Source organism: Luteibacter aegosomaticola (genome assembly GCF_023078475.1).
GTDB lineage: Bacteria > Pseudomonadota > Gammaproteobacteria > Xanthomonadales > Rhodanobacteraceae > Luteibacter > Luteibacter aegosomaticola.
In genome coordinates this window covers 3,482,595-3,597,937 of record NZ_CP095741.1, presented here as the reverse complement: position 1 = coordinate 3,597,937, position 115,343 = coordinate 3,482,595, and the positions used below count along the sequence as shown (strand labels likewise).

94 protein-coding genes and 3 tRNA genes (2 of these 97 cut by a window edge) are annotated in these 115,343 nt (G+C 65.0%); 44 read left to right on the top strand and 53 right to left on the bottom strand.

Annotated elements, in window-relative coordinates; translation table 11 throughout:
* From ileS to L2Y96_RS15995, 4 genes are all read left to right on the top strand, one after another.
* Window positions 1-16 carry the end of an isoleucine--tRNA ligase gene (gene ileS / locus L2Y96_RS16010; protein WP_247328159.1) on the top strand. 2,846 nt of this gene lie to the left of the window's left edge, so the window shows 16 of its 2,862 coding nt (coding positions 2,847-2,862); its start codon lies off the left edge, out of view; its stop codon occupies window positions 14-16.
* A 35-nt stretch (window positions 17-51) separates the two neighbouring features.
* On the top strand, window positions 52-546 hold the full coding sequence (lspA, locus tag L2Y96_RS16005) for a signal peptidase II (protein WP_247328157.1): 495 nt from the start codon (window positions 52-54) through the stop codon (window positions 544-546).
* A 48-nt stretch (window positions 547-594) separates the two neighbouring features.
* On the top strand, window positions 595-1,536 hold the full coding sequence (gene ispH, locus L2Y96_RS16000; RefSeq protein ID WP_247328155.1) for a 4-hydroxy-3-methylbut-2-enyl diphosphate reductase: 942 nt from the start codon (window positions 595-597) through the stop codon (window positions 1,534-1,536).
* A gap of 43 nt (window positions 1,537-1,579) precedes the next feature.
* Window positions 1,580-1,655, top strand: a tRNA-Thr gene (locus L2Y96_RS15995).
* Between the two features lie 112 nt (window positions 1,656-1,767).
* Here the strand turns inward: L2Y96_RS15995 and L2Y96_RS15990 are convergent.
* On the bottom strand, window positions 1,768-2,199 hold the full coding sequence (locus L2Y96_RS15990) for a hypothetical protein (RefSeq protein WP_247328154.1): 432 nt from the start codon (window positions 2,197-2,199) through the stop codon (window positions 1,768-1,770).
* A gap of 114 nt (window positions 2,200-2,313) precedes the next feature.
* Between L2Y96_RS15990 and L2Y96_RS15985 the strand changes: the two genes are divergently transcribed.
* Window positions 2,314-2,874 (top strand): GNAT family N-acetyltransferase, encoded by a 561-nt coding sequence (locus tag L2Y96_RS15985; protein WP_247328152.1) that lies wholly within the window; start codon window positions 2,314-2,316, stop codon window positions 2,872-2,874.
* A 338-nt stretch (window positions 2,875-3,212) separates the two neighbouring features.
* On the opposite strand, the gene L2Y96_RS15980 is transcribed toward L2Y96_RS15985, so the two are convergent.
* Window positions 3,213-3,476 (bottom strand): hypothetical protein, encoded by a 264-nt coding sequence (locus L2Y96_RS15980; protein ID WP_247328150.1) that lies wholly within the window; start codon window positions 3,474-3,476, stop codon window positions 3,213-3,215.
* A gap of 202 nt (window positions 3,477-3,678) precedes the next feature.
* Between L2Y96_RS15980 and pilV the strand changes: the two genes are divergently transcribed.
* The 9 genes from pilV to L2Y96_RS15930 all read left to right on the top strand — a co-directional run bounded on the left by pilV (window position 3,679) and on the right by L2Y96_RS15930 (window position 13,589).
* Window positions 3,679-4,185, top strand: a complete 507-nt coding sequence (gene pilV / locus L2Y96_RS15975; RefSeq protein ID WP_247328148.1) for a type IV pilus modification protein PilV — start codon at window positions 3,679-3,681, stop codon at window positions 4,183-4,185.
* An 11-nt stretch (window positions 4,186-4,196) separates the two neighbouring features.
* On the top strand, window positions 4,197-5,315 hold the full coding sequence (locus L2Y96_RS15970; protein WP_247328146.1) for a PilW family protein: 1,119 nt from the start codon (window positions 4,197-4,199) through the stop codon (window positions 5,313-5,315).
* Window positions 5,316-5,320: 5 nt separating this feature from the next.
* Window positions 5,321-6,010 (top strand): pilus assembly PilX family protein, encoded by a 690-nt coding sequence (locus tag L2Y96_RS15965; RefSeq protein WP_247328144.1) that lies wholly within the window; start codon window positions 5,321-5,323, stop codon window positions 6,008-6,010.
* Between the two features lie 17 nt (window positions 6,011-6,027).
* Window positions 6,028-11,568 carry a pilus assembly protein gene (locus tag L2Y96_RS15960; RefSeq protein WP_247328141.1) on the top strand — a complete coding sequence of 1,847 codons (5,541 nt, stop codon included), beginning with the start codon at window positions 6,028-6,030 and terminating at the stop codon, window positions 11,566-11,568.
* A complete protein-coding gene (locus L2Y96_RS15950; RefSeq protein ID WP_283248843.1) occupies window positions 11,568-11,999 on the top strand; it encodes a type IV pilin protein in 432 nt (143 codons plus the stop codon). Before L2Y96_RS15960 ends, L2Y96_RS15950 begins: the two co-directional genes overlap by 1 nt.
* Window positions 11,996-12,430, top strand: a complete 435-nt coding sequence (locus L2Y96_RS15945) for a DUF4124 domain-containing protein (protein ID WP_247328139.1) — start codon at window positions 11,996-11,998, stop codon at window positions 12,428-12,430. The genes L2Y96_RS15950 and L2Y96_RS15945 overlap by 4 nt, the downstream gene beginning before the upstream one ends.
* On the top strand, window positions 12,427-13,029 hold the full coding sequence (locus L2Y96_RS15940; protein ID WP_247328136.1) for a GspH/FimT family pseudopilin: 603 nt from the start codon (window positions 12,427-12,429) through the stop codon (window positions 13,027-13,029). The genes L2Y96_RS15945 and L2Y96_RS15940 overlap by 4 nt, the downstream gene beginning before the upstream one ends.
* Window positions 13,030-13,066: 37 nt before the next feature.
* A tRNA-Val gene (locus tag L2Y96_RS15935) sits at window positions 13,067-13,141 on the top strand.
* A 115-nt stretch (window positions 13,142-13,256) separates the two neighbouring features.
* Window positions 13,257-13,589 carry a lipid-A-disaccharide synthase N-terminal domain-containing protein gene (locus L2Y96_RS15930; protein WP_247328134.1) on the top strand — a complete coding sequence of 111 codons (333 nt, stop codon included), beginning with the start codon at window positions 13,257-13,259 and terminating at the stop codon, window positions 13,587-13,589.
* On the opposite strand, the gene metH is transcribed toward L2Y96_RS15930, so the two are convergent.
* Genes metH through L2Y96_RS15915 form a run of 3 tightly spaced genes read right to left on the bottom strand, consistent with a single transcriptional unit; the run spans window position 13,586 to window position 18,302 of the window.
* On the bottom strand, window positions 13,586-16,285 hold the full coding sequence (metH, locus tag L2Y96_RS15925; protein ID WP_343218416.1) for a methionine synthase: 2,700 nt from the start codon (window positions 16,283-16,285) through the stop codon (window positions 13,586-13,588). The genes L2Y96_RS15930 and metH overlap by 4 nt on opposite strands.
* On the bottom strand, window positions 16,282-17,364 hold the full coding sequence (locus L2Y96_RS15920) for a homocysteine S-methyltransferase family protein (RefSeq protein WP_247328132.1): 1,083 nt from the start codon (window positions 17,362-17,364) through the stop codon (window positions 16,282-16,284). The genes metH and L2Y96_RS15920 overlap by 4 nt, the downstream gene beginning before the upstream one ends.
* A gap of 11 nt (window positions 17,365-17,375) precedes the next feature.
* Window positions 17,376-18,302 (bottom strand): ArsR/SmtB family transcription factor, encoded by a 927-nt coding sequence (locus L2Y96_RS15915; RefSeq protein ID WP_247328130.1) that lies wholly within the window; start codon window positions 18,300-18,302, stop codon window positions 17,376-17,378.
* 171 nt (window positions 18,303-18,473) lie between these two features.
* Between L2Y96_RS15915 and L2Y96_RS15910 the strand changes: the two genes are divergently transcribed.
* Window positions 18,474-19,634 carry an acyl-CoA dehydrogenase family protein gene (locus L2Y96_RS15910; RefSeq protein WP_247328128.1) on the top strand — a complete coding sequence of 387 codons (1,161 nt, stop codon included), beginning with the start codon at window positions 18,474-18,476 and terminating at the stop codon, window positions 19,632-19,634.
* Between the two features lie 66 nt (window positions 19,635-19,700).
* Here L2Y96_RS15910 and L2Y96_RS15905 read toward each other — a convergent pair whose 3' ends face one another.
* The 6 genes from L2Y96_RS15905 to L2Y96_RS15880 form a co-directional block, all read right to left on the bottom strand.
* Window positions 19,701-22,094, bottom strand: a complete 2,394-nt coding sequence (locus L2Y96_RS15905) for a TonB-dependent receptor plug domain-containing protein (RefSeq protein WP_247328127.1) — start codon at window positions 22,092-22,094, stop codon at window positions 19,701-19,703.
* Window positions 22,095-22,469: 375 nt separating this feature from the next.
* The gene (locus L2Y96_RS15900) at window positions 22,470-22,796 is read right to left on the bottom strand and encodes a BrnA antitoxin family protein (RefSeq protein WP_247328125.1); all 327 of its coding nucleotides are present in this window, start codon (window positions 22,794-22,796) and stop codon (window positions 22,470-22,472) included.
* Window positions 22,753-23,040, bottom strand: a complete 288-nt coding sequence (locus L2Y96_RS15895) for a BrnT family toxin (protein ID WP_247328123.1) — start codon at window positions 23,038-23,040, stop codon at window positions 22,753-22,755. Before L2Y96_RS15895 ends, L2Y96_RS15900 begins: the two co-directional genes overlap by 44 nt.
* Before the next feature lie 193 nt (window positions 23,041-23,233).
* On the bottom strand, window positions 23,234-26,572 hold the full coding sequence (locus L2Y96_RS15890) for a multidrug efflux RND transporter permease subunit (RefSeq protein WP_425492430.1): 3,339 nt from the start codon (window positions 26,570-26,572) through the stop codon (window positions 23,234-23,236).
* Window positions 26,573-26,584: 12 nt separating this feature from the next.
* Window positions 26,585-27,820 (bottom strand): efflux RND transporter periplasmic adaptor subunit, encoded by a 1,236-nt coding sequence (locus L2Y96_RS15885; protein WP_247328122.1) that lies wholly within the window; start codon window positions 27,818-27,820, stop codon window positions 26,585-26,587.
* Entirely contained in the window at window positions 27,817-28,473 is a 657-nt protein-coding gene (locus tag L2Y96_RS15880; protein WP_247328120.1) for a TetR/AcrR family transcriptional regulator, read from the bottom strand. Before L2Y96_RS15880 ends, L2Y96_RS15885 begins: the two co-directional genes overlap by 4 nt.
* Window positions 28,474-28,740: 267 nt before the next feature.
* Between L2Y96_RS15880 and L2Y96_RS15875 the strand changes: the two genes are divergently transcribed.
* The 3 genes from L2Y96_RS15875 to L2Y96_RS15865 all read left to right on the top strand — a co-directional run bounded on the left by L2Y96_RS15875 (window position 28,741) and on the right by L2Y96_RS15865 (window position 35,685).
* A complete protein-coding gene (locus L2Y96_RS15875; protein WP_247328118.1) occupies window positions 28,741-33,666 on the top strand; it encodes an NAD-glutamate dehydrogenase in 4,926 nt (1,641 codons plus the stop codon).
* Between the two features lie 223 nt (window positions 33,667-33,889).
* The gene (locus L2Y96_RS15870; RefSeq protein WP_247328116.1) at window positions 33,890-34,648 is read left to right on the top strand and encodes an NAD kinase; all 759 of its coding nucleotides are present in this window, start codon (window positions 33,890-33,892) and stop codon (window positions 34,646-34,648) included.
* Between the two features lie 95 nt (window positions 34,649-34,743).
* Entirely contained in the window at window positions 34,744-35,685 is a 942-nt protein-coding gene (locus L2Y96_RS15865) for a 5'-nucleotidase (protein WP_247328114.1), read from the top strand.
* Between the two features lie 176 nt (window positions 35,686-35,861).
* Here the strand turns inward: L2Y96_RS15865 and L2Y96_RS15860 are convergent, their stop codons facing one another.
* Window positions 35,862-36,737 (bottom strand): DMT family transporter, encoded by an 876-nt coding sequence (locus L2Y96_RS15860; protein WP_247328111.1) that lies wholly within the window; start codon window positions 36,735-36,737, stop codon window positions 35,862-35,864.
* Between the two features lie 172 nt (window positions 36,738-36,909).
* On the opposite strand from L2Y96_RS15860, the gene L2Y96_RS15855 reads away from it, so the two are divergent.
* From L2Y96_RS15855 to L2Y96_RS15840, 4 genes are read left to right on the top strand one after another with little or no spacing between them, the layout of a single operon-like run.
* Window positions 36,910-38,079, top strand: a complete 1,170-nt coding sequence (locus L2Y96_RS15855; protein WP_247328108.1) for an acyl-CoA dehydrogenase family protein — start codon at window positions 36,910-36,912, stop codon at window positions 38,077-38,079.
* A gap of 10 nt (window positions 38,080-38,089) precedes the next feature.
* Window positions 38,090-38,626 (top strand): GNAT family N-acetyltransferase, encoded by a 537-nt coding sequence (locus L2Y96_RS15850; RefSeq protein ID WP_247328105.1) that lies wholly within the window; start codon window positions 38,090-38,092, stop codon window positions 38,624-38,626.
* Between the two features lie 47 nt (window positions 38,627-38,673).
* Window positions 38,674-39,276 (top strand): glutathione S-transferase family protein, encoded by a 603-nt coding sequence (locus L2Y96_RS15845; protein WP_247337078.1) that lies wholly within the window; start codon window positions 38,674-38,676, stop codon window positions 39,274-39,276.
* Window positions 39,277-39,297: 21 nt separating this feature from the next.
* Entirely contained in the window at window positions 39,298-41,559 is a 2,262-nt protein-coding gene (locus tag L2Y96_RS15840; protein ID WP_247328103.1) for a thiamine pyrophosphate-dependent enzyme, read from the top strand.
* Between the two features lie 10 nt (window positions 41,560-41,569).
* Here the strand turns inward: L2Y96_RS15840 and L2Y96_RS15835 are convergent, their stop codons facing one another.
* The 6 genes from L2Y96_RS15835 to amaB all read right to left on the bottom strand — a co-directional run bounded on the left by L2Y96_RS15835 (window position 41,570) and on the right by amaB (window position 50,138).
* A complete protein-coding gene (locus L2Y96_RS15835) occupies window positions 41,570-43,291 on the bottom strand; it encodes a GGDEF domain-containing protein (protein WP_247328100.1) in 1,722 nt (573 codons plus the stop codon).
* Between the two features lie 153 nt (window positions 43,292-43,444).
* A complete protein-coding gene (ppk1, locus tag L2Y96_RS15830; RefSeq protein ID WP_247328098.1) occupies window positions 43,445-45,613 on the bottom strand; it encodes a polyphosphate kinase 1 in 2,169 nt (722 codons plus the stop codon).
* Between the two features lie 133 nt (window positions 45,614-45,746).
* On the bottom strand, window positions 45,747-46,766 hold the full coding sequence (gene murB / locus L2Y96_RS15825) for a UDP-N-acetylmuramate dehydrogenase (protein ID WP_247337075.1): 1,020 nt from the start codon (window positions 46,764-46,766) through the stop codon (window positions 45,747-45,749).
* Window positions 46,767-46,789: 23 nt separating this feature from the next.
* A complete protein-coding gene (locus L2Y96_RS15820) occupies window positions 46,790-47,818 on the bottom strand; it encodes a quinone-dependent dihydroorotate dehydrogenase (protein WP_247328095.1) in 1,029 nt (342 codons plus the stop codon).
* Complete coding sequence (locus tag L2Y96_RS15815; protein ID WP_247328093.1) at window positions 47,818-48,585, bottom strand: class I SAM-dependent methyltransferase; 768 nt, start codon at window positions 48,583-48,585, stop codon at window positions 47,818-47,820. The genes L2Y96_RS15820 and L2Y96_RS15815 overlap by 1 nt, the downstream gene beginning before the upstream one ends.
* 17 nt (window positions 48,586-48,602) lie before the next feature.
* Window positions 48,603-50,138 (bottom strand): L-piperidine-6-carboxylate dehydrogenase, encoded by a 1,536-nt coding sequence (gene amaB / locus L2Y96_RS15810; RefSeq protein WP_247328091.1) that lies wholly within the window; start codon window positions 50,136-50,138, stop codon window positions 48,603-48,605.
* Window positions 50,139-50,343: 205 nt separating this feature from the next.
* Here amaB and L2Y96_RS15805 point away from each other — a divergent pair, with 205 nt between their 5' ends.
* From L2Y96_RS15805 to L2Y96_RS15790, 4 genes are all read left to right on the top strand, one after another.
* The gene (locus L2Y96_RS15805; protein WP_247328089.1) at window positions 50,344-50,604 is read left to right on the top strand and encodes a DUF2188 domain-containing protein; all 261 of its coding nucleotides are present in this window, start codon (window positions 50,344-50,346) and stop codon (window positions 50,602-50,604) included.
* Between the two features lie 116 nt (window positions 50,605-50,720).
* Complete coding sequence (locus L2Y96_RS15800) at window positions 50,721-51,992, top strand: nucleotide sugar dehydrogenase (RefSeq protein ID WP_247328087.1); 1,272 nt, start codon at window positions 50,721-50,723, stop codon at window positions 51,990-51,992.
* Between the two features lie 36 nt (window positions 51,993-52,028).
* Complete coding sequence (locus L2Y96_RS15795; protein WP_247328085.1) at window positions 52,029-53,039, top strand: NAD-dependent epimerase; 1,011 nt, start codon at window positions 52,029-52,031, stop codon at window positions 53,037-53,039.
* Window positions 53,040-53,088: 49 nt separating this feature from the next.
* A tRNA-Arg gene (locus L2Y96_RS15790) sits at window positions 53,089-53,165 on the top strand.
* Between the two features lie 27 nt (window positions 53,166-53,192).
* Here the strand turns inward: L2Y96_RS15790 and L2Y96_RS15785 are convergent.
* Entirely contained in the window at window positions 53,193-53,723 is a 531-nt protein-coding gene (locus L2Y96_RS15785) for a CCDC90 family protein (protein WP_247328084.1), read from the bottom strand.
* Between the two features lie 288 nt (window positions 53,724-54,011).
* Between L2Y96_RS15785 and L2Y96_RS15780 the strand changes: the two genes are divergently transcribed.
* Window positions 54,012-55,409, top strand: coding sequence for an FAD-containing oxidoreductase (locus L2Y96_RS15780; protein WP_247328082.1), 1,398 nt, complete (start codon window positions 54,012-54,014; stop codon window positions 55,407-55,409).
* Here L2Y96_RS15780 and L2Y96_RS15775 read toward each other — a convergent pair.
* The 5 genes from L2Y96_RS15775 to L2Y96_RS15755 form a co-directional block, all read right to left on the bottom strand.
* Window positions 55,406-56,836, bottom strand: a complete 1,431-nt coding sequence (locus tag L2Y96_RS15775; protein ID WP_247328080.1) for an aldehyde dehydrogenase family protein — start codon at window positions 56,834-56,836, stop codon at window positions 55,406-55,408. The two genes, L2Y96_RS15780 and L2Y96_RS15775, sit on opposite strands and share 4 nt — an antisense overlap.
* Before the next feature lie 85 nt (window positions 56,837-56,921).
* Complete coding sequence (gene xseA, locus L2Y96_RS15770; protein ID WP_247328078.1) at window positions 56,922-58,268, bottom strand: exodeoxyribonuclease VII large subunit; 1,347 nt, start codon at window positions 58,266-58,268, stop codon at window positions 56,922-56,924.
* Between the two features lie 91 nt (window positions 58,269-58,359).
* Window positions 58,360-59,967 carry a carboxyl transferase domain-containing protein gene (locus L2Y96_RS15765; RefSeq protein ID WP_247328076.1) on the bottom strand — a complete coding sequence of 536 codons (1,608 nt, stop codon included), beginning with the start codon at window positions 59,965-59,967 and terminating at the stop codon, window positions 58,360-58,362.
* 141 nt (window positions 59,968-60,108) lie between these two features.
* Window positions 60,109-60,495, bottom strand: coding sequence for a hypothetical protein (locus tag L2Y96_RS15760; protein WP_247328074.1), 387 nt, complete (start codon window positions 60,493-60,495; stop codon window positions 60,109-60,111).
* Between the two features lie 160 nt (window positions 60,496-60,655).
* Window positions 60,656-61,831: a thiolase family protein gene (locus L2Y96_RS15755; protein WP_247328072.1), complete on the bottom strand. Its 1,176-nt coding sequence runs from the start codon at window positions 61,829-61,831 to the stop codon at window positions 60,656-60,658.
* Between the two features lie 200 nt (window positions 61,832-62,031).
* Here L2Y96_RS15755 and L2Y96_RS15750 point away from each other — a divergent pair, with 200 nt between their 5' ends.
* Both L2Y96_RS15750 and L2Y96_RS15745 read left to right on the top strand, forming a co-directional pair.
* Window positions 62,032-64,860 (top strand): autotransporter serine protease, encoded by a 2,829-nt coding sequence (locus tag L2Y96_RS15750; RefSeq protein WP_247328070.1) that lies wholly within the window; start codon window positions 62,032-62,034, stop codon window positions 64,858-64,860.
* 260 nt (window positions 64,861-65,120) lie between these two features.
* Window positions 65,121-67,922 carry an autotransporter serine protease gene (locus tag L2Y96_RS15745; RefSeq protein ID WP_247328069.1) on the top strand — a complete coding sequence of 934 codons (2,802 nt, stop codon included), beginning with the start codon at window positions 65,121-65,123 and terminating at the stop codon, window positions 67,920-67,922.
* Window positions 67,923-67,985: 63 nt separating this feature from the next.
* Here L2Y96_RS15745 and L2Y96_RS15740 read toward each other — a convergent pair whose 3' ends face one another.
* From L2Y96_RS15740 to L2Y96_RS15670, 15 genes are all read right to left on the bottom strand, one after another.
* A complete protein-coding gene (locus tag L2Y96_RS15740; RefSeq protein WP_247328067.1) occupies window positions 67,986-69,143 on the bottom strand; it encodes an isovaleryl-CoA dehydrogenase in 1,158 nt (385 codons plus the stop codon).
* An 83-nt stretch (window positions 69,144-69,226) separates the two neighbouring features.
* Entirely contained in the window at window positions 69,227-71,335 is a 2,109-nt protein-coding gene (gene yccS / locus L2Y96_RS15735; RefSeq protein ID WP_247328065.1) for a YccS family putative transporter, read from the bottom strand.
* Window positions 71,336-71,429: 94 nt separating this feature from the next.
* Complete coding sequence (gene fabG, locus L2Y96_RS15730; RefSeq protein ID WP_247328063.1) at window positions 71,430-72,158, bottom strand: 3-oxoacyl-ACP reductase FabG; 729 nt, start codon at window positions 72,156-72,158, stop codon at window positions 71,430-71,432.
* Complete coding sequence (locus tag L2Y96_RS15725; protein WP_247328061.1) at window positions 72,155-72,631, bottom strand: hotdog family protein; 477 nt, start codon at window positions 72,629-72,631, stop codon at window positions 72,155-72,157. The genes fabG and L2Y96_RS15725 overlap by 4 nt, the downstream gene beginning before the upstream one ends.
* Window positions 72,628-73,068 (bottom strand): acyl-CoA thioesterase, encoded by a 441-nt coding sequence (locus tag L2Y96_RS15720; RefSeq protein WP_247328059.1) that lies wholly within the window; start codon window positions 73,066-73,068, stop codon window positions 72,628-72,630. The genes L2Y96_RS15725 and L2Y96_RS15720 overlap by 4 nt, the downstream gene beginning before the upstream one ends.
* Complete coding sequence (locus L2Y96_RS15715; RefSeq protein ID WP_247328056.1) at window positions 73,058-74,272, bottom strand: ApeI family dehydratase; 1,215 nt, start codon at window positions 74,270-74,272, stop codon at window positions 73,058-73,060. Before L2Y96_RS15715 ends, L2Y96_RS15720 begins: the two co-directional genes overlap by 11 nt.
* Window positions 74,269-75,057: a lysophospholipid acyltransferase family protein gene (locus L2Y96_RS15710; protein ID WP_247328053.1), complete on the bottom strand. Its 789-nt coding sequence runs from the start codon at window positions 75,055-75,057 to the stop codon at window positions 74,269-74,271. Before L2Y96_RS15710 ends, L2Y96_RS15715 begins: the two co-directional genes overlap by 4 nt.
* Before the next feature lie 5 nt (window positions 75,058-75,062).
* Window positions 75,063-76,298: a beta-ketoacyl-[acyl-carrier-protein] synthase family protein gene (locus L2Y96_RS15705; RefSeq protein WP_247328050.1), complete on the bottom strand. Its 1,236-nt coding sequence runs from the start codon at window positions 76,296-76,298 to the stop codon at window positions 75,063-75,065.
* Window positions 76,298-77,524 carry a beta-ketoacyl-ACP synthase gene (locus L2Y96_RS15700; RefSeq protein ID WP_247337073.1) on the bottom strand — a complete coding sequence of 409 codons (1,227 nt, stop codon included), beginning with the start codon at window positions 77,522-77,524 and terminating at the stop codon, window positions 76,298-76,300. The genes L2Y96_RS15705 and L2Y96_RS15700 overlap by 1 nt, the downstream gene beginning before the upstream one ends.
* A gap of 32 nt (window positions 77,525-77,556) precedes the next feature.
* A complete protein-coding gene (locus L2Y96_RS15695) occupies window positions 77,557-79,908 on the bottom strand; it encodes an MMPL family transporter (RefSeq protein ID WP_247328048.1) in 2,352 nt (783 codons plus the stop codon).
* Entirely contained in the window at window positions 79,905-80,519 is a 615-nt protein-coding gene (locus tag L2Y96_RS15690) for a LolA family protein (RefSeq protein WP_247328046.1), read from the bottom strand. The genes L2Y96_RS15695 and L2Y96_RS15690 overlap by 4 nt, the downstream gene beginning before the upstream one ends.
* Window positions 80,519-81,304 carry a glycosyltransferase family 2 protein gene (locus L2Y96_RS15685; protein ID WP_247328044.1) on the bottom strand — a complete coding sequence of 262 codons (786 nt, stop codon included), beginning with the start codon at window positions 81,302-81,304 and terminating at the stop codon, window positions 80,519-80,521. The genes L2Y96_RS15690 and L2Y96_RS15685 overlap by 1 nt, the downstream gene beginning before the upstream one ends.
* A gap of 6 nt (window positions 81,305-81,310) precedes the next feature.
* Entirely contained in the window at window positions 81,311-81,580 is a 270-nt protein-coding gene (locus L2Y96_RS15680) for an acyl carrier protein (RefSeq protein ID WP_247328042.1), read from the bottom strand.
* A 411-nt stretch (window positions 81,581-81,991) separates the two neighbouring features.
* Complete coding sequence (locus tag L2Y96_RS15675; protein WP_247328040.1) at window positions 81,992-83,095, bottom strand: Glu/Leu/Phe/Val dehydrogenase dimerization domain-containing protein; 1,104 nt, start codon at window positions 83,093-83,095, stop codon at window positions 81,992-81,994.
* 203 nt (window positions 83,096-83,298) lie between these two features.
* The gene (locus L2Y96_RS15670) at window positions 83,299-83,634 is read right to left on the bottom strand and encodes a YXWGXW repeat-containing protein (protein ID WP_247328038.1); all 336 of its coding nucleotides are present in this window, start codon (window positions 83,632-83,634) and stop codon (window positions 83,299-83,301) included.
* Window positions 83,635-83,786: 152 nt separating this feature from the next.
* Between L2Y96_RS15670 and L2Y96_RS15665 the strand changes: the two genes are divergently transcribed.
* Window positions 83,787-84,695: an alpha/beta hydrolase gene (locus tag L2Y96_RS15665; protein WP_247328036.1), complete on the top strand. Its 909-nt coding sequence runs from the start codon at window positions 83,787-83,789 to the stop codon at window positions 84,693-84,695.
* 200 nt (window positions 84,696-84,895) lie between these two features.
* Window positions 84,896-88,348 carry a methylmalonyl-CoA mutase family protein gene (locus L2Y96_RS15660; RefSeq protein WP_247328035.1) on the top strand — a complete coding sequence of 1,151 codons (3,453 nt, stop codon included), beginning with the start codon at window positions 84,896-84,898 and terminating at the stop codon, window positions 88,346-88,348.
* 332 nt (window positions 88,349-88,680) lie between these two features.
* On the opposite strand, the gene L2Y96_RS15655 is transcribed toward L2Y96_RS15660, so the two are convergent.
* The gene (locus tag L2Y96_RS15655) at window positions 88,681-89,091 is read right to left on the bottom strand and encodes an ExbD/TolR family protein (RefSeq protein WP_247328034.1); all 411 of its coding nucleotides are present in this window, start codon (window positions 89,089-89,091) and stop codon (window positions 88,681-88,683) included.
* A 145-nt stretch (window positions 89,092-89,236) separates the two neighbouring features.
* Between L2Y96_RS15655 and L2Y96_RS15650 the strand changes: the two genes are divergently transcribed.
* Together L2Y96_RS15650 and L2Y96_RS15645 are read left to right on the top strand one after the other, a co-directional pair.
* The gene (locus L2Y96_RS15650) at window positions 89,237-90,190 is read left to right on the top strand and encodes an RDD family protein (RefSeq protein WP_247328032.1); all 954 of its coding nucleotides are present in this window, start codon (window positions 89,237-89,239) and stop codon (window positions 90,188-90,190) included.
* A gap of 55 nt (window positions 90,191-90,245) precedes the next feature.
* On the top strand, window positions 90,246-91,070 hold the full coding sequence (locus L2Y96_RS15645; protein WP_247328030.1) for a DUF3014 domain-containing protein: 825 nt from the start codon (window positions 90,246-90,248) through the stop codon (window positions 91,068-91,070).
* Between the two features lie 105 nt (window positions 91,071-91,175).
* Here L2Y96_RS15645 and L2Y96_RS15640 read toward each other — a convergent pair whose 3' ends face one another.
* Window positions 91,176-92,093, bottom strand: a complete 918-nt coding sequence (locus tag L2Y96_RS15640; RefSeq protein ID WP_247328028.1) for a peptidylprolyl isomerase — start codon at window positions 92,091-92,093, stop codon at window positions 91,176-91,178.
* Window positions 92,094-92,228: 135 nt separating this feature from the next.
* Between L2Y96_RS15640 and L2Y96_RS15635 the strand changes: the two genes are divergently transcribed.
* Entirely contained in the window at window positions 92,229-93,392 is a 1,164-nt protein-coding gene (locus L2Y96_RS15635; RefSeq protein ID WP_247328027.1) for a dienelactone hydrolase family protein, read from the top strand.
* A gap of 1 nt (window position 93,393) precedes the next feature.
* Here the strand turns inward: L2Y96_RS15635 and L2Y96_RS15630 are convergent, their stop codons facing one another.
* Entirely contained in the window at window positions 93,394-94,815 is a 1,422-nt protein-coding gene (locus tag L2Y96_RS15630; protein ID WP_247328026.1) for an aldehyde dehydrogenase family protein, read from the bottom strand.
* Window positions 94,816-94,918: 103 nt separating this feature from the next.
* On the opposite strand from L2Y96_RS15630, the gene L2Y96_RS15625 reads away from it, so the two are divergent.
* Together L2Y96_RS15625 and L2Y96_RS15620 are read left to right on the top strand one after the other, a co-directional pair.
* On the top strand, window positions 94,919-95,806 hold the full coding sequence (locus L2Y96_RS15625; RefSeq protein ID WP_247328025.1) for a LysR family transcriptional regulator: 888 nt from the start codon (window positions 94,919-94,921) through the stop codon (window positions 95,804-95,806).
* An 80-nt stretch (window positions 95,807-95,886) separates the two neighbouring features.
* Entirely contained in the window at window positions 95,887-98,115 is a 2,229-nt protein-coding gene (locus L2Y96_RS15620) for a DUF5916 domain-containing protein (protein WP_247328024.1), read from the top strand.
* Here the strand turns inward: L2Y96_RS15620 and L2Y96_RS15615 are convergent.
* Complete coding sequence (locus L2Y96_RS15615) at window positions 98,112-98,318, bottom strand: helix-turn-helix transcriptional regulator (protein WP_247328023.1); 207 nt, start codon at window positions 98,316-98,318, stop codon at window positions 98,112-98,114. The two genes, L2Y96_RS15620 and L2Y96_RS15615, sit on opposite strands and share 4 nt — an antisense overlap.
* Window positions 98,315-98,764, bottom strand: a complete 450-nt coding sequence (locus L2Y96_RS15610) for a hypothetical protein (RefSeq protein ID WP_247328022.1) — start codon at window positions 98,762-98,764, stop codon at window positions 98,315-98,317. The genes L2Y96_RS15615 and L2Y96_RS15610 overlap by 4 nt, the downstream gene beginning before the upstream one ends.
* Before the next feature lie 163 nt (window positions 98,765-98,927).
* Between L2Y96_RS15610 and L2Y96_RS15605 the strand changes: the two genes are divergently transcribed.
* Window positions 98,928-100,748 carry a glycoside hydrolase family 15 protein gene (locus tag L2Y96_RS15605; protein ID WP_247328021.1) on the top strand — a complete coding sequence of 607 codons (1,821 nt, stop codon included), beginning with the start codon at window positions 98,928-98,930 and terminating at the stop codon, window positions 100,746-100,748.
* A gap of 26 nt (window positions 100,749-100,774) precedes the next feature.
* Here the strand turns inward: L2Y96_RS15605 and L2Y96_RS15600 are convergent, their stop codons facing one another.
* The 3 genes from L2Y96_RS15600 to L2Y96_RS15590 form a co-directional block, all read right to left on the bottom strand.
* On the bottom strand, window positions 100,775-101,965 hold the full coding sequence (locus tag L2Y96_RS15600) for a DUF1501 domain-containing protein (protein WP_247328020.1): 1,191 nt from the start codon (window positions 101,963-101,965) through the stop codon (window positions 100,775-100,777).
* A gap of 8 nt (window positions 101,966-101,973) precedes the next feature.
* A complete protein-coding gene (locus tag L2Y96_RS15595; protein WP_247328018.1) occupies window positions 101,974-103,488 on the bottom strand; it encodes a DUF1800 domain-containing protein in 1,515 nt (504 codons plus the stop codon).
* Window positions 103,489-103,600: 112 nt separating this feature from the next.
* A complete protein-coding gene (locus L2Y96_RS15590) occupies window positions 103,601-103,900 on the bottom strand; it encodes a hypothetical protein (RefSeq protein ID WP_139983993.1) in 300 nt (99 codons plus the stop codon).
* 95 nt (window positions 103,901-103,995) lie between these two features.
* On the opposite strand from L2Y96_RS15590, the gene L2Y96_RS15585 reads away from it, so the two are divergent.
* Entirely contained in the window at window positions 103,996-104,592 is a 597-nt protein-coding gene (locus tag L2Y96_RS15585) for a class I SAM-dependent DNA methyltransferase (protein WP_247328017.1), read from the top strand.
* Here L2Y96_RS15585 and L2Y96_RS15580 read toward each other — a convergent pair.
* A complete protein-coding gene (locus L2Y96_RS15580) occupies window positions 104,589-105,362 on the bottom strand; it encodes a CPBP family intramembrane glutamic endopeptidase (protein ID WP_247328015.1) in 774 nt (257 codons plus the stop codon). The two genes, L2Y96_RS15585 and L2Y96_RS15580, sit on opposite strands and share 4 nt — an antisense overlap.
* A 121-nt stretch (window positions 105,363-105,483) precedes the next feature.
* On the opposite strand from L2Y96_RS15580, the gene L2Y96_RS15575 reads away from it, so the two are divergent.
* Window positions 105,484-107,055, top strand: a complete 1,572-nt coding sequence (locus L2Y96_RS15575; protein ID WP_247328014.1) for a hemolysin family protein — start codon at window positions 105,484-105,486, stop codon at window positions 107,053-107,055.
* 52 nt (window positions 107,056-107,107) lie between these two features.
* On the opposite strand, the gene L2Y96_RS15570 is transcribed toward L2Y96_RS15575, so the two are convergent.
* Window positions 107,108-107,539, bottom strand: a complete 432-nt coding sequence (locus L2Y96_RS15570; protein WP_247328013.1) for an MAPEG family protein — start codon at window positions 107,537-107,539, stop codon at window positions 107,108-107,110.
* A gap of 107 nt (window positions 107,540-107,646) precedes the next feature.
* On the opposite strand from L2Y96_RS15570, the gene ypfJ reads away from it, so the two are divergent.
* The 3 genes from ypfJ (at window position 107,647) to L2Y96_RS22930 (ending at window position 109,628) form a co-directional block, all read left to right on the top strand.
* Complete coding sequence (ypfJ, locus tag L2Y96_RS15565; protein ID WP_247328012.1) at window positions 107,647-108,522, top strand: KPN_02809 family neutral zinc metallopeptidase; 876 nt, start codon at window positions 107,647-107,649, stop codon at window positions 108,520-108,522.
* A 3-nt stretch (window positions 108,523-108,525) separates the two neighbouring features.
* Complete coding sequence (locus L2Y96_RS15560; protein WP_247328011.1) at window positions 108,526-108,870, top strand: YkgJ family cysteine cluster protein; 345 nt, start codon at window positions 108,526-108,528, stop codon at window positions 108,868-108,870.
* A gap of 626 nt (window positions 108,871-109,496) precedes the next feature.
* Complete coding sequence (locus L2Y96_RS22930) at window positions 109,497-109,628, top strand: hypothetical protein (protein ID WP_256452192.1); 132 nt, start codon at window positions 109,497-109,499, stop codon at window positions 109,626-109,628.
* A gap of 70 nt (window positions 109,629-109,698) precedes the next feature.
* Here the strand turns inward: L2Y96_RS22930 and L2Y96_RS15555 are convergent, their stop codons facing one another.
* Window positions 109,699-111,567 (bottom strand): DEAD/DEAH box helicase, encoded by a 1,869-nt coding sequence (locus L2Y96_RS15555; RefSeq protein WP_247328010.1) that lies wholly within the window; start codon window positions 111,565-111,567, stop codon window positions 109,699-109,701.
* 145 nt (window positions 111,568-111,712) lie between these two features.
* On the opposite strand from L2Y96_RS15555, the gene fghA reads away from it, so the two are divergent.
* A complete protein-coding gene (gene fghA / locus L2Y96_RS15550) occupies window positions 111,713-112,561 on the top strand; it encodes an S-formylglutathione hydrolase (protein WP_283248842.1) in 849 nt (282 codons plus the stop codon).
* Window positions 112,558-113,112 (top strand): ribosomal protein S5-alanine N-acetyltransferase, encoded by a 555-nt coding sequence (gene rimJ / locus L2Y96_RS15545; RefSeq protein ID WP_247328009.1) that lies wholly within the window; start codon window positions 112,558-112,560, stop codon window positions 113,110-113,112. The genes fghA and rimJ overlap by 4 nt, the downstream gene beginning before the upstream one ends.
* A gap of 12 nt (window positions 113,113-113,124) precedes the next feature.
* Here the strand turns inward: rimJ and L2Y96_RS15540 are convergent, their stop codons facing one another.
* From L2Y96_RS15540 to L2Y96_RS15530, 3 genes are all read right to left on the bottom strand, one after another.
* Complete coding sequence (locus L2Y96_RS15540; protein ID WP_247328008.1) at window positions 113,125-114,585, bottom strand: DEAD/DEAH box helicase; 1,461 nt, start codon at window positions 114,583-114,585, stop codon at window positions 113,125-113,127.
* A 237-nt stretch (window positions 114,586-114,822) separates the two neighbouring features.
* Window positions 114,823-115,128, bottom strand: coding sequence for an EF-hand domain-containing protein (locus L2Y96_RS15535; protein ID WP_247328007.1), 306 nt, complete (start codon window positions 115,126-115,128; stop codon window positions 114,823-114,825).
* A 50-nt stretch (window positions 115,129-115,178) separates the two neighbouring features.
* Window positions 115,179-115,343 carry the 3' end of a class I SAM-dependent methyltransferase gene (locus L2Y96_RS15530; RefSeq protein ID WP_247328006.1) on the bottom strand. Its footprint extends 501 nt past the window's final position, so 165 of the gene's 666 nt are visible here — the last part of the coding sequence; the start codon falls outside the window, past its right edge; the stop codon is at window positions 115,179-115,181.

Sequence of the window (115,343 nt, the reverse complement as noted above, 5' to 3'; positions counted from 1 at the left end):
CCGCCGCTGGTTCTAAACCAGCGGGGGTTAACTTATCTACTGGCTTTCTGAATGACTGAACGACCCCGCCCCAACGCGCTTAGCTGGCTCTGGCTCACCCTGGGCCTGATCGTGGCCGACCAGCTCACCAAGTGGTGGGCGCTGGTCGCGCTGCAGCCGGCCGAGACGCCGCACCCGGTCATTCCCGGCATCCTGAACTGGACGCTCACGTTCAACACGGGCGCCGCGTTCAGTTTCCTGGCGGACAGCGCAGGCTGGCAGCGCTGGTTCTTCGCTGCGCTGGCCGTGGGTATCAGTGCCGTGCTGGCGGTGTGGCTTTCCCGTACCCCGCGCCGCGATTGGCGTACGGCCGTCCCGTTGGCGATGATCATTTCCGGTGCACTGGGCAATCTCATTGACCGCGTATACGCCGCCAAGGTCACCGATTTCATCCAGGTTTATCTCGGTAGCTACCCGTTCCCGGTGTTCAACGTGGCCGATTGCGCCATTTCCGTCGGCGCGGCCGGCCTCATCGTGTTCAGCCTGTTCCAGCCCAAAGCCCGGTAGGAGCGCGCTTGCGCGCGATCCCCCCGCACCCATGCGATAATCGCCAGCATGGATATCCTCCTCGCTAACCCCCGCGGCTTCTGCGCCGGCGTCGATCGCGCCATCGCCATCGTCGAGCGTGCGCTCGAGTCATACGGCGCGCCGATCTACGTCCGCCACGAAGTGGTGCACAACCGCTACGTCGTCGAGCGCCTGCGCGCCGATGGCGCCGTGTTCGTCGAAGAGCTCGACGAAGTGCCGGATAACTCCACCGTTATCTTCAGCGCCCACGGCGTGCCCAAGGCCGTCCGTGAGGAAGCCGACCGCCGTGGCCTGCGCGTCTTCGACGCCACGTGCCCGCTGGTCACCAAGGTGCATATGGAGGTCGCCCGCCTGGGTCGCGCGGGCCACGACGTGGTCCTGATCGGCCACGCCGGCCACCCCGAGGTGGAAGGCACGATGGGGCAGTGGAACCGGGGCAACCCGGGCAATATCTATCTGGTCGAATCGGTCGAGGACGTGGCGGAACTGGTGCCCGGCCAGCCGGAAAAGCTCGCCTTCGTCACCCAGACGACGCTGTCGGTCGATGACACCATCGCCATCATCAAGGCCTTGCGCGCCAAGTTCGCTTCCATCGAAGGTCCGCGCAAGGACGATATCTGCTACGCCACGCAGAACCGCCAGGACGCCGTGCGTCGCCTGGCCGATGCGGTCGACCTCGTGCTGGTCGTCGGTTCCGTGAACAGCTCCAATTCCAATCGCCTGCGCGAGCTGGCGGAGAAGCAGGGCGTTCCGTCCTATCTCATCGATGGCGCGGAACACATCGAGAAGGCCTGGATTGAGGGCAGGACCCGTATCGGCGTCACTGCAGGTGCCTCCGCACCCGAGAAGCTGGTGAAGGAAGTCATCGCCCGCCTGCAATCGTGGGGCGCCGGCTCGGTCAGCGAGCTGGATGGCGAGGCCGAGAGCATCACGTTCGCGCTGCCCAAGGAATTGCGCCTGGCCTCCTGAGGCCTTGCACAGGGGGCTCATGTCCCCTAGAATTCCGCGTCTCGCCGGAATAGCTCAGTTGGTAGAGCGCGTCATTCGTAATGATGAGGTCGTAGGTTCGATTCCTATTTCCGGCACCAAACACTTCCCCGATTGCCGTGGCGCGTTCGTGGAAGCAATGGAAAAACCCGCTAGCGCGGGTTTTTTTTTGCCCTGTAGGAGCGCGCTTGCGCGCGATCCAGTCCTGCCAGATCACGCTGCGGCGCGTGCTCCCTGGGCCAGGTAACGCAGCCCGATCGACAGCGCCATGTCATAGCCCGCGGCCGCATCGCCCGGCACCACCACGCTCACCAGCGAAGGGTGCCCCGGCGCGAGCGCGCAGGCATCGGTTTCCCGGCTGTCATCGTGGATCTCGATGTATGGGACGGGCAGGGCAGACAGTGCCTCGCGTACGCAGGCCACCTGGCTGGCCGGCACCATGTCGGCATCCACATCGAGCAACACAAGCTCCGCATCATTGCTGGCGCTCAGGCAGCTGCCCAGTTCGGCGAAGTCCCTGCACGGCCGCCAGCACAGGTCCACGCCGGCCGACTGCGCGCGCTCCCACAACCTGCACATGGCTGCATCGGCGAGCGGCGCACCTTGTGCATCGCCGCACGGGCCTGTGATCACGAGGATCGACATCGGTGGTGTTCCCTTGGAAAGGTGCGGCCAGTATCTTGGTGGGATGCGTAAAAACGCTGCCCGGCACGGGCGGTTTTTGGGTAACAGCTGCGTAAAAACATGTGCGAGGGATGCATGCAAGCGACACAGGATATGGCGATCGACACGGCGCGCCTGCGCCTGAATCGGCTGGAACCGGGTGATGCACCCGTGTTGTTTGGGTACCGCGGTGACGATGCCGTGGCCCGCTACCAGGGCTGGAAACCGGCCAGCCTCGCCGAGGCCGAAACCTTCATCGATGGGCAGCTGGAACTGCCATTCGGTACGAAGGATTCGTGGTGCCAGCTTGCCGTGCGCGACCGCATCACGGGTGAACTGGTCGGGGATCTGGGCGTGCACTTCCCGGCGTCGACGAACGATCCCATCGAGTTTGGGCTATCGCTGCGGCCGGATCGGCAGGGCAGGGGCTACGCCCGCGAAGCCATGGCCGCCATGCTCGATCTCGCGTTCAGGGAATGGGGTTACCGCCGGTCCGTCGGTTCCGTCGACCCAAGGAATGTCGCGAGCATCGCGCTGCTGCGCTCGCTCGGGTTTCGCCAGGAAGCCCATCACGTGGAAAGCTATTTCTTCCGCGGGGAATGGGTGGATGACGTGATCTACGCCATGCTGGCACGTGAGTGGCAACGCCCCAGCTGAACCGAGCGCTGCGTTTTGCCTGAAACGTGCATGCCGCCCGGGCGTGGGAACACGGGGCGTTCATCGCTGCGGTACTTACACTGCTGGCCAGCCGGCAGGACGGGCAGCGCCGGCTCGCCTAACCACGAGTGGAACCTCATGGATCATCCAGTGCACCGCTACCGGGGCTATGAAATCCTCTGTAGCGAGACGGGCTACACCGTTATACAGGGCGGGGCGGAAGTCCTTAACGTGGGTGCGCAAGACGCTACCCCGGCGTTGAGGGACTGTGATTCCGTGGACGACCTGCTCCGGCACGCCGAGCAGGCAGTTGATGCACTGATCGAGCAGAGCTGACCTTAGGCGGCGCTGGCCAGCCGGGCCAGTGCCGACGGGGTCGGCGGCGGCAGGTGGGCAAGCGCGCCGGCGGGCAGGAAGCGCCAATCCGCCAACCGGCGTGGCAGGCGGGCGGCCGGCTGGGTTTCACGCAGGCTGCGCACCGCTTCGTCGGCCGTATCGAACCGGCCCAACTCCTGGTCGGCGCACAGTGCTCGCCAACGCCGGCCATGGCTGACGATGCGGTAGAGCGCTTCATGGGCGGTGTGGACGTATTGCGCTAGCACGGTCGGGCACTCCTGCGGGACCGGGGTATTTTCGCGGCCGGGTCGTGACCGTCGTGTTATTCCCGGGCTACGGCCTCATGGCAATGGCCTTGGGCGGCCGCCTACCGCTTATCGGCATTCTCTGACCGCACGTCGGCGCGCGCTGGCATTCCCGATCAGACGAGCTACGTTGCATCTGTCCGAAAGGTTGGGGGGAGCCAACGTGGCCCATATCACGACGCTGCGCGCCGAGCGCGGCGTGTCGCTTATCGAAGTCATGGTCGCCGTGCTGGTCTTCAGCGTTGGCCTGCTCGGTATTGCCATGCTGCAGATGCGCGGCGCGCAGTTCACCAAGGATTCGAGCTCGCGGACCGCCGCCATCGTGCTGGCTCGCAGCCTCGCCGAGTCCATGCGGGCCAATGCGTCGGTCGCGATCCCCGCCGATGGCAGCGCTAGCGCCTACCTGTACGACGGGTCGAAGACCTATTCGAAGGACGACTGCGCCACGACCAACCTGACGACCCCGGCCGACGTCGCCAAGCGCGACCTGGCCTGCTGGCAACTCGCCTTGGCCGCCAACCTCCCCCCGCCGCCGACTGGCGGCAAGGTCGCCACGGTGACCAAGGACGCCTCGTTGGGCACGTTGGTCATCCGCGTCTCATGGACCGGCGTCGCGGATAACGCGGATGCCAGCGCCAGCCAGTCCTACAGCTTCACGTACCTGCAATGAGGCCCCACACCATGCGTAAACAGTCGGGCTTCTCCCTTGTCGAACTGATGATCGCGCTGGTCATTGGCCTGATCGTGGTCGGCGGCCTTGTCAGCGTGCTTATGGCCAGCCGGCAGGCCTTCACCTTGCAGCAGTCGAACAATTTCAACCAGGAAAACATCCGCTTCGCTTCGGCAAGGCTTTCGTGGTCGTTGCGCATGGCGGATTTCTGGGGTGGTACCAAGCCCGACAAGATCACGGCCCTGACGGATACCGCCGGCATTGGCGGTGATGGCGACTGCAACGGCGCATTCGTCATGAGCGTTGGCCCCGGCGCCATGCAGAATGGTGTCTACGGTTACGACGGCGGTGAAGACTTTCCGATCAAGGATTGCGTGGACCCGGCGAACTACGTCAAGGGCTCCGATGTCCTCGTGGTGCGCTATGCCGATGTGATCGGCTACGACCCGGACAAGGGTCCCGATACGCAGGATTTCAATGGCGACGCCAGCGCCGTGCCCAACACCACGAGCGTGTTCCTCGTGGCAGGCCTTGGCCAGCAGGCGGCGCTGTTCCGCAAGGATGCCGCCGTACCCGCCGCACCGCTTTCGGTCACGTCTGGTCGCTACGTATACCCCTATCAGTTCGAGATGTACTACCTGCGTCCGTGCGCTGACCTGGGAGGGGCTGACAAGTGCAGCGCTACCTCGGATGGCGGCGCGCCCTCACCATCGCTGGTACGGATGCGCATGGACGCCACGGGCAAGCTCGTTTCCGAAGTGGTCGTGGATGGTATTGAACAGCTCTCCTTCGAATACGCCTCGCGGGTTGATAACGGCGCGAACCCGCCGGGGCAGACCGCGTTCGGGCCCGCCGCCACGACCGACTGGCAGAACGTGACCCAGGTGCGGACGACGTTCGTGGCACGCGCCGCATCGCGCGACATGTCGATCAAGCACTCGGGCGAGTTCGACCTGACCGGGCACTGTGCCTACAAGATCGACGATACCGGCGCGGTCTCTTACCCGGATACAGCCGTCACAAACGGTTGCAGCAAGGCACTTTCCGGCGCCTATGGCGACCAGCCCCAACAGTACGCACGCATCCTCAGCCAGCAGGTCGTGCTCCTCCGTAACCGGGTGAGGGGATAATGCCCATGCCACGCCACCACGCCATGCATGCACAGCGCGGTATCGCGCTTTTCATCGGCATGGTTTTCCTGCTGATCCTTTCGATCGTGGCCGTGATGGCCATGCGCGGCACCCTGGTCGAGATGCGCCTGGGTTCGAACACGGCTCGCCACGAAGAAGCGTTTGAGGCATCGGAAGCCCTGCGCAGCGTGCCACTGTCCCTGTTTGACCAGCACGTGTTTGAACGCGGCTGGCCGAGCGCCATGGGCGGCACGGTGAACGATTCGGAGTTCACCTTCAGCACGCAGATGGCCCCGACGCTCTACAGCAAGCTGGCGACGGCGCTGCAGAAGGACTGCGAAGGGAAGGTAAGCCTCTTCTACGGCCCCCTGCAGGGGGCCTGCGCTGGCGGCACGCTGCCGAAGGAAACCCTGTATGACGCGACGACCTGGCACCCCGATGTAGTGCTGGCCGTCTGCGATTCGTCGTCGTCCACGTGCTCGGCCAACATGACGGCCCAGATCGCCGTGGTGCCGGATGGTTCCGTGCTCAAGTCGGGTGCGGGTGGTGCGCAGGCGGCCGGTTACCGTGGCCTGGGCATCGGCTCGGCGGGCGGTGGGGCAGCCTTGTACTTCGAAATTCGCAGTGTCGCGCAGGTGCCGGGTAACGGTGTCGCGATCACGCATACGCAATACGAGCAGACGATCCGTAACTGATCGCCCAAGGACTAGTGATGAATCTTTTTCGCCTCACCCGATCCGGATTGTTCGCTGGCGCGTTTGCCGCGATCGTCGGCACGCTGTTCGCCGGCGTGCCCGAAGCCCACGCCACCTCGATCTCGCCGACCAACCAGCAGGCAGGTGCCTACGCGGTGGATCCGCCGCTGGGCGTCGCGGGTGCCGCGCCGCTCGTCATGCTGAACCTCTCGCGTGACCACCAGTTGTTTTACAAGGCGTATAACGACTTCACCGATCTTGACAACGATCAGGTGATCGACACGACTTACAAGAATTCCGTCAATTACGCGGGCTACTTCGATAACACCAAGTGCTATACGTACAGCGCTACCGATGGCTATTTCTCGCCTTCGGCGTTGGCCACGGGTCATTACTGCACATCTGCGTGGTCGGGCAACTTCCTGAACTGGGTGTCGATGACCCGTATGGACGAAGTTCGCCAGATTCTTTACGGCGGCTATCGTTCCACCGATGATGCTTCGTCAACCGGCAAGACGATCCTCGAACGCGCGCACCTTCCGATGGATGCGCACTCGTTCGCGAAGTACTACAACGGCTCGGACATCAATCAGCTCACGACGTTCAGCCCTACGGCGGTCGCCGCGTATTCGACCTCAAAAGTGGGCGATATCTTCTACTCCGGTAACGGCACCTACAGCGAAAATAGTAATAATTACTGGCTCCTTCGCACGAAGAAATTTCCCGGAGCCCTTGCGGGGCAGCCCGGTGATCAGTTCCGTTTCGAAGGTACGAGCACGGCGGGCACGTTGACGCTTGATGCGCCGCTTCGGTACCTCAACTACTCGTGGCAGGATGGTAACGGCAAGTGGCTTGCTGGCGCCGATTCGTCCTACGTCACCAATGCCAACAAGGACCGCGCCGAATTTCGCGTTCAGGCAGGGATGTTCAGCGGCAGCCTGGCTGCCTCGTGCGGTACGGTCGATAGCTGCCTGAAAATCCTGGGCGGCATGTCGTCGTGGAAGGTAACCAACCTGACGCGCCAGGGTGGTATCAGCTTCTGCAACACGACTCCCGTGGGAACCAACAGCCCGACCACGTCGCAGGGCGATACGTCCGCCCCGTTGATTCGTGTCGCCGTGGGTGACATGGCGCTTTGGGCGTCGAACGAAAGCAAGCAATGCCAGTGGCGTAGCGAGGCTTCAGTGGCGCAGGGTGGCTTCGCTGACGGCCTCTTTAGTAACGGCAACCGTTATGCTTTTTCCGGCTTGAGTTCGGCGGCCGAAAATCCTGCAAACACCGGTGTTAACGGTACGGATTGGGCGCAGCTCAACGCTCGCGTGCGTGTCTGCGTCGCCAACCTCCTTGGTGCCGAGAACTGCAAGAAGTATCCGGACGACAAGGCCGCGACGCCGACACTCAAACCGGTGGGCCTCCTGCAAAAGTACGGTGAGGCGGGCACGATCAAGTTTGGCCTGGTGACGCCGAGCTTCGACAAGAATGCATCGGGCGGCGTGCTGCGTGCGGCGCTTCCCGATGCGGGTACGAACACGGGCGACTTTATCTCCAACGAAATCGACCCGGCCACGGGCGTCATTCGTACCGATAGCGGTATCAAGGGCATCATCAAGAACGTCAACGCGCTTCGCATCTACGGGTACCTTTATAACAACGGCAACAACTACGGCGCGACCGGCGCCAACGGTTGTACGTACCAGCAGATCGGCATTTCCTCGGCCGCCAGTCCTCCGTCAGGCTACGTTAAAGAAGGTAACTGCTCGTCGTGGGGTAACCCGATGGCGGAAAGCTATATTGAAACCTTGCGTTACCTGGCCGGCAAGGCAGCGCCGAACGATGCGTTCAAATCCGGTACCGAAGACGCCACGATCGGCCTGACCGTCGCGACGTGGAACAAGCCCGTCACCCAGGCCAACTTCTGTGCTGCGCTGAACGTCATTAACTTCAACGCGAGCTCGCTGAGCTACGATACCGACCAGACAACGGGCTTCGATGACCTGAATACCGGGCGGAGCGTCTCAGCCTGGACCGACCTGGTCGGCACGGGAGAGGGCATCAACGGCAATTCCTGGTTCGTGGGTAACGTGACCAACGGTACGCAGGATTCGCTGTGCTCGGCGAAGACCATTTCCGGCCTGAGCGCGGCTTACGGCATCTGCCCCGAGTCGCCGGCGTTGCAAGGCGGGTACCTGATGGCGGGCGCGGCATACGGCGCGCACATCAACCGGATCATGGACCTCGGCAAGGATCCGTCGACGAACGAGGACATCGTGCCGGCCGACGACCGCACATCGCTCAAGGTGAACACCTTCGGCGTGCAGCTGGCGACGAATACGCCGACGATCCGCATCGCGGTCCCTGGCTCGAAGAGCCAGTTCATCACCATCATTCCCGCTTACCGCTTGAAGGTGGGAAATGGTATCGGCGGGGGTCAGCTGGTTGATTTCAAGATCCTGAGCCAGACCACGACGGCGACAACCAACAGCGGCAAGTTCTACGCGGTTTGGGAAGACAGCTTCGCCGGTGGTGATTACGACCAGGACATGTGGGGCACCATCACCTATGAGATCACCAAGGACACGGTGAAGATCACGACCAAGCCGGTGGCTGCCTCGACGACCAACGGGCAGGGCTTCGGCTACGTCATTTCGGGCACGACCCAGGATGGTCCGCACTTCCATTCGGGGATCTATAACTTCCAGTACAAGGATCCCACGAGCATCAAGGTCCAGGACACGAGCGGCAATTCGTTGCTGGGCAATGGCGTCATCGATAACGGCGGTGGTTGCAATAACTGCCAGGTCACCGACCCTGCGACGGTGGGTGTCTACAAGGTGGGCAGCACCAATGCGTCTGCGTTGAGCGATCCGCTGCTTTACGCCGCGAAGTGGGGTGGCTTCCGCGCGGATCCCACCAAGCCGGACGGCACGGATACCCCGGCGAACGACGCGGATCCGAATGACATCACCAAGTGGAGCAGCGCAGGCAACGGCGGCGTACCGGATAACTACTTCCTCGTCACCGATCCGGGCAAGCTGCAGACCTCGCTGGATGCGCTCTTCCGCAAGATCCTCGCGAAGGTGGCATCGGGTACGGCGGCTGCCACGGTAGCGACAAGTGCCAACGGCACTGGCGTGACGTACCAGGCCCTCTACGAAGGTGAGCGTACCGATACGTCGGGCCGTCGCGCGACCTGGATTGGCTCGCTGACCGGCCTGTGGACCGACCAGCACGGCCTGCTGCGCGAAGATGGCAACCACAACGGGCAGCTCGACGACTACAACACCGACCCGGTCATCACGTATACCTACCAGACCGGTGGCGGTAAGACGGTGGCTAACCGCTTCTCGTCGTCGAGCAATGACACGTTCATTCCATCGGGCTCCACGATCGTGGAACTCAGTGATCTCAATACGCTGTGGAACGTGCGCACCCAGTTGTTCGACCCCGCCATGGTCGCGGGTACCCAGCGCACGTATACCACCGCCGAGACCCCGGCAAACGGTCGGTATGTCTTCACGTGGATCGACTCAAACCTCAACGGCAAGGTGGATGCCGGTGAAGTCGTGCCGTTTGCCTGGGATTCCGCGGGCAAGACGTCCTTTAACTCGAACAACTTCCGCTACCTCAACACCAATACGGCCGCAGAAGCGCAAAACATCATCAGCTGGATCCGTGGTGTAGAAGTCTCGGGCATGCGCAACCGCACGGTCGATTTCGGCACGGCGACGGCGCAGCTGGGTCGTGTCGCGCGCCTTGGCGATATTGTTAACTCGACGCCGCTGGCTGTCGGGGCGCCCTCCGAATCGTATGACCTCCTGTACAACGACAGTTCGTACGCCGCCTTCCGCGATTACTACCGCTACCGTCGCCAGATGGTTTACGTGGGCGCGAACGACGGCATGATCCATGCCTTCAATGGCGGCTTCTACAACACGAGCTGCCAGCGCTTCACGACCCAGCCCTCTGGCGCGGTGTGCACCGCGACCAACCACAACGTTGCCGACACGGTGGTCAAGGCAATGACCGCGCACCCGCTCGGTGCCGAGGTGTGGGCGTATGTACCGGGCAATGAACTACCGCACCTGCGCTGGCTGACGGATCCGAACTACTCGCACACGTACTACGTGGACGGCAGCCCGGTCGCCTTCGACGTGAAGACCTTCACGCCCGATGACACGGTGCACATCAATGGTTGGGGCACGGTGCTGGTGGTGCCGTTCCGCCTGGGTGGTGGTTCGATCACGGTACCGACGTCGACCGATACGAAGGACCCGAAGCCGTTCACGGCGCAGTCGTCTTACGTCGTGCTCGATGTGACCAATCCGGAGGCCCAGCCTCGCGTGTTGGCGGAGCTCAGCTTCCCGGGTACATGGACGACGTCCGCACCCGCGATGGCCGTGGTTCGCGACCCGTCGGATGCGAAGGATGCGCCGAACAAGTTCTTCCTCGCTCTTGGTTCTGGCCCGACGGACATCACTCGCGTCGGTTCGACCCAGAACCTGAAGGTGAATGTCTATGACATGGCGGACCTTACCGCCGCCACGCCGGCCATCAACCCGAAGGTGTTTGATCTCGGTACGGTGAACGAAGTCGGCAAGACCAGCTTCGCAGGCGATCTGATCGCTTCGGACTTCAATCTCGACGACAAGGCCGAGGCGTTCTACTTCGGCAGCGTCTTCGATCGCGGCTCGAACAACAGCGAGTTTGGCGGGCATTTCTGGAAGATCGCCATCAATGGTGATCCTGCGCCGGCGAACTGGACCGCTTCGCTGATGTTGAACATGTCGGATGCGACGCTCGCGCCAGCTGGCATGCCGGTGACTGTTCGCCCGACGCTGGCCCGCAACGACCGCGGCGCGCCGATGGCGTTCTTCGGTACCGGCCGACTGTTCAGCTCTACCGACAAGGCTACCGCAGGGCAGCAGCGCATCTTTGGCTTGATCGATACGTCGTTGCTGACGAGTGGCGATCCGCAGGCGAGTACCAAGGTGACGCTGTCTAACCTCGTCAACGTGACGGGATTGAACATCTTCGCGAACCAGTCCATCACCGGCACCGACGACAACCCACTCATCCCGAAGGGCACCGCTACCTTTGATGCGCTGCAGGCGATCTTCGATTCGTCGGGCGTCGCCGGCTGGTACCGGAATCTCCAGGTCAACAGCACCAACCCGTCCGAGCGCGTGGTGAGTGCCCAGACCCTGCTGGGCGACATCCTGCTGACCGCGACCTATATCCCGGGTACGTCGATCTGCACGGGCCTTGGCGCGTCGTACCTGATCGGTAGCAACTACAAGACGGGCACGGCCTCGCCGACGGCGCCGATCTTCGGCACGGGCTCCAACGGGCGCATTTCCGACTCGATGTCGCTTGGCCAGGGCATGCCGGCGCCGCCGTCCCTGCATGCGGGTGACAACACGTCGGACCGCAATGGCTCAAAGACGGTGACGGCCTGCACGCAGACGTCGACGGGTGCCATCGTCTGTAAGGACGTGGCGACGCTTAATCCGGTGACTAGCGGCGAGACGTCCTGGCGCGAACCCCTGGGGAACAAGTGATGGAACGCAACCTTCGTAGCCTGAAAGCGCGCGGCTTCACCTTGCTGGAGCTGGTGATCGTGGTGCTGATCATCTCGATCCTGGCGGCCGTGGCTATTCCGCAATACCGCCGCTACGTGGTGCGCTCGCATCGCGTGGACGCGCAGTCGGTATTGTCCGATCTTGGCGCCCGACAGGAGCGTTTCTACTACTCGAACAATGCGTACACGAACGATCTCACCAAGCTGAACGCGCAAAGCACCATGGCCGGTGAGTTGTACAGCATCGATATCCCGTCGGCGTCGTCGACGGGATATACCGTGAGGGCGACCGCAGAGGGTGCTCAGCAAAAGGACGACACCGCGTGCCAGACGCTGACGCTTACCAACCTGGGCGTACGCGGTTCCACCGGCTCCACCGCCAACGATCCCGCCTGCTGGAACCGCTCATGAAGCACTTAGCCGCTATCGTCCTCCTGAGCGCGGTCGTGTCTTCGGCCGTATCGGCACAGAGCACCAACGTCTACAAGTGGACCGATAGCTCGGGCGTCGTCCATTACGCCGACCAGCCGCCGCCGAACGAAAACGCCAGCCATATGCGGCTCAACGCGAAAGCGGCCGTGCCTTCGTCGCAGGCGGCAACCCCGGGGCAGCCGCAGCCGGCAGCGGGTTCCGATGCGAAATTGGCTTCGGCCGAAACGGCCGCACGCACGCGGAACTGCGAAAACGCGAAGGCGAATGCCTCTACGGTGGCCGGCAGTGCGATGGTGGTGAACAGCAGCGACCCGACCTCGGCCCGGCGCATGGACCAGGACGAACTGGAGGCCGCGCGCAATAATGCGAAGCGTGACGTGGCAGCGTGGTGCGATGGAGGTGCCAAGTGAGTGGCGGCCGTCGCGGTGCGCAGGGCTTTACGTTGGTCGAGCTGATGGTGACCATCACGGTGCTGGCGATCCTGTTGGCCATCGCTGCGCCATCTTTCGTCGATTTCGTCCGCCGGAACGACGTCAGCAGCAACACCAACGAGTTCCTCACGACCCTGCGCATGGCGCGCTCGACGGCCATCACCCGTAATATCTTCGTGTCGGTCTGCCCGTCGACGAACGCGACTGCGGATAAGCCCAGCTGCTCCGATTCGAAGGATTACAGTGCGGGCTACCTGGTTTACGTCGCGTCCGCAGCCGGCAAGGCGTACGAGGAAGGGAACGAGCTCGTACGCATCAATGAGGGTGCCCAGAAGGTGTCTATCATGGTCACCGACGCGGCGAAAATCATCACGTTCAACCCCCGCGGGGCATCCACGATCGGTACGTTTAGCGCGTTCCTGTGTGCCCGCCACGGCAACGAGACGGTGGGTGAAAGTACGGGCCGGGCCACCGGGCGCCGCTTCGATGTCCAGGCCTCCGGCCGCGCTGGCGTGGTCGAGCTGCCGGCGCAAGCCGGCGACGCCGCGTCGGGCTCCTGCAGCCCGGGGACTGGTTGACTGGGGTTGACTGAACCCGTATGATTCGCGGCTCGATGGGCGGTTAGCTCAGCGGTAGAGCACTGCCTTCACACGGCAGGTGTCACAAGTTCGATCCTTGTACCGCCCACCATCGAATTTTTAAAACCCGGCCTCGCGCCGGGTTTTTTTTGCCCGGTTCCGACCACCTAAGCCCCCGGCAAGGCGTCACGCCTTAGAATCGCCGGACGCCCGCCCCGGACATCGCCATGCACGAAGCCCTTACCGAACTGCACCTGATCACGATCACGCCCTGGAAGATCATCGGCCTGCTCGGCACCTTGCTCTTCACGGCACGCTGGTTCGTCCAGTTCTACGCCACGAAGAAAAACAAGAAGGTCACCGTGCCGATGTCCTTCTGGTACCTGTCGGTCAGCGGCAGCATCCTGACCCTGGCTTACTTCATCTGGGGCAAGAACGATTCGGTCGGGATTATCCAGACGGCCTTTCCGATGCTGGTCTCGTTCTACAACGTGTTCGCGCACCTGAAGAATAAGGACACGAAGGAAACCGTGAAGCCCGGCGGCCCCGAAGATAATTAATCGGGGTCGTAATCCAGGTTGGTCGCCAGCCAGCGTTCGGCCTCCTGGCGGTCCCAGCCCTTGCGCTTGGCGTAATCGTCGACCTGCTCGCGGGTGAGTCGGCCCACCACGAAGTACTGGCTATCCGGGTGCGAGAAATACCAGCCCGAAACGGCGGCCGTGGGGTACATGGCCATGCCTTCGGTCAGCTCTACCGTGGTGTGCTTCGTCGCGTCGAGCAGCGAGAACAGCGTGCGCTTCTCGGTGTGTTCCGGGCAGGCGGGGTAACCCGGGGCAGGGCGAATGCCGCGGTAGTCCTCGTTAATGAGGGCGTCGTTATCCAGTGCTTCGTCCGGCTCGTATCCCCAGAATTCCTTGCGGACGCGCTCGTGCATCCGTTCGGCGAAAGCCTCGGCCAGGCGGTCGGCCAGTGCCTTGAGCAGGATCGATGAGTAGTCGTCGTGCGACGCCTCGAACCGTGCGACGTGGGCATCGATGCCGATGCCCGCGGTAACCGCGAAGCCGCCGACCCAGTCCTGAACGCCGCTGTCCTTTGGCGCCACGAAATCCGAGAGGCAGAAGTCCGGCCGTTCCACCGGCTTGTCGACCTGCTGGCGCAGGTGGTGCAGCACGGCCATGGGCTTGCGCTTCGCCGTGCCGGTTTCGGCGTATACCTCGACATCGTCGCCCACCTGCGCGGCGGGCCAGAAGCCGATCACGCCCTTGGCCGTGAGCCACTTCTCGGCAATGACCTTGTCGAGCATGGCCTGGGCGTCGTTGAAGAGCTCCGTGGCCTGGGTGCCGACAACGTCGTCGGTGAGGATGGCCGGGAACTTGCCAGCCAGTTCCCACGCGTTGAAGAACGGCGACCAGTCGATGTACCGGCGGAGCTCGGCCAGATCGTAATCGTCGAATACCGTGAGACCGGGCGTCTTCGGCGTGGGCGGTGTATAGGCCTCCCAATCGCCCTGAAAGCGTTGCGCGCGTGCCTTGTCCATCGAGACCAGGGTCTTGCCCGTGCCCCGGCCACGGTGGCGCTCGCGCACTTCGGCATACTCCGAGCGCACCTTGGCCATGAACTCGTCGACGAGGTCCTTGCTGACCAGAGACTGCGCCACGCCGACGGCGCGGGAAGCATCCTTCACCCAGACGGTAGGGGACTTGTAGTGCGGCTCGATGCGCAGGGCGGTGTGCGCGCGGGAGGTCGTGGCGCCGCCGATGAGCAGGGGCACATGGAATTCCTGGCGCTGCATCTCGCGAGCGACCTGGCTCATTTCCTCGAGCGACGGCGTGATCAGGCCAGAGAGGCCGATGATGTCGGCATGCTCGGCGCGCGCGGTATCGAGGATCTTCTGCGTCGGCACCATCACGCCGAGGTCGATCACCTCGAAGTTATTGCACTGCAGGACCACGCCGACGATGTTCTTGCCGATGTCGTGGACGTCGCCCTTGACGGTGGCCAGCACGATCTTGCCATTGCTGCGTACGGCCTCGCCTGAGCGTTTCTTTTCTTCTTCGATGAAGGGGATGAGGTGCGCCACCGCCTTCTTCATGACGCGTGCGGATTTCACGACCTGCGGAAGGAACATCTTGCCAGCGCCGAACAGGTCACCGACCACGTTCATGCCCGACATCAGCGGACCTTCGATGACATCGAGCGGGCGCGCCGAAAGCTGGCGTGCCTCTTCGGTGTCTTCCACGACGTACTGATCGATGCCATGCACCAGGGCATGGCTCAGGCGTTCTTGCACGCCCTTTTCGCGCCACGCGGCCGATTCGACCACGGCGGCTCCCTTGCCACCTTTGTATTTGTCCGCAACATCGAGCAAGCGTTCGGTGGCGTCGGGGCGGCGGTTGAGCACGACGTCCTCGACGCGCTCGCGCAACTCCTCCGGCAGGTCGTCGTAGATCGACAGGCCGCCGGCATTGACGATGCCCATGTCCATGCCCGCCGCGATTGCGTGGTAGAGGAACACGGAATGGATCGCTTCGCGCACCGGGTTGTTGCCACGGAACGAGAACGAGACGTTCGAGACGCCGCCTGAGATGTGCGACGAGGGAAAGCGCTTCTTGAGCTCGCGCGTGGCCTCGATGAAATCGACGGCGTAGTTGTTGTGTTCTTCGATGCCCGTGGCGATGGCGAAGATATTGGGATCGAAGATGATGTCTTCGGGCGGGAAGTTAAGCTGGTCGACGAGCAATTCATAGGCGCGCGAACAGATCTCGATCTTGCGCTCCTTCGTATCCGCCTGGCCGACTTCGTCGAAGGCCATGACGACCACGGCCGCACCGTACTGGCGTACCTTGCGCGCATGCTCGATGAACAGGGCCTCGCCTTCCTTCATCGAGATGGAGTTCACGATGCCCTTACCCTGCATGCAGCGCAGACCGGCCTCGATCACGCTCCACTTCGAGGAGTCGACCATGATCGGCACGCGGGCGATATCGGGCTCGGAGGAGATCAGGTTCACGAAGCGAGTCATCGCGGCTTCGGAATCGATCAGGCCCTCGTCCATGTTGATATCGATGATCTGCGCGCCGTTTTCCACCTGCTGGCGGGCGACGTCCACGGCCTCTTCGTATCGGCCTTCCTTGATCAGCTTGCGAAACTGGGCCGAGCCGGTGACGTTGGTACGTTCACCGACGTTGATGAAGTTCAGGTCCGGGGTGAGGACCAGCGGCTCAAGGCCGGAGAGGCGGGTGTAGCGAATGCTCATGCGGCTTCAGCTGTGCTCTTGGGTGCGCGGGGCGCGTACGGCGCCACGGCAGCGGCGATCGCCGCGATATGGGCGGGCGTGGTGCCACAACAGCCACCCACGATGTTGATCAGGCCATCCGCGGCAAAGCTGCGGATCGTCGCCGCCATGCTCTCGGGCGATTCGTCGTACTCGCCGAACGCGTTGGGCAGGCCTGCGTTCGGGTGCGTGCTGACGGCAGCATTGGCGATGCGCGCGAGCATGCTGACGTGCGGGCGCAGGTCCTCGGCGCCGAGCGCGCAGTTCAGGCCCACGGAGAGCGGCTGGATGTGTTCGACCGAGTAGAAGAACGCTTCGGCCGTCTGGCCCGAGAGCGTGCGGCCGGAGCGGTCGGTGATCGTGCCTGAGATCATCACCGGGACGCGGGCGCCCATCTGTTCAAACAGCTCGGCGAGGGCGAATAGCGCGGCCTTCGCATTGAGCGTGTCGAAGATGGTTTCCACCATGATCGTATCGGCACCGCCTTCGATCAGGGCACGAGCCGCTTCGATGTAGTTGGTCTTGAGCTCTTCGAAACTGACGTTGCGGAAGCCGGGGTCGTTCACGTCGGGCGAGATTGAGGCGGTGCGGCTGGTGGGGCCGATCACACCGATGACGAAGCGCGGCTTTTCCGGCGTCTTCAGGGTCATGGCATCACACACCTCACGGGCCAGCCGCGCGCCCTCGCGGTTCAGCTCGGGCACGAGGTGTTCCAGGTGGTAATCCGCCTGGCTCACGCGCGTGGCATTGAACGTGTTGGTCTCGATGAAATCCGCGCCTGCGTCCAGGTAGGCCTTGTGCACGCCCTGGATGATCGCCGGCTGCGTTAGCAGCAGCAGGTCGTTGTTGCCCTTCAGATCGCACTCGCCCGGGTGGTCGTGGCCATGGTCATGCGTACTGTCGTGGCCGCCGGCGAAGCGTTCGCCACGGTAGCCGCCCTCGTCGAGTTTATGGTTCTGCAGCATGGTGCCCATGCCGCCGTCGAGGATCATGATGCGTTCGGCGAGGCCCTTCTGGATCAGGGCGACGCGCTCGGGGTGGAGCCAGGGAAGGGTGCTCATGGGGCCTCCTGTCAGGGCTTGCGCGCAAGCAGGCTGATGACTTCGAAATGGGGAGCGCGGCGTTCGCGGCTCAGGCGGTCGCAACTGACGACATCCAGGCCGGCGTCGCGCGCCATGCCGATCAGGCCGTCGCGGCTGAAGCCGAGGTTGCGGTGGTCGAAGGGTTCAACGACGGCGCGGTGATCGTGTTCGCCAAGGGTCACGGCGAGCACACGGCCGCCCGACTTGAGTACGCTGGCGACCTGGCGGAACACATCGGCCGGACGCTCGGCGTAGGTGAGGGCGTGCATCATCAGCACAAGATCGAAGCGACGTTCGCCGAGGTCGAGCTGGTGCATGTCGCCCTGGCGCACTTCGACGTTGGTGAACTGCGCCAGGCGCTGTCGGGCTGCGTCGACGACGCGCTCCGAACTGTCGATGCACAGGATGGCGTGGGCGTGAGGCGCCAGGAGCTCGGCAGTGACGCCATCGCCCGACGCGATATCCAGTACGTCGCCGGTCTCAAGCAGCTGGAGCAGGGAGCGCGCCAGGGTTTCCCAGGTACGGCCCGGGGAGTAGTGGCGTTCCATGTCGCCCGCCACGGTGTCAGCCCAACCCTCGGTACTGGCACGCTGGGCCAGCACGGCGGGAAGGCGCTCGGCGTCTTCCCGGAGCAGGGCATCGCTCAGGGTGTCGCGCAGCGACCCGACCAGCGCGATCAGCGTAGGGTCGGCTTCGGTGTTCGCGCGATAATAGGCCGACACGCCAGCGCGGCGGTCGCGGACGAGCTCGGCTTCCTTGAGTTTCGCAAGGTGCGTTGAGACGCGCGGCTGGGCCAGGTGGAGCACCGCGGCCAGCTCGGCCACGGTCAGTTCCTCGCGATCGAGCAGGGCTAGAAGCCGCACACGCGTGGGGTCGGCGAGCAGCCGCAACACCGTCGAGGCCGTCGACAGATCCATCCCACATCCTTTCATCGCGATACAGAGATACTAAGGATGGGGCCGAAGCCCGCCAACGTCAAGTTCGCATGTTGCGGTGCAGGGCGGCTAAACCTCGAACGACCGTTAGAATGGGCGGATCGCTTCCCCCCAAAGACTAGCCGAGCCGCTTGCCGGCCCGAGGTATGACCCATGGATTTCCGCTTTACCGACGACCAGTTGTCGATCCAGTCCATCGCCCGCGATTTCGCCCAGAAGCGCATCGTGCCGGTGGCCGCCGAGCTCGACGCCAAGGGTGAATTCCCGCTCGAGAACATCCAGGAAATGGGCCAGCTCGGCCTCATGGGTATCGAGGTGCCGGAAGAATACGGCGGCGCGGGCATGGATCCGGTCGCCTACGTGCTGGCCATGGTCGAGATCGCCGCGGCCGATGCCGCCACTTCGACCATCATGTCGGTGAACAACTCGCTGTTCTGCAACGGCATCCTGAAGAACGGTACCGAAGAGCAGAAGCAGAAGTACGTCCGCGCTATCGCCTCGGGCGAGGCTATTGGTGCCTACGCGCTTACCGAGCCGCAGTCGGGCTCCGATGCGTCGAACATGCACACTCGCGCGGTGAAGAACGCCGAGGGTGACTGGGTCATCAATGGCAAGAAGAGCTGGATTACCTCCGGCCCCGTGGCGCGTTACATCGTGCTGTTCGCCGTGACCACGCCGGGGATCGGCGCCAAGGGCGTGTCCGCCTTCATTATCGACACGCAGCGCCCGGGGTTCCTGGCCGGCAAGACCGAGCCGAAGTTGGGTATCCGTGCGTCGGCCACCTGCGAAATCGAATTCCACGACTACGTGTGCCCGAAGGAAGACCTGCTGGGTGCCGAGGGCAAGGGTTTCGGCATCGCCATGGGCGTGCTGGATGCTGGCCGCATCGGCATTGCTTCGCAGGCCATCGGCATCGCCCGTGCGGCTTATGAAGCCACGCTGCAGTGGTCGCGTGACCGCAAGGCCTTCGGGACCCCGATCGGCACGTTCCAGATGACCCAGGCCAAGATCGCCGACATGAAGTGCAAGCTGGATTCGGCGCTTCTGCTGACCCTGCGTGCCGCGTGGACGAAGGGCCAGGTCGAGAAAACCGGCGGCCGTTTCGGCACCGAGGCGTCGATGGCCAAGCTCGTCGCGTCCGAAGCCGCCATGTGGATCACCCACCAGGCGGTGCAGATCCACGGTGGCATGGGTTACTCGAAGGAAATGCCGCTCGAGCGTTACTTCCGCGATGCCAAGATCACCGAGATCTATGAGGGCACGAGCGAGATCCAGCGTCTCGTCATTGCGCGTGCGGAGACGGGGTTGCGCTAAGCGCTGCCGAACGTCGACGAGAGAGGCCCTGGCATGCGTGCTGGGGCCTTTTCTTTTTCTGGCTGCCTACCAACGATACGCCACGCGCGTGTACAGATAACGCCCGCTATAACCAAACGGCGAGTAGTCCGGGTACGGCCACGTACCGCCCACCGCACCATCGCTCCCCGCTTTGTACCTCTGCGGATAGACGTTCGTGAGATTGTCGACGCCCGCGGTGAACGTCCAGCCATCGACGTTGTAGTTCGCGGAAAGATCGAGCAGCCAACGCGCTGGGAAGGTCTGGTCATAGCCGGGATTGCTCACGGGATCCTGATTCTGCCGGAACTGGCCGTAGCGGGTGAGGGTGCCGTGGAACGCCCAGTCGCCGAGGGTGTAGTCGCTACCTAGCGCGATCTTGTCACGCGGCGCGCCATCGGTGATGTAGCCCTGCGCGATATGGCCGACGCGGACGAGCTCGAGTCCGTTCTGCGCGAGCTGCGGCGGGTTCGGTGCCACTGAGAGGATCGTGGTGTGGTTGCGGTTGTATGCCGCCGTGAACTGCCAGACGCCCGACGCACCGAGATCAAGCCGGTAGCCGCTGCTGAAGTCGACGCCGCGCGTGCGTGTCTTCAATGCATTGGTGAAGTAGCTGCCGCCCTGGATGTTCGCGTAGCCCTGGCTGGTGAGGTACGCCTGTACGTCGTCACCAACCAGATTCTCCGACGGCACGACACGGTCACCGATCGTGATCTGGTAGACATCAAGGGAGAACGTCCAGGCGCCAGGCAGGTACGTCGCGCCTAGCGTGTAATTGTGCGATTTCTCCGCCTTCAGCGATTCCGCGCCGAGCGCCTGCGCCACCGGGTCGCTTACCGCGAAGTTGCGGATCTGCGTGGGTACGCCGCCAATCACGTTCGTTGACGTCGTCGTGTAGAACTGCTGCGCGAGCGATGGGGCGCGGAAGCCCGTGCCGGCGGTGCCGCGCAGGGCGAAGGTATCGGTGAAGTCGTAGCGGGCCGAGAGCGTGCCCGACGTCGTATTACCGAAGTCGGTGTAGTCCTCGTGGCGGATGGCAAGCGAACCGCTGAGCTTGTCGGTGATCTGGTTCTCCAGGCTGACGTACTCGGCGACATCGTGTCGCGAGTGGTAGCCGGAATCGCCTGGCGTAAAGCCGGGGAAGCCCTGTGAACCCGTGCCGTAGTACGACGCCGGGTCGCCCGCCTCGATGCCGTAGCGCTGGTAGAGATATTCCACACCGAACGCCACCGTGACCGGATTCTGCAACCAGCCGACCGAAACATCCTTGGCGATGTCGATGTCGAAGGCCTTCTGCGTGGAAACGAGCCGGCCGGCGTTGAAGCTCGTCGGGCTGGCAGCGCCGAGGTCGACGTTCAAGGTGTGGATCGGATCGATACTGACGTGGTCCCGCCCATAGTTCCCGCTGATATCCCAGCGCCAGCCGCTCTCCGTCGTGCCGCGGACACCGGCCACGAGCGCACTGTCGATCGAGCGCACATCGTTCAACGGGAGGAACCCATTCGGATAAATCGAAGGGACGTTGCGCGTGCTGTTATACGCGCGGTACAGGGCGGGCGAGGTGCCCTCGCGGCTACTGGTGCTGGCGAATGAGTAGAAGTCGGCATGCGGTGTCAGTGCGTACTGCACGTTCAGCAGCGCCTGGTGGTTGGTGATGTCGGGCTCGCCGATGCGCTGGGTTTTCTCGCCGTAGACCGGAGAGGTGGGGTCGCGGAAATCACGACCCCCGCGGTTGGTGGCATCGGCATGGCCATCGACGACGCTCAGCCGCGCCCAGCCTTTATCGCCGCCGAGCGGCACGCCAATGCTGGCCTCGCCCTGCCATTGCTTGCCGTCGCCCGCGCTGTAGCGCCCGGCGGTGATGCTGGCTTCATTGCTGCCGGGCTTCGCCGCACCCTTGAGCACGATGTTGATGACGCCAGCGATGGCATCCGAGCCGTATTGCGCGGAAGCGCCATCGCGCAGCACTTCGATATGGTCGATGGCGGAGATGGGAATCGAGTTCAGGTCAGCCGGCGCGGAGCCGCGACCCAGCGCGCCCTGCAGGTTGAGCAGCGCCGTGGTGTGCCAGCGCTTTCCGTTGACGAGCACCAGGGTCTGGTCGGGTGAGAGACCACGCAGGGCGGCCGGGCGCACGATGCCCGAGCCATCGTTGCCGGGCGCGCGTGGGAAGTTCAGTGAGGGGACCAGGCGGGACAGGACGGCGGCCAGTTGGGTATCGCCTGCGGATTGCAGATCCTTCGCCGTCACGATGTCGATGGGTGACAGTGAGCTTTCCTGGCTGCGGTTCACCGAACGGGTGCCAGTGACGACCACGGAATCGAGCTGGGTGGGCGATTTCGCCTGTGGATCCTGGGGCGTCTCCTGCGCGCTTGCGACCGGCGTAGCGATGGCTGCGGCGATCAGAAGGGGGAGGGCGAGGCGACGAGGGGCGTACGGCATGGGGGCAATCCTGGTGATCGAGCGATGGGTAAGCGGCGCCATTCGCGAAAACACACGCGAACGACGCTAGCTCGCCGCGGAGGCGATAGCTTGTAGAAACAGAGGGGGGATGCGAGGAGAACCGGCGGTCAGGTGACGCCGATCGCGCGCAAGCGCGCTCCTACAGAGGGCGGCTTAGGCCCGACAGCAGCAACAACACGCCGCGACCAGCAGGGTGGTCGGCAGGGAGGGCGTGTTGTAGGTGTGCTGCTTGGTCGGGGTCACGTAAGCCTCGTATGGGTGGCCCGGTGAGACGTCTGGACGGCCAGATCGTTTTTTCATGCTGTGGCATGGCGGGAGCGATGTCAACCGCACAGGCCCGGATGGGATGGCGGCTTAGCGCTTGTGACCCGGTGCGGCGTGGGCGTTCATGTACTCACGCAGGACCTCGTTGATCCGCGTCTGGTACCGCTTGCCGGTGCCGCGAAAAAACTCGAGCACGTCTTTGTCGATCCGAAGCGTGACCTGCTGCTTGTTCTCAAGGGAACGAAGTGGGCCGGGCATGTACCACGTGTCATCGATACGCTGCTGCGGGATGTCGCTGAAATCGATGGGCCGACGCTTCAATGCCTCGAGCTGCGCGACTTCTTCCGCCGTGAGCTCGCGCGGCTTGTCGGGATCAAACGTGTAGCGAACGGTTTTTCCAGTAGAGGAGGGCTTCATGGCGTGTGGCTTCCCGGGCTGATATGAGACGGATCGTGTCGCCGCGAACCGTGTAGACGATGAAGAGCGCGTTGCCGTTGAGAGCGGCGATGGTGGTGAAGCGATCCTCTTCGTGGTCCCGGTGATCAAGTCGCTCGAAGCGCCAGCGATCGTGGAGGGCCTCTGATGCGGTGGAAAATCCCAAGCCGTGCTTTCGCAGGTTGGCAGCCGCTTTCGCTTCATCCCATTCGAACGAGATGTTCATCGTTATTCGTAGCCACGAATGTAACTACAAATGACACGGCGTAGCAAGTCAGTCGTTGGCATCATGGCGTCTCCATCAGGGGATGGAGAGCATTCCCGAGGTGCCCTCGGCGCCGCTGTCGGATCACTGCGCGAGAGTGTGTAGGCCTCGCCCAAAGAAAAAGCCCGGCTTTCGCCGGGCTTTTCGTTTTGCCTTACGGGCGATCCGTTCCGCGTCGCGGATCCGAATCGAAGGCCCTGACATCACCGACGTTCGGGGCGTGGGGCGCCGCGTTCACCGGCGGGGTGCCGCCGCCCTGCGGGCCGCTACCACCACCGTGGGGGCCGTCGTGGCCATCGTGGCCGCCATCACCGTCGTCACCATGGTGACGGATGGTGTGCGAGACCTCTTCCAGCTTGTCACCCAGCATGCGGCGGACGATCACGTAGAACACCGGGATCAGCAACAGGCCCAGGATCGTCGCGAACAGCATGCCGCCGATCACGCCGGTACCGATCGCGTGGCGGGAGTTGGCGCCCGCACCCGTCGAGATAGCCAGCGGTAGCACGCCGAGGATGAAGGCCAGCGAGGTCATCAGGATGGGGCGCAGTCGCAGGCGAGCCGCTTCCACCACCGATTCCTTAAGCGTCTTGCCGTGGCCCTGCTGCTCCACCGCGAATTCCACGATCAGGATCGCGTTCTTCGCGGCCAGGCCGATCACGGTGATCAGGCCGATCTTGAAGAAGATGTCGTTAGGCAGGCCACGCAGCTGCGAGAACACCACCGTACCGAGCATGCCGAGCGGGACCACCAGCAGCACCGCCACCGGGATGGACCAGCTTTCGTACAGCGCGGCAAGGCAGAGGAACACGATGACGATGGACAGGACCATGAGCATGGTGGCCGAGTTACCCGCCAGGATTTCCTGGTAGGACTGACCGGTCCAGTCGTAGCCAAAGCCCTTCGGCAGCTTGTCGTTCACGATGCCTTCGACAATACCCATCGCCTGGCCGGTCGAGTAACCGGGTGCTTGGTTACCCACGATTTCCACGGCCGAGTAGCCGTTGTAGCGGGTAAGGCTGGGCGAGAGGTTCGTCCACTTCGAGGTCACCACGCTCGACAGCGGGATCATGCTGCTGTCGGTGCTGGTCGAGGCGCTGGAGACGCCAGAGGTGGTCGAGGTCGAAGACGATGCGAGCGTGCTCGGCGTGAAGATGTGATTGAAGGCGTCGGTGCCCATGCGATAGGGTGCATCGGCCTGCAGCATCACGCGCTTCACGCGGCCGCCGTACTGGAAGTCGTTGATGTACACCGGGGCCAGGGTGAGCTGGATCGCGGTGTAGATATCGCTGACCGACAGGCCGAGGGTCTGCGCCTGCGTACGGTCGACACTGACCTGCAGCGTCGGCGAGTCTTCCAGGGTGTTCGGGCGGATACCCACCAGGCGCTTATCCTGCGCGGCAGCGCCGAGCAGCATGTTGCGGGCCTGGGTCAGTTCCGTGCGGGACTGGCCGGCACGGGCCTGCAGGTACATATCGATACCGCCGAACTGCGACAGGCCGCGGATGGTGGGCAGGTTCACCACGAAGATCGTGGCATTGCGCACCGCCTGCATCTTGCCGTTCATCTGCTGGATGAACTCGGCCGCGGTCTGGCTACGATCCGACCAGTCCTTCAGGCGGATGAAGTTCATACCCACGTTTTCGCCCTGGCCCAGGAAGCTGAAGCCAGAGATCTGGAACACGCCATCGACCGACGGATCCTTCAGCAGGACGTCGCGCATGTCCTTCTGCACGGCCTGCGTACGCGCCAGGCTGGCGCCCGGCGGCAGCTGCACGATCGCCAGTGCGTAGCCCTGGTCTTCGTCGGGGACGAAGCTGGTGGGCAACCTGGTGAACAGGAAGCCGCAGAGGATCGAGATCAGCACGAAGACGAACATCCAGCGCGGCGCGTGACGCACGGCCGAGGTGATGTGGCCGGCGTACGTGTGCGTGGTCCAGTCGAACACCTCGTTGAACTTGCGGTAGAGGACGTTCTTCTTCTGGGTGCCGTGGTCGGCCTTGAGGATCGTGGCGCAGAGGGCCGGGGTGAACGACAGGGCGAGGAAGGCCGAGAAGCCCATCGAGACGGCGATGGTCAGCGCGAACTGCTTGTAGATGATGCCCGAGGCGCCCGGCTGCAGGGCGGACGGGATGAACACCGCCGCCAGCACCACGGTAATGGCCACGACGGCGCCGGTGATCTGACCCATCGCCTTGCGCGTCGCTTCCTTCGGCGGAAGGTTCTCCTCCGACATGATGCGTTCGACGTTCTCGATCACGACGATCGCGTCATCCACCACGATACCGATGGCCAGCACCATGCCGAACAAGGTCAGCTGGTTGATGGTGAAGCCCAGCGGCGACAGACCCAGGAAGGTGCCGAGCAGGGCCACCGGGATGACCAGGGTGGGGATGATAGTGGCGCGGAAGTTCTGCAGGAACAGCAGCATCACGAGGAACACGAGGATGATCGCCTCGACGAGGGTGTGCACCACTTCCTCGATCGAGATCACCACGAACTTCGTGGATTCATACGGCGCGAACCAGGTCACGCCATCCGGGAAGCTCTTGGCGAGGTCAGCCATCTTGGCGCGCACGGCGTTGGCCACGTCCAGGGCGTTCGCGCCCGGGAGCAGCTGCACACCGAATGCACCCGTCGGGATACCGTTCCACTCGGTCGCAAAACCGTAGTTCTGCGGGCCGAGCTCCACGCGGGCGACGTCCTTCAGCTTCACCACCGTGCCATCGTTATTGGCGCGGAGAATGATGTTGGAGAACTCTTCCGGCGTGGTGAAGCGGCCTTCCGCGGATACCGTGGCGCTGAAGCCCGTGCCGTCGGTGGCCGGATCCGAACCGATCGAACCGGCGGCGAACTGCACGTTCTGCGTAGCCAGGGCCTGCTGCAGGTCGGTGGCCGAGAGGCCGTAACCGCGCAGCTTGTCCGGGTTCAGCCACACGCGCATGCCGTATTCGGCACCGAGCTGGCGGGTGCTACCGACGCCCGGGATACGGGCGACCTGATCAAGCACCTGCGACGACACGATGTCCATCAAGCGATGGCTATCGATCGCCGGGTTCGACGAGGTGAGGGCGATGAACATCAGGAAGTCGGGGTTGGACTTGGCCACCACGACGCCCTGCTGGGTCACTTCCGACGGCAGGCGCGGCGTGGCCAGCGAAACCTTGTTCTGCACCTGCACCTGGGCAATGTCAGGATCGGTACCGGTTTCGAAGGTCAGCGTGATCGTGGCCTGGCCCGAAGAGCTCGACTGCGAGCTGAAGTACAACAGGTGGTCGATACCCGTCAGCTGCTGCTCGATCACCTGGGTCACGGTGGACTCGGTGGTATCCGCGCTCGCACCCGGGTAGTTCGCCGTGACGACGACCTGCGGGGGCGCGATATTCGGATACGACTCGATGCCCATGTTGAGCAGCGAGATCGTGCCGGTAAGGCTGATCAGGATCGCCACGACCCACGCGAAGATGGGGCGGTCGATAAAGAAACTCGGCATGACGGAACTCCCTTACTGCTTGCCGGCAGGGGCGGCCGAAGCGCCCGCCTGTGCCGGTGCCGTGCCAGCGGCGGGCTGCGGTTGGGCAGGCTGCGCGTTGACCGGCGAGTTTTCCTTGGCCTTGGGCACGCCTTCGACAATGATCTTGTCGCCTGGCTGCAGGCCACCCGTCACCACCCAGTTCGAACCGCTGATGCGGTCGGTCTGGACGGGGCGGCGGATGGCGGCGGATTCCACCGTCTTCTCTTCGCCCGACTGCGGGTCCTTGACCTTGGCGGTGCCGACAGCCAGGACGTAGGCCGAGTTGGCATCGCGCAGCACGGCGGTCTGGGGCACCAGGAACACGTTGTGCAAGTTGCCCAGGGTGGCCTTCACGGTCACGTACTGGCCCGGCAGCAGGCGCTGGTTGTCGTTCGGCAGCAGCGCGCGCAGGTCGGTGGTGCCGGTCTGCGGGTTCACCGTGGCCGACGAGAAGTCGAGCTGGCCGGATTCGCCGAAGTCGGTGCCGTCCGGCAGCTGGATGCGGACCTTGGATTCATCCGTGGCCGACAGCGTGGCAGCGCCCTTGGCCGCGGCGTTACGCAGGGTATCCAGGTCGGACACCGACATGCTGAAGTTGATGTAGACCTTGTCCAGCTCATCCACCTGGGTAAGCAGGGTGGTATCGCTCTGGCCGACCAGGGCGCCTTCAGTGACCTGCTGCTTGCCGGCGCGGCCGCTGATCGGCGAGCGCACGTCGGTGAAGCCCAGGTTGATGCGGGCAGACTGCACGGCGGCTTCGGCCTGCTTCACGGCCGCGTTGGCGGTGCGCTCGCTGGCTTCGGCCGTGTCCAGGTCGGCACGGGAAACGTAGTTCTTGCCAATCAGGCCGCGGGCACGATCGGCCTGCGCCTTGTTGTTGACGGCCGTAGCCTTGGCCGAAGCCAGGTTCGCGACCTGGGCATCAAGCTCAGCCTGCAGCGGCGCCGGGTCAATCTTGAAGAGCGACTGGCCTTCCTTGACGTCCGTGCCTTCGTTGTACAGGCGCTTCAGCAGGATGCCGGGCACGCGGGCGCGCACATCGGCCGTGCGGAACGCCGAGACACGGCCGACCTGGTCCTGGACCAGGGGCACGTCCTGCGGCTGGACGGTGATGACACCCACCTGCGGCGGGGGCGGGGCCGGCGGAGCTTCCTGCTTGTGGCAGGCAGCAAGCGCGGCGACGAGGCCAGCGGCCAGCAGGGTGGTGCGCAGGGGCAGGGGTTTCATGAGAACTCCGTTCCTTTTCCAGGTTTCTTGTTCGTTCGTGTCCGGCCATCCGGGAGGATGTCGTACGCATGCATAAATACTGTTACCGCGTGCCGGGCCCAGTCGTCCTGTGCCTTTGGGCCTCTTGCACGCAAACCGAACAGGCGGCGATCCCCTTCCAGTCCATGCAACATGGACAGGAACAGTTCCGCAGCCGTGTCCGGGTCCTCCCGGCGCATCTCGCCGTTATCCATTGCCTCGGCCATGCAGCTTGAAAGCCTGGCAGCCACCGTTTCGATGGCGGTGCGGAAGAAAGTCCGCGCCGCCGCAGGGAAACGAGGCGCCTCGGCGATAAGCATGCGTCCGAGCGCTACATTCTCCTGGTCCATCACGTGGGTCTGGTGCGCTTGCGCCAGGGCCAGCAGCGTGGCGGATAATCCGCGGCGTTCCGGGCCGAGGCTCGCGTGCAGGGGGAGAACCAGTTGTTCGACCGCCGCGTGGAAAAGGTTGTCCTTGTTTTCGAAATGCGCGTACACCGTCTGCTTGGAGACCCCGGCCTCGCGGGCCACGGCACCCATGCTGACGCGGTAACCGTCGCGCAGGAACAGCGCACAGGCGGCCTGGAGCACCCGCTGCTGCCGGTCAGAGGCGGGGCGGTGATCCAGGTGCGACATACCTATACCTGCTGGACTATACCGTCCAGTTTAGAATCTCCCCCGCGCCAGCGTCAACGGTCATGACGCCCATTCGCACGCGAATTGTTGCGACGCACATGTCGTGCCAATCGGACCTGTGTACCAACTGTGTCTCCGGTTACCGATTAATTGCCGCGCTGCGGTGAAAATCACTTGAATCGCAAGCGTGGAATGGTGTGGCTCTATGACACGTACGAGAGCTATCCTCTTACGGTTTTCCCAACTTCCCCACATCGATATCCGCCCATGAATGCGATTCGCGCGGCCGAGAACGGCCCTTTCCAGACGCTCGTTTTCGATGAACTGAAGAAACTCGACTTTCCCGCTGAGCGCCTTAACGAGGCGCGCTTCTTTATTGAAGCCTTCTTTGAGCGCATGGCCCAGGCCGACCATGCCCTGCATACCGAAGCGCGCTGGGCCGCACTGATCGCCGACCTGCTCGGGTTCGCCCGTGAGCGCGCGCCCGGCAAGGCCAAGGTACGGGTGTACAACCCGGGCGTTTCGGGCACCCGTGCCGTGATCGAGGTGGTCACCGACGACATGCCGTTCCTCGTGGATACGGTCTCGATGGTGGCCGCGGCCCATGCCGATATCCACGCGATCATCCACCCGGTGGTACCGGTCACGCGCTCGGCCTCGGGTCAGCTCGAAGCCATGGGCGCGGGCGAGCACACCGAATCCATCATGCGTTTCGAGATCGATCGCATCGACGATACGGAGCTCGACACGGTCAAGGCCAACCTCGAGACGGCTCTGGCGGATGTCCGCGAAGCCGTGACCGACTGGAAGGCCATGCGCGCCAAGATGCAGGACGTTGCCGAGGACCTCGGCAAGCGTTCGCTCCCGTACACGGCTGAAGAAGTGCGCGAGGCCTCCGAGTTCCTGCGCTGGGTGGCCGATAACCACTTCACCTTCATGGGCTACCGCGAGTACGAAGTGGCCGCCGATGCCGGCGACGAAGTCCTTCGTACCGTCGAGGGTTCGGGCCTTGGCATCCTGCGTGGCGCCGAGCGCTCGCTGGCGCCACGCTCGCTGCGTACCCTGGTGGCCAGTGAGCTGCCGCGCTCGGGTTCCACCGATGCGATCATCCTGACCAAGACGAATGCCCGTTCGCCGATCCACCGCGCGGGCTACATGGATTACATCGGCGTCCTCAAATTCGACGCCAACGGCCGCCCGGTGGCCGAACAACGCTTCCTGGGCCTGTTCTCCTCGAACGCCTACATGGCGCACCCGCAGCAGGTGCCGCTGGTGCGCGAGAAGTGCGAGGCCGTGATGGCCCGCTCGGGCCTGAAGCGCGATTCGCACTCGGGCAAGGCCTTGCGCCACATTCTCGACACGTTGCCGCGTGAAGAGCTGTTCCAGTGCAGCACTGACGAGCTGTTCGCCCTGGCCACCGGCCTGCTCGAACTGGCCCAGCGTACCCGCACCCGCCTGTTCATCCGTCGCGACAGCTACGGCCGGTTCTTCTCCTGCCTGGTCTACATCCCGCGCGACCGCTTCAATACCAGCGTGCGCGAGCGCGTCGAGGGCGTGTTGCGCGAGGCCTTCCATGGCGAGCACGTGGACTCGGCCGTGCTCATGGGCGAGGCCGCGCTGGTCCGCCTGCATGTGGTCGTGCGTCCGCGCATCGGTGACCACCCGGTGTACGACGCTGCCGAGGTCGAGGCCAAGATCACCTCGATCGCCCGCAACTGGTACGACGAGCTTCGCGACCAGCTGATCGCCACCGCTGGTGAGCAGCAGGGGATCATCCTGGCGAACCGCTATGGCAAGGCGCTGCCCGCCGGCTATGTCGATGAAGTGTCCCCCGCCATTGCCGCGGCCGACGTGCGTGCGCTCGCCGGCCTGGATGGCCCGGATGCTATCAGCATGTCGTTCTACCACCCGCCGCATCGTCCGGAAGAGCTGCGCTTCAAGGTCTATCGTTCGGGCTCGGATATCGCGCTTTCCGAAGTGCTGCCGCAGCTCGAGAACCTGGGCCTGCGCGTGCTTACCGAGCACATGTACGAGGTGAAGCAGGGCGATGCCTCGTTGTACATCCAGGATTTCGAAGTGCAGCCGGTCGGCCGCCTCGCGTTCGATGTGTCGCAGGTCGGCAGCATCTTCGAGGACGCGTTCGAGCAGATCTGGCGCGGCAACGCCGAAAACGACGGCTTCAACCGCCTTGTGCTCGGTGCCAAGCTCAACTGGCGCCAGGTCGCCGTGCTACGCGGCTACTGCAAATACCTGCTGCAGACGGGCGTGGCGTTCTCCCAGGCGTACATGGAAGACGCGCTCAACCGTTACCCGGCCATCGCTGGCCTGATCATCGAGCTGTTCAACGTCCGCTTCGATCCACGCCGCGAAAGCATGGATGAGAAGGAGCGCGCGTATGCCGAAGGCATGCTCTCGCACGAGATGCACGCCCTGATCGATCAGGAAACCCTGGCTGCGCATCCGGCGCTGATCGGCAACCTGGTCGCCGCGCTTTCGCGTCCCCGCGATGAGCAGTTCACCGCGGTGGAAGAGGCGATCAACGCGCTGCTCGACAATGTCTCCAGCCTCGACGAAGACCGCATCCTGCGCAGCTTCATCGCGCTGGTGCACGCTACCCTGCGCACGAGCTTCTTCCAGGCATGGGACGGTGCGTTCCGCGCCTACGTGGCCTTCAAGTTCGATTCGCACAAGGTGCCCGACCTGGCCAAGCCGGTTCCGTTCCGCGAAATCTTCGTCTACGCCCCGCGCGTCGAAGGTATCCACCTGCGCTTCGGTTCGGTGGCACGCGGCGGCCTGCGCTGGTCCGATCGCCGCGAGGATTTCCGCACGGAAGTCCTTGGCCTGGTGAAGGCGCAGATGGTGAAGAACACCGTCATCGTGCCGGTCGGGTCGAAGGGCGGTTTCTTCGTGAAGCGCCCGCCGGTGGGTGGCGATCGCGACGCGCAGCTGGCCGAGGGCATCGCGTGCTACCGCATGTTCATCAACGGCCTGCTCGATATCACCGATAACCTCGTCGAAGGCAAGGTGGTGCCGCCGCACGACGTGGTTCGCCACGATAACGACGACCCGTACCTGGTGGTCGCGGCCGACAAGGGCACGGCGACGTTCTCGGATATCGCCAACGCCATTTCGACCGAGCACGGCTTCTGGCTGGACGACGCATTCGCGTCGGGCGGCTCGAACGGTTACGACCACAAGGGCATGGGTATCACGGCCAAGGGTGCCTGGGAGTCGGTCAAGCGCCACTTCCGCGCCATGGGCCGCGATAGCCAGACCCAGGATTTCACCACCGTGGGCGTGGGCGATATGTCGGGCGACGTGTTCGGCAACGGCATGCTGCTCTCCGAGCACATCCGCCTGCTGGCTGCGTTCGACCACCGCCACATCTTCCTCGATCCGAACCCGGATGCGGCGAAGAGCTTTGTCGAGCGCCAGCGCATGTTCGCCCTGCCGCGTTCCTCGTGGGATGACTACGACAAGTCGCTGATTTCGGCGGGTGGTGGCGTGTACCCGCGCAGCGCCAAGTCGATTCCGGTGTCGGCTGAAGCGAAGGCCGTGCTGGGCATTCGCTCGGAAGCCACGCACATGGCGCCGAACGACCTGCTCTCGGCCATCCTCAAGGCGCCGGTCGACCTGCTGTGGAACGGCGGTATCGGCACCTATGTGAAGGCGACCAGCGAAACGCATGCCGACGTGGGCGATCGCGCCAACAACGGCCTGCGCGTCAACGGCAATGAACTGCGCTGCAAGGTCATCGGCGAAGGCGGCAACCTGGGCATGACCCAGAAGGGCCGCATCGAGGCATCGCAGGCCGGCGTGCTGATGAACACCGACTTCATCGATAACTCCGCGGGCGTGGACACCTCCGATCACGAGGTGAACATCAAAATCCTGCTGAACGATGCCGTCCAGCGCGGTGAGCTGACGTTTGAAGGCCGCAACAAGCAGCTGGCCGAGATGACCGACGAAGTCGGCCGCCTGGTGCTGTGGGATAACTACCGCCAGAACCAGGCCATCACGCTGATGGAGCACCAGTCGGTCCGCCGTCTCGGTTCCATGGCGCACTTCATCACCACGCTTGAAGCCGAAGGCCTGCTTGATCGTGCCGTCGAGTCGCTGCCGACCCAGGCCGAGCTCAGCGAGCGCAAGGCGAAGGGGCAAGGCCTCACCCGTCCGGAACTGTCGGTACTGCTGTCCTACGACAAGATCCGCCTGTTCCAGCAGCTGCTGGAATCGGACGTGCCGGAAGATCCGTACCTGTCTCGCGAGCTGGTGCGCTATTTCCCGGTGCCGCTGCACGACAAGTACGCCGAGCACATGCAGCGCCATCGCCTGAAGCGCGAGATCATCGCCACCGCGGTGACCAACTCGACGATCAACCGCATGGGCGCCACCTTCATGATGCGCATGCAGGAAGATACGGGCCACGGTCCGGCGGCCATCGCCAAGGCATACACCGCTGCGCGTGAAATCCTGGATGCACGCGACCTGTGGGCCGAGCTGGAAGCCCTGGATAGCGATCCGCAGGTGGCCGAGGACACGCAGATCGATGCGATCCTGCAGATCTGGTCGCTGCTGCGCCACCTTACGCGCTGGCTGCTCAACCGTCCGGGCGGCTCGCTGGATATCGCCGCCAACGTCGACCGCTACGCGGCCGAGGTGACGACCCTGCGCAAGGCCCTGCCGGATGCGCTCACCGACACGGGCCGCGGCGACTTCGCCGCCAGCCAGGAGAAGTGGGAAGGCTTCGGTATCCCGACCGACCTGGCCGTACGCCTGGCGCGTGTCTCGGTGCTCCGTTCGGCGCTCGACATGGTCGAAGTGTCGAAGGCCAGCGGCAAGGATATCGCCACCGTCGCCAAGGTGTTCTACGAACTGGGCGAAGCGCTCGACCTCGAGTGGCTGCGCGGCCAGATCGAAGCCCTGCCGGTGGAAGGTGCATGGCATGCCCAGGCCCGCGGTTCGCTGCTGGACGAGCTCAATGCCCAGCATCGCGCCCTGGCGGTCCAGGTCCTGTCGATCGCGGGCGACCGCACCGACGTGAGCCCGGTGCAGGCCTGGCTGGAACGCGACGACGCGACGCTGAAGTACACCCGCAGCATGCTCGCCGAGATCCTTACCCAGAACGCGGACTACCCGATCGCCTCGGTCGCCGTCCGCCGCCTGGCCCAGCTGGCCCAGATCCCGGTGTGACAGGTTGGGCAGGTCATGTGGCCTGCCCAACCCTTGCGATGAAACACCGGCCCGCCGCCTAGGCGAGCCGTCACGTAGGAGCCCACCCTGTGGGCGACGCCTTTCGCGACACCACCACAGGCCCTGTGGCGTGATCGCGACAAGATGTCGCCCACAGGGTGGGCTCCTACAGTTTTTTGGGGGCGTGGGCTAAGCTCGGGGCTGGATCCCATAGCCCCCACTCATGCGCCTAGCCTTCGTTGCCAGTGAGACCGAAGTCGCCCAGCGCGCCCGCACGGCGCTTACCAAGCGTTACGGCGGCGTGGAACCCGGCGATGCCGAAATCATCGTTTCCCTTGGTGGCGATGGCTTCATGCTTCGCACCTTGCATGCCCACCGTACCCTCGGCATTCCCTTCTACGGGATGAAGCTCGGTCGGCTGGGCTTCCTCATGAACAAACACGAGATGGATAGCCTCGAGGAGCGCATCGAGCGTGCGCACCCGGCCGTCCTGCATCCGTTGGAAATGCACAGCATCTGCTGCGATGGTGTCGAGCACCGTGCGCTGGCGTTCAATGAATGCGCGCTGCTGCGCCAGAGCAACCAGGCCGCGCACCTCCAGGTCCGCCTGAACGGTGAAGTGAAGCTGGACGAACTGGTATGCGACGGCATCCTTGTCGCCACGCCGGCAGGCTCGACGGCCTACAACCTCTCCGCGCATGGCCCGATCCTGCCACTGGATGCCAACGTGCTGGCGCTCACGCCGATCAGCCCGTTCCGCCCGCGCCGCTGGCGTGGCGCCATCCTGCCGCATGCCACCAAGGTCGGTTTCGACACGAAAGACCCGAACAAGCGCCCGATCAGCGCCACGGCAGATTTCCACGAAGTGCGTGACGTCCGCACGGTAGACATCCGCCAATCCCGCCGCCACGCCGTGCGCCTCCTGTTCGACCCGGAACACAATCTCCAGCAACGCATCCTCGACGAACAATTCGCCGGCTGACCTGCCCTTGTAGGAGCGCGCTTGCGCGCGATCCCGCGCAAGCGCGCCCCCACAGACTGTTCTAGGATAAGCACACCCACCGCCTGGACCGCCCGATGAACGCCCCCGAGGACCTCCCGCCCACCAACGCCCACGACGAATCATCCGTGCGCGACAACCGCCTGGTGGTGGCCATCTCTTCGCGCGCGCTGTTCGACATGGGCAACAGCCACGAGCTGTTCGAACGCGAGGGCCTCGACGCCTACCGCGCGTTCCAGATCGAGCACGAAAACGAACTGCTCAAGCCTGGCGTGGCGTTCCCGCTCGTGCAGAAGCTGCTCGACCTGAACAAGCTATCCGGCGATGTCCCGGCGGTCGAGGTCATCCTTCTATCGCGCAACTCGGGTGATACCGGCCTGCGCATCTTTAACGCCATCCAGCATTACGGTCTGGGCATTTCGCGCGCCGCCTTCACCAGCGGCGCGCCCACGTCGGACTACATTGCCCCGTTCAAGGCCGATCTGTTCCTCTCCGCCAACGCGGAAGATGTGGGTCGGGCCCTGCGTGCCGGCGTCGCCGCCGCCACGATCCTGCCCTCCGTCGCCCCGCCGCGTTCCACCGAGCAGCTCCGCGTGGCCTTCGACGGTGATGCGGTGATCTTTGGTGACGAAGGCGAGCGCGTCTCCCGCGAGCAGGGTCTGGAAGCGTTCCACCAGAACGAGACCGAGATGTGGGCCGAACCGCTTTCCGGCGGCCCGTTCCGAGGCTTCCTATCGGCACTGCACCGTCTTCAGGCCGCGTTCCCCGCCGAGACCTCGCCCATCCGTACGGCGCTGGTCACCGCGCGCTCCGCTCCGGCGCACAAGCGCGTCATCCTGACCCTGCGCCGCTGGGGTGTCCGCATCGATGAGGCGCTCTTCCTCGGCGGCCGCGACAAAGGTCCGTTCCTCGACGCCTTCGGCGCCGACATCTTCTTCGACGACAGCCCCGCCAACGTCGAGTCCGCCCGCCGCGTGGTCGCCACCGGCCACGTCCCGCACGGCGTTAGTAATGCCTGAGGTTGAGAATCTCCGGATTTACCGCTCCCGGTAGGCTTTGCTAGGATTCACCCCAGACGCCAAAGCCGAATGGTTCAACCAGCGTCGCCTGCCACGATGTGGCTCTGCCCGGTGCGGACGTAAGAGGTTTTCGGACTACGGAGCCCCGCTATGCGGGGCTTTCGCTTTTCAGGCGCTCAGACGATGTTCGTCCACCGCCACCAATCGGTCTTTTTCTCTTCGCGCACGAAGGTGAAGAGGCCTGCGCCCAGGATCATCACGATACCGATCAGCATCGGCCAATCCAGATGATCGTGGAAGATCAGGTAGCCGAAGAGGATGGCCCATAGCATCTGGCTGTACTGCGTGGGCGCCACGCGATTCGCGGGCGCGTTCTGCGTTGCCAGCATCAACAGCACCGCGCCCGCCGCAGCGAACAGACCATAGCCCAGCACCAGGAACCACTGGTGCAGGTCAGGCCAGACGAAATGCGGCAGCATCATGATGAAGCCAGCGATCATCGGGCCGACGACGCCGGCCCCATAGAGCGTGATGCGCTTTTCGCTGGCGCCGGCCATGCGCAGCGCGATGATGGACAGCGCACCTGTGATGCCACAGATGATGGCCGCGACATGGCCCGTGCCCAGCTGGCGGAAGCCAGGCCGCAGCACGACCAGCACGCCGAGGAAGCCCACGACCACCGCTGACCAGCGCCGCCAGCCCACGTGCTCGCGCAGGAAGATCACCGACAGGATGGTGACGAAGATCGGCAGCAGGAAGATCAGGCAGAACGCTTCGGCCATGGGCAGGGCGGTGAAGGCCATCACCGCGGTGACGTTGCCGATGGCGCCGGCCATGGCGCGCAGCAGCCAAAGGCCCGGCAGCTTCGAGACCACCACCTCGCTCCAGCGGTCCCCGGGCTTCTTGAGAAAGGGCAGGGCGGCCAGGGCCAGCACGGCGCCAAAGAACACCGCCTCGTACGGAGGCAGGCTGCCTTCCAGCGACTTCACGAAGGCATCGCTCCACGCGTAGGCGGCGTAGCAGGCGAAACCGAGGATGACACCCTTGAACATGGGGGAGGGCCTGTGGCGGGGAGCGGGGTCATTATGTAATCGATTACCTCCGGGTACACCCTTCGCGGGCGCATGGTGCGGGGGCTGCGGGGTTTGTTGCGGGCCGCCATGACCCGGTCTTCACGCAGGTCTACAATCAGGGGCTTTCCGGCAGCCGCTTACGAGTCCCCGCATGGCCCATCGTCTCGACCCGCTTGATCTGTACGACGTCCGCTCGCTGCTCACCGAAGAGGAGCGCATGGTCCAGGATGCCGTTGGCCGTTTTGTCGATGAAAAGGTGCTGCCGATCATCGGCGATGCCTTCGACCAGGCCCGCTTCCCGGCCGAGCTGGTGCCGGAAATCGCGTCGCTGGGCCTCTTGGGCGCCACGCTGCCTGAGGAATACGGCTGCGCCGGCATGAACGGCGTGAGCTACGGCCTGATCTGCCAGGAGCTCGAGCGCGGCGATTCGGGCCTGCGCAGCTTCGCCTCGGTGCAGAGCTCGCTGTGCATGTACCCGATCTACGCCTACGGCTCGGAAGAGCAGAAGCGCGAATACCTGCCGCGCATGGCCGCGGGCGAGGTCATTGGCTGCTTCGGCCTTACCGAGCCGCACGGCGGCTCGGACCCGGCCAATATGAAGACCGTGGCCCGCAAGGACGGCGGCGACTGGGTGATCAACGGCGCCAAGATGTGGATCACCAACGGCAACCTCGCGCATATCGCCATCGTGTGGGCGCAGACTGAAGACGGGATCCAGGGCTTTATCGTGCCGACCGATACCAAGGGCTTCGCGGCACAGGAAGTGCACAAGAAGATGAGCCTGCGCGCCTCGGTAACCTCCGCGCTGTTCTTCGACGATGTCCGCGTGCCCGATAGCGCCCGCCTGCCGAACGTGAAGGGCCTGAAGGGCCCGCTGGGCTGCCTTACCCAAGCCCGCTACGGCATCACCTGGGGCCCGATCGGTGCCGCGCAGGCTTGCCTGAAGGAAGTGCTGGACTACTCGGCACAGCGCATCCTGTTCGGCCGCCCGCTCGCCGCGAACCAGGCCGTGCAGCTGAAGATGGCCGATATGGCCCGCCGTATCACCTCGGCGCAGTTGCTCTCGCTGCAACTGGGCCGCCTGAAGGACGCTGGCCGCATGCAGCCCACCCAGGTCTCGCTGGCCAAGTGGAACAACGTGCGCATGGCGCTGGATATCGCCCGCGAATGCCGCGACATCCTCGGCGGTGCGGGTATCACCACCGAACATTCGGCGATCCGCCACGCGCTGAACCTGGAATCGGTCATCACCTACGAAGGCACGGAGACCGTGCACCAGCTGGTGGTCGGCCGCGAGCTCACCGGCATCAACGCGTTCTGATCCCGGCGCCATGCAGGGTCCGCGCATTGAAACCGACCGGCTGATCCTGAGGCCCACCGCGGCGGAAGATTTCGACGCGTGGGCTGCGTGCATGGCCGACCCGGAAGTGAACCGCTTCATCGGCGGCGCGCAGCCGCGCGCCATCGCCTGGCGCAACTTCATGACCATGGCCGGGTCCTGGAGCATCCTCGGCTTCGGCATGTTTTCGGTGATCGAACGCGCCACCGGGCGCTGGGTGGGGCGGCTCGGGCCGTGGGAGCCCGAGGGCTGGCCTGGACACGAGATTGGCTGGGGCCTGGTCCGCGATACCTGGGGCAAGGGCTACGCCACCGAGGGCGCGGCCGCTTCCATGGACTGGGCGTTCGAGCATCTGGGCTGGACTGAAGTCGTTCACTCCATCAATGCCGATAATCTCGCGTCGATCGGCGTGGCGAAAAAACTGGGTTCCCGCCTGCTGGGCCCTGGAATACTGCCTGCGCCATTCGAAGGCGATGTCGTCGACCTGTGGGGCCAGTCGCGCGAGCAGTGGCTCGCCCGGCGCCGCTGATTCAATCACCCGATACGGAGCCGCCCGTGACCCAAAGCACCGCCGTCATGCCCACCGTTTACGGCCTGCGTACGTCGGGCAATTGCTACAAGGTCCAGCTGCTCCTCGACCTGCTGGGGCGGCCTTACCGCTGGGTCGATACTGACAGCGCTGCGGGAGCGACCCGCACGCCCGCCTTCCTGGCGCTGAACCCCAACGGCAAGGTGCCGCTGCTGGTACTGGAGGATGGCCGCCGCCTCGCTGAATCCAACGCCATCCTTTGCTACCTCGCCGAAGGATCTCCGTACGTACCGGCCGATCCCTGGGAGCGTGCACGCACGCTGCAGTGGCTGTTCTTCGAACAGTACAGCCACGAGCCCTGCATCGCCGTGGCCCGTTTCGTTCGCCGCTGGCTGTCGCCCACCGATGCGCGCCAGGCCGAAGTGCCGGCGCTGCTCGAGCGGGGCGCGCGAGCGCTCGATGTGATGGAAGACCATCTCGCCCGCGAACTGTTCTTCAGCGGTGGCGTGTTCGGCATCGCCGACATCGCGCTGTTCGCCTATACGCATTGCGCCGCCGATGGCGGCTTCGATCTTTCCCGCTGGCCGCAGATCGGTGCCTGGCTGGAGCGCGTGCGCGCCCAGGCCGGTTTCTCACCGATGGCCGCCTGATCCCCCTTAGCAGAGCTCGCCATGTCCGTCCCGCATACCATCGCTGCCCGCCACAAGGGCTTCAACCGCGCCGAGATCGTCGACCAGAACTTCGTTGAGTTCGTGCAGTTCTGGCGGGGTGACGTCGCCCGCCCGCCGCGTGATGACGAGCCCGTGCTGCCCGGCAGCGCACTCGATGCGAAGGGCTTTCGTGAGCTGCTCGAATCGCAGCTGATCAGCCGCCACCTCGACCTGATGGCGCGCGTGCTTCGCGTGCAGAATAAAGTCTTCTACACCATCGGCTCCTCCGGTCACGAAGGTAACGCGATGGTGGCCCGCGCGACGCGGCATACCGACCCCGCTTTCCTGCACTACCGCAGCGGTGGTTTCATGGCCGAGCGCTTCCGTAAGCTGCCCGGCATGGACCCGGTGATGGATTCCGCGCTGTCGTTCGCCGCGAGCAGCGAAGACCCCGCATCGGGTGGTCGCCATAAGGTATGGGGCAGCAAGCCGTTGTGGGTGCTGCCGCAGACCTCGACCATCGCCTCGCACCTGCCGAAGGCGCTCGGCACCGCCATCGCGATCGAACAGGGCAAGCGCATCCGCCACACCCTGCCCATTCCCGATGATTCGATCACGCTGTGCTCGTTTGGCGATGCCTCTTCGAACCACGCCACGGCGCAGACCGCATTCAACGCGGCGGCGTGGACGGCCTACCAGAAGCTTCCCGCGCCGGTGCTCTTCATCTGCGAAGACAACGGTATCGGCATCTCGGTGAAGACGCCAAGCGGGTGGGTCGCCAGCAATTTCGAACGACGCTCCAACCTCGATTACTTCTACGCCGATGGCCTCGACCTCGCGGGCGGCTATGCGGGCGTGCAGCGCGCGGTGGAGCATTGCCGTACCACGCGCCGCCCGACGTTCCTGCACCTGAACACGACGCGTGTGATGGGCCATGCAGGTACCGATTTCGAGATCGAATGGCGTTCGGTGGAAGAACTGGTCGCGCTCGAAGCGACGGACCCGTTGCTTCGGAGCGCCACGATCGCGCTGGCCTCGGGGCTGTACGATCGCGAAAGCTTGCTCGGTTTGTACGATCGCATTCGTGCCCGTTGTTTCGAGGCGGCGGAAGAAGCCGATCGGCGCCCCAAGATCACCAGCCTCGAGCACGTCATGAAACCGCTGGCGCCGTACACCCCGGATGCGGTGCGCGCGGAAGCGTCGCGCGTGGCCGATGCGGCGGAGCGTGATCGCGTGTTTGGCGGTGCCGAAAAGCTGCCCGAGAAGCAGCCCCCGCGCCACCTGGCCATCCAGATCGGCCAGGCGCTGCACGACCTGATGGCGAAGTATCCGGAGAGCTTGCTGTTCGGTGAGGACGTGGCGCAGAAGGGCGGCGTGTACACGGTGACGAAGGGCCTGCACAAAGCCTTCCGCAATACGCGCGTGTTCAATACGCTGCTGGATGAAACGATGATCCTGGGCCTTGCCCAGGGCTACGCCAACATGGGCATGTTGCCGCTGCCCGAGATCCAGTACCTCGCGTATTTCCACAATGCTTGCGACCAGATCCGCGGTGAAGCTGCATCCCTGCAGTTCTTCTCGAACGATCAGTATCGCAACCCGATGCTGATGCGCGTGGCATCGCTCGGTTACCAGCGTGGTTTCGGCGGCCATTTCCACAACGACAATTCGATCACCGCGCTTCGCGATATCCCGGGCCTTGTGGTGGGCTGCCCCAGCCGTGGCGATGACGCGGCGACCATGTTGCGCACGCTCGCGGCGCTGGCGAAGGTGGATGGGCGCGTCACGGCCTTCCTCGAGCCGATCGCTTTGTACATGACCAAGGATCTTTACGAGGCCGGTGACGGCCAGTGGCAATTTGCCTATCCGGCACCCAGCGAGGCGATGGCGCTGGGCGAGGGTCGCGTATACAACGAAGACGCCGATGACCTGGTGATCTTCAGCTTCGGCAACGGTGTGCCCATGAGCCTGCGCGCCGCCCGTCGCATTGAAGCCGAGCGTGGGTGGAAGGTGCGCGTGGTGGATCTGCGCTGGCTGGTGCCGCTCAACGATGCGTTTATCGCTGAGCAGGCGAAAGGCGCGAAGCGCATCATCGTGGTCGATGAAGGCCGCAAGAGCGCCGGCGTAGGCGAGGGCGTCATCACGGCCATCGTGGAGGCCGGACTCGGCGCCACGCCGCTTCATCGCGTCGTCGGCGCGGATACGTTCACGCCGCTCGCGGGTGCTGCGTTCCTGGTGCTCCCCGGCGATGACGACATCGTCGCCGCAGCGGCCCACCTGTAGGAGCGCGCTCCTACGGGGTGGTCGAGACTTTGGTGCGCACCAGGACCGGGCCCGTCGGTCCTGAGCACACGACCCGGTTACGGCCACCGAGTTTCGCGGCATACATCGCCTGGTCGGCGCGCTCGATAAGCGACTGCACTGTATCCGCCGGGGTGCGCATGGCGATCCCGATGGACACCGTCAGCGGCTCGTGGTTGCCCACGTGCACGTCCAGCCGGCTGACGCGGCGGCACAGGCGCGTCGCGATCTGCACGGCGTTTTCGCGCTCCGCACCGCGCAGCAGGGCTACGAACTCTTCGCCGCCATAGCGCCCGAGCAGATCGTTTGGGCGGAGTTCGTGGCGGAGGGCGCCGGCCACCGCGACCAATGCGCGGTCACCGGCCGCGTGGCCATGACGGTCGTTCAACGCCTTGAAGTGGTCGAGGTCGAGGAACAGCAACGCCACCGGACGCCCCATGCCTTCTTCGAGCGCCGCAAGGCTGGCCTCGGTCCATGCTCGCCGGTTCAGCACGCCAGTGAGCGGGTCGGCGTCGGCCAGCTGGCGTGCCTTGTCGCGATCATGACGGATCGTCAGTGCGCGATCGGAGAGGCCGATGGAAAGCACGATCGCCTCGAACGCGCCCAGGGCGATCGCGGCATCGGGCAACCACGGCGCACTGGTGAACATTCCCTGCAGCTGCGCGCCGCAGGCGGCGGTAAGCAGTAGGAGGGGCGTCCAGCCGACCAGGAAGAACCAGGCGTGGCGCGAGCCGCGGGCGGCCGCGATGGCGCCCGCGACGAGGAGGAGCAGGGCCCCCAGCAGCAGTAGCGGCTGCAGCAAAAGCTGCGCGGTGTTGGCCAGGAGTGCGAGGCCCGTCATCTGGCAGACGGCGATCATCGGCATACCGACGGCGAACGCCAGCACCGGCACACGCAGGAGCGGTACGTAATCGTTCACCTTGCAGAAGCGCAGCATGAAGAGCGCCGCGAACGACACGGAAAGGGCCGTCGCCGTGGTACCCAGCGAATCCCCCGCGCCCGCCAGCGCCTGAAGTTCGAGGGGATGGAAAATGAAACCCGTCCGCACACCCTGGATAAGGGCATAGCAGACCAGGTACGCGGCATACCAACCGAAGGTCATATCACGCAGGATGAGCGTGAAACACAAGGCCATGAGCGCCATCGTGAGCATGATCGCGAAGCAGGCAGTAGCGAAAACCAGCCAGGTCGCGTCGTCACGGAGGTAATCGGACCAACTGTCCACGCTGAACGTGACGGCCCCCGGCGGTTGGACCGTGGGTTCGAACTTAAGCAGCAAGGGATGGGATGCCGGGACGGTCGCCGGTATGGCGAACATCAGCCGCCCGTGGCCGTGCAGGGGCGGACCGAAATCATCGAGCGATGTGGTCGCCTTCATGCCCTGGCCGTAGTAGAGCGTGACCTTGCCCGCACCCGGCGTGTGGATGCTGAGGACCCGTTCGCCGCCGCTCCACGGAGGCAGCGGGCGGAGAATCACCCAGGTTCCGGCTTCGCCCGTCCGGAATATCCGCATGCGCGACGGTTCGAAGGCGGGCAGGGCCGCAGTCCAGGCCTCGTCCAACACCTTGGCGGGGTCGTCCGAGGGGTGTGCCTCGCGATAGTTGCCCGTCAGCGCAGTATCCGCGTGGGCAAGGCTGGTACACGCGAAGAAGACACAGCAAGCCACCGCCTGGAACAGGCGGACGATCCATGCGCGCTGCGCCTGCTCGACCATGTCCGAATCCTGCAAAGACACCGCTGCGCGCCTGTGGCGCGCGGCCCGGATCCGATGCGATCAGAAGAAAGCGCCGTCTCCCCTCAACAGCGCCTTTATTGTGCACTGCTGCCGAAAGGGTGTCTTCTCTGCCGTTTGTGCTAGGTGAAACCCCTAGGGCCGGGCCTTCGGCGCGGCGGCCAGGCCGGCATAACGCTCCAGCAACTGGGCCTGGACATCACGCACGGGCGCTCCTGCCGCCGGCTGTACCAAGGCATAGGTGCCGTCCGCCTGCTGCAGCCAGGCCGAATGGTTGTCGGCCAGGTACAGGTCCAGTTCCTTGCGGACCCGCTGGGTCAATTTCTTGCCTTCGATCGGGAAGCAGGTCTCGACGCGGCGGTCGAGGTTGCGTTCCATCATGTCGGCGCTGGCGAGGTAGAGGTCGGGGTCGCCATCGTTGTGGAACCAGTAGACGCGGCTGTGCTCCAGGAACCGCCCCACCACCGAGCGCACGCGGATATTGTCGGAAACGCCCGGGACGCCGCCACGCAGGCAGCACATGCCGCGCACGATCAGGTCGATCTTCACGCCGGCCTGGCTGGCGCGGTAGAGCGCCCGGATCATCTTCGGATCGGTGACGGCGTTGAGCTTGCAGACAATCTCGGCTTTCTTGCCCGCCGCCGCATGCGCGGCCTCGCGGCCGATCAGCTCGATCAGGGTCTTCTTCAGCGTGAACGGCGCATACAGCATGCGCTTCATCTTCAGCGCCTTGCCCATGCCTGTCAGCAGGCGGAACAGCTTGTGCACGTCGTCGCACAGGGCTTCATCGGAGGTGAGCAGGCTGTAATCGGTGTACAGGCGTGCATTGCCCGAGTGGTAGTTACCCGTGCCCAGATGCGCATAGCTCACCAGCTTGCCGTTCTCGCGGCGCTGCACATAGGCGAGCTTGGCGTGGGTCTTCACGCCGACGACGCCATACGTAACCACCGCACCCGCCTGTTGCAGGCGCGAGGCAAGGCTGAGGTTCGATTCCTCATCGAACCGTGCACGAAGCTCGACCACGGCCGTGACTTCCTTGCCGGCGCGGGCGGCTTCCACCAGCGCGTCCACGATTTCGGAGTTGGCGCCGCTGCGATAGAGGGTTTGCTTGATCGTGAGGACCTGCGGATCCTTCGCGGCCTGGCGCAGGAAATCGACCACCGGCGAGAACGATTCGAACGGGTGGTACAGAAGGATGTCCTGTTTGCCGATCACCGAGAACATGTCTTCGGCATCAGCCAGCGCCTTGGGCAGTGCCGGCACGAACGGCGGGTACTGCAGCCGCGCGTACTCCGGCTTCAGGGTCATCTCGAACAGGCGGGCCAGGTTCACCGGGCCGTTCACTTCGTACAGTGAATCGGCATCCAGCGAGTATTGCTTCAGCAGGTAGTCGACCAGCGGCTTCGGGCAATTGTCGGCCACCTCGAGGCGCACCGCATCGCCGTAACGACGGGAGAACAGCTCACCGCGCAGTGTGCGCGCAAGGTCTTCCACGTCTTCGGGATCGATCGAGAGATCGGCGTTACGGGTCAGGCGGAACTGATACGAGCCAAGCACGCGCATGCCGGGGAACAGGTCGTCCGCGTGCGCATGGATGATGGACGAGAGCAGGACGTAGTTATCGCCGTCTTCGCAGACATCGGGCGGCAGCCGGATGATGCGCGGCAGGATACGCGGCGCCGGCACGATGGCGAGGCCCGAATCGCGGCCGAACGCATCGGTGCCTTCCAGCTGCACGATGAAGTTGAGGCTCTTGTTCACCAGACGAGGGAACGGGTGCGTTGGGTCCAGACCGATCGGCGTGATCAGCGGAGCCACTTCATGCCTGAAGTAGCGGCGCACCCACAGCTTCTGCTTCGCCGACCACTGGTTTCGGCGCACGATGCGGATGCCCTGCTCGTCGAGCGCGGGGAGAATTTTCTCATTGAGGATCGCGTACTGCCGCTCAATCTGGCGGTGCGCGATCTCAGAAATTTCGGCAAGTACGCGACGCGGCGGAATGCCGTCGGCGCCGATGACTTCGTGATCGAACGCGATCTGCTGCTTGAGCCCAGCGACGCGGATCTCGAAGAACTCATCCATGTTGGACGAGAAGATGAGCAGGAATTTCAGCCGCTCGATCAGGGGCTTGGTTTCATCCAGTGCCTGGTCGAGCACGCGGATGTTGAACTGCAGCTGCGAAAGCTCGCGGTGGATATACAGCGACGGATCGTTCAGGTCGATGGCCGGCGCTTCGGCCTGCGGGGCGGGGGCTTTCGTGCCCGTGGCTTTCACAGGGGCAGTGGCATCGGTGGCGGTCGTCATCGTGTCCAAACGTCAGTCCTCGTCGCGGCTCGCGACGTCCCCGATGGTACGCCGCCCGGGGAGGTTATGACCGTGCTTTGACATAGTCATGACACCGTGGCCGGAGCCCCTGTAGGAGCGCGCTCCTACAGGGTCAGACGATGAGCGGCTCGGGTTCGAGGGTGATCCCGAATTTTGCGTGGACCCCGGCGATGACCTTCTGGGCGAAGGCCCAGAGTTGCGGCCCCGTGGCCTTGCCATGGTTCACAAGGACCAGGGCGTGTCGGTTGGACATGCCTGCATCGCCCTCTCGCTCGCCCTTGAAGCCCGCGGCTTCGATGAGCCAGCCGGCCGAGATCTTCGCCGTGCCACCGGCGTGGGGCCATACCGGGAGCCCGGGATGGGCGAGGGCAAGCGCATCGGCCTGGCCCTGCCCGACGACGGGATTCTTGAAGAAGCTGCCTGCGTTGCCGATGACGGCTGGGTCGGGCAGCTTGCGCGAGCGCAGGCGCACGACGGCTTCCGCGACGTGGTACGGGGTGGGCCGCGTGATGCCCATCTTTTCCACTTCCTCGCGGATGCCGGCGTAGTCGAGCGACAGCGGTCGCTCGCGTGGCAGGGCGAACGTCACCGCCACGACGATCCAGCGGCCCGCCTGTTGCTTGAAGCTGGAGTCACGATACGAGAACGCGCAGGCAGCCTTGTCGAGCACGACGAATTCGCCCGCATGCGTGTCGTACGCTTCCACGGTATCGATGAATTCGGCCACTTCGACGCCGTACGCGCCGATGTTCTGGATGGGCGCAGCGCCTACGGTGCCCGGGATCAGGATGAGATTTTCCAGGCCGGCATAGCCCTGGCCCAGCGACCAGCGGACGAAATCATCCCAGCGCTCGCCCGCGGCGACACGGATCAGCACCCGGTCATCGCGCTGGAAGGTTTCCACGCCCGCATTGGCCATGGCCAGCACGGTGCCTTCAACATCGCCTTTGATCAGCATGTTACTGCCCTCGCCGAGGACGAGCACCTTGCCGCTCTTCACGGCCGGGAAGGCGAGGATTTCCGGGATCTTCAGCGGGTCGCGGATTTCGACGAGCAGCGCTGCACGCGCATCCACGCGCAAGGTGTTGCGGTTGCCGAGCGGGGCGTGCGACGTGAGGGTAAAGCCGCCCATGTCGACGGGCGCGTTGTTCAGGGTCATGCGAGGATCCCACGGCGGCGGATTTCCGCGACCGCTTCGTTGATCAGTTGGGGGCCGCGATAGACGAGGCCGGAATAGACCTGCACGAGCGACGCACCGGCTTCCATCTTGGTGGCGGCATCGTCGCCTTCCAGGATACCGCCGACGCCGATGATCGGCAGGCGCTTGCCGACGCGCCTGGCCATGCCACGCAGGACCGCCGTGGACTTCTCGAACACGGGCCTGCCTGACAGACCACCGGTTTCGTTGGCGAAGCGGTGGCCCGCCACGAGGTCGCGGTCGATCGTAGTGTTGGTGCAGATGACGCCATCAATACCAGAGGCCAACAGCACCTCGGCGATGGCATCGAGTTCCGTTTCGGTAAGGTCCGGCGCGATCTTCAGCAGCATGGGCTTGCGCTGGCCGTGCTGGCCGGCCAGACGTTCCTGCGCGTCGCGCAGGGTGCCAATGAAACGGCGCAGGGTTTCTTCTTCCTGCAGGTCGCGCAGGCCCTGTGTATTGGGCGAGGAAATGTTCACAGTGATGTAGCTGGCGAGCGGGTACGCACGTTCCAGGCACAAGAGGTAATCGTCGATCGCGCGGTCGTTCGGCGTGTCCTTGTTCTTGCCGATGTTGATGCCCAGCACGCCGCGGAAGCTGGCCTTTTCGACATTGCGGACCAGGGCATCGATGCCGCCGTTGTTGAAGCCCAGGCGGTTGATGACTGCCTCGTGCTCGGGCAGGCGGAACATGCGCGGCTTATCGTTGCCAGGCTGCGGCCGGGGCGTGACCGTACCGATTTCAACGAAACCGAATCCGAGCGCAGCGAGGCCATCGAGGTGCTCGCCGTTCTTGTCGAGGCCCGCTGCAAGACCCACCGGGTTGGGGAAAGTGATGCCGAAGACATTGACCGGCAAGTCAGCGGGCGGCTTGTTTACGAAGCCGGACAAGCCGCTGCGCTGCGCGACATCGGCGGCATACAAGGTGAGGCCGTGCGCCGTCTCGGCGTCCAGCATGAAGAGCAACGGTCGGATCAGGTCGTACATCAGGCGTCCGGGCGGCCCGCGAACACGCGGGTATCGAAGTCGTAATCGACCGTGCCGCCGTCCTGCGTCGCGTCGAACAGCGAGCGAAGGGCGGCCAACAACGGCTCGTGGTTGGGGTGCCCTGGCTTGGGCGCGTACGAGGACGACATGAGCCGTCCCTTCAGCGCGTCGAAATCAAGCTTCTGGCCATGCGGGAAGGATGCCATGCCGCGGTAGCCATGGCCGAACCAGCGCGCCATGGCGTCGTCATCGGCATAGCGTTCGGTGACGCTGACGTAGTCCACGCCGTACTCGTGCATGAGCCGTTCGAACCCCTCGAGGAAGGGCGTTCCGATGAGCCGCCGCGTATTCCAGAAGATGGCGACCAGGCCACGCGGCGAAACAATGCGGCCGAACTCGGCGCGCACCCGATCTTTGTCGAACCAATGGAACGCCTGGCCAGACGTGACCAGATCGACCGAAGCGTCGACGAGGCCGGTGGCCTCGGCGGTGCCATCGATAGCACGGAAGCGTTCTTCGCCGCCGAGCCATCGGGTGGCCGCCTCGCGCATGGCGGCATTGGGTTCCACGGCGGTGACGCGGTGCCCGGCATCGAGAAAGAGCTTGCTCGAAATGCCGGTGCCCGCGCCGATATCCGCCACGGCCCAGTCGTGTTTCACGCCCAGGCCGTGTAGCCAGTCGACCAGCGCCTGCGGATAATCCGGCCGGTATCGGACATAGTCCTCGACGCGGTCGGAGAAGCGTTCCGTGGAGCGCAGGTCGGCCATGGCGTTTCCTTCTGGGCTTAGAACTCGAACTTGATGCCCTGGGCCAGCGGCAGCGCGTCGGAGTAGTTGATCGTGTTGGTCTGCCGGCGCATGTACACCTTCCAGGCATCCGAGCCCGATTCGCGACCGCCGCCGGTTTCCTTCTCACCGCCGAACGCGCCACCGATTTCAGCGCCCGAGGTGCCGATGTTCACGTTGGCGATGCCGCAATCCGAGCCAGCCGCCGAGAGATACTGTTCCGCAGCCTTCAAATCCTGCGTGAAGATAGCCGAGGACAGGCCCTGGGGCACAGCATTCTGCATGGCGATGGCCTCGTCGAGGGTATCGAAGGACATCACGTAGAGGATCGGGGCGAAGGTCTCGGTCTGGACGACCTCGTCGGTGTTCTTGAGCCCGGTGACGATGGTCGGCTGGACGAAGTTGCCCTTGCGGTCGGCAAGCGCCTTGCCACCGGTGCGGACGGTGCCGCCCGTGGCCTTCGCCTTATCGACGGCCGCCTCGAAGGCCTTCACGGCTTCGGGGCTGTTCAGCGGGCCCATGAGGGTGGTCGCCAGGGTCGGGTCGCCGATCTTCTGCTCCACCTGGCCGTAGGCCTTCACCAGCGTCTCGACCACGGCGTCGTGGATGGAGGCGTGGACGATAAGGCGACGGGTGGTGGTGCAGCGCTGGCCGGCGGTACCGACGGCGCCGAAGACGATGGCCGGGATGGCGAGCTTCAGGTCGGCGGACTTGTCGAGGATGATGGCGTTATTGCCGCCTAGCTCCAGCAGGCTGCGACCCATGCGGCGCGACACGCGCTCGCCCACCATACGGCCCACCTTGGTCGAGCCGGTGAAGCTGATCAGCGGGATGCGCTTGTCGTCCACGAAGGTTTCAGCCAGCGCGGTGCCGGCATCGTTGAACAGGAAGAAGATATCCGGGAAGCCGCCTTCCTTGAGGGCTTCGTTACAGATCTTCATGGTGGCGATGGCTGAGAGCGGGGTCTTCGGCGAGGGCTTCCACAGGCAGATATCGCCGCAGATGGCCGCCAGGAAGGCGTTCCAGGCCCACACGGCCACCGGGAAGTTGAAGGCGCTGACGATGCCGACCAGGCCAACCGGGTGCCACTGCTCGTACATGCGGTGGCCCGGGCGCTCGGAGTGCATGGTGTAGCCGTAGAGCATGCGGCTCTGGCCCACCGCGAAGTCGGCGATATCGATCATCTCCTGCACTTCGCCATCACCCTCCGGCTTGATCTTGCCCATTTCCAGGGCGACCAGGGAGCCAAGGGCGTCCTTGTGCTTGCGCAGGGCTTCGCCGCAGAGGCGCACGGCTTCACCGCGGCGGGGGGCCGGGGTGGTGCGCCAGATGGCAAAGGCTTCCTGGGCGCGCTTAACGATCGTCTCGTAGTCCGCCGCGCTCGTGGCGTTCACCGTGGCGATGACCTCGCCCGTGGCGGGGTTGGTCGGCGACAGCGTGCCGGCATCCGTCGTGGCGGCCCATTCGCCGCGGCCGAGGTAGGTACCGGACTCGGTGGCGTTCAGGCCGAGCGCTTGGAGGATCTTGGCGGACATGATGGCTCCTTTGACGAGGTGCGGACACGGCGTCCGCGCCCCATGTGAAAACCGGGATTCTAGCAAACGACCCCTTCACACCCTGTTGTGCGGCGCGGGACGGATGTGGGCGGAGCGTGGAGGCCGCACGAACCTGCGCCTACCGTGCGATGACGCTCGCAACGTCATGCTTTGGCTGTGTTTATCAATCGGCCGGAGTCCTGCCATGACGCGTGTTTATGAGGTGCCCTATGCCCCTGAGGACGACCTGGGCTGGCCCGTGCGGGTGGATGGGCGGATCGTCGCCCGCTGCGACTCGCGTGTCGCCGCCCTTGCGGCCGCCCTGAACAGGGCGGCCGCCGAGGGTGGTAACGCCACGATCGGGATCGAGGGCGCGGATGGGGTGTGGCGCCCGTTTGGCAGCGATGCGAAGCGGCCGGCCCGGGTGCCGACCTTGCCCGCACGGCGCCTCTCCGTTGCCGGCTAGAGGGACGGCACAGTGGTGCGCGGGCCATGTCCTGCGGCAACTGACACGGTCGTAAAGCGCGGGATGAGCGGGTAATCTGGCGCCCTTTGACCCAAGCTGCGGGGCCGGGCGTGCCAATGAACAATGTAAGGATCGCCGTCGTCGGGTTGGGCTATGTGGGCCTGCCCCTCGCGGTGGAGTTCGGGAAGATCCTGCCCACACTGGGCTACGACATCGACGCCGGCAGGATTGCCGCCCTGCGCGAAGGCCACGACCATACCCAGGAGACCTCCGCAGACGAGATCCGCGCTGCCATCCAGCTTCAGGTGACGTCCGACCTGGCCGCGATCGCTTCGGCGACCGTCTATATCGTGACGGTGCCTACGCCGGTCGATGAACACAAACGGCCCGATTTCGGCCCGCTGGTGCGGGCGAGCGAAGCCATCGGCTCGGTCCTGAAGCGCGGCGATGTCGTTATCTACGAGTCGACGGTCTACCCGGGCGCGACCGAAGAAATCTGTGTCCCAGCGCTCGAACGCACGTCGGGGTTCGCTTTCAACGTGGACTTCCACGTGGGCTACAGCCCGGAACGCATTAACCCCGGTGACCGCGAGCGCCGTCTTACGACGATCCCGAAGATCACCTCGGGTTCAACGCCCGAGACCGCGGATTTCGTAGATGCGTTGTACCAGCGGATTATCCGCGCGGGTACGCACAAGGCGCCGTCGCTGAAGGTCGCGGAAGCTGCCAAGGTCATCGAGAACACGCAGCGCGATGCGAACATCGCACTGATCAATGAATTTGCCCTGATTTTCCACCGCCTGGGCATCGACACCACCGACGTGCTCGCCGCAGCGGGCACCAAGTGGAACTTCCTGCCGTTCAAGCCTGGCCTGGTGGGCGGTCATTGCATCGGGGTGGATCCGTACTACCTCATCCAGAAGGCGCAATCGGTCGGCTACTTCCCCGACATCCTCCTGGCGTGCCGCCGTATCAACGATGCCATGGGCAGCCATGTGGCCAGCGAGGTGATCAAGCTGATGATCGGGAAAGGCCATGCCATCCGCGGCAGCCGCATCCTGGTCATGGGTCTCACCTTCAAGGAAAACTGCCCCGACCTGCGCAACACCCGCGTGGTCGATCTCGTCCGCGAGTTCGAGGGCTACAGCGCAAGCGTTGATGTGTACGACCCGTGGGCAAATGCCGGGGAGTGCATAGCCGAATACGGTTTGCCAATCCTCTCTGACGCACCGGCTGCGGGGCAGTACGACGCGATCGTCGTGGCCGTCGCCCATGACCAGTTCCGCCAGATGGGCGGGGAGGGCATCCGGGCCCTCGCCAACGGTCGCGCGGTGGTCTATGACATCAAAGGCATATTACCTAAGGAAGCCGTCGACGGACGGCTGTGATGTTAAGGTAAGCACCTGATTCCAAGGCGTCGACTTATGAAAGTACTCGTCACGGGAACCGCCGGTTTTATCGGCTCCCATGTCGCGATGAAGCTGCTCGAGCGCGGTGACCATGTCATCGGCTTGGACAGCATGAGCGATTATTACGATGTCACGCTCAAACAGGCGCGCCTGGATCGGTTTCGCGATCATCCCAACTACACCCATGTACAGGGCGACCTGGCCGATCGTGAGCTCGTAGAGAATGTGTTCTCCGGGCACAAGCCCGATCGGGTCGTGCACCTGGCGGCCCAGGCGGGTGTTCGCTATGCCGCGCAGAACCCGCACGTATACGTGTCGAGCAACGTCACGGGCTTCCTGCACATACTTGAAGGCTGCCGCCACCACGGCGTGCAGCACCTCGTGTTCGCTTCCACCAGCTCGGTGTACGGTGCCAACCGGGACATGCCGTTCTCCGAGCATAAGTCGACCGAGCATCCGCTCACGTTGTACGCGGCGACGAAGAAAGCCAACGAGCAGATGGCGCACAGTTATGCGCATCTCTACGGTATTCCCTGCACCGGCCTGCGCTTCTTTACCGTCTATGGCCCGTGGGGCCGACCGGACATGGCGTTGTTCCTATTCACGAAGAACATCATCGAAGGTAAGCCCATCGATGTGTTCAATCATGGCCACCACAAGCGAAGCTTTACGTACATCGATGACATCGTCGAAGGCGTGGTGCTGGCGCTCGACACCCCGGCGAAGCGCGATGAGGCCTGGGATGCCATGGCGCCGGATCCGGCGACGAGTGGGGTAGGGCCTTATCGGATCTTCAACATCGGCAACGAGCACCCGGTCGAACTGCTCACCTACATCAAAACGCTCGAAAAGTGCCTGGGGCGCGATGCGGTCATGAACCTGCTACCGCTGCAGGCCGGGGACGTCCCTGACACCGAGGCGGACGTGACCGACCTGCGCGAGCAGCTCGGTTACCGGCCGAAGGTGCCGGTGTCCGAAGGCGTTGCGAATTTCGTGGCGTGGTACCGCGCGTACTACCGGGTCTGACGGCCGATCTGGCCGTGCGAGCGGCCAGACGCTATCCTTAGCCCCCGTTGGCCCCGTAGCTCAGCTGGATAGAGCGTCCCCCTCCTAAGGGGAAGGTCGCCCGTTCGAATCGGGCCGGGGTCACCATTCCATGTGCCAGCGCAAGGCTGCACCTCAGTGAATGAACCGGGCTGCCGTGAACGCGAGGGCCGCCAGCGCCAGGGCGACGGTGATGAACCATCGCATCAGGTCGGATCGGATGCCTTCCATGTGCTTGATGAGCCCGACCTGCATTTCGCCCATGGCGGTCACCAGATCGGACTTCATGCCGCCCATTTCCTGGCGAAGGTCGGATTTCATCTCAGCCATTTCCTGGCGAAGCTCGGATTTCATCTCAGCCATTTCCTGGCGAAGCTCGGACTTCATCCCGGCCATTTCCTGGCGAAGCTCGGATTTGATCCCGGCCATTTCCTGGCGAAGCTCGCATCCCATACCTTCCATCCTTGCACTCTGTGCCGCGAGTGCAGACGTGGTGGCGACGTGCTCCAGCGTCGTCTCTATGCGAATGAGGCGTTCGCGGGTCTCGACAGCGTGATCTTCAAGGCGTTTGATTCGTTCTTGCATGGGCGGATCGTCGTCCTGGGTTGCGGCAGGGTCAAGCTGGCACCACGGGCCTGTTCGGAAATGACTGTCGTGCAGGGACATGCATGAATCCATCGGTCTTTTCTTCGTTCGGCTGGGGCCGTAGACGCATAAGAAGATCCGGAGGCTGCGTCATCGGGTGGGTGTCGTGGGCGTTGTTGAACGTTAGGCTTCTTAAGGCGAATCCGGTATCAGCGCGAGTCCCGCTGTTGCCTAATCGAATCCCTACACGGTGTAGTCTTGCTGGCAGAAGCTTTTCGTCGAAGCAGGCGTTTGCAATCCAATACGCCTGCCATGTGCGACACCACACGGATCCATGGTCCGGTTTTCAGCAGCAGCAGGAGCGAGCCGATGTCCCGTAGCTTTGACGCGATCATCGTAGGTGCGGGCCAGGCGGGTCCTGCGCTGGCGAGCCGGCTGACGGCAGCGGGTAAAAAGGTCGCCATCATTGAACGTCATCTGGTGGGCGGGACATGCGTCAACACGGGATGCAAACCCACCAAGACGCTGGTGGCCAGCGCGTATGCCGCGCACGTCGCGCGGCGCGGCGCGGAATACGGTGTGCGTTACGCCGTGGATCCCGGCCCGATACAGTTCGACCTGCCAACCGCTGCCGCACGGGCCCGCCAGGTGATCATGGATTCGCGCAAGGGCAACGAAGACTGGCTCGCATCGATGCCGGGCCTTACGCTTATCCGCGGCCACGCGCGGTTCACTGGCCCCCGGCAGCTTGAAGTAAACGGCGAAACACTCGAGGCGCCACAGGTTTTTCTCAACGTGGGCGGCCGCGCCAATGTGCCGGATTTCCCGGGCATCCATGACGTCGATTACCTCACCAACAGCACCATCATTCCGTTAGAGGTCTTGCCGGAGCACCTTGTGGTCGTCGGCGGCAGCTATATCGGCCTTGAGTTCGCGCAAATGTATCGGCGCTTTGGCTCGCGCGTGACCGTTGTGGAGATGGGCTCCCGCCTGGTCGGTAAAGAGGACGAAGATGTGTCGGAGGAAGTTCGCGCGTTCCTCGAGGCCGAAGGCATTGAAGTGCGCACGAACGCATGCTGCATCACCCTAGGCAAGCGTGGGTCGAAGGTGACCGTTGGTGTCGATTGCACGGACGGGGCGCCGGTCGTGGAAGGTTCGCACGTCTTGCTCGCCGTTGGCCGCCGCCCGAATACCGATGATCTGGGCCTCGACAAAGCAGGCATCACGACGGATGACCGTGGTTACATCAAGGTGAATGATCATTTGCAGACCACGGCCGAAGGTGTTTGGGCGATGGGTGATTGCAACGGCAAGGGTGCCTTTACCCACACCGCCTGGAACGATTACGAGATTGTCGCCGCCAACCTGCTCGATGGCGGCGACCGCAAGGTGAGCGATCGCATACTCGGTTATGCGCTGTACGTTGACCCGCCCCTCGGCCGCGTCGGCATGACCGAAACCCAGGCGCGCGCGACCGGCAGGCCGCTGCTCACGGCGAAGCGACCGATGAAACGCGTCGGCCGTGCCGTCGAGAAGGGCGAAACGTGGGGCTTCATGTCGATGATTGCCGATGCGGAAACCCGCAAGATCCTCGGCGCCGCCGTGCTGGGCACAGGCGGCGACGAAGTCATCCATGGGGTCCTCGACATGATGAACGCCGGTGCGACGATCGATACTTACCAGTGGGCCGTGCCCATCCACCCGACGGTATCGGAACTGATTCCCACGCTGATCGGAAGCCTGGCGCCCACCCAGCCAGTGGGCTAGAGGTCGCGCATCACCATCAGCCGGATCTCGCTCATGTCGTCGATGGCGTAGCGCACTCCCTCGCGGCCGATCCCTGACGATTTGAGGCCGCCGTAGGGCATGTTGTCCACGCGGAAGCTGGGCACGTCGTTGACGATAACGCCACCCTGTTCCAGCGCATCCCATGCATGCATGGCATGGCGCAGGTCATTCGTGAAGACGCCAGCCTGCAGGCCGAAGTCCGAATCGTTGACGACGCCGACCGCCTCGTCGAAGGTCATGAAGCGCTCCAGGAGCGCGACGGGGCCAAACGCTTCCATGCGCTGCAAGGTCGCATCGCGCGGCACCTTTTCGAGCAGGGTTGCTTCGAGCATGGCGCCCTTGCGGCCGCCGCCACAGAGAACGCGTGCACCACGCCCCTTCGCCTCGGCGATCCAGCCTTCCAGGCGCTGGGCGGCCGCCACATCGATCATGGGTCCCAGGAAGGTGCTCTTTTTCTTCGGGTCGCCAGCCTTGAGCGTCTTCACCTTTGCCACGAGCTTGCGCTTCAGGGCGTCGTATACGTCATCGTGGACCAGGATCCGCTGCACGCTGATGCAGCTTTGGCCGGATTGGTAGAACGCGCCGAACACCAGGCGATCGACGACGGCATCGAGGCGGTCGCCCTGGTCGGCATCGATGATGCAGGCAGCATTACCACCCAGCTCGAGGGTGACCTTCTTGTGCCCGGCCTGGGCTTTCAGATCCCAGCCGATAAGGCCACCTGTAAACGAGAGCAGTTTCAGCCGAGGATCGGTGACGAGGGGTGCAGCAGCCTTTCCGTCCAGCGGAAGGATCGAGAACGCACCCTTTGGCAAATCCGTCTCGGCCAGGATCTCGCCGATGATCAGCGCACCGAGCGGTGTGCGCTCCGATGGCTTCAGCACGAAGGGGCAGCCTGCGGCGATGGCAGGGGCGACCTTGTGTGCCACCAGGTTCAACGGGAAGTTGAAGGGGGTGATGAAAGCGACCGGCCCCAGCGGCACCTTGCGTGTGAATCCCTGGTAGCCGTTGGCACGCGCCGAGATCTCGAGATTCAGGGTTTCGCCATTGATGCGGACAGCTTCTTCCGCGGCGATCTTGAACGTTTCGATCAGGCGGGTGACTTCGCCGTGCGCGTCATTGATGGGCTTGCCGGCTTCCACGCAGAGCGCATAAGCGAGTTCATCCTTGCGCTCGCGGAAGCGCGCCACGCAATGTTCCAGCACCGCCTGGCGCTGCCAGGGGCGGAAGGCTTTCATGGGAGCGGTGGCGGCGGTCGCGGCTGCGATCGCCTGCTCGAGCGCCGCGGCGTCCGGTAGCGCGACGCGCGTGGCGACCTTGCCGGTGTACTTGTCGACGACATCCAGCTTCGCCCGGGCCTTCACGGCCTTGTTGGCGAGGTAATAGGGGTAGCTCTTCTCGAGCATGGGCGGCGCCCTCGTTGGCAGCAATGCCGCCCATGATCCGACCGCGCGTGTTCAGTTGTCGTGAGGCGGTTTGCCGCGCCGCGGCTCAATCTTCCCGGAGGAGGCGCATCTCGCCCTCGGCAAGCATCACCCGCACGCGTTCACCCACACGGATGTCGTTAGCGCGGCGGACAACGGCGTCACGCTGGTCGAACACGATGGCGTAGCCACGTTCCAGTGTGGCCAGGGGACTGACGGCATGCAGGGTGCGACCCTGCTGGTGCACGCGCAACTGGTCGCGTTCAAGCCGTCGCGCCATGCTATTCACGAGCCGCTGGCGCAGGGCCGCGATGCGTTGCTCCACCGGCGTCAGCCGCAGGCGGGGATGCTGCGCGGCGAGGCGAGCCTGCAAGCGATCCAGGCGGGCGCGGCGCAGCGCATTCGATTGGTTGATCGCCGTGCGCAGGCGGCGATGCACGGCTTCAAGGCGCTGTGCATCGCGTGCAAGGCGTGCCTGCGGGCGTTGCGAATTCAGCCGTGCGTGGAGGTGGTCGGTGCGCTGGGCGGCGGCCTGGATGCGCCGGGTCACCAGGGTGGCCATGCGCTGGCGCAGGCGGTCGAGGTTACGTGCCAGGTCAGCCCCATCGGGCACCAGCAATTCGGCGGCAGCTGAAGGCGTCGCTGCGCGCAGGTCGGCCACGAAATCGGCAATGGTGAAATCGACCTCGTGGCCCACGGCCGAGACCACGGGTACGGCGCTGGCGTGGATGGCACGCGCCACCTGTTCGTCGTTGAATGCCCAGAGGTCTTCCAGCGAACCGCCACCACGGGTCACGAGCAACACATCGTAGCGGCCGCTGGCGGCCGCGCGCCTCACCATGGCGGCGATGGCGGGAGGCGCTTCCCGACCCTGAACGGGGACAGGCAGCACCTCCACCTCGGCCAGGCCGAGGCGGCGGCCGAGCACGCTCAGGACATCGCGAATCGCCGCGCCGCTGGGCGAGGTGATCACGCCGATGCGCCGGGGGAAGGCGGGCAGGGGGCGTTTGCGCTCGGCATCGAAGAGGCCTTCGGCGCCAAGCCGGGCCTTGAGCTGTTCGAATTCGCGCTGGAGAGCACCCTCGCCGGCGGGTTCCATGTGGTCCGCGACCAGTTGGAACTCACCGCGCGCTTCGTACAGGCCCACCTTCGCCCGCATCAGCACATGCATGCCGTCAGTCGGGCGAAAACGCAGGCGCGACGCCGCCATGCGGAACATGGCGCAGCGCACCTGGGCGTTAGCGTCCTTCAGGGTGAAGTAGATATGCCCGGACGTGGGACGCGCCACGTTTGACAACTCGCCTTCGATCCACACACCGACGGGCAGCGCGTCTTCCAGCAGATCGCGCACCAGCCGGTTCAGGCCAGAGGGCGTGAAGATCTCGGGTGCCGCGCGGTCGGAAGTGTCGGACATGGACCGGCGAGGTTATCACGCTCACCGGGAATGTCGATGGGGCAGGGACTTACGGCTACTTTGTAACTCGCAGCTGAACTTGCAGGAGCGCTTACATGCGGAAGACCCCGAAGCGGCCTTGTTCGATCGGTGCGTTCATCGAAGCCGAAATCGCCAGGCCCAGGACGCGGCGCGTATCCGCGGGGTCGATGATGCCGTCGTCCCACAGGCGAGCGCTGGCGTAGTAGGGGTGGCCCTGGCGCTCGTACTGGTCGCGGACGGGTGCCTTGAACGCCTCCTCTTCCTCCGGGCTCCAGGTGCCGCCGCCGGCTTCGATGCCGTCGCGGCGCACGGTGGCCAGCACCGAGGCTGCCTGCTCGCCACCCATGACGCTAATGCGTGCATTCGGCCACATCCACAGGAACCGCGCGCCGTAGGCGCGGCCACACATCGCGTAGTTACCCGCACCAAACGAACCGCCGATCACCACGGTGAACTTAGGTACGTGCGAGCATGCGACAGCGGTCACCATCTTGGCGCCGTCCTTCGCGATACCCGCGTTCTCGTACTTCCGGCCCACCATGAAGCCGGTGATGTTCTGCAGGAACACGAGGGGGACGTTGCGCTGGTTGCAGAGCTCGATGAAATGCGCGCCCTTCTGGGCGCTTTCGCCAAACAGGATGCCGTTGTTGGCCACGATACCCACGGGGTAGCCATGGATGTGCGCAAAGCCGGTAACCAGCGTCTTGCCGTAGCGCGCCTTGAATTCGTGGAACTCCGAGTCATCGACAATGCGCGCGATGACCTCGCGGATATCGAACGGGCGCCGGGTATCCTCGGGGATGACACCGTAGAGCTCTTCGGCGCTGAAGCGTGGCTCGAGCGGCGGACGCACCGCGAGCGGCATCTTCTTCAGCCGGTTGAGAGAGCCCACGATATCGCGCGCGATGGAGAGGGCATGCGCGTCGTTCTCGGCGAAATGGTCCGCCACACCAGAGACAGAGGTGTGCACATCGGCACCGCCCAGTGCCTCCGCGTCGACCACTTCGCCCGTCGCCGCCTTCACCAGTGGCGGGCCGCCCAGGAAGATGGTGCCCTGCTCGCGCACGATGATGGTCTCATCGCTCATGGCGGGAACGTACGCGCCACCGGCCGTGCACGAGCCCATCACCACGGCAATCTGCGGTATGCCCTGGGCGCTCATGCGCGCCTGGTTGTAGAAAATGCGGCCGAAGTGTTCACGGTCGGGAAACACTTCATCCTGGAGCGGCAGGAAAGCGCCGCCGGAATCCACGAGGTAAATGCACGGAAGGCGGTTTTCCATCGCCACTTCCTGCGCCCGCAGGTGCTTTTTCACCGTCATCGGGAAATAGGTGCCGCCTTTTACGGTGGCGTCGTTCGCCAGCACCACCACTTCCTGGCCCATCACACGGCCAATGCCGGCGATGACGCCCGCAGCCGGTGCGGCATCGTCGTACATACCGTGCGCCGCCAACGGCGCGATTTCAAGGAACGGTGAACCGGGATCGAGCAGTGCGCGAATGCGTTCACGCGGCAACAGCTTGCCGCGTGCGACATGCTTCTCGCGGGCTTTGGCGCCACCGCCTTCCGCCGTGCGTTTCAGGGTATCGCGCAGGTCGTCCGTCAGCGCGCGAAGGCGCAGGCTGGCGGCCTGGAATTCCGGGGAGCGGGGATCGATCTGCGACGTGAGGATGGGCATGGGGAGAGGCCAGCGGCAAGCGGATCAAACCGCCATCATAGCCGCCACGCCCGTGCCGCAAACGCTGCGCTGCGGCAGGCCCCATGAAAAACGGCCACCGCTAAGGGTGGCCGTTCGTCAACCGAGGTAACCCTTGCGGGATTACTTCTTGGTGCTGTCGTCCTTCGCGCTATCGGCGTTGGAGGCAGCATCCTTGGCCTGGTCGGCCGACTTGTCGGCCTGGTCCGCGGCGTTGGAAGCGGCATCCTTGGCAGCTTCAGGCGTGCCACCCGCGGTGGAGGCCGAAGCGGCATTCTGGGCCTGGGCAGCGGCATCCTTGGCCTGGTCAGCGGACTGCTGCGCCTGGTCGGCGGCCTGGTTCGTCGCAGCGTTCTGCGACTGGTCGGCAGCCTGCTGCGCCTTGTCGGCCTGCTGCTGGGCGTCGGAAGCCGACTTCTGGGCATCCTGCGCGGAATCCTGCGCGCCGTTGCTGCAAGCTGCCAGAAGCGCGACGAGCCCGGAGGCGAGAAGGGTACGCGTGAAGTTCATTGTGGTTCTCCTTAGCCGTGGAATGCCGTGAGGCGGGCACATTAATAGCTCAGTTGTCTGGGCATCGCCAGCGATCGCACGGAACCGCTTCAGGGGGCATTAAACCCCATGGAAACCGCGTGATGCTGGCGCTAACAAACCCGTTCTTTCGACGTAGGCTTCACACCAGTTCGATGGCGATAGCCGTTGCTTCGCCGCCACCAATGCAAAGCGAGGCGACGCCCCTTTTTGCCCCACGTACCGTCAACGCATTGAGAAGAGTGACCACGATGCGAGCGCCGCTCGCGCCAATCGGATGGCCCAGCGCGCACGCGCCGCCGTTTACATTGAGCTTGTCGTGGCCGACGCCAAGCTCGTGCATCACCGCCATCGGCACCACGGCGAAGGCTTCGTTCACTTCGAACAGATCGACTTCGCCCACCTTCCAGCCGGCCTTGTCGAGCACCTTCTGGATCGCGCCAACAGGCGCCGTGGTGAACCATTCCGGTTCCTGCGAATGGGTGGCGTGCGCCACGATGCGGGCCAGCGGCTTCGCGCCCTTGGCCTTCGCATCGTCGGCTGACATCAGGACGAGCGCGGCAGCGCCATCGGAAATGCTCGACGAGCTGGCGGCGGTGATCGTGCCATTTTCCTTGCGGAAAGCGGCGCGCAGCGTCGGGATCTTCGCGGTATCGGAACGGCCCGGCTGCTCGTCTTCCACGAAGTCTTGCGGGCCCTTGCGACCCTGCACCGTCACCGGAACGATCTCGTTGGCGAACGCGGCGGCTGCCTGCGCGGCTTTTGCGCGCTCCACCGACGCGATGGCGTAGGCATCCTGGGCTTCGCGGGTGAAATGGTACTTGTCGGCGCACTTCTCACCGAAGACACCCATGGACTGGCCGTCGTAGGGGTTGGTGAGGCCATCCCATGCCATGTGGTCGACGAGCTGGCCGTCGCCGTAACGGATGCCGGTGCGCGCATTCACCATGTGCGGTGCGTTCGTCATCGATTCCATGCCGCCGGCGACAACGACCGACGCGGAGCCCGCCTTGATCAGATCGTGCGCGAGCATGATGGCTTTCATGCCGGAACCGCACACCTTGTTGATCGTGGTGGCGCCCGCCGAGGTCGGCAGGCCGGCCTTCAGCGAGGCCTGGCGCGCCGGTGCCTGGCCCAGGTTGGCCGGGAGCACGCAGCCCATGATCACTTCGGTCACATCGGCCGCGCCCACGCCCGACTGTTCCAGGGCCGCCTTGATGGCGATGGCGCCCAATTCGGGCGTGGGCACGCCGGTGAACTGGCCGAGGAAGGAACCAATGGCGGTGCGCTTGGCACCCGCGATGACGATGTCGGACATGGGGACTCCGTGGTACTGCAGATGGCCGCCCCGTGGGGGGAGGAAACCGGCGGAGTATCGCAGTGGGGCCCGGGGCGGGGCAATGCGCACTGCCGCATTCGTCACAGACGATCCGCAGTATTTTGTGTAAAGATTCCGCAGGGCGCCATGTCACGATGTGGTGGCGCGACATTGATGTCGAACTCTGGGGAAAACTGAATATGGGCAGGAATATCCTTCGCCAGCGCGAACTTGCGCTGGCCGTTTGCGTGAGCCTTGGCGTGGCCGCCTGTGGTGGCGGAGGCGGCGGGAAGAGCAGTGGGGGCGGCGGCACCGTCATCAACCCACCGACCACCCCGACCCAGCCGACCACCCCATCGACGCCACAGCCCCCGATCGATGTCCAGCTGACGGCCACGAACGTGCGTATCGCCCAGGGCGCCGGTTTCAATGGCCAGGGTGAGGTCATTGGCATCATCGACACCGGCGTTACTCGCGCGCACCCTGCGCTCGCAGGCCGGGTCACGAGCAACCTCACGTATGTCGATCCCTCCACGAACAACACCGGCGTCGACGATGTGGTTGGCCACGGCACGGCCGTGGCCGAAATCGCGGCTGGCACGCCCTTCGGCCTGTTCGTTGGCGGTGTGGCCCCGCAGGCCACGATCGTGTCGGCGCGCATCATCAACGACAAGGCACCCACCGACGATGGCTCGGGGCAGGGTAACAAGACCACTTCCGCTGACCCGCTCGGCCAGGTCAATAGCGACGTCGCCAGCCACGGCGCGCGCATCATCAACAATTCGTGGGGTGGCGTTTATTGGGACGTCACGGACACGGCGGCGACGAAGAGCTTCCACGACGCCTACGCGTCGCTGACGGCGAACGGCGCGCATCTCTTCGTGTTCGCGGCAGGTAACAACGGCGATCCGAATCCTTCCGACGTGGCGGCGCTGCCCTCGCGAGCGCCCGATCTTGAACAGGGGTGGCTGACGGTCGTTGCGCTTGACAGCAACAACACCTCGCAGATCGCGTCGTACTCCAACCGCTGCGGTATCGCCAAGAACTATTGCCTGGCCGCGCCGGGTGACGTGATCGTGGCCTCGGCGGATTCCACCGCGGCCAATACCACCTACCAGATCTGGTCGGGCACATCGCTTGCCGCGCCGCAGGTGTCAGGTGCCGCGGCCGTGGTACACAGCGCGTTCCCTTCGCTCGATTACAACGCGGTGCGCCAGATCATCCTGGGCACTGCCGATGACCTGGGTGACCCGGGTCCCGATGCCATCTACGGCTACGGGCGCCTTAATGTCGGCCGCGCGGTACGCGGCCCAGGCCGCTTCGACTGGGGCAATTTCAACGCGAACGTCACCGGCAGCACCATGACGTTCTCAAACGATATCGCAGGCACTGGCGGCCTGAATGTCACCGGCGCGGGCATGCTCTCGCTACTGGGCAACAACTCGTATACCGGTCCCACGACGGTGGACGGCAATGCGACGCTTCAGGTCATGAACGATCTTGCGAGCTCCCTGACTGTCGGACACGCCGGTAGCGCGAAGTTGAATGCGACCCTGCACGGAAGCGTGACGAACCACGGTTCGTTGACGGTGGGTGGATCCGACCCAGTGGGCCTCGAGGGTGCGCATATTGATGGCAACCTGAATCTCGCCAGCGACGGGACGCTTTCACTGCTGATCGGCACACCGTTCACCGTAGGTGGCACGGCGACGCTCGGCGGCACCATCGCGTTCACCGGCGCGGTGCCTAACTACATGAAGACCTCGCATCAGCAGGTACTGTCCGCTGGTAGCGTCCAGGGACAGTTCGCCCAGACGGTGAAAGGCCCTGGCGTATTCTTCTCGTCGACGTTGCAGTACGCAGCTACCGAAGTCTTTCTCGATACCACGTCACTCAGCGTCACCAGCGTCGCCAACAGCACCATGTCGCAATCGCTCGCGGCAACCTCGTCGGCGCAGCGTGTCGATGGCGCCATGACGCAAATCAGCAACATCCTGGCGCCGGGTGCGACGAGCGCCGGCATGGTCGATATCTCGATGCTGATTGCTGCCGGTGGCATCCAGCAGGCCAGCTCGACCCGTAGCGCACAGGCTTCCCTGGAGTCCCTCTCCGGACAGCTTTACGCGGCCGGTACCGCGGTGACGCTGGCAGGCATCGACGCGGGCAACGATGCGCTGATGCAGCACCTCGATGCCATGGGTAAGGGCGGCGCGTGGATGCAGTCGCTGGATTCGCAGGGCGGCATGAGCCGCAGTGGCTACGGCAACGTCGGTTTCAACATCGGCGGCAACATGGTAGGCAATGACATTCGCCTCGGGGCGAATGGCTTCGCCGGCCTTGCCGTGGCGCAGATGCGCAGCAATGGCCAGCTCTCGGGCAACTTCGACCGCCAGCGCAACCGCTCCACGGAAGGCTCGTTGTACGCCGGTACGCAGGGTGCGAACTGGTACAGCGTGGGCCGCGTCGCCTTCGGCAGCTACCGTGGCGATACGCAGCGCCTGCTGCGCTTTGGCGACATGGGCGGCGCGTTCACCGGCGGCGATTACAGCGGCCGCTACAACGTCGCCTACGGCGAAATGGGCTATCGCAGCCATCTGGGTGCGTTCGACTTCACCCCGTACGCCGATGTGCAGTACGCCAGCATCCATCGCGATGGCTTCGCGGAACTCGGTGGCGATGGCTTCGGCCTGGCCGCCGATGGCCACACGACCTCGCGCTGGCAGGCGGGGCTGGGCCTGCGTGCGGGCAGCACGTGGCTTACCTCGTACGGCAAGTTCCGCATGGACATGAAGCTGGGCTGGCAGAACGCCTTCGCCACGAAGGGCGAGGTCTTCTCGGCACGCTACACGGGTCTTTCGCAGTGGGCGCCGGTCGATGGCATCGGCCTGTCGCGGCAGGCGGCGACGCTGGGACTAAACGCAGGTATGGACCTCGGCTCGCGAACGCAACTGGCGTTCGGTGTGGATCAGCGCTTTGCCAGCCGGGATCATTCACGCTCGGCCACCGCCAGTGTGAAGGTGGCCTGGTAAGGAGCGAAAGAGCGCCCTGAGGGGCGCTCTTTCGTTCGGCATAGGTCGAAAGTTCATGAGGTAATTCTCAAAATCCTGTGCCACCCTCGGCTCCGCCGCGCTTAGGAAGGCTCAAGCCATAGCGCGTTGTGGGTGTTAGTTGCGGCATTCATCCGATGCGCCGTCAGACGGCGTGCGCACGAGATCGGCGTCAGTGACAGGGGAACAACATGGAACCGAAGGGTCTACTGCGGCGGCGTAGGGCCGCGCTGGCGGTGTGCGTGAGCCTCGCGCTAAGCGCGTGTGGCGGAGGGGGCGGTGGCGCGCGTGGCACGAGCAGTGCCAGCAGCGGGACGCAGGTTAACCCGACGCAGCCGTCCTCGCCCTCGGCTGACTTGCCTCCACCGGATGTCCAGCTCACCGGTACTGGCGCCAACATCGCGCACGCGGCCGGCTACACGGGGCAGGGCGTGTACATCGGTATCGTCGACAGCGGCGTGAATGGGTTTCATCCAGCGCTGACCGGACATTTCATCAGCCAGGTGAGTTACGACGATGGCGGACAGGGTGATCTGCTTGATGGCCGGATGGACCATGGGACGGCCGTGGCGGAGATCGCGGCGGGCCAGCCCGTAGGTAGCTTTCCCGGTGGCGTCGCACCAGGCGCGTCCATCGTTTCCGCCCTCGTGAGTGACGGTAAGGATCTCGACAACCTCGCTGGGCATCCCGTGACCGCCACGACGGCCGCGCCGATGGCTGCGGCCAATGCGATGTTCTTCCAGGAGAACGCGCGAATCGTCAACAACTCCGTAAGCGATGTGTATTGGAGTGCGTCAAATACCGCGCTGACACAGGCGTTTGCGGATGCCTATAAATACGTCGGTGACACAGCGCATGGTGAGTACGGCACGCTGTATGTGTTTGCCGCAGGTAACGGTGGTAAAGCCAATCCATCGGACCTTGCGTCTCTGCCACTTCGAGTCACCCAGGGTATCGAGCCTGGCTGGGTCACGGTCGTCGCCCTGCAGAGCCGTAACCTCGGCACGATCGCCACCTATTCCAACCAGTGTGGCGCCGCGAAATCGTTCTGCATCGCCGCGCCTGGCGAAACGATGCCGTTCTCCCCAGCGGCTACGACGGCCCAGCCGGCCTACCGGATATCGGTAGGGACAGCGTATGCCGCCGCTGAGGTCTCTGGCGCCGCTGCAGTGCTTTCCAGGGAGTTCCCGCATCTTCCGATGCATGCCATCCGCGATCTCATGCTCGGTACCGCGGATGATCTTGGTGCCCCCGGTACGGATGCGATTTACGGCAATGGCCGGCTGAACCTCGGGCGTGCGATTCTCGGCCCGGGCAGGCTCGACTGGGGACGTTTCTGGGCGAACATCGGTACGGCTAACGTTACCTTCTCGAACGACATATCGGGCATCGGCGACCTGTACGTAACCGGCGGCGGCAAGCTGACGCTCACCGGACACAACACGCAGCAGGGCACGTTTGTCGCGGGCGACAGCACGGTCGAGGCCATGACGGATCTTCCCTACGATGTCACCGTATCGACGGCCGGCTCTCGCGTTATCGCTCATGCCGACGTCGGTGTGGGTGCCGCACGGGCTGGGCAACCCACGGTGACCTCGGTCACTGGCACCTTGCAGTTCACCGCGCATCCGTCGACCGTCCACGGGCTCCTGAACATAAGCGCGGGTGGACACCTGGCGGTTGTGCTCGGGGCACCTGTCACGGTCGACCAGAGCGCGACGGTCGCGGGTGCAGACCTGCGGATCCTTGGTGCGGTGGACGGTTACACGCGTACGTCGCACCAGACGATCCTCAAGGCCTCGTCGGTGTCGGGGCAGTTCGCCACAACGACGCTTGCTTCGGGCGTGTTCCTGTCGTCCCAGGTGAAGTATTCACCCGGTGAAGTGTGGATGGATACGACGAGCCTGAGCATTTCCGCCGTCGCCAATAGCAGTGCCGTGATGTCGTCCTCGGCCGCAGCAACCTCATCGGCCGCACGGCTCGATAGTGCGCTCAGGAACGTCACCGCCTCGCTTAACGCGAATGCGGCAGGCTCATCATTGCCCGATAGCACGCTGATTGCCGCGGGCCAGATCCAGCAGGCACACGACGATACGGCAGCACGCGCCTCCCTGGAGTCTCTCTCCGGACAGCTTTACGCGGCCGGCACCGCGGTGACGCTGGCAGGCATCGACGCGGGCAACGACGCGCTGATGCAGCACCTCGATGCCATGGGTAAGGGTGGCGCGTGGATGCAGTCGCTGGATTCGCAGGGCGGCATGAGCCGCAGCGGTTACGGCAACGTCGGTTTCAACATCGGCGGCAACATGGTCGGTAACGATATTCGCCTCGGGGCGAATGGCTTCGCCGGCCTTGCCGTGGCGCAGATGCGCAGCAATGGCCAGCTCTCGGGCAACTTCGACCGCCAGCGCAACCGCTCCACGGAAGGCTCGTTGTACGTCGGTACGCAGGGTGCGAACTGGTACAGCGTGGGCCGCGTCGCCTTCGGCAGCTACCGTGGCGATACGCAGCGCCTGCTGCGCTTTGGCGACATGGGCGGCGCGTTCACCGGCGGCGATTACAGCGGCCGCTACAACGTCGCCTACGGCGAAATGGGCTATCGCAGCCATCTGGGTGCGTTCGACTTCACCCCGTACGCCGATGTGCAGTACGCCAGCATCCATCGCGATGGCTTCGCGGAACTCGGTGGCGATGGCTTCGGCCTGGCCGCCGATGGCCACACGACGTCGCGCTGGCAGGCGGGGCTGGGTCTGCGTGCGGGCAGCACGTGGCTCACCTCGTACGGCAAGTTCCGCATGGACATGAAGCTGGGCTGGCAGAACGCCTTCGCCACGAAGGGCGAGGTCTTCTCGGCACGCTACACGGGTCTTTCGCAGTGGGCGCCGGTCGATGGCATCGGCCTGTCGCGGCAGGCGGCGACGCTGGGTCTGAATGCGGGGATGGATATCGGCGCGCGGACGCAACTGACGTTTGGCGTGGATCAGCGCTTTGCCAGCCGGGATCATTCGCGCTCGGCCACCGCCAGTGTGAAGGTGGCCTGGTAACCGTGATCGCGTGCAAGCACGCTCCTACATTGCTGTTGTAGGAGCGCGCTTGCGCGCGATACGTCAGGATTTGCCGTGGAACAACTCGCGGCCGATCAGCATGCGACGAATCTCGTTGGTGCCGGCGCCGATCTCGTAGAGCTTGGCGTCACGCAACAAGCGACCCGCCGGGAACTCGTTGATGTAGCCGTTGCCACCGAGGGCCTGGATAGCCTCCAGGGCCACCTTCACCGCATTGGTGGAGGCGTTGAGCAGGCAGGCCGCCGGATCGATGCGCGACTTCACGCCGTTATCGAACTGCTCGGCCACCATGTAGGCAAAGCCACGCGACGACTGCAGCGCGGTGTACATATCGGCCACCTTGCCCTGCATGAGGCCGAACGTGCCGATCGGTGCGTTGAACTGCTTACGCTCGCGCACGTAGGGCAGCACGAGGTCCACGGCGGCCTGCATGATGCCGATGGGGCCGCCCGAGAGCACGAGGCGCTCGGTATCCAGGCCGCTCATCAGCACGCGGACGCCTTCGTTCACCTCACCCACGATGTTCGCGGCAGGGATCTCGCAGTTCTCGAACACGAGCTCGCAGGTGTTCGAGCCGCGCATGCCGAGCTTGTCGAGCTTCTGCGCCGTGCTGAAGCCCTTCATGCCCTTTTCGATAATGAATGCGGTCATGCAGCGGCTACCCGCGGCACGCGGCGCGGTACGCATATAGACCAGCAGCACGTCGGCGTCGGGGCCGTTCGTGATCCACATCTTGGTACCGTTGGCGACCCAGGTATCGCCGACCAGCTCGGCCTTGCAGTTCATGGAGCCGACCACGTCCGAGCCGGCGCCCGGTTCGCTCATGGCCAACGCGCCGATCCACTCGCCGCTGGCAAGCTTCGGCAGGTACTTCTGGCGCTGCTCGACCGTGCCGTTGTGGTAGATGTTCTGCACGCAAAGGTTCGAGTGCGCACCGTACGAAAGGCCTACCGAGGCCGACGCACGAGAGATTTCTTCCATGGCGACCATGTGGGCGAGGAAGCCCAGGTCGGAGCCACCGAGCTCACCAGGGATGGTGATACCCAGCAGGCCCATCTCGCCCAGCTTGGCCCAGAGGTCTTCGGGGAAATGGTTCTCGCGATCGATACGATCGGCGCGGGGGGCGATCTCCTTCTCGGCGAACGCGCGGACGGTTTCGCGCAGGAGGTCGAGGTCTTCGCCAAGGGAAAACGGACGCATGGGTGCAACTCCGGGGAAAAAGGCGGGGAAAACCCCACCATGCTAGCGTTTTGGGGGCGCCGAGCCACGGCGCGTCGCAACAATCAGCCCCGGGCGAGGCCTGCGATGCGGTCGTGGACGCGAACCAGTAGCAGGCACTGGCGATCGACCAGGCGGCGGATATCGCCGGGCGCCAGGCTGCGCAGGGCGGTGCCCACCTCCAGCTCCGGCGTGCCCAGGAAGGGCGCGGGGGTGCCCGCATGCAGGTGTTCGGCCAGTGCTGCGAAGCTGACGGCCACCCGGTGGGCCGTCGCCTCGACGGCCGTGGCATCGTCGGGCGCCAGGGCTTCCCGATGCGTGCCCAGGGTGGAAAGGTAGGACAGGCCCGCCTGTAGCGCAGTCAACAGCCGCAGCGCGTGCTCGCCCTTGGCCGCTGCGTGTCCCGGCTCGGCGAGCAGTTCGGTGACATTGCCTGCGACCATCGCCTGGGCGGCGTGGGCGTCGCGGCGGGCGATCCGGTAGGGCAGGTCGTCCGCGCGGCCGTGCGTGTACTGCGCGGCGATGCGTTCGAGATAGCGGCTGTAGGCCAGCAGGGCGTCGGCGACGAGGTCGTCGAGGCGCCGCACGCGCCAGTCGGGGAGCACGTAGCGGATCACCACGGCGGCGACGAATGCCCCGAGCAGCGTGTCGAGCAGGCGCGGGCCGATGGCGTCGTAACCCGCGCCGACCCGGTCGAAGCAGAGCAGCACGAACAAGGTGATGACGCCGGTGGCGAGCGCATAGCGGCGCAGGCGGAAGGCAAAGAACGCTGCGCCGCTGGCGACGAGCACTGGCAGGCGCCAGTCACCGCCGGGCAATGCGCGCAGCAGCGCCCAGCCGATGACGAGGCCGGCCGTGGTGCCGATGATGCGCTGGATAAACCGGCGTCGCGTCGCGCCGTAGCCCGGCTGGGAGACGAAGAGGGTGGTCAGCAGGATCCAGTAACCGTGCAAGGGATGCAGGGCGAGCATGATCAGGTAGCCGCCGAGCATACCGATGGAGAGACGCATCGCATGGCGGAAATGCATCGACCGCCGGTTCAGGCGCAGCCGCACGCGGCGCATCGCATCGGCGAAGGACGAAGGCTCGTTGCCCTGCAAGGCGATGTCGCTGTCTTCGCGCAGGCTGCCTTCGTCTTCGATCAGCGCCTGCAGGCTCTCCATATTCCTGAGCAGCGCCACCAGGGCATCGTCGAGCGCTTCGTCCGCGGGTTGCGTGCGCTGGTGGAACGCGACCGCCTGGCGCAGATCCTCCAGCGCCGCGCGTGGCAGCGCGATCGAGCGCAGCGGGCCCACACGGCGGATGGCATCGGCGCGCTCACGGCAAGCCTGCGCCTGCAGGCGCAGCAGCCGACCGAAGCGGAACATGAGATCGCTGTGGTACAGCGCCGTGGTCAGTTCATCGTACGGATAATGCGATGAAGTGATCCGCTCCTGGATGTCCTGCGCGACGAAGAACATGGCCAGCATGGAGGCGGCCCGGCCGCGCGGCTGGCGTCGGCCGATGCGATCGATAAGGGCGATACGTGCTTCGGTCAGGGCTTGCACCGTACCTTGGTTGCGCCGCGAGAAGGTCAGCGCAAGCGCGTCGTGGTCGAGCCCATGCACGGGTTCGAACTGCGCGGCCTTCGCATCGATCAGCGTGGCGAGCGATTCGAATAGCCGGGCCAGTGCGTGGCGTAGCGCACGTTGCGGTGCCAGGGCGCTCCAGAGCATCGAAAGCACGCCGTACCATGCGGCGCCCGCCACGAGCGCGAGCGTGCCTTCAGCGCCTGCGGCACCTGCGGCGTCGGACGCGATCATCGTATACACGGCAAGGATGAGCGTGGCCGTTGCGATCGTGGCGTAGCGGCCGCTCGCCGCGCCCAGCATCACGAGCAGGAACGTACCCACCGGCAGCACCATGGCGAACGCTACAGGCGTGCCGATCGTGGCCTTCACGGCCAGCGCGGCCAGGGTGAAGCAGACCAGCGTGACCACCAGGCCGCGCAACCGTCCTCGCCAGGCATCGTCGGTTTCGGCCAGCGCGCAGGCGATGGCACCGAGGAGCGCGGGTACGATGGCCTCCGCCGGCCCGTGCCACGTGCACCACGCCGTGATGCCGGCCAGCGCCAGGAAGACGCGGAGTACGTCGGCGAAGCGGTCGGATTCGGCGAGGTGGCGGAGGGTGGGCATGGGGGCTAGCTTACCTGCCCCGCGTCATCGCTTTGTGGGTGTATCGCGCGCAAGCGCGCTCCTACAGGGGGGGCAGGAGCGCGAACGGACGTTGTCAGCAGAGGCCGCCGTTGACGGCGAGCACCTGGCGGGTGATGTAGCCCGCTTCCGGGCTCACGAGGAAACGCACGGCCGCGGCGACTTCTTCAGGCGTCCCGCTGCGTTCCATCGGAATGACCTTCAGGATCTGCTCCACGGGTACTTCGGGATCGAGCATGTCGGTATCGATCAGGCCCGGCGCCACGCAGTTCACGGTGATCTTGCGTTTGGCCAGCTCGACGGCAAGCGCCTTGGCGGCGCCAATGACGCCAGCCTTCGAGGCGCTGTAATTCACCTGGCCACGGTTACCAATGATCCCCGATACCGACGTGATGCAAACGATGCGACCAGCGGCACGCCGACGGATCATCGGCATCACCAGCGGGTGAAGCACGTTGTAAAAGCCATCGAGGTTGGTCCGTAGCACCTGATCCCAATCCTCGGACGTCAGGCCGGGGAAGGCGCCATCGCGGGTCAGGCCCGCATTGCAGACCACACCGTAGTACGCGCCGTGCGCGGCCACGTCCGCCTCGAGCGCCTCGGCCGTCGCGGCACGGTCGGCCACATCGAACTGCAGCACGCGCGCGCTGCGGCCGCGGGCCATGATCTCGGCCTGCACGGCCTCGGCCTCATCGCGGCGGGAACGGCAATGCACCACGAGGTCGTAGCCGGCATCCGCGAGGGAAAGCGCGATAGCGCGGCCAATGCCGCGGCTGGAGCCAGTAACGAGGATGGTGTCGGTCATGAAGCGTTTCCGGTGGGGTCGAGATGGGTATTGCGCGGATCGAGGAAGGGCGTCGGATCGACCGGGCTGAACACGGTCAGGCGGGCTTCGGCCTGCGCGTCGGCGCTCGTGATGCGGCACGCGAACGAGGCCATGCCGTCTTCATCATGGAACGTGCGTACGGCTTCGATGCGCAGCACGCTCCCGACAGGGAAGGCGTCGCCATCGGCGCGGTAGGCCCGCGTGCCGAGCAGGAAACCCGGCCGTACCTCACCACCCGCTGACAGGACCTGGCACCCATTCCATGCGGCGATGGCCTGTGCCATCAGTTCGATGCCAGCCCAGGAAGGCAGGCCGTCGGCCGTGACTTCGAGATCGCCATGGCGCACGGTGCGTTCACACAGCACGCGGTCGGCATCCCATTCCACGACGCGATCCAGCCAAACCATGCGACCGGCATGGGGCAACAGCTGTTCGATGCTCCACGATGTCATAGCGTATTCCCTCGCGCTAACCGCTTTTCCACGTCGGCGATGAAGCAACCCGGCGAAACGAGCTGCATTTCCCCGTCGGACAGGCGCACGGCGACCTGGATGGTGCTGGCGCGCGTGAGCCGCTCGCCGGTCGCTGTATCGCTAATCGTGTAGTGAACCTTCAGCCGGTTCTCCCATTCGACCAGTTCGGCGCGAACGCGAAGCGCCTGGCCGAAGCGTGCGGCACGCGCATAGCGCAACTGCAGGTCGATGATGGGCCACGCGAAGCCGGTTTCCTTCATCCGCACGTAGTTGTGGCCGAGGTCGTCGAGCAGCGCACAGCGGGCCACTTCAAGGTATTTGACGTAATGCCCGTGCCACACGATCTCGAGCGAATCCACGTCGAAGAACGGCACGACGACATCGATCTCGGCGGCGAGCACACCCTTACCGCGCATCAATGGCTCCCGGAACGGCATCCACGCGAAGGTGCGCAGAGGAACAGACCGCATCGCCGATGCGGTAGGTGAAATGCAGGCGGCCGCGCGCGGTGTCGTGGCGCAGCGAAAGCGTCATGCGGTCACCGGGGCGCAGCAGGCGCTGGAACTTGAGCTGGTCCATGCCGCGGCAGGTGGTCGGCGTGCCGAAACGCGACGATGCGAATTCCAGCGCCCATGCAATCTGCAAGACACCTGGCAGTACCGGCGCGGTCGGAAAATGATCGACGAAGCAGGCCAGGTCCAGGGGGAGGGTTAGCGACAGCACGTGGGTGTCACCTTCCATCCGTTCGGCCTCCACCGTCGCGATGCGCGGCAGGGGGGCCTGCAACAGAAGATCGATCCGCGCGGCCTCCGGGAGCTTCTCCACGAAGCGCCAGACCATCGGCGTGGCAAGCGCATCGTCGCCCGCGGCGTGCTGGCCCAGCTCGCCGATGAGGCCAGCGCGGCCGTGGCGTGCAAGGGCGATACGGCCCGAGGCGGTCAGCGCGACAACCATGCCCGGCGAACCGTGGCCAGCGTCACCACCGGCTGCGGCAGATACCCACGGGTGTGAAGCCAGGCCACTGGCCGCCGTGCCCATGGGCGAGGTGCGAAGGCGCCGCCGCATGCGCTGGCGGCAAAGCCACTCCACCGCAAACAGCGTGGCGAGGGCCGCATAGGCGAGCACGCCGTTGTAGAAGGTCCACCACGACAGCGGCCCCCACAGGGCCAGCAGGGCCGAGCAGGTACCGTTCACGGCAAAAAACGCAGCCCACACCCAGGTGACCTTGCGTGTGTAGGGAATGGCCGCCGCCGGAAGATCGGGCTCCATCGTGCGCGCGATGCGTTCGATGATCGGCGGCCCGTAAATGAGGCTGTGCACAAAGCCCGCAAACAACAGGGCGCAGATGAGGCTTGGGTACCAGCGCAGCAGTTCGTCGTGCCCACCAAACGCGAGCACGCCGCAGTAGGCGAGCGTGGCGCCCAGCATCCACTTGCCGCCGGGCTGGTGCAGCAACGCCGGTGCACGTACCAGCCAAAGGGCGCCCAGGATCAAGCCGAACAGCGGGGGCGAAACGTGGTCGCCGCCGAAGTACACGATGAACGGGTACAGCACGCCCACCACGACGAGCAGGAGGTTGGCCAGCTTGCGCGGGCCCGAAGCATGGCTTTGCGGCATCATGCGTGGAGCTCCCGCGCATAAAGCTGGTGCAGGTGTTCGTTGAGGCGGCGCGAAGCGATGGGTGCCGGCGTATCAAGGCTGTAGCTCGCCACGTCGATGTCCTCACCGACGCGCAGGTGCATGTGCACGCGGCGATCGGGGATCCGGTACCAGGGCTCGGCCTTGGTCAGCGTGGTCGGTTTGACGGTGATGAAGACCGGCGTGATCACCTTCGCTCCGCGTATGGCGATGGCCGACGCACCGCGATGGAACACGGGGGCGTGGCCGGGGGTGGTGCGAGTGCCTTCGGGGAACACGATCAGTGTCTGCCCGTCGCGCAGCACATCGGCGGCACGGTCCAGCATGTCGGCACTGCCGTCGTTGCTGATGTATTCGGCCACGGTCACCGGACCGCGCATGAACGGGTTCTTCCAGAGGCTGTGTTTCACCACGCAATTCGCGTTCGGCACGTGGCCGATGATGAACACCACGTCGATGAGCGAGGGGTGGTTGGCCACGATCATCTGGCCGGGCCGGCCCAGCCGCTCAAGGCCTTCAAACTGGTAGGTGAGCACGCCGGTGCGCGCCATGAACTGCGAGTGCAGCCAGAACGCCTTGCCGACCGTGCGGCGCGCCCGGCGGCGGCGCACTTCGATGGGGGCAGGCCAGTGCATCACGATCGGCAGGATCACGATACGCAGGAACAGCCCGCCCAGACCGAAAAAAGCGAAGGAAAGGGCGGTGAATATGAACCGGCAAGCCCAGGCGTCGGCGCGGCGTTTCGTCGTGTCGGCTGCAAGTTCCATGGGGGTCAGGCCTGGGCGAGGTCGGGCTCATGGTAGCGCCGGATCACCAGCGCTGCGCAGCTTCCGCCGAAACCGAAGCTGTTCGAAAGGACGGCGTCCACCATCGCATTGCGTTCGCCATCCAGCAGGGGGGCGTCGTCGAAGGTGGGATCGACCTTGTGCGGCGGGGCGCCCGCAAGGAGCACGCCGTGTTCGATCATGCCGATACAGGCAATGGCATCCAGCGCCCCCGCGGCGGCCGTGGCGTGGCCCACCAGGCCCTTGATCGACGACATCCACGGCACCGCGTGGCCGCGGTCGCCGAAAACCTTGCGCAGCGCCTGCCATTCCGCGGCATCGCCGTCGATCGTGGCGCAGGCATGGGTGTTCACGTAATCCGGCATCACGCCGGCCAGGTCGATGGCCTGGTGCATGGCCTCGGCCATGCCTTCGCTGCGCGGGCTGATCATGGCCTCGGGGTCAGACGCCGCGCCGTAGCCAGCCATTTCGGCCAGGATCGTCGCGCCACGCGCCAGCGCGTGGTCGAGGGATTCGAGCACCAGCACGCCGGCGCCGCCGCCCAGCACGATGCCGTCGCGATCCGCGGCATAAGGCGTGGAAACGCGCTCGCCCACGGTGCTCGTGGTCGTGAGCGCGTTCATCACGTCGAAGCACATGGAGGCCTTGTCGTGCAGTTCCTCCGCGCCGCCGCACACCACGATGTCCTGGCGGCCGAGCTGGATCAGCTCCATCGCCTGGCCGATCGCGTGGGTGGCGCTGGTGCAGGCCGAACCGATGGTGAAGCCGCGGCCGCCGAAGCCAAACGCGTTGATCAGGCTCGCTGCGAGCGCGCTGCCCATGCTGCGCGGGACGATGAACGGCGACAGGCGTGCATAGCCCTTGGCGCGGTACACATTCAGGCCGGCTTCGTATTCCGAGAGGGCGGAGGAGCCGCCCATCACCAGGCCGACGTCACGCTCGCGCACGCGCGCTTCATCGAGGCCCGCCTCGGCCAGGGCTTCGCGCGTGGCGTGCCAGGCAAACTCCGCTGATGGCGGGAAGTACCGGCGCAGCTTACGCGGCGGGGGCTCCAGCGTGCCCAGATCCACGGGCGCTGCCGTGCGGCAACGCATGCCGAGCTCGGCGTAATCCGGCATATCGCGAAAGCCGGTACGGCCCTCGCGAAGGCCGCTGAAGAAAGCCTCGCGTCCCGCCCCAAGACAGGACACCGCGCCCATGCCGGTGACGACGACGCGACGCATCAGTCGTGCGCCTTGAAGATCAGCGAGGTGTTGATGCCGCCGAACGCGAAGTTGTTGTTCATCACATAGCGCGTCTGGATCTCGCGGCCTTCGCCCGTGACGTAATCCAGCGCGGCGCATTCCGGATCGGGCGTCTCAAGATTGATCGTCGGCGCGAACCAGCCGCCACGCATCATTTCGATGATCCACCACGATTCCAGCGCACCGCACGCACCCAGCGTGTGACCTACATAGCTCTTCATCGAGCTGATCGGCACGCCGCCGCCGAGGACATCGTGCGTGGCGTGGCTTTCGGCCACGTCGCCGCGATCGGTGGCGGTGCCATGCGCGCTCACGTAGCCAATGGCCGAAGATTCCAGATCCGCGTCGGCGAGCGCCATGCGCATCGCCGCCGCCATGGTCTCGCGCGTGGGCTGGGTGATGTGCGCGCCATCCGAATTCGTCCCGAAGCCGACGATTTCCGCGTAAATGCGCGCGCCGCGGGCCACGGCGTGCTCGTACTCTTCGAGCACGAGCGTCACCGCACCTTCGCCGACGACCAGGCCATCACGCTTCGCATCGAACGGGCGCGGCGTGACCTCTGGTGTGTCGTTGCGGGTGCTGGTGGCAAACAGCGTATCGAACACCGCCGCGCCGGGGCCCGAGAGCTCTTCGGCACCGCCGCACAACATGAGCTTCTGCTTGCCCTGCTGGATCGCCTCGTAGCCGTAGCCGATGGCCTGGCTGCCCGAGGTACACGCGCTCGAGGTGGTGATCACCCGCCCTTTCAAGCCGAAAAACACACCCACGTTCACCGCCGTGGTATGCGCCATCATCTGGATATAGCTGGTGGCCGTGACGCCCTGCATCGAGCCGGTTTCCAGCATGCGGCCCACGGTGCGCGCGGGTTCGATGCTGCCGCCCGAGGAGCCGTAGGCCACGCCCATGCGGCCATCCTGGATGCTCTCGTCATTGAGCAGCCCCGCATCGGCGAGGGCGCGCTCGCTGGCGGCAGTGGCGAGCAAGGCCACGCGGCCCATCGAGCGCATCTGCTTGCGCGACCAGTGCGCCGGCGGCGTGAAGTCATCGACGGGAACCCCGAGGCGGCCGTTAAGCGCATCGAAGTAATCCCATTCGCCCATGCGGCGGACGACGTTGCGGAAGGCGCGCAGGCGCGGCTCGATCGTGGCCCAGTCGTGGCCCAGGGGCGTAATGCCGCCGATACCGGTAACGACAACGCGTTTCATCGCGCGACCTCCCGTAGCGTTTGCGGTGGTGTTCATGCGGGGTTCTTCACGGGTGCGGGGGCGCTCACCGGTGCCAGGAGGGCGGTGAAGCCGATCCCGAGCAACAGGGTGAGCCCGAAATGTTGCAGGGCAGGCATCGTGCTCAGCGCGAGCAGGCCGAAGGAGAGCAGGGCGGTCACCGCCGAAAGCAGCACGCCCGCGTAGGCGGCGCCAGGCGTATGTGCCGAGTGCGGCTCGCCTTCGCGTAGAAAGACGGCATAGTTTGCGCCCACGCCCAGCACGAGCATCAGGGCCATGAGGTGGAACAGCGTGAGTGGCTGGCCCAGGTAGCCCAGCGCAGCGACACTGAAGACGATGCCGGCCAGCGGCGGCAGCAGCACGCGCAGCGCGCCACGGCGCCCGTAGCGCCAGGCGAACGCGGCGGCGACCAGGATCATGGCGGCGCCTAGCCACAGGCTGGCGAAGCCGCGGTACTCGCCGAACAGCGTCGAGATGCTTGCCGGCTTGTCGATCACCGAAACACCCGGCAGGCCATCGGCCATGGCGCGCATCCGCGCCACGTCGACATCACCCTGCGGCACCACGATGCTGCCCTTGTCCATCCACAGGTACTGGAACGGCATGTAGGCGGGAATGCGCTTCCAGTCCTCAAGCGTAAACGCCTTGCCCGGGAACGCGGCGAAATACGCCTCGGCCGCCTCAGCCTTAAATCCAGCGCCAGTCATGTAGGAGCGCGCTTGCGCGCGATCGGCGTTATCGCAAGCCCCATCGCGTGCAAGCACGCTCCTGCAGATGGCTGCCAGGTTTTCGGATTGGCGCTTCTGAGAAGGCAACATGCCGCTCACGCCGGTGAAGGCGATGCCTTCGTTGCGCAGGCGGTCGGCCAGTGCTTCTTCATGTTCGAGCACGGCTTCGGTGGAATCGCCTTCCACGAGCCAGAACTGGCTGCCACCGCCGAAGCCGGCGACGTCGCGGATCTCGTTGGTCTGCGCTTCGAGCCAGGCAGGGGGCGAGATCAGCAGGTGGATATCGTCATCGTGGCCCAGCTTGAGCCAGCCTGGAATGGCCGCCAGCGTGAGCACGCCGATGGCGATGAAGGCTCGGCGACCCGAAGCCGCGCGCTGCCAGGCCAGGGCCACGCGCACGAACGGCGTGGCCAGCGGCGTGTTGGCGGGCTTGCGGAGCAGGGCGGGCAGCAGCCAGAACACGCTGGCGCAGGCCACCGCCATGCCGGCGATGGCGAACACGGCCATCTGGCGCAGCGCCGGGAACGGCACCATGGCGAGCAGCGCATAGCCAAGCAACGACGTGGCGAGGGCGAGCAACAGGGCAGGGCGCACCTGGCGCACACCACGCGACGGCTCCCACACGGGGCCCATGTTCGCGCGGGCACACAAATACTGGATGGAATAGTCGACGGCCTCGCCGAGCAGCGCGGCGCCGAACACCAGGGTCAGGAGGTGGAGCTGACCGAAGACGAGGATGGTGGCGACCACGGCACCCACGACGCCCAGCGCCGTGGAGAGGAACGCGATGGCCAGCGGCCGCATGGATCGGAACACGAACAGCAGCAGAATCGCGATGCCGATGGTGGAGGTGATACCGACCACATGCGTATCGCGTTCGGCACCGGCACGCGCCGAGGCTGCATAGAAAATCGCGCCGGTACGGAGCAGGCGCGTCCCCGGGTGCTTCGCGACGATATCGTGCTCGGCATGGTCCAGCGCGGCCAGCGCACGGCGCTGCACGCCATCGTCATACGAAGAACCATCCAGCGTGGCGACCACCAGCACGTAGCTGGCATCGTCGCGATGCGCCGTGAGCAGATCATCTTCCGGCACGAGGGTGGAGCGGTTCCACGGCTGTTGTTCGAGCCAGTGTGACAACCAGCCGAACGGATCGTCCCCCAGCCGGGGGCCGATCGTGGCGCCGAACGGCTCGTTCAGCCGGCGCTTCAGCGTATCGACGGGATTGAAGCCTGCCGTGGCCAGTGCGGCGCGGTCATCGCCGGTCAGCAGGTGGAAGCGGTACGGCAGGAACGGGTTGACCAGTTGCTCCATGTCGAACGGCGGCAGCTCGGCCAGCACGTGGGCGAAGACCTTGTCCTTGCCCAGCTCGGCACCTAGCTCGCGCGCGGCATCCTTCGCTGCATCGTCATCCTTGTTCGCCACCAGCAGGATCATGCGGTCGCCACTGGCACGCGACAGGCGTTCCACGGCGTTTTCCGCCAGCGCATTGCGCTCGGTGGCTGGCAGCATCGCCAGAAGGTCGGTCTGCAGGGGCGAGGTGGCCCGGCCGAACAGCAACCACGCCCCCAGTGCGCACACCAGCAGCGACACCGCGGCGAATACCACCGCGCGGAAAGTGGTCCGTGACGGCTTCATTTGACGCCGAGGACCTGGGCTTCCTGTGCGCTCAGCTCACCGGCATCGCGGGTGTTCGCGAAGGTGATCGTGGTCTTCTCGCCGCTGGCGAGGTTCACCTCGATACCTTCGAGGAAGGCATCGCCCTTCAGGGTGATGCCGGCCAGCACGCGAGCTACGCGCGCCTGCTTCGGCACGAAATGCAGGGTCCAGTCGTCCAGCGTGCCTTCGGCGGTGATCGTGAACTGGCGCGCGGCTTCATCCGCCTTGCCAGCCAGCATGCCCTGCAGCATGCCGGAGACCTGGCTGACGCCGCGGTTGCCGTCGCGCACGCGCTCCAGCTTGCCCTGGGCATTCAGGCGGCGGGCATCGCCCGAGGTAAGCACCAGGGTGTCCTCGAACGGCTCGCGCGTGCGCCAGATCATGCCCTTGCCCACGACGAACAGCAGGTCGCCCTTGCTCACCTGCGGCTCGGCCAGGTCGGGGTTCGCGCGGCTCTGGGTGAACTCGGCGCGGACCTGCTGGTGCTTGCCGAGGTGGGCCAGGATGTCGTCGACCAGCGGCGGTACCGCCTGGGCGTGGGCGGCGGTAGCGGCACAGAGCAGGGCGAACAGGGCGATAAGACGACGCATCAGGCGTTTTTCCGTGTGAGCTTGTGCAGGAGCAGGCGCGGCGCGCGCGGCAGCATGCCCAGGAGCAGGCGGGTATGCATGGCCGTGATGCGTGCGTTATCGCGCCACAGGCGGAAATGGGAGAGGCCATTCTCCGGGTAGATCACCCGGGTGGCTACATTGCGTACCGGCACGCCGCGCCAGAACAGGCGCACCGCGATCTCGGTATCGAAATCCATGCGGGGCGGGAAGGGCTTGCGGGCCATCTCCTCGCACGTCGCGGCCAGCGGATACAGGCGGTAGCCCAGCATCGAGTCCTTGATGTCGAAGGAGAGTGTTTCCAGCCAGACGCACGCATGGGTGAGATAGCGCCCGTAGTAGCGTGCCTTCGGGATCGAAGCGTCGTACACGGGGCAGCCGCAGATCATCGCATCCGGGGCGGCCTGGGCCTCGGCGAGGAAACGCGGCACGTCGGCCGTATCGTGCTGGCCATCGGCATCGATCTGCAGGACGTGGGTGTAGCCGGCCTCGTAGGCGGCCTGGAACCCGGTCGACAGGGCCACGCCCTTGCCGCCGTTACGTGGCTGGCGGATCAGGCGCAGGTCATCGCGCCCGGCGACGAGCTCGTCCAGGATGCGTTGGGTTTCTTCATTCGAGCCATCGTCCACGACCAGCACGGGCAGGCCGTGCGCCGCCAGGGCGTTGGCCGTGGCCGCGATGGTGCGGCCGTGGTTGTAGATGGGTATGACCGCGCAGGGCGCGAACCTACGTTCCGCGTTGGCGCGCGGTCCGGCGGGGCCCAGCATGACGCCTCAGCGCGCGACGAGCTGCTGCACGGTGGCGACGACATCGCCCACGGTACGCACGCTCTTGAAGTCTTCGGGCTTGATGCGGGTGCCGGTCATGTCCTGCACCTGGATGGCCAGATCGATCGCATCGATGCTGTCCAGCTCCAGGTCGGAGAAGAGGTTAGCCTCCGGGGTTACCTTCGCCGGGTCGATCTCGAACGTCTCATGCAGGACGGACCGCAGGCGAGCCAGGATGTCATCTTGGGTGAAGGTTTCGGCGGGGATCGCGCTCATATGCTCGGTAAGTCCATTTCAACCCCTTGGAGCGCGCCTGGCTATCCACACGGGACAAGAGCTGGGCAGCGCCGCCGGGGCGACGAAGGTCGTGATCTTGAATTGGTGATTCCGCCCGGGTGGCGGAGGTTCCCCCTACACCCAAAAGCTTCGTAAAGGCAAAGCCTTACGCGAGGCCGGGCGTGGCGAAGTGTAACAGATCATGACCCAAGGCAAACGGCATCGGGAGATTCTTACGAAGTTGATTGGCCCGGGCCGTTCACATTTGCCGGAAACGGCCTCACACGGCCATTTGTAGGAGCGCGTTTGCACGCGATAGGCGCCGGTGCCGTCACTCAGGCCCCTGGCCTGGCCAAGAAAAAAGCCACCGGACGAATCCGGTGGCTCTCGGGTCGACCCTGCCGGGACGCCTTACTGGCCGCGCATGCGGCCCTGGAAACGGGGTGCACCGTTGCCCATGTGCGGCAGGCGGATCTTGCCGATGGCGCTGATGCGCTCTTCGGCCATGCGGTCCGCGGCCTTGTAGGTCGGGATGTTGTCGCGGCCGGAGATTTCGAAGATGCGACCGACGTTGTAGTAGATCGTACGCATCATGCGCATCGCACGCTCGCGGTTGTAGCCGTCGATCTCGAGCGAGACGTTCATGACGCCGCCAGCGTTCACGGCGTAATCCGGCGCGTACAGCACGCCACGGCGGGCCAGTTCGTCACCGATCGCGTCGGTGGCCAGCTGGTTGTTCGCGGCACCGCAGATGATCTTCGCCTTGATGCGGTCGATCGTCTGCTCGTTGACCGTGCCACCCAGGGCGCACGGGCTGTAGACGTCGGCGTCGACGTCGTAGATTTCATCGAGGCCGACCGCTTCGCAGCCCAGCTCGTCGACGCAGCGCTGCACGGCATCCTTGTTGATGTCGGTGACGAACACCTTGGCGCCCTGCTCGCGGAGCAGCTTGATGAACTCGCTACCCACGTGGCCGCAGCCCTGGACGGCGTAGCTGTACTTGCCCACGTCTTCGTTGCCGTGCTTGGCCTGCAGCGCGGCCATCAGGCCCTGCAGCGTGCCGAACGCGGTGAACGGCGAGGGATCGCCCGAACCACCGTGCACCTGGTGCACGCCGGTGACGTATTCGGTTTCGCGGTAGACATATTCCATGTCGTTCACGTCGATACCCACGTCTTCCGCCGTGATGTAACGGCCGTTGAGCGAGTTGACGAAGCGGCCGAAGGCGCGGAACAGCGCTTCGGACTTGTCCTTGGAGGGATCGCCGATGATCACGGCCTTGCCGCCACCGAGGTTCAGGCCGGCCACCGCGTTCTTGTACGTCATACCGCGCGACAGGCGCAGCACATCGTTCACGGCGTCCTGCTCGGACTTGTAGGGCCACATGCGCAGGCCGCCCAGCGACGGACCAAGCACGGTGTTGTGGATCGCGATGATGGCCTTGAGGCCCGCGTCCTTGTTATGGCAGAAGACGACTTCTTCGTGGCCCGTGTTGGCGATGGTTTCGAAAATCATCGAACGCAAACTCCAGTGTTCATTGTTAGCAGCCCGCCCCCCTTTGGGGCGTCCCGTTGGCCGGAGCCAACGGTTGGGGATATGACCTTCCAAAAAAATCGCCCCTGCCTTTAGAGGCGGGGGCGAGATGTCGTGTCAGCTGCGTAGTCTAAACCGATATTCAGGAGTTGCTAGATGCGTCGCAGCACGCAGATGTTAAGAATTTAGCGGTGCCAGTGCGGATCGCGCACCCAGACCTCGCGTTCGTAGTGGTATCCACCACGGTACGGACGCCAGCCCGGGCCGCGATAAACGTAGCCCGGACGGGCTGCGGCCCAACGGCCACCGACCCAGACGTAACGGCCGCCGTACCAGTTCCAGTAGCCCGGGGCCCAGACGTAACCGGGGCGCGCCACCGGTACTCGTTCGAAGCGCGGCGGCGGCGGGGCGTTGCGGATGATGACCACTTCCCGCGCGGCAGCCGGCGGGGTATAGCTCGCGGCGCCAACGGCCATGCCCAGGGCGGCCACGGCGGCAAGGGTGCGGGTAAGGTTACGCATACGCTGTCTCCTTTCGAGGTCCGCGGGAGTGCAGACTCGTGAGGAAAAACGGAGAGGATGTCATCGGGTTGACCCTCTCGCTGTGCGATATTCAGCTTCGTGAAAGCTTGCCGTCAGGGAACCTTGGCACGCTCCATCCTTACAAATACCTGATGCCAAACCCCCAGAACCGCGCCACGACGATGAAACCAGCCCGCCGCTTCGGCGTCCGCACCGTTGCGACCTTGCTAGGTATCCGCTTCGCCTACCGTTTCGGCAGCCGGCTCGCGCCGCACCGCACGGTGGCCCACGCGGCCCGTGTTTTCCAGACACCGCTGCCGAGCAGCCGGGAACGCGCCGCCCAGGCCCTCACCTCCATGACGGCCAGGCGCGAAACGGTCGACGTGAACGGCGAGGCGATCGCGACGTATGTGTGGGGCGATCCCGCGACACAACCCTACGTGCTGCTGGCGCACGGCTGGTCCAGCCTTGGTTTGCGCTGGGAAAGCTGGGCGCCGCTGCTTCTTGCGAAAGGCTGGGCGGCCGTGGCCTTCGATCAGCCCGCGCACGGCCATAGCGGCGGCGATCTGTGCACGTTGCCGGACTTTGTACGCACGGTAACGGCGATTGGCCGGCATTACGGCGACGCGGAGGGCGTGATCGCCCATTCACTCGGCGGTGCGGCCGTGGCCCTGTCGCTGGAGGATGGATGGACCGCAAAGCGGGTGGTACTGATCGCGCCTGCCGCCGACCCGGAGGCCGCCACCTCGCGTTTTGCCCGCTTTGTACGCCTGGCGCAGCACCTTCGCCCGTCACTGCACCAGCGGCTTACCGAACGCACGGGCGTGCCTATCGATACGCTGCATATCCGCCACCACGTACCGAAACGCACGCAACCGGCGCTGATCGTCCACGATTTCTTCGATCGCGATGTGCCGCTGGAAGAGGGTGAGCTCTACGCCAGCCTGTGGCCCGGCGCCATGCTGCTCAAGACCCGCCGCCTCGGCCACCGCCGCATCGTCGAAGACGAGGCCGTGCAAACCGCCGCCCTGGCCTTCCTCTCCGGCGTCGATTTCACCTAAATCCGGCGCTACCCCCGTAGGAGCCCACCCTGTGGGCGACATCTTTCGCGACGACGCCACAGGCCCTATGGCTCTTCCGCGAACGCCGTAGCCCCCAGGATGGGTCCCCACGTTTCGCTGCACCGCGTCAGAGCCCTGCGAACCCCCGGCAGTAGAATCAGCGAGTTCCCCACCCGCATCGGTTCTACCCCGGAGTTTCCATGAGCTCGCAGCCCAAGCACATCCCCGCCAGCAACACCGACGCGGAGGCGACGCCGCTGCGTTTCGTCACGGCGGCGAGCCTGTTCGACGGCCACGACGCCGCGATCAACATCATGCGCCGGATCATCCAGAGCCAGGGCGCCGAGGTGATCCACCTTGGTCATAACCGCTCGGTGGAAGACGTCGTGCGCGCGGCCCTGCAGGAAGATGCCGACGCCATCGCGCTGTCGTCGTACCAGGGCGGCCACGTGGAGTACTTCAAGTACATGGTGGACATGCTGCGCGAGCGCGGCGCGGGCCACGTGCGCGTGTTCGGTGGTGGCGGCGGCACGATTACGCCCGAAGAAATCCGCGAGCTGCAGGCCTACGGCGTCGAGCGCATCTATCACCCGAACGATGGCATGAAGCTCGGTCTCGTCGAGATGATCGAAGACGTGATGACGCGCACGCGTAATGCGCAGAAAGCGCGCGCGGAAGCGGTGCCTCCGGCCACCTCGATCGAAGACGAAATCTCGATTGGTGGCATGCTCTCCGCCATCGAAGAAGACACCCTGCCGGCCGCCGAACTCGAGCGTCTGCGCAAAGAGTGGAAACTCGCTGGCGGCAAGACGCCCGTGCTTGGCCTTACCGGTACCGGCGGTGCGGGTAAGTCCTCAGTGGTGGATGAACTGCTGCTGCGCTTCCTGCACGCGTTCCCGCAGATGCGCATCGCGGTGCTCGCGGTCGACCCGACCCGCCGCCGTAGCGGTGGCGCGCTGCTGGGCGATCGCATCCGCATGAACTCGCTGCGTAGCCACCGCGTGTACATGCGCTCCATGGCCACGCGCCGCCAGCACGCCGCGACGTCGATCGTGCTGCATGACTGCATCGATTTCCTGAAGGCCCAGGCGTATGACCTGGTCATCGTCGAAACCGCCGGTATCGGCCAGAGCGATTCCGAGATCGTCGACCTCGTCGATTTCCCGGTCTACGTGATGACCAGCGAATACGGCGCCGCCAGCCAGCTCGAAAAGATCGACATGCTCGATTTCGCCGAGCTCGTGGTGCTGAACAAGTTCGATAAGCGCGGTGCGGAAGACGCGCTGCGCGACGTGCGCAAGCAGTGGAAGCGCAACCGCACCGCGTTCAACCTGGCCGACGATAAGGTGCCGGTGTACCCGACCATCGCCAGTCAGTTCAACGACCCGGGCGTTACCTGGATGTTCGATAACCTGTGCCGCCTGCTGCGCGAGAAGCTCACGCTGCCGGGCGAGGGCTGGACGCCGGAGCTCGACACCAGCCTGCGCGAGCCGCGAGCCACGGTGCTCATCCCGGGCAGCCGCGTGCGCTACCTCGCCGAAATCGCAGAGCAGGGGCGTGGCGTCAATGCCTCGATCGCAAAGCAGGCCGAAGCAGCCGCCAAGGCGCAGCACTATTTCGAATCGCTGAAGGACATCGGCGATGACGCGCTGCCGCGCGCGTTCGACCTGTACGACCACGCCCAGCTCACCGTCGACGGTGACCGCTCGCTCGCGACGCTGCGCCAGCGCTACAACACGGCGGTGCGCGAACTGAGCAGCGAGGCGATCAACCTCCTGCGTGAGTGGCCAGTGCGCTTCGCCTCGGTCACAGCCGAGTACAACGAATACACCGTGCGCGACAAGGTCATCCGCGTCGAGAACTACCGCGAATCGCTGAGCCACCAGAAGATCCCGAAGGTGTCGCCGCCGAAGACGAAGGATTGGGGCGAACAGCTCTCGTTCCTCATGCGCGAGAACCTGCCGGGCTACTACCCGTACACCGGCGGGGTGTTCCCGTATCGCCGCGCTGGCGAGGATCCGACCCGCATGTTCGCGGGCGAGGGCACGCCCGAGCGCACCAACCGCCGCTTCCACTACCTCTCGCTGGGTGGCGCCGCCGCACGCCTGTCCACGGCATTCGACTCGGTGACGCTGTACGGCGAAGACCCGGCGCCGCGCCCGGATATCTACGGCAAGATCGGTAACTCGGGCGTTTCCATCGCCACGCTCGATGACATGAAGAAGCTGTACTCCGGCTTCGACCTGTCCGCGCCGAGCACCTCGGTATCGATGACGATCAACGGTCCGGCGCCGATCATCCTCGCCATGTTCATGAACACGGCGATCGATCAGAACATCGAGAAGTACCTTAACGAAGAGCCCGCGCGCTGGGATGCCGTGAACGCGCGCATCGCCGAGCTTTACCCGGATGGCAACCGTCCGCTTTACCACGGTGACCTGCCGGCCGGTAACGACGGCCTGGGTCTCGGCCTGCTCGGCGTCTCGGGCGAGGAAGTGGTGGACGACGCCACCTACGCGCGGATCAAGGCCTACACGCTCGCTACCGTGCGCGGCACGGTGCAGGCCGATATCCTGAAGGAAGACCAGGCGCAGAACACGTGCATCTTCAGCACGGAGTTCGCCCTGCGCATGATGGGCGATATCCAGCAGTACTTCGTGGACCACAAGGTCCGCAATTTCTACTCGGTCTCGATCTCGGGCTACCACATCGCCGAAGCGGGTGCGAATCCGATCAGCCAGCTGGCCTTCACCCTGTCGAACGGCTTCACCATCGTCGAGTACTACCTCGCTCGTGGCATGCAGATCGACGACTTCGCGCCGAACCTGTCGTTCTTCTTCTCCAACGGCATGGATCCGGAATACACCGTGATCGGCCGTGTCGCCCGCCGTATCTGGGCCCGAGCCATGCGCGAGCGCTACGGTGCCAGCGCGCGCAGCCAGATGCTGAAGTATCACATCCAGACCTCGGGCCGTTCGCTACACGCTCAGGAAATCCAGTTCAACGACATCCGCACCACGCTGCAGGCGCTGTACGCGTTGTTCGACAACTGCAATAGCCTGCACACCAATGCCTACGACGAGGCGATCACCACGCCGACCGAGGAGAGCGTGCGCCGTGCCGTGGCCATCCAGCTCATCATTAATCGTGAGCTGGGCCTCAACTTCAACGAGAACCCGTGGCAGGGCAGCTTCATCGTCGATGAGCTGACCGATCTGGTCGAAGAAGCCGTGTACAAGGAATTCGAGGCGATCAGCGAGCGCGGTGGCGTGCTGGGTGCCATGGATACCATGTACCAGCGCGGCAAGATCCAGGAAGAGTCGATGTACTACGAGCACAAGAAGCACGATGGCTCGCTTCCGCTCATCGGCGTCAACACCTTCCTGCCCAAGGACCACGTTGGCGAAATCGCCACCGAGATCGAGCTCATCCGCTCCACGCCGGAAGAGAAGGGCCAGCAGATCGAGAACGTGCAGCGCTACGGCAACGCCCGAAACGGTCTGGCGCCGGAAAGCCTGCGCACCCTGCAGAACACCGCCCGGGAGCGCCGCAACGTCTTCGAGCAGCTGATGGATGCCGTGAAGAACAACAGCCTCGGCCAGATCAGCCACGCGTTGTACGACGTGGGTGGCGAATACCGCCGCAATATGTGACCCCAAAGGCCCGCTCACAGCGGGCCTTTTTTTAGGTTTGCCGCGTATCTCGGGGCGCGTATATGGCATCGCGCCTTGTGATCGGTTCATTCGCTGGCGCGAATGCGTGTATTAAGCGGCTTGCGCCGCCTTAGGCTGGGTACTTGCTGAGGTCGGGGGCGGTCAGGCCCTTGCGGCCGCCAGTCGCGGACCTTCGGACCGGGCCGTAGCCCCTCTCTCGCGATAAGCGATGCGTTTGGCGGCCCTCCGCTCATGTCGGCCGCAAGGGCCTGACCGCCCCCGAGTCCACACACCCCGTTGCGTGTCGCAAGCGCGCTCCTACATGTGGTGAGTTAGTCGGAGGCGAAGTCGATGCCGGTTACGCCGTGGGCTTTGACCAGGGCCAGCACGCGGGCGACGTCGTCGTAAGCGGCCTCATCACATGCGTGGAGCTCCACGTGGGGAATGAGGGCGGCATCGTCGCGGCCCTTGCTGGCGGCGATATCCAGTTGCGTCGCCAGCGTGGCGTCGCTTACCAGGGTGCCATTGAGGAACACCATGCCACCGGGATCCACGGTGACCCTGAGCGGGTCTGGCCGTTTGAAATCGGATTCGGTCGAGGTGGGTAGGTCGACGCGGGTCTTGTGGGCGATGACCGGCGCGGAAATCATGAAGATGATGAGCAGCACCAGCAGCACGTCGACCAGTGGTGTGACGTTGATGCCGGCGATCGGGGACGACTCGGCCTGCGTAGAGAAAGCCATACTTCCTCCTGACGATTATCGATGTGGATGAACCCTGATGCCGGGCGGCTAAGGGGGATGCCCGGCGGCCCGACTATGCCGTGACGGAGGGGACTTCCCGCAAGCGCCCGTGGGGGTGCATGATCACCGGATCAGAGGGAGAGGCATGGATACCGACTCGCAGATGGACGCGGCGCCCGAGATGGCGCCCTTGGCTGCCACATGGCGGCGCTGGCTGGCCTTTCTCATCGACTGGATCATCCTTGCGCTGGGCGGGTGCATCGTCAGTCTTGCGTTCTTCGAACCGTTGGCTGCCCTGGGTGTCTGGGCGCGGCTGATTGGTTTTACCGTGGCCGTGGTGTATTTCGGCTTGTTTGACAGCGGGTGGGGTGGGGCGGGCTCGCCCGGTAAGAAATTGATCGGCATCCGTGTCGTAGACGACGCTGGGCGCGTCATTGGCATGAGCCGCTCGTTTCTCCGCGCTGCGCTTATCTGTGCCCCGCTGATCCTCAACAACTTCTATATGGCCCAGGCAGGCGACTACCCCCACCTTGCCGTAAACGGATTGCTCGGCGGCTGGATGATCGCGTCGTTGTATGTGTTGGTGTTCAACCGCCGCACGAAGCAAGGTTTGCACGATCTGGCCACGCGCACGTTTGTCATTCGTGGGCGGGCGACGCGCCAGGGCTTGGCGGGCCTGAGGTTCTGGCGGCCGCACTTGATGATCGCGTCGGCGATCTTCGCACTCCAGGTGCCGATTGCCCTGGCGGGTCTCCCTGTCTTTTTGCATTTCTCGCCGGGCCTGACCACGCGGGTCACCAAGGCCCCAACCGGTGGGCCCGTGCAGGTCGTCAACGCGTGGCTGTCGTGGAAAAAGCCGACGGCTGCCACAGGCGGCAAGCCGGAGTGCCAGGGCCTGCGCGTCCAGCTGACCGGGCCCGGCGTCGACGACGAGACGGTCGCTCGCACGGTGGCGATGGGGATGGTCGCTCACTACCACTGCCAGGTGGTCACCAACCTTCCCGTACGCATGCAGTACGGCTTTGACATGGGCTTTTCGAGCGGCACCGCCTACCGGGACTACCTGCTCGATGAAGCGGACCTGACCCACTCGCCTTGAACCAACCCGGTGATTCGTAGTCCCATGGGGGCTGGATTCACCGGAGTGCCTTGTTTTGAGCAGTCAGTCGTCGGGTTCGAAGTGGTTGGCGGGTGTGTTGATCATCGCCATTGTTGGGCTGGGTGGGGTCTTCCTCTACCGCGAGAAGCAGGCGCATGACGCCACGCAGCCGCCGCAGCCTGTGGCATCGGCATCCTCGGCCATGCCCTCGACCGCGGTGCACGATGCGGCGCTCCCGCAGCACCCGATTGGCCCGGCTGGCGCTTCTACTGCCGCTTTGCCGCCGCTGGACCAGAGCGATGACGCCATCATGGCTGGGCTCCTGGCGCTCACCAGCGATGACGCGCTTAAGTCCCTCATGCGCTCCGACGCCATCGTCTCGCGCATGGTTTCGACGATCGACGCGCTGCCCAAGCAGACCATCGGCATGAACATCCTGCCCATGCGCACGCCGACCGGCCGTTTCCAGGTCGAGTCCAGCGACGGCATGTTCGTCGAATCGAAGAAGAACCTCGCGCGTTACGACACCTACATGTACGTGGCCGACCACGTGAATCCGAAAGCGGCCGCGGCCTGGTACAAGCGCAACTACCCGCTGTTCCAGTCGGCGTATCGTGACCTCGGCACCAATGGGTACTTCAACGACCGGCTGATCGAAGTTATCGATCACCTGCTCGCGGCGCCGGAGCCGAAGGGCCCGCTGCAGCTGCTGCCGGAGAAGGTGGGCTATGTCTTCGCCGATGCTAGCTACGAAGAGCGCTCGGTGGGCCAGAAGTTCATGATCCGCGTCGGTGCGGAGAACGAAGCGAAACTCAAGGCCAAGCTGCGCGCGCTACGCGAAGCCATCGTGGCCGACGCACCGCAAAGCGCCCAGCCCTAAACGTAGGAGCCCACCCTGTGGGCGACGCCTTTCGCGATGTCGCCACATGGCTTGCGGCGTCGACGCGAAAGATGTCGCCCACAGGGTGGGCTCCTACAGTCGGGCTTATTTCTTCGACGGATCGCGCACCGGCACGCTGATGTTGCACAGGTCGATCTTGCCCGCCGGGCGGGTGTAGAACGCGTCGCGGCGGTTGCGCTTGGCGTCGACCACGGCGGCGAAGGTCTTGCTATCGGTGCGCAGCACCTGGATCGGTGTGCGTTCGGCTTCGGGCACGTCAGCCGCGAGGCGCACGCTCTTGATCGTCACGCGCTGCTCGGGCTTGTCGTAGAAGCCCATCGGCTCGCCACCGCGCGGGTAGGCCGAGAGGATTTCCATGCCCTTGATGACCTTGCCGGCGACGGCGAGGTTGCGGTCGAGGTTGCGCGGGGCCTGGCCGATGATCGCGTAGAGCGAACTGCCGTTGCCGGTCTCGGGGCCGGTGTCGCGGGCCACGCCCACGGTGCCGTAGCAGTGCGCGATCCACGCCTCGCCAGCCTTCGGGTCGCGTGCGACCGGGAATCCCTCCGAGAAGCCGACTTCCGGCGCGTACACATCGCCATCGGCGAGCTTGGTGAACGGGTACGGCTTGCCGCCCTTGCGGGTGAATTCCGGCGTGAGGGTTTCCTTCGCGGTGCCGATGCTCTTGGCCTTGGCCTTGTCATCGCCATCAGCGTCTCCCCACTGGGTGACGAAGTTGTCCTGCACGCGGATGACCTGCGTGCCGTCGAAGTAGTGCTCGCGGATCAGCGTGCGGATGTTGGCGGCGTGCGCCGGGGTCCAGTCCTGGGCCAGTTCGATGATGATCCGGCCTTGCGGCAGGTCCATGTACACGAGGTTCTGCGGATCGGGCGTGCGCCACTCGGCAGGCGTGGACTTGGCCAGCAGCTCCTTCGGCGTGGGCGACTTCTTCGCGTCATCGGCAAGGGCGGGCAGGGCCACCGCGGCGGCGAGGGCGAGCGCGAGGCAGGTACGTGCGAGCATGGGATCCCCAGGGTGTGGTTTGGCCCACGCAAAGTAGCATGCCGGGCGCGCCGGAGGCGGTGACTTGCGGCACATGCCCCGTGCCGCCAGCCGTCTACATTGGCGCTACCCGAAACCCGTCTGGTGGGGACAGGCATGAAGCCTTTGCGTCGTTGGTGCATCGCGGTGGTGGTGATGCTGTGCGCGGGACCGGCTTTCGCCGATGCCGATACGTTTGCATTCCTCCAGAAGCCCGGGCCGCTCGCGGTCGGGCTGAAGGTTGTTGAGAACACTGACGTGTCGCGACCCTGGGGCGCTTCAGGGCATCGCCCGCTGCAGACCCTGGTCTGGTACCCCGCTGAGCGAAACAGGGCAGCAGCGATGACCGTGGGCGCCTACGCCGCGCTGGCCGACACCGAAACCGACTTCCGCAGTCCCGACCCAGGCCACAACAAGTGGCGAACCCAGCTGAAAGCCATGGCCTCCACGCCACTCTGGGCGCGTCGCGATGCACCGATGGCGGCCGGCAAATACCCGGTGGTCATCTACGCTCCCAGCGACTCATCCGTAGCCTGGGAAAACGCCGATCTGTGCGAATACCTCGCCAGCCACGGCTACGTCGTCATCGCGAGCCCATCGATGGGCGTTTCGACGCGTGACATGACCGACGACATCGAAGGCATCAACAGCCAGGCAAAGGACATCGCGTTTCTCATCACCTATGCCGCATCGCTGCCCGACACCGATACATCACAGCTAGCCGTCGCCAGCTGGAGCTGGGGCGGGCTGGCATCCGTCTTCGCGGCAGCGCGCGATCCGCGCATCAAGGCGCTGGCCTCGATGGATGGCAGCATGCGTTACTTCCCCGCGCTGGTGCAGCAGGCCGGCGACGTACACCCGGAACGGATCCGCATCCCGCTGCTGTTCTTCACCTCGGCGTTCCCCAACTGGCTGGAAGACGTAGAGCTCGATACCGACGACCCGCCGGCCAGCCGCGTCGGGCCCAGTGTATTGAATGCCTGGATGCACGGCGATCTCTACACGGTGAACATGCTTGGCATGTCGCACGGCGAGTTCGGCGCGATGATGCAGCGGCGCAAGAACGCCGAGCGCTTTGCGGACGACCAGATCGCCGATTACGGCCGCGAAGACGCGAACACGAGCCACGCATGGGTGGCTCGCTACGTCCTGGTCTTCCTGGATGCCACGCTGAAACACGACGCGAGCGCCGCCACCTTCATGAAGAAGACGCCGTTCGAAAACGGCGTCCCGAAGCACTTCATGGCGGTGAGCTTCCGCGCCGCGGCGGCATCACCGTGAATCATCCAAGGCCAATGATCGCCTTCGGCTCGAGGTAAGCCTCCAGCCCGATCACGCCATTCTCGCGGCCCAGACCCGATTGCTTGAAGCCACCGAACGGTGCCTTGGGCTCGTGGGTGAGGGTATTGACCATGACCCGGCCGGAATCGATGCGAGCGGCGACGCGGGCGCCGCGGGCCAGGTCGCCTGTGGCGATGTACGCGGACAGGCCGTAGGTCGTGTCGTTGGCGATCGCGATGGCTTCCTCTTCATCGTCGTACGCGATGATCGACAACACCGGCCCGAAGATCTCGTCGCGGGCGATGGCCATGTCGTTGCGCACGTCGGTGAACAGGGTGGGGCGGACCAGCCAACCGCGGTCGTAACCGTCCGGACGGCCTTCGCCACCGGCGAGCAGGCGAGCTCCTTCCGCGATGCCCTTGCTGATGTAGGACTGCACGCGGTCCCACTGCTTCTGGCTCACCATCGGGCCGATCGTCGTCTCCGCATGGGCGGGATCGCCGGAAACGCAGCTCTCAACGGCAGCGACGGCGAGCGCCTCGAACTCCGCAAGCCGCGAACGCGGCACGAGGATGCGCGTACCGGCGATGCACGCCTGCCCGCTATTCATGAAGCCCGCCTGGATCGCCATGGGTACGGCGGTGGCGAAGTCGGCGTCATCCAGGATGATCGTCGGCGACTTGCCACCGAGTTCCAGCGTCACGCGTTTGATGTCGCTGGCGGCGGAACGAAGGATGCTCTTGCCCACCGCCGTGGAACCGGTGAACGACACCTTGCGCACATCGGGGCTGTCGACGATGGCCGCACCGACGACGTCGCCACGGCCGGTCACGATATTGAAGACGCCAGCAGGTGCGCCCGCCTCATGCAGCGCTTCCATCACCACGCGCGTCTGCAGCGCACTCATTTCGCTCGGCTTGATCACGGCCGTGCAGCCGGTGGCCAACGCCGAGGCAAGCTTGCCGGTGATAAAGCTGGCATTGCTGTTCCAAGGCGTGATGAGCCCAACCACGCCGACCGGCTGCATCACCACATGGGCGATGCCGAGCTTGCGCTCGAATTCGAAATGCTCCATCGCGTGAATGGCATCAAGGAACACCTGGGCAGCGTACTGGGCCATCCAGCGACCGCGCGAGGTGGGCGCGCCGTATTCCTCGACGATGGCATCGAACAGCTCATCCTCACGTGCCGCGACGGCGGCATGCATGCGGCGGAGCAGGGCGGCGCGCTCGGGCAGGCTCGTCCGCGACCAGCCGGGCAGGGCGCGCTTCGCGGCGGCGATGGCGCGCTGGGCGTCCTCGGCATCGGCAAGCTGGACGGTGCCTATAACGGCTTCGGTGGCCGGGTTGAACAGCTCAAAGCGCTCGTCGCCGTGCGGGGTAGCGAAGGCGCCGTCGATATAGATCTGGTTGAGCTCATACATGCTGGGTACTCCAGTGCGATTCGGGGACCACCCAAGGATGAGGACAACGCATTGACCTGATAAGCTGGACAAATCCGAATGCGGTATGAAGCAGGAGCGGATAATGCGCAGTGGCCTGACCGAACTCGAAGCCGTGCTGGCCGTGGCCCGCCACGGCAGCTTCCGCGCGGCGGCAGCCGAGCTGGAGATGTCCACCTCGGCCTTGAGCCAGTCCGTTGCCGCCCTGGAAGCCCGGCTGGGCACCCGCCTGTTCCACCGCACTACGCGCAGCGTCCGCCTGACTGACGCCGGTGTGCGCTTCGTCGACGACGTCGGTCCGGCCGTCTCCGGTATCCGCGATGCCATGGCCCGGGCGGGCGAAACCAGCGACGAACTGGTCGGCAGCCTGCGCCTGAACACGTCGACGGGCGCGGCCCGCCGGCTCATGCAACCGCTGCTCATTCCCTACATGCAGCGTTATCCGCGCGTGCAACTGGAACTGGTGACCGAGGCCCGGATGATCGACATCGTCCGTGATGGCTATGACGCCGGCTTCCGCACCACCGATATCGTCCCGGGGGATATGGTGGCCGTGCCGTTGGGGCCACGGATCCGCCACCTGGTGGTGGGTTCCCCGGACTATTTCGCGCGGCATGGCCGGCCGGAATCGCCGGGAGACCTCGCCCGGCACACCTCGGTTCGGGCCCGAATGGCCTCGGGCCATATCTACCACTGGGAGTTCGAGCGCCACGGCGAGGCGTTGAGCGTGGACGTGCCGGGCCATGTGACCCTGGATGAGCCGCACTTGCTCCGCGCGGCGGCCCTGGCCGGCATCGGACTGGTCTACCTCAGCGAGTACGACGTCGAAGCCGATATCGCGGCCGGACGGCTGGAAAGCGTCCTGGGCGAATGGACCCCGCCTTTCGACCGCCTGGCCCTGTACTACCCCGGCCGGCGCCACGTGCCCGCGACGCTGCGGGCCCTGATCGACCTCATCAGGGAAACGAACTAGGCGCCTGTGCCACCGGTCATGGCAAACCTTTACGAGCCGGCAGGCATCCATTCCGCAGGATTTTTCGGACCGGACCCTGCATGCGCCGCCGCTTTACCGCTTTCCTTGCCCTGGCCCTTGCCACCACCGCCGCCCACGCGGAGGTGGTGATCGATGGCCATATCGACCCGGCCGAGTGGCAGGGCGCGCAGCACATCACCGATTTCCGCCAGACCCAGCCGCGTACCGGCAAGCCGGGTTCGCAGCCGACCGAAGCCTGGGTGTTGTCGACGCCAAAGGGCCTCGCCGTGGCCATTCGTGTCACCCAGTCGCCTGACATTCCACGCTCGCGCCAGGCGGCGCGCCGCGATGAAGATGCGCTGGTCGACCGCATCAACGTGATGGTGGATTTCGATGGCGATGGCCGCACCGGGTTCGATTTCGAGGTGAAATCCACCGGCGGCATCGCCGACGAAGTGATCACCAACGAATCCGACTTCAGCTACGACTGGGATGGCATCTGGGACCACGCCGTCAGCGAGGATGAAAACGGCTACAGCGTGGAAGTGCTGATCCCGTGGTACGTCGCGCAGATGCGCAAGCCCGAAGGCGATACGCGCACGATCGGCCTGTATATCGACCGCGTCATTGGCAGCACCGGCGAGCGTATGGCGTGGCCGGCGGTGAGCTTCGACCAGGGGCGCTTCCTGTCGGTGTTCAACAAGGTGCGGATGCCGGCGTACACGCAATCGCTGTTCGCCGTGACGCCGTACGTCGTGGGCAAGGTGGAGCACGGCCATGGCGGTGCGTCGTTCCAGGAAGGCGCCGATATCCTGTGGAAGCCGAACGGCCAGACTCAGCTCACCGCTACGCTTAACCCCGACTTCGGGCAGGTGGAAAGCGACGACCTCGTCGTGAACTTCTCGCCGGAAGAAACCTTCTTTACGGACAAGCGCCCGTTCTTTACCGAAAACCAGGGCATCTTCGATTTCAGCCTGCTCGATGACGATTCGCAGCTGGTGTATACGCGCCGCGTCGGCGGCGAGGCGGATGATGGTCACGGCCCGGCCGATATTTCGGCGGCGGTGAAGGTCAACGGCAGCGTCGGCCAGACCAGCTACGGCATCCTCACGGCGCAGGAGAAGGGCGATGCCGGCCGCACCTTTGGCGCGCTACGCCTGCTGCGTACCGTGGATACGCAGAGCTTCGGCATGCTGGCGACGCGAGTGAACCACCCGTACCTCGATCGCGATGCCAATGTTCTCGGCCTGGATCACCGCTGGCAGCCGAACGAGGCGTTCAACATCACCAGCAACGTGGTGGGCAGCAAGATCGACCAGCCGCAGGCGAATAGCTCGGGGCTGGGCGCCACCTCCATCGCGTATTGGCAGATGAATGATACGTGGGCCCAGCAGTGGCTCGGCATGTACTTCGGCCACCGTCTGGATATCGACGATTTTGGCTACCTGCCGCGCAACGACATGGAATACCTGCACTGGGAAGTGCGTCAGCGCGTCACCAGCATGCCGGCGGATTCAGCGTACACGTCGTTGTTGTGGCGCTATCGCATCTCGGCGCTGGACAACACCGAAGGCCTCACGGTGCATCGCCGCTTCCGCGTCCAGCTCAATGCCAACCGCAAGGACGGCGGCATGGAGCAGTGGCGCCTCGACAGCTTCACGGCCTCCTACGACGATCTGCTCACCCGTGGCGGCAACCCGGTGCATAACCCGCCCACGGCGAAGCTTTACTACGAACGCGAACGCCCGCGCATCGGGCGCTGGAGCTGGGAGGCCGAGGGTTTTATCAGCGGTAACGAGCTCAGCGGTTTCCATCGCCTTGGGTATTACTTCAAGTTCGTCCCCACGTACTTCATCACCGATGCGTTCAGCGTCTTCGCTGGCGCGAGCTACGAGTGGGACCCGAACTGGCTGATCTGGCAGCACGACAATCTCGTGGGCTCGTTCGATGGCCGTACCGTCGGCATCGATAGCGGCCTGAACTGGAACTTCGGGAACCGCCAGGAACTGCGCGTGAAGCTGCAGACGCTGGCCGTGGGCGCGAAGCTGCGTGGCGCGTATCAGATCAGTCCCACCGGCCACGCCACACCCAGCGACGAACCGATCGACGGGCTGGGCGTCGCCAACCTCGGCTTCCAGGTGCGCTACCGCTATGAGATCGCGCCCCTATCGAACCTGTACATCGTCTACAACCGCGGCGGTTACGAGCAGGATACGAACGATGAGGTGGATTCGCAGTTCCGCCACGGCTTCTCGCTGAAGGACGTGAACGAAGGCCTGGTGAAGGTCGCCTACCGGTTGGAGTTCTAGGCCAGTTCGAAGATGGCCTCGACGGGCACGCCGAGCGCGCGTGCCAACTTCAGGGCGAGCAGGGTGGAAGGCACCATGCGGCCGGCCTCGATGGCATTGATGGATTTGCGCGTGGTGCCGACCTGATCGGCCAGGTCGGCCTGGGTCAGGTCGCGTTCCGCCCGCAGCACCTTCAGGCGGTTGGAGAGGCCGCTCTCGCTCACGCGGCGCGGTCCAGGACGAGGAACGCCACCAGGAAAGTGCCCGCGCCCAGCACAACGAAGCCCGCGAGCAACACAGCGACGGGCGCCGGGAACGGATAGGCATGCGAGAGCAGGGCATAGGTTGCCATCGGTGCCAGCGTGGCTACCAGCGCATAGCGGCTGGCGCGGTCGATCGCGGCCTGGCGGCCTTCATCGTCGCGCACGGCGGCCCGCTTGGCCGCGAGGTCACGACGGCCGAGCAACGTACGCCCCAGCGACATGACCACGATGAGCGGAACCGCGAGCGCGGCGGCGAAGAAGAACGGCGAAGTCGCCCGGATGGGTGCATTCACCCAGACCATCGCGGCGCCCGCGACCAGCACCAGCATCAGGACCAGAGCGCCCGCGATACCGCGGCGCTCGCGGCGGATGAGCAGGTCGGTCGTGTCGAGCGGTTCCGTGGTCATGGCGCTATTCCCCCTGTGGATGGCGACGTGGAGCGTATAACCGATCGGTTACGTAATGCAACCGATCGGTTACATTGTGTGCAGAGGCTCGAACGGCGTTCGGCCTCGCCTTCACACCGGCCATGGCATTGCTGGACCCGAAGACGGTTGCGGAGCTCCCCCAGTGCCACCACACCACCCGAACCCGGTCCCCGGCCGCCATATCAGTGAACACGGCATCGTCGGCGATATGGGCACCACGGCCCTCGTAGCCACCGATGGCACGGTGGACTTCATGTGCTGGCCGCACCTGGACAGCCCTACGATCTTCGCCGCGCTGCTCGATCCGGAGAATGGCGGCGAGTTCAGTGTTGAACCGCTGCTGCACGACGCGCGGCGGATGCAGCTATACGTCCCCGAGACCAATGTGCTGATCACGCGCTGGATGTCGGAAGAGGGGAGCGTCGAACTCACGGATTTCATGCCGCATCCCGAGGCGGATGTGCGCGTGCCGCGGGCGCTCGTGCGCTGCGTACGCGTGCTACGCGGCAAGGTGGATATCCACGTGCGTTGCCGCCCGCGCTTCGACTATGCGCGGGAGGTGCCGACGGTAGAGGCCTATGGTGAGACCGCCGTGTTCCATGCCGGCAAGCACTCGCTAAGGCTCTCGGCCAACCTGCCCCTGAAGCTCGGTGACGGCGAGGCCGAGGCACGTTTTTCCCTCGTTCCCGGCCACGACGCCTGGTTTGTCCTGGGCGATGAGGAGCACGATCCGCTGACGACGGACGAGTGCGAGGCGGCGTTCAAGGACACGCTCGAAGCGTGGCGCCGCTGGACGCGACGATCGAACTACCGGGGCCGCTGGCGCGAACGCGTGGATCGGTCGGCCCTGGTGTTGAAGCTGCTTACCTCGCACAAGTTCGGCTCCATCGCCGCGGCGGCGACGTTCGGCTTGCCCGAAGCAACCGGCGCGGAGCGGAACTGGGATTACCGGGCGACGTGGATTCGGGATGCCTCGTTTACGGTGTATGCGTTCATGCGTCTTGGCTATGTTGATGAGGCCGAGAAGTTCCGCGCCTGGATCGAGGATCGCGTCGCTGCGCTCGATAAGCATTCCTCGCTGCGGATCATGTACGCGATCAATGGCGACGAGGCAGCGGAAGAGCAGGCGCTATCTCACTTCGCGGGTTACGCCGGCTCGGTACCGGTGCGTATCGGTAACGCTGCGCGCACGCAGACCCAGCTGGATATCTTCGGCGAGCTGATGGATAGCCTGTACCTGGCCAACAAGTACGGCACCGCGATGAGCCACAGCGGCTGGATGCACGTGCGCAAGATGGTCGATCACGTATCGCGGCACTGGCGTGACGCCGACGAGGGCATTTGGGAAATCCGCGACAAGCCGCGGCATTTCCTGCATTCGCGGTTGATGTGCTGGGTAGCGCTGGATCGGGCGTTCCGGCTCGCCGGCAAGCGCTCGCTGCCCGGGCCGATGGTGGAGTGGGCGGCGGAGCGCGATCGTATCGCCGAGGATATCTGGGCGAATTTCAGGCACCCGGAGCACGGGTATTTCGTGCAGACCAAGGGCGGCACCGATCTCGACGCCTCATTGCTGATGATGCCGCTGGTGCGCTTCGTCTCCGCGACCGACCCGGTGTGGCTCGCGACCCTGGATGCGATCCGCGATCAGTTGACCGACGACGGTCTGGTGTTCCGCTACCGCAACGCGGATGGCCTCGAGGGCGGGGAGGGTGCGTTCACCACGTGTACGTTCTGGTACGTCGAGTGCCTGGCGCGTGCGGGCCGGTTGCACGAGGCACGGGAAATCATGGCGCGCGGGGTGTTGTACTCGAACCACCTGGGCCTGTTTGCCGAGGAACTCAGCCTGCGTGGTGAGCAGCTGGGTAATTTCCCGCAGGCGCTTACCCATCTGGCGTTCATCAGTGCAGCGTACTACCTCGACCGGCAGCTATCGAATCCGGGTGGGCAGGTTTGGCAGCCCTGAGGGGAGCGCACTTGCGCGCGATGCTTTCACACGAGCTGCAAATCGCGCGGTTTCGCCGCGGGAAACACCGTCCCCACATCCGCATCCGAAAGCCCATACATCCGCTTCATCAACCCACCAAGCACATCCCGGTAATTGTTGAGCACCGGATAATCACGATTCTGCAGCAGGCTGCCCGCGTTGACCGCCACCTGGCTACCGGCGATGTGCCCGCCGTTGACCTTGCCGCCCAGCACCCAGTACGTCGTGCCATGCCCGTGGTCCGTGCCCTTGTTGCCGTTCTCGCGGAAGGTGCGGCCGAACTCGGACACGACCACCACCACCGTGTTGTTCCACTCGGCGTCGCCCAGCCCGTCGGCGAACGCTGCGAGGCCCTGGGAAAGGTTGTCGAGGTTATTGGCAAGTTGGCCATCGGCACCGCCCTGGTTCACGTGCGTATCCCAGCCACCCACATCGACAAAGCCCAGGCGGAACTTGTCCTTCATGAGCGTCGCCATCCGCTGGCCCTGCTGGGCGAAACCGCGTGCGTTCACGGCACCGCGGCTGGCGGCGACCATTTCGGTCTGCAGGTCCTGGGCGACTTGCTGGCGCAGTTGCAGGCCATCCGTAGCAGCAGCCTGCAGGGAGGTCCCCTCATACATGCTGGCCAGGATCTTTGACTGGCGATCATCGAAGACCGCCTTGCCCGCGCCCTTCAGCGACACATTGGGCACATCGCCGGTACCGCGGAACGACAGCGGTAGCGCATCTGTGAACGCGATGGGCGGCACGCCGCGCAGCACGCCGCTCAGGCGGCCCATGAAGCCGGAGGCGTAGTTGCGCGCATCGCTGCCTTCGCCGGATTCGATGTTGTCCTGCGTTTCGAAGTGGCTGCGCGAGAGGTCGTCAGTGCCAGCGAACGGGATGAAGGCGAGTTGCTTCTTGTCCCACAGCGGGCCCATGGTCTGCGCCACGGCGGGCGCGAGCGCCCAGTTCGCATCCAGCGCGCGCACGGATTTCGGGTCGCCGGCGGTTGGCTTCGCCAGGGCGATGCTGGGCCGTGATTCGTAGTAGAAATCGCTTGAGTACGGCACCAGCAGGTTATTGGCGTCGTAGCCGCCGCGGAGGAAAACGAGCAGGAAGCGCGGTGAACTGGCGGGCGCGGCGAATACTTTGCCGCCCAGGGTAAGGGCAGGCACCGTGGCGGCAAGCGCGAAGAGAAACTGGCGGCGGTCCATGGGGAGCCTCAGCGGTAATTGAATTCGGGCGACGAGAGCAGGAAGGTGTTCCACTCCTGCTGCGAGGTCGCTTGCGAGAGAGCGTTGCGCGTCTTCGGGCCGAGCGTGGGCTCGATCGTCGCGTAGTACGTCGGCGTGGTGAGTTGCGGGAAGCCGCCGATGCTGCGCGTCCCCGCCTCATCCAGATCAAACAGGTGGTTGGCACCGCTGCCGATCGCGCGGGCGATCTCGAAGCGCTTGGCGATCTGCCCCGAGCTCGACCATTCGGAATCGACCGTGGGCCAGCCATCGGGGGTAATCCGCCCGAACGGCGCCTGGCCGAGCTGGTTAATCCAGTTCACCAGGGGGCGCGGGTTCTCGACCGGCTTGCCGTCGTACGCCAGGCGCATGGTGGAGACGAGGAACTGGGTCGGGTCCTTGTAACGTTTACCCAGCGATGCGATGAACTCCTTCGAGGTCAGCATCGTATCCATCACTTCCGCGATATCGCCGTCGCTGCGGCGGAAGGTCTTCGCCATGGCTGCGATCAGCGAGGGTGGAGGGTTATCCGAAACGAAGTACTTCGCGAGCTTGGTGGAAACAAACGTAGCGCAGGCGGGCTGGCTAACGATCAGGTCGACGGCCTTTTCCACTTCGTCGAAGCCACCGCCCTTGATCGTCTTGCCGAGCAATACCTGGTCGCTGAAGTCGTGGCGGTTGGGGTTGAACTCGAAGACGCCTTCCTGGACGTAGTACTGGCGCATGTCGGGGCGGAGCTTGCGCGGCTGGCCGTCGAAGTTGACGCCAACGCCCGTGAGCACGCGCGCGAGGCTTTGCACATCCGCCTGGCTGTAACCGCTGTTGACACCCAGCGTATGCAGCTCCATCAGTTCGCGCGCGTAGTTCTCGTTGATCTTGTCGCGGGCGTTCTGTGCGTTGTCGAGGTATTCGAGCATGGCGGGGCTCTTCAGTGTCGCCATCACCAGGTCGCGGAACTTGCCCAGTGCATGCGGGCGGATGGTGTTCTGGGCGTAGTCGGCCACCAGCCAGCGAACGCGACCCTTGTTCTGGAACACGCTGAAGTGGTTCAGCCAGAACCAGACCATTTGTTCGCGCAGCTGGTTTTCATCGTAAACGGCGCGCAACAGTTCCGCGGCCTGCGCCTGCTGGGCGTACTGATTGCCCTGCTTTTGCAGCGCTTTGCGCGCCTCTTGCTTCGCATCGCCGTCGGGCATGTCCTTGATATCGCGGTACTGGTCGCGGACCTGCGCGAGCAAGGTATCGGCCGGTGTCTTCATCACATCGAACCCAGCGATCTGGGTGGCGATGGGCTGCGGCAGCCCGTCGCCCTTCGGATGGAGTTGCGCCTGCAGGAAACGGCGTCGGCCGAGGTCGCGATAGCTCGCTACCGTGGCGCTATCCGCGCCGAACGTGACGCGATCGAGCCAGGCCACGTCTTCCTGGCTGAGGGGCTTGTCGGCGGCCATGGCGGCTGCCGGCAGGCAGAGCAGGGTGGCCAGGCAGGCCGAAAGGAACGAACGCATCAGGGTCTCCGTTCGAGGCGCGATAACCTTCAAACGGTATAGGGTAGGGAGCGTTTACCCGCGGGGTTGGCCGCGGTTCACACTTTTCGGCAGCGCGCGCGGCGGGGTGCGGTCAGATTTCGTTTTCGTCGGGGTAGACGAATTCGATGGCGGCTTCGCGGGTGCCGGCGGTCTCTTCGGCGACTTCGCGCACGCGTTCGCCGACCTTGTCATTGGGGACCTCGATCTCGACCGTGTAGGTGCGCGAGGCGACATCGTCGGAGAGGTCGAGCGAGCTGGAATCGTCGCGGATATCGCTGCCGAAATCGTCGATCTCTTCCACGTACTCGATCCGGTCCAGGCCATGGATCGCGTTGATCACGTCGTCAAAGACGTCGCGGTCGCCGGTGATGCGGAGCTGGATGCGGGGCATGGGGGTCTCCTGTGCAATGGGGCAACGATGCGGCGGCAGGCGTGTGCTGGAAGTGTACGCCCGGTACGATGGGTGTTTTCGGCGGGATGCACGCGATGCCCAAGACCTACGACCAGGCCTATTTCGACAAGTGGTACCGCAGCGCGGACCATGCCGTGCGCTCCACCGCGGAACTGACCCGCAAGGTGAGCATGGTGCTGGGCCAGGCCGAGTTCTATCTTGGACACCCCGTCCGCAACGTGCTCGATGTGGGCTGCGGCGAGGCGCCGTGGCGCGCCGTGCTGCGCCGCCTTCGGCCCGGCATCGAATACCGCGGCCTGGAAGCCAGCGAATACGCCGTGGCCCGCTATGGCCGCTCGCGTAACATCGGTTACGCCCGCTTCGGCCAGCTGGCCGAGCTGCGCTTCGACACGCGCTTCGACCTGATCGTGTGCACGGACGTGCTCCACTACCTGAAGCCGGCCGAGATCCGCGCCGGCCTGACCGGCATCAGCGAGATGGCCGAGGGTCTGGCCTTCCTGGAGTGCTACACGCGTGAAGACGACCCGGGTGGCGACCGCGAGGCGTTCTTTGGCCGCAGCGCTGGCTGGTACCGGGGCGAGTTCGAAAAGGTCGGGCTCATCCCCGTGGGCTCGCAGTGCTACGCCAGCCCGCGGCTGGCGCGCATGGTGGCCTCGCTCGAGCGGCTCTAGGTAAACCAGACCATCGTGGCCAGCGCGTTATTGGCGGCGTGGCAGGCGAAAGCCGGCCAGATCGAGCGGCTCTGGACGCGCAGCCAGGCGCAGAAGGCACCGACAAGGATCAGGTTCGGCACGGCGTACCAAAGACCGCCAAGGTCCGGCAGGTGGATGACACCGAAGAACACAGACGACACGGCGATGGCCCAGCCATCGCCAAAACGCGTGCGAAGCAGGGCAAGAAGGGCGCCGCGGAACAGCACTTCCTCGACCAGCGGGCCGACCAGGACCGCCACCGGTAAGAGCGCGACGCGCATGCCGACATGGGCGCTGTCAGCCAGGTCGCTGACGGACTGGCTGACCGTGTGATCGCCTGCCAGCAGTTGGGTGAGCAAGCCGCCGACCAGCGGGGCGATGATGCCCATCACGGCGCCAAACAGCATCTGGCCACCCGTTGGCGGGGTGAAGCCGAACCCTTCCGGGCCGCCGGAGCGAAGCAGGGCGCCCCAACGCTGGACCACCAGCCAAAGGGTGATGGCGGCGGCGCTCGCGAGGGTGAGGATCACGACGATAACCAGCCGGTCGCCCTGGCCGGGGACGGCGTCGGGGAACAGCCGGGCAAGCGTCTGCGAAAGGTAGCCCAGCGCGCCGCCCACGCCGAACTGGAGGGCGAAGTACGCTGCGATGATGAGAATGGTCTCGGCCCAGCCCGGCCCCGGGCGGCGTGGTGCGGCCTCGGGCAGGGTAGCGGTGGGCAGGGGCGGAAATGCAGGATCGTTAGCCATGCGCCAACGTAGCCGAGCGGCTGGCCCCCGGCAACGATGGCTTCCGGCACAGACCTTCACATTTGCCCTGTATAGTCAGCGGCCACCATAGGAGGAAAGGTGGCGCCCCCGGCGCCGACCCATGTTTGCATTTGACTGGTTAGCCGACCCATCGGCCTGGGCAGGTCTTCTCACGCTGATCGTGCTGGAGATCGTCCTCGGTATCGACAACCTCGTGTTCGTCGCGATCCTCGCCGACAAACTTCCCGCCCGCCAGCGCGATCACGCGCGGCTGTTGGGCCTTGGCCTCGCGCTGGTCATGCGCCTGTGCCTGCTGGCCGCCATGTCCTGGCTGGTCACGCTCACCCAGCCGCTGTTCCAGTGGAATGGCTTCGGGCTGTCCTGGCGCGACCTCATCCTGCTGATCGGTGGTGCCTTCCTGTTGTTCAAGGCCACTTTGGAGCTGCACGAGCGGCTCGAGGCGGGCGACGATCACGAAGGCAAGGGCGCGCGCAAGGCCAGTTTCTGGCTGACCGTGGCGCAGATCGTCATCCTCGATGCCGTGTTCTCGCTCGACTCGGTGATTACCGCGGTCGGCATGGTCGACCACCTGTCGATCATGATGGTCGGCGTGTGCGTGGCCATGGCGCTGATGATCACCGCGAGCAAGCCGCTCACGGCGTTCGTGAACGCGCGGCCCACCGTGGTCATCCTGTGCCTGTCCTTCCTGCTGATGATCGGCTTCAGCCTGATCGCCGAAGGCTTCGGCTTCCATATTCCCAAGGGTTATCTGTACGCCGCGATCGGCTTCTCGATCATGATCGAGGTGTTCAACCAGACGATGCGTCGCAACCGTCGCCGCTCGTTGCTGCTCGGCGGCCGGATCATGCGTGACCGGACCGCCAAGGCCGTGCTGCGCCTGCTGGGCGGTAGCGTGGACGAGGAGGGCGAAGGCAAGAAGGCGCCTGACGCCGAGCAGGCTGAGCCCTCGGTCTTTGGCAAGGACGAGCTGGAGATGGTGCAGGGCGTGCTGGATCTGTCCCAGCGGCCGGTCCGTTCCATCATGACCCCGCGTACCGAGATCGTCTGGGTCGATCCCTCCGACGAACTGCCGAACCTGCTCACCGAGGCGCGGGAATCCCCGCACCACTGGATGCTGGTCGCCAACGGCGACCTCGACGAGCTCGTGGGGGTCACCTCGTCGCGCGATTTGCTAGCGAGCCTCACCGAACACGGTCGTCTCGTTACCGAAACCGCCGTGCGCAAGCCGATCACCGTGCTCGAATCGCTAAGCGTGCTGCGCCTCATCGATGAGTTCCGCCGCGCGCCGCTGCAGGTGGCGCTGGTCGTCGATGAATACGGCAGCATCCTCGGCCTGGTGACCCCGGCCGATGTGCTCGAAACGATTGCCGGTGAGTTTCCGCACGAAAGCGGCGAGGGCGATCCCTCGGCGGTCAGCGAGCCGGACGGCGCGTGGCTGCTTGATGCCAGCCTGGACGTGCGCCGGGTGGAACATCTGTTGGGTCACCGCCTGCCGGGTGCCAACGAAGGCAACTTCGCCACGCTGGCCGGCTTCGTGCTCCAGCAGTTGGGCCGCCTGCCGGGCGTGGGCGACACCTTCGAAAGCGAACGCCTTGCCTTCGAGGTCACCGCGATGGAAGGCGCCCGCATCCAGCGCGTCCGCGTGCTGGCCCTGCCACCGCTGGACGACTGATCCCCAGGCACGCCAGCGCCGGACGGCGCTGGCGCGCTCCTACAAGGGCGGTTTAGCCAGCCTGCGCGGCGTCTTCTGCCGGCGCCGCGTTGTTTTCCATGATCGCCATGCCGATCCCGCCGGCCGCCATCAGCATCAGCGCGGCCCAGGCCACCATCGACACCATGTAGCCCGGCCCGCGGCGCGAGGCGTCGCGCAGGTAGGAAATGGCGTACCACAGGCGCCCCGCCAGCCAGATCATGCCGGCGATACCCGCCCACAGCGGATCCACGTACTGGGCGGCCAGCCACAGGGCCGGGATGAACATCACGGCGTTCTCCAGCGTGTTCATCTGCACCCGCCAGGCCCGTTCAAAGGCCGGGTCGCCCGAGATCGCCGGTGCCTTGATCCCGTAGCGGTGGCGGGCGCGGCCCACGGCCCACACCGTGAAGAACATCAGGAGCAGGGTGAGCAGGGTGACGACGGCGGGGAGCTGACTGTTCATGAAACGATCCGGGGTACGACGGTAACCGCCGAGTTTAGCGGTAACCGTCCGTGCGATCATGCGGACGGTGTCTCGCGGGAGCACGCGAGCGGGGAGAGGAGGGTGCCATGCTCTGGGACAAAGGCCGTAGAAGCGACAACGTGGAAGACGCCGGTACGGGTGGCGGCGGGGGGCCTTCATTCGGCGGCGGCCGTGGGCTGGGCGTCGGCGGCATCATCCTGCTCGCGATCCTGGGCCTGGTGTTCTACAAGGACCCTACCGCCCTGCTGAGCCAGGATGGCGGGGGCATGGCCCCACCCCAGGCGCAGACCCAGCAGCACGCGCAGCCCGCGGCAGCCAATGATCCGCAGGTGGATTTCGTCCGGGCGATCCTGGGCGAGACCGAAGACACCTGGGGCGAGATCTTTGCCGCCAATGGCCAGCAATACGTGCGGCCGAAGCTGGTGCTGTTCCGCAACGGCGTACGTACGGCCTGCGGCTCGGCCTCGTCGGCCGTGGGGCCGTTCTATTGCCCCAGCGACCAGAAGGTCTACCTCGACCTGGGCTTCTTCCAGCAGATGCAGCAGCAGTTCCACGAATCGGGCGATTTCGCCCGGGCTTACGTGATCGCGCACGAAGTGGGCCATCACGTGCAAAACCTCGTGGGCGTGTTCGACAAGGTGAACCAGGCCCGCCAGCGCGGCGCGCGGATGGAAGGAGCCAACGGCCTTTCGGTACGCCAGGAGCTGCAGGCGGACTGCTTCGCGGGCGTGTGGGCGAACCATTCGCAGCAGCGACAGCACTGGCTGCAGTCGGGCGATATAGAATCCGCGCTCAACGCGGCGACAGCGATTGGCGATGACCGGCTTCAGGAAGAGGCGCAGGGGCGCGTGGTGCCCGATTCATTTACGCACGGCACGTCGGCGCAGCGCGTTCGGTGGTTCAAGACCGGCTTTGAGTCGGGTGACATTGGCAAGTGCAATACTTTTTCAGGTTCGATCTGACGTATGACCCACCCTTGCTTGCGCTGCGGCGCTTGCTGCGCGACGTTTCGCGTCGCCTTCCACTGGATGGAGACCGATGCGGCCGGCGGTATCACGCCGGCGGCGTTGACGGAGCACCTTGATCCGCACCGTGTGAACATGCACGGGACGAATGCGTATGAGCCACGCTGCAAGTCGCTGGTGGGGACGATTGGCGTGGCGGCGCATTGCGGTGTCTATGAGGTTCGCCCGTCGCCGTGCCATGACCTGAAGCCCGCATGGGAAGACGGCGTGACGCCGAGCCCACAGTGCGACAAGGCCCGCCTCAAGCACGGCATGCAGCCGCTCACGCCGGCGGATTTCGCTTAAGGCTCGCCTTTGGCATCGCGTTGGTGAAGCGGTTCATTCGCTGGGGCGAATGCATGTGACCAGCGGCTGGCGCCGCCTTGCGCTCGGACGTCTCTGGGAAGAGGCCTTGGGGGCCCACCCTCGCTGCTCAGACAGGTCCTCCGCGTTCGTAAAGGAGTGCGCCTCCGGCGCATGTGTACCTATTTGGCCTACGGCCGCTCTCTTGTGCGGAACTCGCCTCGAGGGTGGGCCCCAAGGCCTCCCGGACACACTGAGGTGGCGTGGTGGGAAAGCGCGTGCCGTACCTCAAGGCGAACACCCCCGTTGTAGGAGCCCACCCTGTGGGCGACATCTTTCGCCTCGACGCCGAGGCCCTGGCTCGGATCACGACCGATCAAAGGCGGGACGCCGCAAGATCTGTAGGGTGGCGCGAACGGCGTCGCCCACAGGGTGGGCTCCTACGGGGGGGCGTCCGGACGGGTGGGGGCGGACAGCGGGCTGTCCGCGGACATCGATCGGCGCTGGGTGAGATCCGGCGAAAGGGCGCTGTGACGCGGTTCTCCGGGCAATTCGGCGGTTGGCACGGCGAATGCAATCTCTCTCGCGAAGGGCGCTAACGCCCACCTGCCAAACCACGGAGACTGGCCATGAAAACCGAAACCTTCCTGCTGAAGACCTTCTTTGCCGTTGCCGTCCTGCTGAGCGTGCTGACGATGGGGGCGATGGTGACGACTAGCGCGCCCACCATGCCGGCCACGGCGATTGCCTCGGCACAGTGAGGCAAGTAGAAGGCGAGCCGCATCGAAGGGCCAAAAAAAAGCCCGGCGCTGAGGCCGGGCTTTTCGTCGATCAGTAGTCGCGCTTGCGGCGCGGCGGCTTGCCGCCACCGGAGCCGCCCGGGCCACCCGAACGGGCACCCTGCGGGCGGAAATTACCGCGCGGACGCTGCGGCGGGGCGCCGCTCTGCGGCTGCTCCGTGCCATCCCACTCGCTGATCTTCAGCTGCTGCTGCGCCACCCACACCTTCTTCAGGTGATTGAACGTCTCAGCAGGCATGCCATCCGGCAGATCGATCAGGCTGTAATCGTCACGGATGCTCACGCGGCCGATGAACTTAGCCTCGACGCCACCCTCGTTAGCGATCGCGCCCACGATATTGCCCGGCTTCACGCCATGCTCGTGGCCCACTTCGATACGGTAGGTCTTCTTGCCCGACTCCGTCGCGTGCGGACGCGGCTGGCGCATGCCCTCGCGCACCGGACGACGATCGCCGAAATCACCACCATCACGCGGGCCGCGGTCGCGGTCGAAATCGCGCTGCGGGCGATCGTTACGGTCGTACTCGCGCGGCGGACGCTCAGAGTACTCACGCTTCGCCGGCGGCTCGAGCAGCAGCGGCTGGTCGCCCTGGGCGATCTTGGCCAGCGCGGCAGCGATCTCGATGGCAGGGATGTTGTGCTCCTGCTCGAACTTCTCGACCAGCTGCTGGAACAGGCCCAGGTCACCCGCGGCCAGCGTATCGGTAATGCGCTGGTTGAACTTGTTCACGCGGGTATCGTTCACCGCCTCGATGGTCGGCAGCTGCATCTGCTCGATCGGCTGGCGCGTGGCGCGCTCGATCTGGCGGAGCAGGTTGCGCTCACGCGGGGTCACGAACAGGATGGCCTCGCCATTACGGCCCGCGCGGCCGGTACGGCCGATGCGGTGCACGTACGACTCGGTGTCGTGCGGGATGTCGTAATTCAGCACGTGGCTGATGCGCTCCACGTCGAGGCCGCGGGCGGCGACGTCGGTGGCGATCAGGATATCGAGCTTGCCGTTCTTCAGCTGGTCGATGACGCGCTCGCGCTGGGCCTGCGCCATATCGCCGTTGATGGCGGCAGCGGCGAAACCACGCGCCTGCAGCTTGCTGGCGAGTTCTTCGGTGGCCGACTTGGTGCGGGCGAAGACGATCATGGCATCGAAGCTTTCGGCCTCGAGGATGCGGGTGAGCGCATCGAGCTTGTGCACGCCGCTGACCCACCAGTAACGCTGGCGGATGTTCGCCGCGGTGGTGGTCTTGTTCTTGATCGTGATCTCGACCGGATCTTTCAGGTAGGTCTGCGCGATGCGGCGGATCGGCGACGGCATGGTCGCGGAGAACAGCGCCACCTGGCGGCCTTCCGGCGTCGCCTGCAGCAGCTTCTCGACGTCGTCGATGAAGCCCATGCGGAGCATTTCGTCGGCTTCGTCGAGCACCACGAACTTGAGCGCGGAAAGATCCAGCGTGCCCTTGTCGAGGTGGTCGATGATGCGGCCCGGGGTGCCGACCACGATCTGGGCGCCACGCTTCAGACCCTGCAGCTGCGGGCCGTAGCTCTGGCCGCCGTAGATCGGCAGGACCTGGAAGCCCGGCATGTACGTGGCGTACTTCTGGAAGGCTTCAGCCACCTGGATGGCCAATTCGCGCGTCGGCGCGAGCACCAGCGCCTGCGGCTTGCCCGGCTTGACGTCGATGCGCGACAGCACCGGCAGCGCGAAGGCTGCGGTCTTGCCGGTGCCGGTCTGGGCCTGGCCGATCACGTCGCGGCCTTCGAGCAGCGGCGGGATGGTCGCGGCCTGGATGGGAGAGGGGGTCTCATAGCCCACGTCGGTCAGGGCGCGGACGACGTTAGCGTCGAGCGCGAGCGCGCTGAAACCGGGCAGGGCCGGAGCGTTGTCGGTATCGGGGGATGTCATGGCAGCCTCGGGGAGGGGCGCGGCGGCGGAGTCGGCGCCGGGCAGTAACGGTATTGTAGCAGCGATCATAGGGTTACGTGCGCCGCCGTGGCTGTTTGTCGCGCCGGCGTTACACTCATCGGTCAGTTTGGAGAGGGGATTTGGCATGTCGGTAATTGATACGGTGTCGGAGCAGCGTTGCTTCGGTGGCATTCAGGGCTTTTACACCCATGCCTCGGAGGCCTGCGGCGGCCCCATGAAATTTGCCGTTTACCTGCCGCCGGCTGCGGAAAAAGGCCCGGTCCCGGTGCTCTGGTTCCTGGCTGGCCTCACATGTACGGCGGAGACCTTCACGATCAAGGCCGGCGCCCAGCGCCTGGCCGCCGAGCTGGGTCTCGCCCTGGTCATGCCCGATACCAGCCCGCGGGATACCGGTATCGCCGGTGCCACGGGGGATTGGGAGTTCGGCGAGGGCGCCGGGTTTTACCTTGATGCCACGGAAACGCCCTGGAAAGAGCGCTTCCGCATGTATAGCTACGTTGTCGATGAGCTGCCGCGGCTCGTCGCCGAACGCTTTGCCCTCGACATGGGCCGGCAGGGCATCTTTGGCCATTCCATGGGCGGCCACGGCGCGTTGACCATCGCCTTGCGCAACCCGGGCCGCTATCGCTCGCTGTCCGCGTTCGCGCCTATCGTCGCCCCGGCCAGCGTGCCCTGGGGTCAGAAGGCGTTCCCGCGCTACCTTGGCGACGACAAGAAGGCCTGGCGCAAACACGACGCCACCGCGCTTGTGCAGGATGGCGCGCACTTCAACGGCACCATCCTCATCGACCAGGGGGAAGCGGATGGCTTCCTCGTGAACCAGTTGCAGCCGCAGCGCTTCGAAGCCGCCTGCGAAGAGGCAAAGCAGGCATTCCAACTGCGCATGCACGCTGGCTACGACCACAGCTACTACTTCATCCAGAGCTTCATCGAAGACCACCTCCGCCATCACGCCAAAGCGCTGGCGGCATGAGCGAACCGGTCCGCATGCGCACACCGCGGCTGCTTGTCCGCCTGCTCGATATAGAGGAAGCGGAGCTGCTGCTGCGTTATCGCATGGAAAACCGCGAGCACCTGCGTCCCTGGGAGCCGTTGCGGACCACCTCGCACTACACGCTCGAAGGCTGCCGGCAGACGATCGAAGCGGGTCTGGAGGCGGCGCGTTCCGATCGCGGCTATCCGTTCGTGATGCTTACGCCCGACGGTACTGAAGTCGTCGGTAGCTTCACCTTCGCGAATGTCGTGCGTGGTGTGTTCCAGGCTTGCCACCTCGGCTACGGCCTCGGCCGTAAATTCGAGGGGCAGGGGCTGATGTTCGAGGCGCTTGATGCGGCCGTGCGCTATGCGTTCGGCCCGCTCGATTTCCATCGGGTGATGGCCAACTACATGCCACGCAATGTGCGTAGCGGCCATTTACTGGAACGGCTTGGCTTCGAGAAAGAAGGGCTCGCGAAGCGTTACCTGAAGATCGAAGGCCTGTGGGAAGACCACGTCCTCACCGCGAAGGTGAGGACGCAGGGCTAACCCGCGAGGCGCTTACGCCTTGTTGGTCGCCGGCCCGCGACGCTGGCGGCGGCGCTTGTGGTTGCCGGTGTTCTCGCCGGTACCCGCGGCCGAATGGCCGTGCGGGCGGTGCGAGGACGGACGGCCGCCGTTACCCGAGCGGCTTTCGCCACCCTGGCCACCACGACCCTGGCTCTCGCCACGGCCCTGGCCTTCACTGCGGCCACCCTGGCGCTGGCCCTGGCCACCACCGTGGCGCTGACCGCCGCCCTGGCCACCCTGGCCACCACCCTGGCGACCACCGGCCTGGCGCTGCTGCTGCTTCGGACGCGGCGCACCGGCATCCAGGCGCAGCGGCGTGGTCGGCTCGAAGCCTTCCACGTTCGAGATCTCGATGTCCGACTTCAGCAGGCGGCGGATATCGCGCAGCAGGCCCGATTCATCGTGGCTCACCAGCGACACGGCCTGGCCTTCGGCGCCGGCACGGCCGGTACGGCCGATGCGGTGCACGTAGTCCTCGGCGACCATCGGCAGGTCGAAGTTGATCACGACCGGCAGCTGGTCGATATCGATACCGCGCGCGGCGATGTCGGTGGCCACCAGCACTGTGGTGCGGCCGGTTTTGAAGTCCGACAGGGCGCGGGTGCGGGCGTTCTGGCTCTTGTTGCCGTGGATGGCGGCGGCACGCATGCCGGCGGCTTCCAGGAAGCGCACGAGCTTGTCAGCGCCATGCTTGGTACGGCTGAACACGAGGGTCTGGCGACGGCTGTCCTGGGCCAGCACGTGCAGCAGCAGGTCACGCTTCTGCGCGGCGTCCACCGGGTGCACGCGGTGGGTCACCGTGTTCGCGACGGTGTTGGCCGGCGCGGTGGAAACTTCACGCGGGTCGCGCATGAACTGCTGCGCAAGTGCCTTGATTTCCGGTGCGAACGTGGCCGAGAACAGCAGCGTCTGGCGCTTCTGCGGCACGGCGGAGAGGATGCGCTTCAGTGCCGGCAGGAAGCCCATGTCGAGCATGCGGTCGGCTTCGTCGAGCACCAGCACTTCGACCTTCGACAGGTCGACCGAGCGCTGCATCATGTGGTCGATGAGACGGCCCGGGGTAGCGACCACGATCTCGACGCCACGGCGCAGGGCGTGCAGCTGGTTACCCATGCCGACGCCGCCGAAGATCACCGTGCTGCTGATGCGCACGTACTTGGCGTAATCGGTGAGGTTCTCCTGCACCTGCGCGGCGAGCTCGCGGGTCGGGGTGAGGATGAGGACGCGGATCGGGCGGCGGCCTTCACGGAAATCCGAGTTGGCCAGCTTGTGCAGCACCGGGAGCAGGAACGCGGCGGTCTTGCCGGTGCCGGTCTGGGCGGCGGCCATCAGATCGTGGCCAGCAAGCACCTCGGGAATGGCGGCGGCCTGGATCGGGGTCGGGTTCTTGTAGCCGGCTTCAGCGAGCGCGCGCAGCAACGCGGGCGCAAGGCCCAGCGAATCAAAGGACATGTGGAGTGACTCCTGTGTGCCCGAGCGTTCCCTGGAACCGCGCTGCAGGCGATGAATTCGGCGGCCGCGCGTGCCATGGGGGCAACGGGCTGGCCGGTGTCGCGCGCGCTTCGGGGGTGGGGGAGAGGCGGGGGCCCATGGCTGGACCCGCGCCCGAGCTCCGCAAGGGAGTCGATAGCGGCGGCACGACTCCCCGATGTTAGCACGTTTTGCAGCGCAGCATGCGCCGCGGGTGGCTTAGTGGCTCTTGGCCATGTAGGCCTTGTACTCCTGTTCATCCACGTGGCCGTCCCCGTTGGCGTCGGCTTCCTTGAAATGGGCGCGGAGAATGGCGAGGGTCTTGTCGTCCCGGGGCACGTCGGAGCGCTCCAGGTAGCCCGGGTGTTTCTTCACGATATCGGCGAAGGCCGGGGCGTCGCTGCCGCGCACCTCCGCATTGACGGGCTGGGCTCGGGCGGCCGGGGCCTGGCTGAGCTGGGCAAACGCGCTACCGGCGAACAGCGTGCCGGCGGCGGACAGAACGATAAAGCGCGTGCACTTCATGTGGTTCTCCCCCTGGTGATTGGCTTACCTGCCGCGGCAGTTATACGCCTTCACACGGCGTGGCGCGAGGCGGTCATCAACCAGCTGTTGTAGGGGGTACGGCCGAAGAGGGGGCGGAAGCGGGCCCGGATACCCCGTGGTTCGAGGACGTTGCGGATGTCGTCCTCGGTAGGGAAGTACTGGGCGCCGCCGGGAATCCAGCCGACGGCCTTGAT

What these genes read in the sequence shown, in the direction of transcription:
- L2Y96_RS15570 (WP_247328013.1), bottom strand. Translation starts at nt 107,539, where the DNA reads ATGAACAGTCAGCTCCCCGCCGTCGTCACCCTGCTCACCCTGCTCCTG.
- L2Y96_RS15630 (WP_247328026.1), bottom strand. Translation starts at nt 94,815, where the DNA reads ATGTATGAGCTCAACCAGATCTATATCGACGGCGCCTTCGCTACCCCG.
- L2Y96_RS15855 (WP_247328108.1), top strand. Translation starts at nt 36,910, where the DNA reads ATGGCCCATCGTCTCGACCCGCTTGATCTGTACGACGTCCGCTCGCTG.
- ispH (WP_247328155.1), top strand. Translation starts at nt 595, where the DNA reads ATGGATATCCTCCTCGCTAACCCCCGCGGCTTCTGCGCCGGCGTCGAT.
- ypfJ (WP_247328012.1), top strand. Translation starts at nt 107,647, where the DNA reads ATGCTCTGGGACAAAGGCCGTAGAAGCGACAACGTGGAAGACGCCGGT.
- L2Y96_RS15600 (WP_247328020.1), bottom strand. Translation starts at nt 101,965, where the DNA reads ATGGACCGCCGCCAGTTTCTCTTCGCGCTTGCCGCCACGGTGCCTGCC.
- L2Y96_RS15705 (WP_247328050.1), bottom strand. Translation starts at nt 76,298, where the DNA reads ATGCGTCGCGTCGTCGTCACCGGCATGGGCGCGGTGTCCTGTCTTGGG.
- L2Y96_RS15685 (WP_247328044.1), bottom strand. Translation starts at nt 81,304, where the DNA reads ATGCTGGGCCCCGCCGGACCGCGCGCCAACGCGGAACGTAGGTTCGCG.
- L2Y96_RS15890 (WP_425492430.1), bottom strand. Translation starts at nt 26,572, where the DNA reads ATGCCGAGTTTCTTTATCGACCGCCCCATCTTCGCGTGGGTCGTGGCG.
- L2Y96_RS15835 (WP_247328100.1), bottom strand. Translation starts at nt 43,291, where the DNA reads ATGGTCGAGCAGGCGCAGCGCGCATGGATCGTCCGCCTGTTCCAGGCG.
- L2Y96_RS15920 (WP_247328132.1), bottom strand. Translation starts at nt 17,364, where the DNA reads ATGAGCACCCTTCCCTGGCTCCACCCCGAGCGCGTCGCCCTGATCCAG.
- L2Y96_RS15850 (WP_247328105.1), top strand. Translation starts at nt 38,090, where the DNA reads ATGCAGGGTCCGCGCATTGAAACCGACCGGCTGATCCTGAGGCCCACC.
- L2Y96_RS15785 (WP_247328084.1), bottom strand. Translation starts at nt 53,723, where the DNA reads ATGTCCCTGCACGACAGTCATTTCCGAACAGGCCCGTGGTGCCAGCTT.
- L2Y96_RS15755 (WP_247328072.1), bottom strand. Translation starts at nt 61,831, where the DNA reads ATGTCCGACATCGTCATCGCGGGTGCCAAGCGCACCGCCATTGGTTCC.
- L2Y96_RS15670 (WP_247328038.1), bottom strand. Translation starts at nt 83,634, where the DNA reads ATGCGTAACCTTACCCGCACCCTTGCCGCCGTGGCCGCCCTGGGCATG.
- yccS (WP_247328065.1), bottom strand. Translation starts at nt 71,335, where the DNA reads ATGCCCACCCTCCGCCACCTCGCCGAATCCGACCGCTTCGCCGACGTA.
- ppk1 (WP_247328098.1), bottom strand. Translation starts at nt 45,613, where the DNA reads ATGACGACCGCCACCGATGCCACTGCCCCTGTGAAAGCCACGGGCACG.
- L2Y96_RS15610 (WP_247328022.1), bottom strand. Translation starts at nt 98,764, where the DNA reads ATGACCACGGAACCGCTCGACACGACCGACCTGCTCATCCGCCGCGAG.
- L2Y96_RS15700 (WP_247337073.1), bottom strand. Translation starts at nt 77,524, where the DNA reads ATGAAACGCGTTGTCGTTACCGGTATCGGCGGCATTACGCCCCTGGGC.
- L2Y96_RS15910 (WP_247328128.1), top strand. Translation starts at nt 18,474, where the DNA reads ATGGATTTCCGCTTTACCGACGACCAGTTGTCGATCCAGTCCATCGCC.
- L2Y96_RS15580 (WP_247328015.1), bottom strand. Translation starts at nt 105,362, where the DNA reads ATGGCTAACGATCCTGCATTTCCGCCCCTGCCCACCGCTACCCTGCCC.
- L2Y96_RS15845 (WP_247337078.1), top strand. Translation starts at nt 38,674, where the DNA reads ATGCCCACCGTTTACGGCCTGCGTACGTCGGGCAATTGCTACAAGGTC.
- L2Y96_RS15635 (WP_247328027.1), top strand. Translation starts at nt 92,229, where the DNA reads ATGAAGCCTTTGCGTCGTTGGTGCATCGCGGTGGTGGTGATGCTGTGC.
- L2Y96_RS15625 (WP_247328025.1), top strand. Translation starts at nt 94,919, where the DNA reads ATGCGCAGTGGCCTGACCGAACTCGAAGCCGTGCTGGCCGTGGCCCGC.
- L2Y96_RS15960 (WP_247328141.1), top strand. Translation starts at nt 6,028, where the DNA reads ATGAATCTTTTTCGCCTCACCCGATCCGGATTGTTCGCTGGCGCGTTT.
- L2Y96_RS15885 (WP_247328122.1), bottom strand. Translation starts at nt 27,820, where the DNA reads ATGAAACCCCTGCCCCTGCGCACCACCCTGCTGGCCGCTGGCCTCGTC.
- L2Y96_RS15650 (WP_247328032.1), top strand. Translation starts at nt 89,237, where the DNA reads ATGGATACCGACTCGCAGATGGACGCGGCGCCCGAGATGGCGCCCTTG.
- L2Y96_RS15740 (WP_247328067.1), bottom strand. Translation starts at nt 69,143, where the DNA reads ATGCGTCCGTTTTCCCTTGGCGAAGACCTCGACCTCCTGCGCGAAACC.
- L2Y96_RS15815 (WP_247328093.1), bottom strand. Translation starts at nt 48,585, where the DNA reads ATGGCCGACCTGCGCTCCACGGAACGCTTCTCCGACCGCGTCGAGGAC.
- L2Y96_RS15895 (WP_247328123.1), bottom strand. Translation starts at nt 23,040, where the DNA reads ATGAACATCTCGTTCGAATGGGATGAAGCGAAAGCGGCTGCCAACCTG.
- L2Y96_RS15860 (WP_247328111.1), bottom strand. Translation starts at nt 36,737, where the DNA reads ATGTTCAAGGGTGTCATCCTCGGTTTCGCCTGCTACGCCGCCTACGCG.
- metH (WP_343218416.1), bottom strand. Translation starts at nt 16,285, where the DNA reads ATGAGCATTCGCTACACCCGCCTCTCCGGCCTTGAGCCGCTGGTCCTC.
- L2Y96_RS15945 (WP_247328139.1), top strand. Translation starts at nt 11,996, where the DNA reads ATGAAGCACTTAGCCGCTATCGTCCTCCTGAGCGCGGTCGTGTCTTCG.
- L2Y96_RS15865 (WP_247328114.1), top strand. Translation starts at nt 34,744, where the DNA reads ATGAACGCCCCCGAGGACCTCCCGCCCACCAACGCCCACGACGAATCA.
- L2Y96_RS15985 (WP_247328152.1), top strand. Translation starts at nt 2,314, where the DNA reads ATGCAAGCGACACAGGATATGGCGATCGACACGGCGCGCCTGCGCCTG.
- L2Y96_RS15655 (WP_247328034.1), bottom strand. Translation starts at nt 89,091, where the DNA reads ATGGCTTTCTCTACGCAGGCCGAGTCGTCCCCGATCGCCGGCATCAAC.
- L2Y96_RS15750 (WP_247328070.1), top strand. Translation starts at nt 62,032, where the DNA reads ATGGGCAGGAATATCCTTCGCCAGCGCGAACTTGCGCTGGCCGTTTGC.
- fghA (WP_283248842.1), top strand. Translation starts at nt 111,713, where the DNA reads ATGTCGGTAATTGATACGGTGTCGGAGCAGCGTTGCTTCGGTGGCATT.
- L2Y96_RS15690 (WP_247328046.1), bottom strand. Translation starts at nt 80,519, where the DNA reads ATGCGTCGTCTTATCGCCCTGTTCGCCCTGCTCTGTGCCGCTACCGCC.
- L2Y96_RS15965 (WP_247328144.1), top strand. Translation starts at nt 5,321, where the DNA reads ATGCCACGCCACCACGCCATGCATGCACAGCGCGGTATCGCGCTTTTC.
- L2Y96_RS15970 (WP_247328146.1), top strand. Translation starts at nt 4,197, where the DNA reads ATGCGTAAACAGTCGGGCTTCTCCCTTGTCGAACTGATGATCGCGCTG.
- L2Y96_RS15675 (WP_247328040.1), bottom strand. Translation starts at nt 83,095, where the DNA reads ATGATTTTCGAAACCATCGCCAACACGGGCCACGAAGAAGTCGTCTTC.
- L2Y96_RS15590 (WP_139983993.1), bottom strand. Translation starts at nt 103,900, where the DNA reads ATGCCCCGCATCCAGCTCCGCATCACCGGCGACCGCGACGTCTTTGAC.
- L2Y96_RS15710 (WP_247328053.1), bottom strand. Translation starts at nt 75,057, where the DNA reads ATGGAACTTGCAGCCGACACGACGAAACGCCGCGCCGACGCCTGGGCT.
- L2Y96_RS15950 (WP_283248843.1), top strand. Translation starts at nt 11,568, where the DNA reads ATGGAACGCAACCTTCGTAGCCTGAAAGCGCGCGGCTTCACCTTGCTG.
- L2Y96_RS15640 (WP_247328028.1), bottom strand. Translation starts at nt 92,093, where the DNA reads ATGCTCGCACGTACCTGCCTCGCGCTCGCCCTCGCCGCCGCGGTGGCC.
- lspA (WP_247328157.1), top strand. Translation starts at nt 52, where the DNA reads ATGACTGAACGACCCCGCCCCAACGCGCTTAGCTGGCTCTGGCTCACC.
- L2Y96_RS15660 (WP_247328035.1), top strand. Translation starts at nt 84,896, where the DNA reads ATGAGCTCGCAGCCCAAGCACATCCCCGCCAGCAACACCGACGCGGAG.
- L2Y96_RS15725 (WP_247328061.1), bottom strand. Translation starts at nt 72,631, where the DNA reads ATGACATCGTGGAGCATCGAACAGCTGTTGCCCCATGCCGGTCGCATG.
- L2Y96_RS15680 (WP_247328042.1), bottom strand. Translation starts at nt 81,580, where the DNA reads ATGAGCGCGATCCCCGCCGAAACCTTCACCCAAGATGACATCCTGGCT.
- L2Y96_RS15715 (WP_247328056.1), bottom strand. Translation starts at nt 74,272, where the DNA reads ATGATGCCGCAAAGCCATGCTTCGGGCCCGCGCAAGCTGGCCAACCTC.
- fabG (WP_247328063.1), bottom strand. Translation starts at nt 72,158, where the DNA reads ATGACCGACACCATCCTCGTTACTGGCTCCAGCCGCGGCATTGGCCGC.
- L2Y96_RS15840 (WP_247328103.1), top strand. Translation starts at nt 39,298, where the DNA reads ATGTCCGTCCCGCATACCATCGCTGCCCGCCACAAGGGCTTCAACCGC.
- L2Y96_RS15560 (WP_247328011.1), top strand. Translation starts at nt 108,526, where the DNA reads ATGACCCACCCTTGCTTGCGCTGCGGCGCTTGCTGCGCGACGTTTCGC.
- L2Y96_RS15900 (WP_247328125.1), bottom strand. Translation starts at nt 22,796, where the DNA reads ATGAAGCCCTCCTCTACTGGAAAAACCGTTCGCTACACGTTTGATCCC.
- L2Y96_RS15880 (WP_247328120.1), bottom strand. Translation starts at nt 28,473, where the DNA reads ATGTCGCACCTGGATCACCGCCCCGCCTCTGACCGGCAGCAGCGGGTG.
- L2Y96_RS15820 (WP_247328095.1), bottom strand. Translation starts at nt 47,818, where the DNA reads ATGTACGACCTGATCCGACCGTTGCTCTTCATGCTGGACGCCGAGACG.
- L2Y96_RS15765 (WP_247328076.1), bottom strand. Translation starts at nt 59,967, where the DNA reads ATGCCCATCCTCACGTCGCAGATCGATCCCCGCTCCCCGGAATTCCAG.
- xseA (WP_247328078.1), bottom strand. Translation starts at nt 58,268, where the DNA reads ATGTCCGACACTTCCGACCGCGCGGCACCCGAGATCTTCACGCCCTCT.
- L2Y96_RS22930 (WP_256452192.1), top strand. Translation starts at nt 109,497, where the DNA reads ATGAAAACCGAAACCTTCCTGCTGAAGACCTTCTTTGCCGTTGCCGTC.
- L2Y96_RS15595 (WP_247328018.1), bottom strand. Translation starts at nt 103,488, where the DNA reads ATGCGTTCGTTCCTTTCGGCCTGCCTGGCCACCCTGCTCTGCCTGCCG.
- L2Y96_RS15800 (WP_247328087.1), top strand. Translation starts at nt 50,721, where the DNA reads ATGAACAATGTAAGGATCGCCGTCGTCGGGTTGGGCTATGTGGGCCTG.
- L2Y96_RS15930 (WP_247328134.1), top strand. Translation starts at nt 13,257, where the DNA reads ATGCACGAAGCCCTTACCGAACTGCACCTGATCACGATCACGCCCTGG.
- rimJ (WP_247328009.1), top strand. Translation starts at nt 112,558, where the DNA reads ATGAGCGAACCGGTCCGCATGCGCACACCGCGGCTGCTTGTCCGCCTG.
- L2Y96_RS15775 (WP_247328080.1), bottom strand. Translation starts at nt 56,836, where the DNA reads ATGCTCGAGAAGAGCTACCCCTATTACCTCGCCAACAAGGCCGTGAAG.
- L2Y96_RS15805 (WP_247328089.1), top strand. Translation starts at nt 50,344, where the DNA reads ATGACGCGTGTTTATGAGGTGCCCTATGCCCCTGAGGACGACCTGGGC.
- L2Y96_RS15720 (WP_247328059.1), bottom strand. Translation starts at nt 73,068, where the DNA reads ATGCGCGGTAAGGGTGTGCTCGCCGCCGAGATCGATGTCGTCGTGCCG.
- L2Y96_RS15585 (WP_247328017.1), top strand. Translation starts at nt 103,996, where the DNA reads ATGCCCAAGACCTACGACCAGGCCTATTTCGACAAGTGGTACCGCAGC.
- amaB (WP_247328091.1), bottom strand. Translation starts at nt 50,138, where the DNA reads ATGTCCGCCAAGATCCTCCAAGCGCTCGGCCTGAACGCCACCGAGTCC.
- L2Y96_RS15870 (WP_247328116.1), top strand. Translation starts at nt 33,890, where the DNA reads ATGCGCCTAGCCTTCGTTGCCAGTGAGACCGAAGTCGCCCAGCGCGCC.
- L2Y96_RS15760 (WP_247328074.1), bottom strand. Translation starts at nt 60,495, where the DNA reads ATGAACTTCACGCGTACCCTTCTCGCCTCCGGGCTCGTCGCGCTTCTG.
- L2Y96_RS15555 (WP_247328010.1), bottom strand. Translation starts at nt 111,567, where the DNA reads ATGACATCCCCCGATACCGACAACGCTCCGGCCCTGCCCGGTTTCAGC.
- L2Y96_RS15780 (WP_247328082.1), top strand. Translation starts at nt 54,012, where the DNA reads ATGTCCCGTAGCTTTGACGCGATCATCGTAGGTGCGGGCCAGGCGGGT.
- L2Y96_RS15795 (WP_247328085.1), top strand. Translation starts at nt 52,029, where the DNA reads ATGAAAGTACTCGTCACGGGAACCGCCGGTTTTATCGGCTCCCATGTC.
- L2Y96_RS15875 (WP_247328118.1), top strand. Translation starts at nt 28,741, where the DNA reads ATGAATGCGATTCGCGCGGCCGAGAACGGCCCTTTCCAGACGCTCGTT.
- L2Y96_RS15695 (WP_247328048.1), bottom strand. Translation starts at nt 79,908, where the DNA reads ATGAAGCCGTCACGGACCACTTTCCGCGCGGTGGTATTCGCCGCGGTG.
- L2Y96_RS15665 (WP_247328036.1), top strand. Translation starts at nt 83,787, where the DNA reads ATGCCAAACCCCCAGAACCGCGCCACGACGATGAAACCAGCCCGCCGC.
- L2Y96_RS15535 (WP_247328007.1), bottom strand. Translation starts at nt 115,128, where the DNA reads ATGAAGTGCACGCGCTTTATCGTTCTGTCCGCCGCCGGCACGCTGTTC.
- L2Y96_RS15540 (WP_247328008.1), bottom strand. Translation starts at nt 114,585, where the DNA reads ATGTCCTTTGATTCGCTGGGCCTTGCGCCCGCGTTGCTGCGCGCGCTC.
- murB (WP_247337075.1), bottom strand. Translation starts at nt 46,766, where the DNA reads ATGGGCGGCTTTACCCTCACGTCGCACGCCCCGCTCGGCAACCGCAAC.
- L2Y96_RS15620 (WP_247328024.1), top strand. Translation starts at nt 95,887, where the DNA reads ATGCGCCGCCGCTTTACCGCTTTCCTTGCCCTGGCCCTTGCCACCACC.
- L2Y96_RS15990 (WP_247328154.1), bottom strand. Translation starts at nt 2,199, where the DNA reads ATGTCGATCCTCGTGATCACAGGCCCGTGCGGCGATGCACAAGGTGCG.
- L2Y96_RS15905 (WP_247328127.1), bottom strand. Translation starts at nt 22,094, where the DNA reads ATGCCGTACGCCCCTCGTCGCCTCGCCCTCCCCCTTCTGATCGCCGCA.
- L2Y96_RS15575 (WP_247328014.1), top strand. Translation starts at nt 105,484, where the DNA reads ATGTTTGCATTTGACTGGTTAGCCGACCCATCGGCCTGGGCAGGTCTT.
- L2Y96_RS15915 (WP_247328130.1), bottom strand. Translation starts at nt 18,302, where the DNA reads ATGGATCTGTCGACGGCCTCGACGGTGTTGCGGCTGCTCGCCGACCCC.